We start from the raw sequence: 111,860 nt of genomic DNA, 5'->3' as shown, positions 1-111,860 counted from the left end.
CAGGAAATGGGCGTACTGGCAGGACCCGGCGCGGCAATGGCCCGGGTCAGGATGTCACGTGCCGCTCAGGGAGCGGTGGGGACCAGCGGCGGCCCACGCCTGGCCGGCAGCCTGAGGTTCCGCCAGCGGGAAAGGACGACGACGGCGGGCGGCGCCGGTTGGAGCGGCCAGTCAGGGATGACCACCGGCGTGAGGATCCGGATGATGGGACGGAGCCACGCGGCGAGGGCCCAGACAGCTGCCTCGCCCCGCGCCAGCACCAAAGCAGTGGCCAGTGTTGCCGCGGCGTGAAGGACCAGCATCAGCGTGCTGGGAACCGCGTAATCCGGGGTGAGCGCAGTGGCGGGCAGCACCGGCCCGGAGCCGTGCAGATGGCCGACGGCGACGTGCTGGGATCCTGCGGACACGGACAGGGCGCCAAAAGCCTCGTGAAGAATCAACTGGCTGGCCACCAGGAGCCCGGCCATGGCGGGCGCGGCCACTTTGAACCTGGCCAGGATCATGACTGGAGCCAGCACCAGCGCCACAAGCCCCAGGAAGATTACGGGCTGGGGCAGCGAGCCGCCGGCCATGACGTGGGCGCCGGCAGCCAAGGTGATCATAGCCGTCGTAACAGCCATGGCGCGGGGGAAGCGCAACGGGGCACTCATGCCATTCGCCACCCTTCCACCTCGATATTGCCGGTATCTACTTTAGGTTCGGCCCCGGCGTGCACGGTAATCGGGGGCCCTTTGCCGGGCAGTCCCGCCGGCCGTGACGCAAACTGTGCTCCCCGTGCGCCATTCAGGAGTGCCCCAGACTTGAAGAGTAGGGTGAAAGCCGGTTGCCACCACTGCAGCAATTCGATGCGAGAACCGGAGACACGCATGCCCAAGGGAGTTCCTTCCCAATCCACGTCCAATCCGTCCGAGCGCCGGAACCCGTTGCGCGTCGCCGGGATCACGCTGGGCTGGTTTGTGGGCTTCCTTGCCGTCAGCGCCGTTTGCGGGGCCCTTGTTGCCGGCCTGATGATGCCGGCAGCAGCCGTGACGGAGACAGTGGTGGCGGGCGGATCCCAGGCGCTGACTACCAACCTCCCCAACGACGTGTTCTCCGCGCCCCCGGCACAGATGACGCGGGTGCTGGCCGCGGACGGAACCCAGATTGCCACCCTTTTCAACGAAAACCGGACCCGGATTCCCCTGGACCAGATGTCGCCCAACATCAAGAACGCGATCGTGGCGATCGAGGATTACCGGTTCTACCAGCACGGCGGCATTGATCCCGAAGGCATCTTCCGGGCATTGGCGGTGGACGCCGCCGGCGGGCACCAGGGCGCATCGACGCTGACCCAGCAGTACGTCACCAACATGCTCAACGAAAACCTGATCGCCCAGGGCAAGGACGCCCAGGTGGTGCTCAACGGGCAAAAAGGCGTGAACCAGAAGATCCAGGAGATGAAGCTCGCCATCGGCCTTGAGGAGAAGTACTCCAAGGACCAGATCCTGGCCGGATACCTGAACGTGGTGGGTTTCAACAGCAACGCGTACGGCATCCAGGCCGCCAGCCAGTATTTCTTCTCCGTTGACGCCAAGGACCTTACCCTGCCCCAGGCGGCGCTGCTCGCCGGCCTGGTCAACGGCCCTTCACTGTTCGATCCCACCGTCCACCCCGAGGCTTCCAAGTCCCGGCGCGACCTGGTGCTCGACGCGATGCTGCAGCACGGCTACATCAACCAGCAGCAACACGACGACGCCGTCAAAACGCCCATCCAGCTCAAGGTCAACCCACCGAAGCAGGGCTGCGCCTATGCTCCGCAGGCGCAGTACTTCTGCGACTACGTCATCCACCAGATCGAGAATGACCCGGCGTATGGCGCTACCCTGGACGACCGCGACCAGAAGATCATGGCCGGCGGCCTGACCATCAAGACCACCCTGGATCCCCGGCTGCAGGGACCGGCCCAGGCCCAGGTGGACGCCACCGCCGGCGCGAACCCGGACAAGTGGGGTGCCTCCCTGGTAACGATCGAGCCGGGCACCGGAAAAGTCCTGTCCATGGCACAGAATTCACGGAAACTGCCCGGCCAAGGCGCCGGATTCGTCTCCGACTACAACTTCAACGTGGACGGCAGCGACGCGGCCGGAAACAGCCTGGGTGGTGTGGGCGGCATGCAGCCCGGTTCCACCATGAAGCCGGTGACCCTGGCGGCGTGGCTTGGCGAGGGTAAGTCAACCAACCAGATCGTTGACGCCTCCAAGCGGCGCTACGGCATCTACTACCCCTGGAAGACAACTTGCCATCCTGTGCAGGGCTGGTTCGACAGCACCGTGCGGGACTCTTCGGACCTGCAGAACGATGAGCCTAACTGGTACCGGCCCATGACGGTTCGGGAAGGCATCTACCAGTCGATCAACACGGCCACGTTCGCCTCCCTCGCCGGGCTCAATGATTTCTGCGATGTCCAGCGCGCTGCAGACGCCATCGGCCTGCACCTGGGCAGCGGAAAAGACGAGAAGATCGACCTCTCAACCCTGGGAAACATCCTGGGCAGCCAGAACGTGGCACCCCTGACCATGGCGAACGCGTTCGCCACCTTCGCGGCCAACGGCACCTACTGCAGCCCCATTTCCATCACGGAAGTGGACGACGCCCAGGGCAAAAAGATCGGGGGACAAACATCCTCCTGCCAGGCCGGAGCACTGAAACCCGATGTTGCCAAGGCTGTCACCAACGTCCTCCAGGACGTCCTCACCAAAGGCTCCGGGCTGCTGATTCCGCAGAAACTCGGGGTACCGGATGCTGCAAAGACCGGCACCAATGAATGGAACAACCAGACCTGGGTGGTGGGATACACGAAAGGTCTGGCCACGGCATCCTTCTTCGGCGATCCCTTCAGTGGCGGCTCGGACCGGTTGGGCCGCAACATCACCGTCAACGGCAAGTTCTATCCGGCCGTGGACGGGGCATTCATCGCTGGTCCGCAATGGGCCCAGTACATGCAGGGCGTAGTGGGCCTTTACGACCACGGAAACTTCGACGCGCCGCCGCAGAACCTCATCAGCGACCCCGCAGGACAGCGGACCAAGAGCAACTGATGGAAGAAGCACGATCTCGAACCACCGTGCTTGACAGGACCTTCCGCATCTCGCTGCTCCTCAAGGGCCTGGACGGGTTCCTGGAACTGATCGGCGGCGTTCTCCTTTTGCTGGTCACTCCAGCGCAGATCGGCGAGGTGGCCCGGTTCCTTACCCAGCATGAACTCGCCCAGGATCCCCGGGACTTCGTGGCCAACAGCCTGCTGCACATGACCGCCAACCTTTCGGGGTCGGCGTCGTTGTTTGGCGCTGTCTACCTCCTTCTGCACGGCGTGGTGAAGATCGTCCTGGTGTGGGCCGTCCTGAAGGAAAAGCTGTGGGCCTACCCGTGGATGATCGCCTTCCTGCTGCTCTTCATCGCCTACCAGCTGTACCGGATCTCGGTGTCGTTCTCCTGGGGCATGGTGCTCCTCACCGCGTTCGACATCTTCATCGTGTGGATTACCTGGCGCGAGTACCGGATCCGGCGGGCGCAGCGCCGGGTGCCTGAGGTTGATGCGGAAACGCCCCGGTCCTCGCGCTGACAGCTTCGACTACTACGACTGCGGGTTCATCCCTCGCGGTGCCGGTCCGCCCATATGGCATCACTGTCCACTTTCCAGTTTTTTCTGGCCGGTTTAGGTCACGGTGAGCTCGGTGTACATCCCGGCCCAGTAGTGGCCCGGAATGTTGCAGAACAGTTCATACCGTCCGGGCTGCAGGTCAAGAGTGACCCATCCGGCCGCGGACGGCAGGATCCCGTTGCCCTCGCCTTCGGCGCAGGTAGCGGCGGCCTCGCCCAGGCTGCCGGCCTCGTCGACTCTTCCGTCCCGGCCCATCGGCCGACTTCCTGCACTCTGTGTGCCTGCCAGCGGGACGACCAGCATTTCGTGGGGGATGCTACCTGCGTTGGTGACGAAAAAGGTTACTTTGCCGTGGACCACGGTGGCCCGGTCGGCGGTCAGGCGCATGCCGCCGCGCATCATCCTTGGCCCGGACCTCATGGACCCCATGTCGGTGGTAGTCACGTTGACGACGGTGCCGGCGACGCTCGGCGCCGTACAACGGGTGGCGGCGGGATTTCCTGCTCCGCCCGGTTTGGGGCCGGCGCCCAGCAGCGAAACAGCCGCCATGGATAACGCGGTCAGCAGCAGCGTTGCGACAACACCGATCAGGATCGACGTGTTGCGGGAGAGCTGTTTCACGGCTTGCGTCGGAGAGCAGCTCGACGTTCATTCAGCTCGGTCGCATCGATTTCCCCCCGGGCGAACCGTTCGTTCAGGATCCGCTCAGCCTCATCGTGAGGAGACCCGTAGGATCTCGCCTGGCCCTTGTGTCCGCCGCGGACCAGAAGAATCACGACCGTCACCACGCCGGCCCAGAACAGCAGCATCAGCACGGCCATCGCAATCCAACCGCCCATACCCCAGTCGCCGTACCATCCGTACATCATCGCCGGAAACACCTTTCGATCCTTGCCGCGGCTGCTAACACCTTTCCTCGGCCGGCGCCGGATGAACAGAGCCATAAGTCACCCAATCGTGGGCCGAGTGGTGGCCATGCGTCACTCGCGTGAGGAAGTTTCATCCAAGGCCCTCCCGCCCGCTCTAGGTTGCTTCGGAGTCGAAGGGGGCTGCCTGTCCGGCCCAATTGTCCTGCTGCCGGGAAGAAGCACCCGGTGCCTCGCGCGTCGTCGTAGCCGGGGTATGGGGAGGCTGGGCAGGTTCATCCAGGAGCGCCTCTCGGATGATCCGGCGGGGATCGTACTGGCGCGGGTCGAGCCGTTTCCAGTCAATGTCATCGAACCCGGGCCCGAGCTCCTGGCGGAGCTGTTCCTGCGCGCCGGAAGCCAGACGGCGCAGTTCCCGGATGAGGCGGCCAAACTTGGCGGCATATTCGGGCAATTTGTCCGGGCCCAGCACCAAGGCGCCGATGATGAGGAGGACGAAGAGCTTTTCGGCGTCGATACCGAACATCCCATTATTTTACTGCGATCGGGGCCGCGGGAGTGCGGGGAAAAGGAGCCTGGAGTCCGCTTGGGCGTAGGCTCCGCGAGCCGCCGTCAGGCCATCGTGGCTACGGCGAAAAGGCCGGCGACGCCAACGAGATAGAGGACCAGGACGACCAAGGAGTCGGTTCCCATGCCGAGGTGTTTCTTTTTCGGGCGGAAGAGGAGGCCCAGCAGGTAGGCCAGGGTCAGCAGGATCGCCAGGGCGGTGAGGTAGATGTCGGTGGCCTGGGCCTGTGGCAGGACCGGCTTGCCGGTGATCAGGACTGCGACCAGGAACAGAACCGGCAGGAACGCATTGCCGCCAAAGATGTCGCTGAAGGCCAGCTTGTAGTCGCCCTGCTTCACGGATGCCAGCCCGGTGGAAATTTCCGGCAGGGACGTGGCCAGGGCAAGGAAGGTGGCTCCGAAGAGGACGCCCGAAAGCCCGATGTGCCCGGCGATCGCATCGCCGCTGCGCTCCAGCACCACGCCTGCGCCAAGGGTGGCCAAGGCCGCGACGGTGAAGATCAGGGCAGACTTGCCCGTGCTGATGTGCCGGGTCTTCTCGTTGGCCTTTTTCTTGGAATGGCCCTGGGGCTCGTCCTGCCCGCCGGGCGCGTCACCTTGCTGGTGCCAGGGAAGGCCTTTCTGGGAACGTTGGACCAGGATCAATCCGAGGATCCAGATCACGGCGATCAGCACAGCGGCCGGCGTCAGGCGCAGTCCCACCAGCGAGTTCGGCATCTGGCTCCCGGCGATCACTACGCCCAGGACTGCAATGACGGTGACGGCTTCGATGACGAGCGTCAGGGACGCTGCCTTGTAGCTGAGGGGATCGGTGCCCCTGGTTCCAAACACGTCGAGGATGACCAGCACGACAGTCTGAATGGCGATACCACCCAAGATGTTTCCAACGGCCACACCGATGTTGTTGGACACGGCCGCACTGACGGTGATGGCGATCTCGGGCAGATTCGTGGCAATGGCGAGCAGGATCAGGCCGCCCAGCGCCGACCCCAGATGCAGCCGGTCATCAAGGACATCTGTCTGTTTGGAGAGGTGGATTCCCGCCACCCAGATCACCGCTGCGGCAGCGGCGAAAATCAGTAACAGAACTGCCAGGGGCAGCGATTCCATGCCTCTCCCTTCCCGGGCGGCGCCCTGCCACCCAGGAATCACGTACCCATGGGCAAGACCTGGAACTGCATATCCATGCTGGGAATGCTCTGGGAATTGCAGCTGAGGCAGGTATTGCGCCCTGCTGAATTGCAGTATCAATTACTGGTCAGATCTGCGGATGGGCCGCCTAGCCTTCATCCATGCTGAGAATCGTGAAGCAGATCCTGCGATCCAAGCCAAAGTGCCGGTACTGCGGGCTGGCCCTGCCGGAATCTCCTACTGCGGCATTTTGCTCCCGCAATTGCTACGACAGCTATCAGTACTGGGGCGGTGCCTCCGCCCGCAGAGAGTGACGTCGCCGTCGACATTTGCAGTGGCCCCAGTCCACACCTCTTCGCAAAACTACTAACCATGCTTACTATTGTGGGGCGCGGCTGTCCGCTGGGGGCAGAGCACCCGCGCTGCACCGGAGGTTTTTCAAGCATGGACAACGAAATGCGTCCCCTCACCGATGAAGAACTGATGTCGGAGCAGGCCACCGCCCTGCCGGACAAGGAAGTGGCGTCCGTCCTGGACCTGAACGCGGACCTGGACCTGGGCATCAACGCAGCGGCGCCTATCGACCTGGCTGTCGCCGCCAACGCCAATGTGGCAGCACCCATTGATGCCGCCGCCTCGGCCAACATCCTCTCCTACGGTTCGGACGCGCAGGCGCTGTCCAGCCAGGACGCCGCCATCGACCAGGGCATCACCGCCGATGCCAACGCCGACTCCACCCAGGACAGCCTGATCGGCCAGGGCGACGGCACCACCGATACGGGTACCGCCGACGCCGGAACCACGGATGGAACGTCCGGCGCAGTGTCAGATCCCACCAGTACCGGAGGGCTGACCGACGCAGCCGGGGCGCTGAACGGCAACCTGCTGAACGTCGATGTGAACCTGGATGCCGATGCCGCCATCGCCGCTCCCATCAACGGTGCCGTGGCCGCGAACGCCAACGTGGCTGCACCCATCGACGCCGCAGTGGCCGCCAACATCGGCTCCATCGACAGCCAGGCCTATGCCATCTCGGACCAGAGCGCCACCATCTCGCAGCACATCGACGGCGAGGCAAATGCCACCGCCGGCCAGCAGTCCGACCTGCAGCAGTAAGCAGACATGACCCAAACCCACGGCGGGCCGCCTCCCGAGGCGGGCCCGCCGTCGTCACGCGTCTCCGTTGCCCCGGATCCGTCGGGAAAGATGTCGACGGCTGCTGCCCACCTGCCCGCCCGGGCCGACGGCGTCCAGCTCCTGGGCACCGCGGAGGGGTCGGGCTACCGCGAACCGCCCGCCCTGGTGCGGCGAGCCGACGGCCAGACCCTCCAGCTGACCCGGCTGCTGTACTTGGTGCTGGAGGCGGCGGACGGGACCCGCGACCTGGACGGCATTGCCCGGCACGTCAGCGAAGGGTCCGGGCGGCTGGTCAGCGCTGACAACGTCCGTACCCTGATGGACTCGCAACTGCTGCCCCTGGGCCTGCTCCGGCTTGCCGACGGCACGCAGCCGGAAGTCAAGAAGTCCAACCCGCTCCTGGGCCTGCGCTTCCGCTACATCGTGTCCGACCCCGCCCGTACCCGCAGGATCACCGCACCGTTCGCGGTGCTGTTCCACCCACTGATCGTGGTGGCCGTGACGGCCGCGTTCCTGGCTGCATGCTGGTGGGTGCTCATGGTCAAAGGGCTCGGCTCAGCCACCCACGAGGCTTTCGAGCAGCCTGCCCTCCTGCTGCTGATCCTCGCCGTCACCATCCTGTCAGCCGGTTTCCATGAATTCGGCCACGCCGCCGCCACACGCAAGGGCGGAGCCACACCCGGGGCCATGGGCGCCGGGCTATATCTGCTGTGGCCAGCCTTCTTCACGGACGTCACCGACTCCTACCGCCTGGGCCGCGGCGGCCGGATCCGCACCGACCTGGGCGGGCTGTACTTCAACGCGATCGTGGCCGTCGCCATCATGGGACTGTGGTGGGCCACCGGCTTTGACGCACTGCTGCTGGTGGTGGTCACGCAGATCCTGCAGATGGTCCGGCAGCTCATCCCACTGGTCAAGTACGACGGCTACCACATCCTGGCGGACGCCACCGGCGTACCCGACCTGTTCCAGCGCATCAAACCCACCCTCCTGGGAATCCTTCCCTGGCGGTGGGGAAGCCCGGAAAGCAAGGTGCTCAAGCCGTTGGCGCGGGCCGTGGTTACCGTCTGGGTGCTGGTGACCGTACCGGTGCTGCTGTTCAGCATGGTGATGATGGTGCTGTCCCTGCCACGGTTGCTGGCCACCGGCTGGGCCAGTGTGGGCAAGCAGCAGGAAGCGCTGGCGGCGAGTCTTTCTTCCGGCGACTTACTGGGCGTGGCCGTTCGGGCCCTCGCCATTGTTGTGGTGGCGGTCCCGGTGCTGGGCGTGCTGTACATCGTGGTGCGGCTGCTGCGGCAGCTTGTCACGGGCCTGTGGCAAAAAACCCGTGGCAAGGCGGTGCAGCGGACGGCCGCCATGACCGCCGTCGCAGTCCTGCTGGCGGGGCTAGCTTGGGCATGGTGGCCCGACGGCGGGACGTACCGCCCGGTGCAGGCGTACGAACGCGGGACGTTGGGTGACGCAACGCGGGCCATCCTGCCCCAGCGCGAGCGTGGGCGCGAGGCGTTGCGGGAGGGTGCTTCCGGCCAGACTGTTGCGCTGTGGCCCGCGGATGCTGTGAAACCCACGCGGGACAATCCCCAGCTGAGCATGGTGCTGGTGCCTGCCGACGCATCACCGGCCAGTGCCTCGCCAGGCGGCAGCACCACTTCTGCTGCTGCTCCCTCCTGGGTGTTTCCGTTCGACAGGCCAGCCGCCCCGGCCGCCGACGGAAACCAGGCGCTCGCCGTCAACACCACCGACGGCTCCGTAAAGTACAGCGTGGCCTTCGCCCTGGTCTGGGCAGACGGCGGGGAGCCGGTCACCACCACCAACGAGGCATACGCTTTCGCCAACTGCTCGGGCTGCGCGGCAGTGGCCGTGGGCTTCCAGGTGGTCCTGGTGGTAGGTCAGACCGACGTGATCGTGCCGCAGAACCTTTCGGCGGCTGCCAACTACAACTGCCTGGACTGCCTCACCTATGCCCTGGCCAGCCAGCTGGTCCTCACGCTCGACGGGCCGTTGGACGGCGACAGCAAGCAGCAGCTTGAGTCGTTGTGGGCCCAAATCGCGGAGTATGGGCGGAACCTACAAAACGTTCCGCTGTCCGAGATCCAGGCCACGCTCAACGGGTACAAGGAGCAGATCACGGCCATCGTCAAAGGCTCTTCTGTTTCCGGAGGGACTTCCGTGGCGACGTCCCCTGCTACGGCTGGCCCCAGCGGTGGTCCGACCCCTGGCCCCACCTCGTCCGTTGCCCAGGATGGGCCGTCTGCACCTGCACCTGCACCTGTACCGGCTGCGACTGGGGTGGCCACGGCGCCGGCGGGGCCAGATCTGGGAGGCGGCCAACCGACGTCGTCCGTTGACTACGCAACGCCGGCACCCACTGTGGATTACGGGGGAGGGGAGACCCTGGAGCCCGCGCCTACGTCCAGCGCGGGGTAAAGGCCGGGGCACGCCGGCTTTGCCCCCGCCGACGGTCTCGCTCCTGGAATGGGTAGGCCGCTAGACCGAATGGGTGCGGGCAACCCTTATGGGAGGGTCCGCCGCGCGGGTAGGTTGGCTGCTGCCGGAGAGACGTGCCCTGCAGCTCATTTTTGGGATATCGGCCGGGAAGCCCCGGACCCGCCAGCCGTGTCTTGAAAACGGGCCACCCTGCAGTCGTCGGATGGCCTGCAGGGTGGCCTTTTCGCTGAAGCATGGGGTGGTGCGCCAGTTGTTCTCCGACCCGTAGCCGCCCACGGAGAGCTACCGCGTATCCACGTCTTCGAACACCAGGAACGTCTGCGTATCGAGCACGCCGGGCATGGTCTGCAGCTGGTCGAAGATAACCCGCCGAAGGTCGATGTTGTCCACGGCGCGGACCAGCAGGATCACATCGAAGTCCCCGCCCACCAGGGCGATGTGGTGCACCTCGGGGATGGCGCCCAGCTGGTCGCGGAGTTCGCGCCAGGAATCCTGCTTCAGCTTCAGCGTCACGTAGGCCGAGGACTTGAGCCCCGCCTTGATCGGATCCACAAGCGCCGTGAACCGGGTCAGCACGCCGTCGGACGTCAGCCGGGAAATCCGCGAGTACGCGTGCGCCCTGGAAATGTGGACGTTCTCGGCCACCTGCGTCACCGACATGCGCCCGTCGCGGGTCAGTTCGGCAATGATGCGCCGGTCAATGTCGTCCAGCGGAACCTCGGCGGCGGCATCCTTGCCCGGCATTTTGTCCACGGCTCCCATCGGTAATCCACGTCACAGTTACAAATCGTCTCCCATACTAGGCAGTTCGAAGCAGCTTCTCCACGATTTGCGGCCCCGGTAGATACGAAACCTGCTGCAGGACCATACTGGGAGCGAATAGTGGCTACCGAAGGACGGACCAATGACGATCTCCGCAGACCACACCGCGCCGGACACCACCAGCCCGCAGGAAGCGCCGGACACCGCGCTGAATGAAGCTGTGAAGAAGTTCGGCATCACGGTGGAGGACTACATGCTCCCCGCCCGGCACCAGATCCAGATGGTGGACCCGGACGGCCGGCTCAAGCCCGAAGGCGAGCAGGGCACCCAGCCCGGCCACGAATACCCCGTGCCCGGCGACAAGGAACTCCTCGAAGCGTACGAACGCCTCGTCGTCGGCCGCCGCGTCAACGACCAGAACTCCGCGCTGGTCCGGCAGGGCCGCATGGCCGTCTACCCCTCCAGCCACGGCCAGGAAGCCTGCCAGGTGGCCGCCGCCCTGTGCCTGAACGAGGGCGACTGGATGTTCCCCACCTACCGCGATGCCGTCGCCGTGATGACCCGCGGAGTGGACCCCGTCCAGGTGATGACCATCTTCCGCGGCGACTGGCACGGCGGCTACGACCCCCTCAAATACAAGGTGGGCATCCAGTGCACGCCGCTGACAACCCAGCTGCTGCACGCCGTCGGGGTTGCGCACGCCGCCAAGCTCCGCGGCGAGGACACCGTTGTGCTGGCCATGTGCGGCGACGGCGCCACCAGCGAAGGCGACTTCCACGAAGCCCTGAACTTCGCCGCCGTCTTCCACCTGCCCGTCATCTTCTTCGTGCAGAACAACAAGTACGCCATCTCGGTGCCGCTGGCGCACCAGTCCGTGGCGCCGTCGCTGGCGCACAAGGCCGTGGGCTACGGCATGGCCGGCGAACGCGTGGATGGCAACGACGTCGTGGCGCTCCTTGCCGTGCTGGACCGCGCCGTGAAGCTGGCCCGCGAAGGTTCCGGCCCGCTGCTGGTCGAGGCCAACACCTACCGCATGCAGGCCCACACCAACGCCGACGACGACACCCGCTACCGGGAAAGCGCCGAGGTTGCCGAGTGGCGGGCCAAGGACCCTGTCAACCGGATGCACACCTACCTGACGGACCGTGGACTGCTGGACGACGACGGCGAGGCCCGGATCCGTGAGCATGCTGAGGCGGTTGCCGCCCAGCTGCGCGAAGGCCTCAGCGAGGACGTGCCGGTGGACCCGCAGGAGCTTTTCCGACACGTCTTTGAGCGGCAGACGCCGCAGCTGAAGGAACAGTCCGCCATGCTCGCCGACGAGCTGGCCCGCGACGCAGCAGCTACTGATTCGAAGGAGGCCGGCAAGTGAGCCCCACCATCACCACCTCATCCGAGGCCAACGGCAACGTTTCCGCCGCCACGGCCCGCGCCGCCGCCTCGGCTGCAGCGTCCGCCGAGGCCGCCGGCCCGCAGCCGGTCACCATGGCCAAGGCCCTTAACACCGCGCTCGCCGACGCGATGTCCGCCGATTCCTCCGTCCTGGTCTTCGGCGAGGACGTAGGGCTCCTGGGCGGCGTCTTCCGCATCACCGACGGCCTCACCGCCACGTTCGGCGAGCAGCGCTGCTTCGACACCCCGCTGGCCGAGTCCGGCATCGTCGGCATGGCCGTGGGCATGGCCATCAACGGGATGCGCCCCGTGATCGAGATGCAGTTCGACGCGTTCGCGTACCCGGCCTTCGAGCAGATCGTCAGCCACGTGGCCAAGATGCACAACCGCACCAAGGGCATGGTCAAGCTGCCCATGGTCATCCGCATCCCCTACGGCGGCGGCATCGGGGGAGTGGAGCACCACTGCGATTCCTCCGAGGCCTACTACGCCCACACCGCGGGCCTGAAGGTCTACACCCCGGCCACCGTGGCGGACGGCTACCGCATGCTCCGCGAGGCGATCGACTCCGACGACCCGGTGGTGTTCATGGAACCCAAGAAGATGTACTGGACCAAGGACTCGGTGGACCTGGGCGAGCTGCGCCGGCTCCACGGCTCACGTGCGGAAGGTACGACGGCGGGACGCACCTCGGAAGGCCGGGCCGCCGTCGCGCGTCCCGGCACGGACGCCACACTGATTGCCTACGGTCCGTCCGTGCCCACCGCTTTGGCTGCCGCGGAGGCGGCTGCGCTGGAGGGGCGCTCGCTGGAAGTGATCGACGTGCGGACCATCGTCCCCTTCGACGACGAGACCGTGTCCGCTTCCGTCCGGAAGACCGGCCGGGCCGTGGTGATCGCCGAGGCCCACGGCTTCGCGTCCGTGTCCTCGGAGATCGTGGCCCGGGTGCAGGAGCGCTGCTTCCACTACCTGGCCGCCCCGATCCGCCGCGTGACCGGGTTCGACGTCCCCTACCCGGCGCCGAAACTCGAGAAGTACTACCTGCCCGGTGTGGACCGCATCCTCGACGCCGTTGACGACCTTCAGTGGGAGAACTGACCATGAGCGAAGCACGCGTGTTTTTGTTGCCGGACCTGGGTGAGGGCCTCACCGAAGCCGAGCTCGTTTCCTGGCACGTTGCCGTTGGGGATGAGATTGCCGTTGACCAGCCGATCGCCGAGGTGGAGACCGCCAAGTCCGCCGTCGAGGTGCCGTCCCCCTATGCAGGGATCGTGGCCGAGTTGCATGGTCAGCCGGGGGAAACCCTGGACGTGGGGAAGCCGCTGATCTCGGTGACGCCTCTTGGTGCTGGGACCGCCCCGGTGTCGGCCGGGACCGCCGCGGATGATGCCGCCCCCGCCCCTTCGCCGGCCCAGCCCGAGGTTGAGCCCGCGGAGACTGAGCTTGCCGAACCGAAGCCGTCCAACCCGGAGGCCGAGACCTATCGGGAGGAAGAAAAAGCCGGGTCAGGAAATGTGCTGATCGGGTACGGCACTCCAGGCGGGCACGGCGTTGCCCGGCGGACCCGTGCGCGGAAGTCCTCCGTGGCGGTGGATGAACGGACCGAAGCCCCCGCCGTCGAGCTGTCCAAGGAAGACGAGCTCACCCTCCTGCGCACTCGCGTGCCCGGCAAGCTTGGTGCCGTCATCTCGCCGCTGGTCCGCCGCATGGCACGGGAGCACGGCGTGGATCTGGGAGAGCTTTCCGGCTCCGGCGACAGCGGGCTGATCATGCGCCGCGACGTCGAAGCGGCGATGCGGACGGTGGTGCCCGCGGCTGAACCCGAGGCCGAGCCTGTCCAGGCGGCCCCGGAGCGTCCATCTCTTGAGCCGGCTGAAACTCCTGCCGGCTCAACCACCGACTCCCGCACCGGTCTCGCCATCTCGGCCCGCACGCCGGTCCGTGGTGTCCGGAAGGCGGTGGCCACCAACATGGTCCGCAGCCGCTCCGAGATCCCGGAGGCCACCGTCTGGGTGGATGTCGATGCCACCGCGCTCATGGAGCTGCGCGAGGGACTCAAGGCCAACGGCGCCGAGGTCCCCGGCCTGCTCGCCTTCATCGCCCGGTTCGTCACCGCGGGGCTGAAGAAGTATCCCGAACTGAACACACGGATCGAAACCGCAGAGGACGGGTCGCAGGAAATTGTGTCCTTCGACGGGATCAACCTGGGCTTCGCGGCGCAGACCGACCGCGGCCTGGTGGTGCCCTCCGTGCGCGGCGCCGAAAAGCTCAGCGCGCGCGAACTCGACGCCGAGATCCGCCGGCTCACCCGGGTTGCGCGGGAGGGAAAGGCGACGCCCACCGAGCTTGGCAGCGGCACGTTCACGCTGAACAACTACGGTGTGTTCGGCGTGGATGGTTCCGCAGCGATCATCAACCACCCCGAGGTGGCCATCCTCGGGGTGGGCCGGATTATCGACAAGCCGTGGGTAGTCAATGGTGAGCTGGCCGTCCGCAAGGTCACCGAACTGACCCTGACGTTCGACCACCGGGTCTGCGACGGTGGCACCGCCGGCGGCTTCCTCCGCTTCGTGGCCGACGCCATAGAAAACCCCACGGGACTGCTGGCGGACATCTAACCCCTCCTTCTCGACGGGTAAATATTCCTCCGAAACGAAAAGCGGCTGGCGCTGCCCACACCTGGGCAGCGCCAGCCGCTTTTCGCGTCGAAGCTTCTTTTGCGCGTCGCCATCTGCAGTGGGGCCTACCCCTTGCAGCAGCCGTACTTGACGCGGAAGTGAGTTCGATGGTTAGTTGGTTGAGTAATGAACCATATAACTATAAGCCGCTGCACCAGGAGGCCGCGTTGAAAGAGGACGGCACACCTCTCTTCGTGCAGATCGCCGGACAGGTTGAAGATTCGATTGTGGATGGATCTTTGGCCGAAGAAGCCCAGGCTCCCTCAACCAATGAGCTTGCATCCTTCTACCGCATGAATCCGGCGACGGCAGCGAAGGGGATCAACATGCTTGTCAGCAAAGGTGTGCTCTACAAGCGCAGGGGTGTGGGCATGTTCGTCGCCCCCGGCGCCCGGGAGCTCCTGCTCAAGGAACGCCGCAACGACTTCGCCCTGCGGTATGTTCAGCCCCTGCTCGCAGAGGCACGCCGGATCGGGCTGGGACCCGACGACGTGGCCGATCTTGTGCGCACCGGCGCAGGCGAGGCAGCCGCAGCCGCACCACCATCCCACGAGACCGACGGAAGGACGCCATGAGCGCCGTAATAGAGGTTCGGAACCTCACCAAGAGCTACAAGGACGCACTCGCGCTGGACAATGTGAGCTTCGACATTGAGCAGAACGCCATCTACGGGCTCCTGGGCCGCAACGGCGCCGGCAAAACCACCGCCATGTCCATCCTCACGGCACAGAACTTCCCCAGCAGCGGAGAAGTTCGCGTGTTCGGCGAGAACCCGTATGAGAACCCGAGGGTGCTGAGCCGGATGTGCTTTGTCCGGGAGAGCCAAAAATACCCGGACGATGCCTCCGCGCGCCACGCCCTCGCAGCGGCGCGGCTCTTCTTCCCCAACTGGGACCAGGGCTTGGCGGACGAACTCATTGACGACTTCCAGCTGCCCCTGAAACGGACCATCAAGAAGCTGTCGCGCGGGCAGCTCTCCGCCGTCGGCGTCATCATCGGGCTTGCCTCCCGTGCGGAAATTACCTTTTTCGACGAGCCGTACCTGGGGCTGGACGCCGTAGCGCGGCAGACGTTCTACGACCGTCTGCTGGCTGACTACGCGGAGCACCCCCGGACCATCCTCCTCTCCAGCCACCTCATCGACGAGGTATCAAACCTCATCGAACGCGTGCTCCTTATTGACGCGGGCCGCATCATCATGGACCAATCAGCCGAGGGCGCCCGTGCCATGGCCACCAACGTCGTGGGTGATGCGGGCGCGGTCGATCGGGCAGTTGGCGGACGCGAAGTCATCCACCGCGAGAGTCTGGGCCGGGTCGCCTCCGTGACCTTCCTTGGCCACTTGGATGCAACCGAAAGCGCCACGCTCGCGGCGGACGGCCTCGAACTGGCCCCCGTCTCCCTGCAGCAGCTCATTGTCCGCCTCACCCAGCAGCGGTCCGCCGGCATCCGCCCCGTGGACCCGGCCGCCCCGGAAGGAAGCCTCCGATGACCACCCTCAACCGCGCCGTGCAACGGTCCGTCCCGCGCAACCGCATGCTCAACGTGGTCCGTCTGCAATTCCTCAACAAGCGGACGTTCCTCTGGGTTCCGGTCCTGATACTGGGCGGTTCCTGGGTCCTGTCCATGCTCATCTTCTGGATCGTTGGCGGCGCAGGGCAGACCGGCGTGAAAGCCGGCGGTGGTGCGCAGGCTCCACTGTGGTACTTCCTCGCCATCGGTATCCAGGCAATGACCATGACGTTTCCGTTTTCCCAGGCGATGAGCCTGACACGGCGGGAGTTCTTCCTTGGCTCGCTGGCTGCCGCGGCTGTGAGCGCAACCGGGATGTCCGCAGTGTTTGTCCTGCTGGGCCTGCTGGAGCAGGCAACCGCCGGGTACGGCTTCAACGCCTACTTTTCCTACCTGGAGTGGGTATGGGCGGCAGGTCCGCTTGCGGCCGCCCTCACCTACTTTGTCTTGGCCGTGCTTTTCTTCGTGCTCGGGTTCTGGTTCGCCACGATCTTCAGGCGCTTTGGAGCGCTGGGGCTCGCCAGCGCGCTGCTGGCCACCGGCCTGGTGCTGGTGGGGTTCGTCGCCCTTGTGACCTTCCAGCAGGCGTGGCCGGTTGTGGCGCAATGGTTCGCAGTCACCGGTTCTTTGGGCCTTACCTTGTGGGGCCTCCTGCTGGCGGCGGTCCTTGCCGCTGGGTCTTACCTCACGCTCCGCAGGATGCCCGTCTAGCAGGCAGCATCCCGCAGGGCTGGAGCACGACGGCGGCGCGTCCCGCCGTCGTGCTTTTCCTTGGCTCCGCAGCCTGCCGTAATGTTGGTGTCCCCACCGGTCTCACAAAAGGGTCAGAATCTTGGTTAATACTGCTCCGCAGGCACCCGAGGTCGGCGCGCTCGAAAACCTGGCCCTGACTGCCCTGTCCGTGGGTGCCGCCGCCGTGCTGCTTCCGGTGATCGGACTGAAAGCGCTGTCAAAGGCCGTATTCCCCAAGGCAGCCAAAGAGTCGCTGGCCGAGGAACGCCACTACCTGATCCAGTAACGGTGGCTGCGACGGGGCCGGCCGCCGCCGTCGTAATCGCTCAGCCGCCAAAGCGGAGCGTGATCACCAAAACGATCAGCGCTACCAGGCCGGCCAGCAGCATCGCCGCCCGAGGGTCCCCGAAGTTCAGGGTCCATCCAATGCCGAACCTGCGGGGAACCAGCAGCGCTGGATCGTCCCGATTGATGTAGATGAGGCCGGCGCGCCAGAACCTGTCATCGTCACGGTGCGTCAGTCCTGTGTCCTCCCCATCCCCGCCGCGGTCCGCGTTGTTCCTGGCCAGGACCGTCACCGCTGCCACCACGGCGGCCAGGACCGGGACAACGATCACCAGAGGCGCCCACCGGGTAACAGTTCCGGTCCACATCAACAGGGATGACGCCATCAAGCCCAGATCGATCATCGCCACCAGTCCCAGCAGCGCTTTGGCTCCCAACGACATGTAATGCCGGGCCCAGCGTGCGGAACCCTCCGGCCGGGCCGGGTCAAGATCCGCCCGGCTTCGGATAATGGCCGCAGCCAGGCCGGCCAGCAGCGCGGTGAGACCCACCTGCAGGAAGACCAGCGAAAAGGCCGAGCCAACCGATTTGGCCTCCACCCGGTCGGCCGCTCCATTGCCGGCATAGTGCACCACCAGGGTTTGGGGCATGGACGGATAGATCAGGATGCCGATGACCGCGGTGGCGGCAGTGATGAGTACGGCAGGTGCCAGCCAGCGCCAGGGAAACCGCGGCGGGTTGGTCCTCAGCCCGGTGTCCACCGCGACGCCTTGGTGCAGGCCCTCGAACCAGCCGCCGTCGACCTTCGCTGCCCGGATCTCCTGGTGTGCCAGGAAGAAGCAGCCGTACCAGAGGCCCACGAGTACCAGCACAGACAATGGGAGCAGCAGCGGCTGACGTGTGAGTGCGAGGCTCCCCACGCCCACCACGCCAATGACACCCCCGCAGGTCAGGACGCGCCGGCGGTAACGGCGCGCCTGCTCCGCCACCACGGGGTGGGTTGAGTACTGGGCCGGGATCCGCACCCCAAAAGGCACCGTGCCGCTGGTGACCGACGGCAGCACCAGTGCGAGCAGCAGCACCAGTCCCAGCAGGATGAAGCCCAGGATGATGGAAATGGTCATCGCTTGTCCTCCTGCTGCGGTTGGCCAAATGAAGCGAGGAGCGCTTGGCAGGTTTGAAGCACCTGGTCGGCCGGCACCCCGCGGGCAACGGCTTCGGCCAGAAGGGTCCGGGCCCTTGCGGCCCAGTCCGAGGGGAGCAGCTGCTCCGCCGCACTTGCGGTCACCACCGCTCCGGTCTTGCGGCTGAGACGGATCAGCCCTTCCTGCCGAAGGAGATCGTAAGCCTTGTTGACGGTATGGAAGTTGATGCCGAAATCGGCAGCCAGCGTTCGGGTGGGCGGCAGCGTACTGCCCTCGGTGAGCGCGCCGTGGGCGATCGCCTCGACGATCTGGTCCCGGATCTGCTGGTAGATGGGCACCTCAGCAGCCAGGTCTACGTTGAGGATCAACGCCTTCACCCCTTGCCTTTGTTCTATTAGTTATAGAACAACAGACGCACCAGTGCCAGAGGCAATTTGACGACGGCGGCCGGGCGCCGTCGTGCCCTAAATTTTTCCCTATTAGGGTCTTTACGCACTGGCCGCTCCTTATTAAAGTGGAACGCGTCATAGTCCGGATGGGCGCCGGGGGCGTCCGGGAAGGGGGATTGCGCATCACCGCTGACCGATACCAAACGACAAATGACCACTACGTTGAAGGCCCCTCCTAAGGAGGGGCCTTCCCTTTTGCCTGCACACTGGGGGCAGGGCCTACCCCGTCAGTTCACTTATCCGGCCCTGGAGAAACCGCCGTTCCACGTCGTTGTCGGTGAGGATCAGCGCCTCCCCGAAGGCCACCCGCGCCTCTTCCAGGCGGCCAAGCCGGGTCAGGAAATCGCCGCGGGCGGCAGCCAGGTAGGGGTAGCGTGCCAGCTGTGGTTCGGCGCCGAGCGCGTCCAGTTCCGCCAGCCCTTCAGCGGGGCCCGCGGCGAAACCGAGGGCAATGGCCCGGTTGAGCCGAACCACCGGGGAGGGCCACCTCTCCATGAGCAGGTCATACAGGCCCAGGATCTCGTGCCAGTCGGTGTCGGACCAGGACCCGCTCTCGTCATGCACCGCCGCAATGGCCGCCATAAGGGCAAAGCGGCCCGGAGGCCGAGCTGCCAGCGCCTCCCGCAGCAGCGCCACCCCTTCCTCGATAGCCTGCCGGTCCCACTTGGACCGGTCCTGGTTCTCGAGCAGAACGACGTCATGATTTCCGTTGACCCGGGCACCGGTGCGGGCCTCGGTGAGCAGGATCAGGGCAAGGAGCCCGGCAACATCGGAATCGTGGGGGAGCAGGACGCGCAGCATTTTCGCCAGCTCAAGGCCCCGCTCGGCGAGGTCCCGCCGCATCAGGTCTGCTCCCGACGGAGCCGTGTGCCCCGTGGTGTAGACGAGGTAAACAACCGACAGCACCCCGTCCAAGCGCTCCTGCAGCTCCGACGACGCCGGCACTCGGTACGGGATATGCGCTGCAGTGATCTTCTTCTTCGCCCTGGTGATGCGGGCCGCCATGGTGGTTTCAGGGACCAGGAACGCCCGGGCCACCTCGGCCGTCGAGAGCCCGCACAGGAGCCGCAGGGTCAGTGCCACCTGGGCCTCGAACGCCAGGGCCGGGTGGCAGCAGGTGAAGATCAGCCGGAGCCGGTCATCCGGGAGGTCCCCGCTGTCCCCGTCTTCGGTGACCATGTCCCCGACAACCGTCTCTTCGACTCCAGGCTCCCCGGGAGCCACCAGTTTGGGCAGCGCGCGCTCCGCGGCGGCTGCCCGCCGTCGAAGGTCCAGGGCCCGGCGTCGGGCCGCCACCGTGAGCCACGCCCCCGGGTTGCGGGGGATTCCGCTCCCGCCCCATGTGGACAGAGCAGTGGCGTACGCGTCCTGTACCGCCTCCTCTGCGGTGTCGATGTCACCCGCAACCCGCACCGTGGCCGCCAGCACGAACGCCCACTCCCGGCGGTGGGCGTCCGCCACCGCGGCAGCAACTTCTGCGCTGGCGGCCCGCGGCATCAGTTGGCCACCCGCACCGGCCACACGTCGACTCCGACGCCGGCCGGGACCTCCTTGGCGATTTCCAGCGCCTCATCGAGGTCGGCTGCTTCGATCATGTAGTAGCCGCCCAGGGTTTCCTTCGATTCCACGAACGGGCCATCCGTCACCGCGAAACCGCCGGATCCATCACGGCGGATCGAGGTCGCCGTGGAGGACGGATGCAGGGCAGCCCCGCCGAGCAGGGAGGACCCGCGCCGCCGCTGGAACTCCTGGTAGCTGGCGCTGATGGATTCCCCTTCGGCCTGCCTGGCCACTGCCTCGTCCTGGTAGATCAGAATCAGATACTTGGACATGTCGTGCTCCCTTCCGGTCTGGTTAAGGGCTTCCCGTCGGAGAAGCTCCTACCCATACGACGCGCAGCGGAAGCGGAAATCGACAACCTAACGCAACTAATTTGGAAAGGACGGCTTCGGGGCAAAAGCCGCGTGCCGCCGTCGTACCATCCCACCTCCGCCAGCTGCGGCACCCTCACTTCAGCGGCCAGGGCGGGACCGGCTCCTGGTACCTGGTGATGGCCGCCTTCGCCTGCTGGAAGCGGGCCTCGCTGGACATCAGCAGCTCCTGCGACAGGAAGCTGAACCCGAAAAGGCCGTTCGCCTTGAGTTCGGCCATCTTGGAATCAGTAAAGAACCCTTTCATATCGGCGTCGTATACCGCCAGCGAGTCGTTGTCCGGCTTGTAGTGCGCCAGCAGGGACAAACCGTTTCCGTAGCCATGCAGCGCCTTCACCATCCAGGTGGTCTGCTCCACGTTCTCGTGGATGCCCATCGCCTGGAACGACTGGAAGTCCGATTCATCCATGACGTCCTTGAAATAGTGCAGCATGGACCGGCCGCCGCCGCGTGCGGGGTCATCAAATGTTGCAGCCCAGCCGCCCCACGTCAGGGCGACTTTGGAGTTGGGGGCGTAGGTATGGAAGGCATCCTTCGCCTCCAGGTACGCGTCCTTCAGCGCGCGGTAGTAGGCCTGCCCGGTGTCCCAATAGTTCCCGTCTTCGCGGCACGGGTACGTCTGGAACTCGGTGAACATGGAGACATACAGGGGAGGCCCCGACGCCGGGCCGCCGGTGTTCTTTGCCAGCTGCACCATGTCCGTTTGGAACTCCCTGGACAAGGGGTAGGCCTCGCCGCAGACCGGCCCGTACTTGGTCTGCACGATGCCGTCAGGGCTTCCGCCGGGGGTTCCCGGCCGCGGATAGCCGTCCCAGATCACCAGGTGCATGGCCTTTCCGGCAGCGTAGATCTGAGGCGTGACGGCGGTCCGGTAAATGTCGAAGAAACCCATGTCAGTCCGGTAGTTGTACCAGCTGGTAACCATGTTGACCGGCGCCTCTTTGACGATGCGCTCGTCCAGCGCCCCGTGGGCCTGCGGCCCGAGTCCGAAGAGGAGTCCGCCCTGGACCGCGGCCGCACGATCAGCGGCGGGTTGCCTCACTGCGGCCACTGAAAGGCTTCCGGCCAGGAGGATGCACACGGCCAGCAACACCACCGGCGGCTGGTGGATCGGTGCCGGACGCCGATATCGGGCACGGAAGTAAGAGCGGATGGATGCCATGACACCTCCAGCGGATGGAAGGCCTGCCCGGGATGTCGGCGGCGATTCGCGCGCCGGGCTGCGACTCCTTCCATTTCCAAGGTACCGCGCCCCCGTGGCCTTGCGGCAAGGCCCCGGGGGTACCGCATACTGTCGGTCGAAAAGGAAGGGCACGGTTGGGTATGCATGACGTTGTCATAGTGGGGAGCGGACCTACGGGGCTGATGCTGGCGGGGGAGCTGCAGAACGCAGCTGGACCTGGGCTCCCTGCCCACGCGCCACCCCTACACGCTGGCGCTGTTCCAGAACCACATCGAGCGGCTGCTGCTCGAGTGGGTGGAGGAGTTGGGCGTGCAGATCCGGCGCGGGGTGGAGGTCACCGGGGTCTCAGCGGACGACGGCGGCGCGGACGTGGAGCTGGCGGGGGAGGGGCCGGTGCGCGCCCGGTATGTCGTGGGTGCCGACGGCGGGCGCAGCGTGGTGCGGCGTTCAGCCGGCATCCCGTTGGTGGGGCCGGATGCGACCCGGAGCAGCCTGATCGCCGAGGTAAAGGTGGCGGGGGAGCCCGGCCAGCAGGGCAAGGTGGACGCCCGCGGCATCCATGGACTGTACCCGATGGGGGACGGCGTGGTCCGGGTGGTGGTCACCGAGGCCTCACTCGCCCCGGCGGCCGAGCCCACCCTGGATGACCTGAAGCAGGCTTTGGTCGAGGTGTTCGGCACGGACTTCGGCGTGCACAGCCCCAGCTGGCTCTCGCGCTTCACCGACGCCACCCGGCAGGCGGAGTCCTACCGGAAAGGCCCGGTGCTGCTGGCCGGCGACGCGGCGCACGTCCACTCGCCCACCGGCGGCCTGGGCATTGGGCTGGGGCTGCAGGACGCCGTTAACCTGGGCTGGAAGCTGGGGCAGGTGGTGCTGGGGGCCTCGGGCGACGAGCTGCTGGACACCTACCACGCGGAGCGCCATCCTGCCGGGGCCCGGTCGCTCAAGTACACCATGGCGCAGTCCCTCTTCCAGAAGGCCGACCCGCGGCAGGAGGCGCTGCGCGACCTGCTGGATGAGGCGCTCCGGGTTGACGCTGCAGGCGCCCCCATCGCGGCGCTGGTCACCGGGCTGGACGTCGCCTACGACCTGGGTCCCGGCCACCCGCTGCTCGGCCGCCGCATGCCCGACCTGGACGTCGCGACAACCGACGGACCGGCCCGGGTGTACCAGTTCCTGCACCAGGGCCGGCCGGTGCTCCTTGAGCTCGGCGCTCCCGGGTTGACGCCGGGGCGATGGGCGACTCGGGTGCAGCATGTCAGGGCAACGTACGACGCCGCGTGGCAGCTTCCGGTGCTGGGCGCGGTGTATGCCCCGACGGCAGTCCTGGTCAGGCCCGACGGTTACGTCGCCCGGGTGGGCGAAGGGTCAGCGCATGGGCTCCGTGAGGCCCTTGCCACCTGGTTTGGTGTGAAGCAGTCGTAGAACACCAGCCGCCGGGCTGGGGGAGCGGTGTGAACGCGCTTACTCCTTGGGGCCGGCGATGTTGACCAGCCACTGGATGCCGAACTTGTCGGTGCACATGCCAAAGGCGTCGCCCCAGATGGCCTTCTCCAGCGGCATTGTCACGGTCCCGCCGTCGGACAGCTTGTCCCAGTAGCCCCGCAGTTCGGCTTCATCGTCGCCGCTGAGGGAGACGCTGAACGTGTTCCCGGGGTTGTAGTCCATGCGGGCCGGAGTGTCCGACCCCATCAGGGTGAGCCCTGCCGGGCCGTCAAGCTGTGCATGCATTACCAGGTTGTCTTCTGCGGGGTCCTGGCTTGCGTGAAAGTCGGCGAAAGTGCTCATGTTCAGCTCGCCGCCGAAGACGTTTTTGTAAAACTCCATGGCTTCCCGTGCGTTGCTGCGGAAGCTCAGGTAGGGGTTGAGGCGCGTGGGCATGAGGGCTCCTTATGGACGGACATCGTTGTCTGCACGGTCATGCTAGCAGCGCCTGCCATTGCCGAGAAGGGGGTCTCCGGCATGGTGGAACGGATGACTGGGAGTCCGGACAACACCAGGCAGCTGGACCATGGCCGGAAGGTGAACGGCCGTTCATCCGCAAGCCGGCAGCGGTTAATGACACAAAAGTAATTTGGGGGAGTCTCGGCTAATACCAATTTGAGAGGCTCCCCAATGAGCTCGTCCCACGGACAACGATTCAGCAGAAAGCGGATGGCCGCCGCCACGGGCGCGGTGGCACTTACCGCCTGCACCCTGACCGCAGGCTTCGCCGGTCCCGCCGCCGCCGGCGATCACGGCAGCACAGCCACGCCCATCAAGCACGTGGTGGTGATCTTCCAGGAGAACGTCTCCTTCGACCACTACTTCGCCACCTACCCCAAGGCGGCCAACACGGCAGGTGAGACCCAGCAGGGCAGCGGTACCCCGGCGTCTGCATTCACGGCGGCGGAGGATACGCCCAAGGACATCAACACCTTGGCCAACGCAGGCCTGCTGGCACCGAACAACCCCAACTCGGTCCAGCCCGCGCGGCTCTCGCCCATGCAGGCCGTCACCTGCGACCAGGACCACGGCTACACCGCCGAGCAGAAGGCCTACAACGGCGGAGCCATGGACCAGTTTGTCCAGTTCACCAGCCGCGACGCCTGCGGCGCCAACCAGTACGGCCGGCCCGGCCTGACCATGGACTATTACGACGGCAATACCGTCACGGGCATCTGGAATTACGCCCAGAACTACGCGATGAGCGACAACCACTTCAGCACCGTTTTCGGTCCGTCCACCCCCGGCGCCCTCAACCTGGTCTCCGGCCAGACCCACGGTGTCAAGGAATTCACCGCCGCTGGCCAGCCGGTAACGCCCACCACCAGCGACTATACCGTCCGCGTCCCCGACGCCAGCGGCGTGGGCACGGTCATCAATGACCCGGACCCGGTCTACGACGACTGCTCCAACAACAGCCACGCCAAGACCAACAACCTGGCGGGCATGACCGGCAAGAACATCGGTGACCTGCTCAACGCCCAGGGCACCTCCTGGGGCTGGTTCCAGGGCGGGTTCACCCCCACCACCGCCGCGACAGGCACCACCCCGGCTTCCTGCCTGTCCAGCCACACCAACGCCGCCGGCGCCTCCGTGGTGGACTACTCCCCGCACCACCAGCCGTTCCAGTACTACGCCTCCACCGCCAACCCGCACCACCTGGCTCCGGCTTCAGACGCGGAAATCGGGCACAACGGCCAGGCCAACCACCAGTACGACCTGACCGACTTCGACAAGGTGGTCAACACCGACAACATGCCCGCGGTGTCCTTCCTGAAGGCCGGGATGTTCCAGGACGGCCATGCCGCCTACTCGGACCCCGTCGATGAGCAGAACTTCATCACCAAGACCGTGAACCAGATCCAGCAGTCCAGGAACTGGGAGGACACCGCCGTGGTGATCGCCTATGACGACTCCGACGGCTGGTATGACCACGTGGCCGCCCAGGTCAAGAACTCCTCCAACACAACGGACGACGCCGGGTGGTGCCAGAGTGCCGCGGCCGCGGGGGTGCCCATGGCTGGCGGCTACGCTGACCGCTGCGGCCCGGGTCCCCGGCAGCCGCTGGTTGTCATCTCCCCGTACGCGAAGAAGAACTTTGTGGACCACACGGAAACCGACCAGGCCTCGGTTCTGCGCTTCATCGAAGACAACTGGAACACCGGACAGATCGGCGATGCCTCGGCTGACGCCACGGCCGGATCGATCAGCAGCATGTTCAACTTCCACCACCTGCGGAACGACAAGGTGATGCTCGACGAGCAGACCGGAGCCGTTGCCTCCGTTACCCATGCGGGCAATGGCAATGACGCATCCGGCAAGGGCCGAGGTATGCAGTAAGCAGCACATCACAGTGAGCCCGGCGCCCCTTCTCGGGGCGCCGGGCACTGGTGTCCGGTGGTCAAGGGGCTGCCGGCTACAGATCCATTAATCAAGGGAAATTGATCAAAGATTGGGGATGCAGTCCCTTCTTCCCAGCCGCGGGAGAGCGTTAGGCTGGTTCCAGGTCAGGCAGACGGCCTCTGTGTTGCCGTCTTGAAACCGATGACGACTCCCCGCCATTCAGGCCGGGGCCCGGTCCAGCAACTGCTTCTCGACGCAACCACCCGTAAAGCTGACGCGGGTGTGGCCCAGGGAAATCCAGTATCGGGGGTGGACCACGCTCGCGTCGTACGCTCCGGGAGCCAGCAGCGTCGCTGGCTCCCGGGCTTGTTTTCCTGGAACTTCAGTCCTCGAAGTGGGCCTTGGCATCTTCCGGCGCTGCGAATCGGTTCACTAGCGATTCGGCCAGCTCATTGAGCTTCTGATTCCGGGTATTGGACGCACTGCGGAGAATCTCGAAAGCCCTGTCCTTGGTGCACTTGTTCTCCGCCATGATGATCCCGCAGGCGAGGTCAATCACGGTCCTGGTGTCCATGGCCGCCTTCATGTTTTCGGCACGCTGGTCCGCCGCCGCGATCCGGACGGCCAGGCGCAGCGCCTTCCCTGCCATGTCGGCGAAACGTACCCCGTCGGCCACTGCCTGCTCATCGAAGAGCCCACTGACGGGAGCGAAGAAATCAAGGACCGCTCCGGCGTCGTCCTCCAATCTCATCGGGATACCCAGCGAACCGGCGATACCCGCGGCGGACAGGGCGCTGCGGTACTCCGGCCACCGGGGGTCGGACGCCACATCGCCGAGCAGGACGGGAACGCCGCTTTCCAGGGCCTCGATGCAGGGGCCGTCGCCCAGGCTTTGTTCAATGCGGTCGATGACCGTCGCCCTGCCGCTGCTCCCGCCGATGGTGGCTGTGCGTTTTCGCCGGTGCAGGGTCACGGCACACTCAATGGGCACTCCGACGGTGCTGCTCATGCTGGCGGCAGCAAGGCCGGTGAGGCCGTCCAGCACGGATTTAATGTCCGCCATGCCGGCAACAAGATCGACGAGTCCCGCGAGGTCATCTGCCAAGTCCTGCTCAACCATGTGTTCACCCTAGAAGGGTCACCAGGCAGCCACAAGGGCGCATGTATCCAAGTCCGAAGTCAGCATTTTCCCAGTTCCCGTTCAGGCCAGTTATGGAAACGTTATATATGCTTGCTTAGTGGTTTTGAGGTTGAGCAGCGGAATGATGTCAGTGCCAGATCGCCCGGCGGCGCCCGAAACGGGCCCCATCGCGGGACGCAAGCATGCCTTGGACGGCCTCCGAACCATCGCCGTAACGGGCGTGTTCTTCTTCCACACCGCCACCGAATCCATGCCCGGCGGCTCGATCGGCGTGGACGTGTTCTTCGCCCTCAGCGGCTTCGTGATCACCCTGCTGATCATGAAGGAACGGCTCGCCACCGGCCGGCTCCACCTTGGTATCTTCTACGCCAAACGCCTGGCCCGGCTCTGGCCGGCCCTGCTGGTGCTCTGCGCGGTAATCCTCGCCGCCGGCTTCCTGTTCCCTGCCTCAGGCTGGGGCGGGCAGGCGGGGTTTGTCCTTCCGGCTGCCGCATACGTGATGAACCTGGCGCACTTCGGCATGTTCGGCGACTCCATCGCCGGCGAGACCCTGGGCCCCACGTGGACCCTGGCCGTTGAGGAACAGTTTTACCTGGTCTGGCCGCTGCTCCTGCTGGTGATGCTCCGGTTCTGGAGGATCCGCACCACAGCCTTCGCCACCGTGGCCCTGGCCGCCGCCTTCGTGCTGAACCGGTTCCTGCTGGTGAACGCCGGCGAACCACTGGACCGGATCTACAACGGGCCGGACACCCGGGCCGACCAGCTGCTGATCGGCTGCGCCCTCGCCCTGCTGTTCACTGCCGTCCGCCAGGGCTCGCGGCTGCACACTGCCCTGCAATCGGCGTCCCGCTGGGGCGCGCCCCTGGCCGGCAGCGCACTTTTGGGAGCCCTGTTCCTGCTCAAGGAACCGGACACGCCCGGCACTTGGTTCAATGTCTTTTGGACGGCCGGCCCCACCGCGCTCGCACTGCTGGCCGCCGTACTGATCGGCTCCCTGGTCCTCCAGCCCGCGGGCTTCCTGTCCCGCATCCTCAGCCACCCCTGGCTGGCCCGCCCCGGCCGCGATCTGTCCTACGGTTTGTACCTCTGGCACCTGCCGGTCTACCTGCTGCTAATGCCGCTGATCCCGGCGTTGCCGCTCCGGATTGCGCTGACGGCAGTCCTCACCGTGCTGCCGGCATACGCGTCCTACCGCTGCGTTGAGCGGCCGCTACGCCGCTGGGCGAACAAAAGGCTTGATCCCGCCGTCGTGCCTTCCCCCTCGGAGCCTGCCGGAAAACCGGTACCGGCCTGACCGGTGCCGGCGCAGGGGCGGTCAGTGTGATGCGTCGTCGAGCAGCTGCCGGAACTGGTCTTCGGTGTTCAGCACCAGCTTTTTGCCGTTGAGGAAGAAGGTGGGCGTGCCTGTGACGCCCAGGGCGCGGCCGTCGGCGATGTCGCGCCGGATGCGTTCCTCGGTGCCCGGGTCCGCCACCGCGGCGTCGTAGCTGGCCATGTCCAGGTTGAGTTCCTGCGCGTAAGTCCGGAAGACGTGGGCCTGCGAGTCCTGCTTTCCGCCCCATGCGGTCTGGGTCTGGAACATGCGGGCAACCATCTCCTGGTACTTGCCCTGCTGAGCGGCGGCCTCGACGGCGAGGGCCGCGGTGCCCGAGTTCCGGTGTCCGGGCAACGGGAAATACCGGTGCACAAAGCTGATCCGGTCCCCATACTCCTTCTTCAGCTGCTCCACCAGTGGCTGGGCGGCCAGGCAGGATTCGCATTCGAAGTCGAGGAACTCCACGAGCTGCGCCTTCTCGGTGGCCGGCGACGTGATGCGGTGGCTGTCCGTACGTACCAGCTGGGCTTCCCCGGCAGGGGCGGACGCGGGGGCAGCGGCGGGCTTGGTGGCGCCGGCAACGGCCACCCAGATCAGCCCGGCAGCCACCGCGGCACCGATCAGGACCCACAGGACCGCCCGGATTTTACGTGCAGTTCCGGCGGCGGGACCCGGTTCTGGTGCGGAAGCTTTGGACATGGGAGGGGCCTGGGTCATCAGTGCGGGATGCTTTCCTGGTCGCGGTGGGCGGCGGGTTCGATCTGGAAGGTGGAGTGTTCAACGCTGACGTCGAAGTCGTTGGCGACGCAGCGCTGGAGGTCCGCAAGGATGGAGGCTGCATGGCCGTCGCGCATGCATTCGTCCTCCACCGTAACGTGCGCGGACAGGACAGGCACCCCGGAGGACACCAGGGATGCGTGCAGGTCGTGGACATCAAGCACATGCGGCAGGGCCAGGATGTGGCTGCGCACCTCGGCGAGGTCGAGTCCCGGGGGAGTGCTCTCCATCAGCACGTTGGCCGTGTCCCGAAGAAGTTTCAGGGTGCGGGGGATGATGAGGGCGCCGATGAGGAGGGAGACGACGGCGTCAGCCCGGGTCCAGCCCGTCAGGGCAATGACCAGCGCGGCAACGATTACCGCGATGGAACCCAGGGCGTCGTTGAGCACCTCCAGGAACGCCGCCTTCATGTTGAAGCTATGGTGGCGGCCGGAGGCGAGGACCAGCAGTCCCACGGCGTTGCCGGCCAGGCCGATGACGCCGAACCAGAGCATCAGCGGGCCGCCTACCTCCGGTGGCTCGAACAGGCGGCGGATGCCCTCGAAGATGACGAATCCGCCCACGCCCAGCAGCAGGGCGGCCTGCCCGGCCGCGGCCAGGATCTCGGCACGCTTGTAGCCCCAGGTGCGTTTGAAGGTTGGTGGCTTCAGGGCCAGCGATGCAGCAATCACCGCGATCAGCAGGCCGGCGGAGTCCGTGAACATGTGTCCGGCGTCGGCCAGCAGGGCCAGGCTGCCGGTAAGGACCGTTCCCACGATCTCGGCCACCATCACCGTGAACGTGATGGCGAAGACCAGCAGCAGTTTGCCGCGCTGGCTGAGCGGATCTGCCACCTCGTGGCTGTGGTCGTGGCCGCTGCCCACGGCTCAGCCCTTCCTGATGGTTGGCAGGCCCAGCGGTTGCGGCGCGGCCGCGGAAACAGGGGTGGACCCGGAGCAGCCGGGGCAGCATGCGTCTTCTGCTGCATCGCTCGCCGGTGCTTCCGGTGCAGCGCAACAATCATCGGCGTCGCCACGGGCGGCAACATGGGGTACCGCACAGCAGGCGTCCCCCCGCCAGGCGTTGATGCCTTCCCGCACCGCAATGCCCGCGATGACCAGTGCAGCGCCCGCATCGGCCCACCACCAGCCCAGGGTGCTGTTCAGGACAAGCCCCACCAACAGCACGGCGGAGAGGTACGTACACAGCAATGTCTGCTTGGAGTCGGCGACGGCGGTCCTGGACCCGAGCTCCCGTCCTGCACGGCGCTGCGCCCAGGACAGGACGGGCATGATGGCCAGGCTCAGCGCAGCGATCACGATACCCGGAAGGGAGTGCTGCGCTTCGCCTCCGCCGGCCAGGGAGCGGATGGAGTCCACGGCTACGAACGCCGCCAGTGCGAAGAACGACACCGCAATGATGCGCAGGGTCAGGTGTTCACGCCGCTCCGGATCCCTTGTTGAGAACTGCCAGGACAGCGCGAGTGCGGAGGTTACTTCAATGACGGAGTCCAGGCCGAAACCGATCAAGGCCGATGAGTCAGCTACACCACCCGCCCACAGCGCCACGACGGCCTCAATCACGTTGTAGGTGATGGTGGCTGCCGCGAAGAGCCTGATCCGCCGGCTCAGGACTCGCCGGCGCGCGGAAGTTGGTGTGTCCAGTGCGGGGTTCATGCGAGGCACTCACCATCGGGGGCGCAGCAGGCAGGGTCCACCGCCAGGACAACGCTCAGCAGGTCCTTGACGGCGTGTCCGATCCGGGCATCGGCCAGCTCATAGCGGCTCCTGCGCCCATCCGGGACAGCCACCACCAGGCCGCAGCCGCGCAGGCAGGTCAGGTGGTTGGACATGCTTTGCCGCGATACGGCAAGGCTGTCCGCCAGGTCCGACGGATAGGACGGGGACTCGGCCAGGGCCAGGAGCACGCGGGCGCGGGTGGGGTCCGAGACGGCGTAGCCGAACCGGGCCAGCACCGGGGCATGGGTCAGGGTCTGCATGATCCCAAAGTACAGCGGAGGCTGTATTCACGCAAAAGTGGATCCTGCGAGATGCCTGACGGCAGTCCGGCCGTCAGGGATTGCCGTCAGCTGCCAGCCCGCGTGCCGCTAGCCCAGCGGGTTGGCCGTCTGGCACTTCTGGTCGCTGCCGGTCTGTGCCACCACGCTTCCGGACGAATCAGCGGACGACGGCGGTGCGGCGGGTTTGGTGCCCGAGGCAAAGTCCGTGCCGGCGTACAGTTGCACGCCCTGGATGTTGGCCACCTGCTGGACGCTGCTGGCCGGCAGGCCGAACAGTGCGGCAATGTCGCCGGCCACGTCCTCGAACCCGGCGGAGTAGTAGACCATGGTCTGGCCCTGTGCCTGGGCCGGCAGTTGGGTGAGTTTGGTGAACCCTGCGTCGGACAGCAGCCCGGCGATCGCCTTGCTGCGTCCTGTCACGCCGGTGCCGTTGGCGATGGAGACCGGCTGCAGCGACTTGTCGTAGGCAGGTGCCGCGGGCGCCGCCGGAGCCTCCGGCGCTGCCGGGGCAGGCTGGCTCAGGTCCGGGCTGTTGCGCAGGGCCTTGAAGAAGTTGGACGCGGCCGGTTCGTCCAGGGCCAGCCGGTTGGGGTCCTGCGGCGCGGGAACCGTGGGCGTGGTGATGAAGTTGATGTTGGCCGGATCGATGTTCTTCAGCCGGTTGGCGATGGTCAGCAGGGAAGGGACGGAGGCCAGGCCGGAATCCACCGTCAGGTTCTTGGTGATGGTGTCGGCGATGCTCAGCACTTTTTGCGGGTTGCCAAGGGTGCCTTCGGACTTGAGCTTGCGGCTGAGCGAGGCAAGGAAGCCCTGCTGCGCCTGGATGCGGCCCAGGTCCCCGCCGTTGGCGAACGCGTGCCGGGTCCGCAGGAAGGCCAGTGCCTGGTCGCCCTGCACCTGGGAGGTTCCGGCCGGCAGGTTCAGGTGCGAATCGGGATCGTTGACGGCCTCGGTCACGCAGACCTCCACGCCGCCCACCGCGTTGGACAGCTCCTTGACGGCGTTGAAGTCCGCCATCATGAAGTGGTCCACCTCAAGGCCCGTCAGCTTGTTTACCGTATCCACGGCGCAGCCGATTCCGGCCTGCGCCATGGCGCTGTTGATCATGGCGCTCTTTTGCTCCGGATACGTCTGGTTGGTCTTGGAATCGGTGCACGCCGGGACATCCACCAGCAGGTCGCGCGGGAAGCTGACGACGTTGACGTGCTTGTTGTCCGCCGAGATGTCCAGCAGCATCATCACGTCAGACTGGCCGTACCCCGAAGACTGGTCCGCGGTGCCGTATTGGCTGTTGCTGCCGCTCCGCGTGTCCGATCCCAGCACCAAAATCTGCAGCCGGTCGGTGCTGTCATTCACGGCACCTTCTGTCCGCTGCCCGCCCGCGGACAGCTGCGAGGTACTGATGTTGGACTGCAGGCGCCACGCCCAGTAGCCGCCAAAGGCCAGAACGCCCAAAAGCAGGACGGACACCACGGCCGTGAGGGCCTTGACCCAGCGCGGGGCACGGCGGGGCCGGACATGGCGCGAACTGGCGGCGTACAGCTCACCTTGCGCAGGGTAGGCAAGGGGGCTGGAGCTTTCCTGTTCCGCGCCGGGGGATTTTCTGGAACCGAACACGACAAAAGGACCTTCGGGAGGGGACAGGTTTCCGCTACCTTACAGGCCGAAGCTGGCAATTCGCCTAGAACCCTTGACTTGCCGGGTGTCCCCGCGTCCTTCAGTGCCGGGGTGGGCGTACTCTTTCTTCTCGGCGGTAACCGCCCGGGCGGTGGGCCCGGCCCTGCGGGAGACCCCGGGTGCAGGCTGAGGAACGGACAGATGGGTACAGGACAAAAGCAGCGGTTAACGCGTCCTCCTGCCCGGCGCGGGCTGGGCAAACTGGCGGTGTGGCTGGAGGACGACTCGCCGGGCCGCCTGCGGCCGCTGATCCTGGCGGTGGTGCTAACGCTCTCGGCGATCGGACTCGTGGAGGTGGCATCGGCGTCGTCCGTGGAATCCGTGGCGGCAGGAAACAATCCGTATGATCTTCCCCTGAAGCAGGCCATGTGGACCGTGGCCGGCGTGGTGCTCATGCTGGCGCTGGCGCGGATGCCCGTGCGGCGGATCCGGTGGCTGGGCTGGCCGATGCTGATCGGTTCCCTGTTTGCCCTGGTGCTGGTGTTCACGCCGCTGGGCATGACCGTGAATGGCAACCGGAACTGGATCAGCGTGGGTGGTTTCACTGCGCAGCCGTCCGAATTCGCCAAGCTCTCGCTGATTGTGTGGGGAGCCTGGATCCTGGACCGCAAGCAGGCCCTGCTGGGGCAGTGGAAGCACGCGGTCATGCCGCTGGCACCGGCCGGCGCGCTGATTATGGGCATCGTGGCGCTGGGGCACGACCTGGGCACCACTTTGATCATCATGATGATCCTGGCAGCCACTATGTTCTACGGCGGCGTTCGGATGAAGGTGTTCTCCGTGGCCGGACTCATATGCGTGGCGGCTGCCCTGGTGCTTGCGGCCACCAGCGGCAACAGGATGGGCCGGATCTCCTCCTGGCTGGGCATGGGTTCCGACGAGGACGCGCAGGGCATGGGCTACCAGGCGCAGCATGGCGCGTACGCCCTGGCTTCGGGCAGCTGGTTCGGCGTGGGCCTGGGGCAGAGCCGGCAGAAGTGGAACTGGATCCCTGAAGCGCACAACGACTTCATCTTCTCCATCCTGGGCGAGGAACTTGGCTTGGCCGGAACGCTGCTGGTGCTGGGTCTGTTCGCCACCCTGGCCATCGCCGTGTTCAAGACGATCGCCCGGACCACGGACACATTCTCCCGGATCGTGGCCTGCAGCGTGATCACCTGGATCCTGGGGCAGGCGGTGATCAACATCTCCATGGTCAGCGGGCTGCTGCCCGTGATTGGCGTGCCGCTGCCGTTCATCTCGTACGGCGGGTCGGCGATGGTGTCCTCCCTGGCGGGAATCGGGGTGATCCTGGCGGTGACGCGTCCGGAAGGTACTGTTCCTCCCGCCGGCCGCGGCACCCGCCTGGGCCGGGCACTCGGGCGCGGTGCCGGATTCAAGCGCGCTGCCCCCGAACGCTCCGGCTCAACCCGGGTTGGGTCTGACCGTGCCGGGTCGAATGGTGCCGTGCGGCAGTCCCGGGAGCATGAGCACCAGCGGTAGCGCCGGGGGTACCCTTCCCGCAGCGCCGATGACCGCCATCCGCTTCATCCTGGCTTTCGGGATTGTCAGTGCGCTGATGGACATGGTGTACGAGGGCGCGCGGAGCGTCGCCGGGCCCTTCCTTGGTGCGTTGGGGGCTTCGGCGCTCCTGATCAGTGTGGTCACCGGTGCCGGCGAGGCCGTGGCCCTGGTCCTCCGCCTGGTGTTTGGGCGGCTGGCTGACCGGCCCGCGCTGCGGTGGGCCCTCGCCATCAGCGGTTATGCCCTGACCGCGGTCTCCGTGCCCCTGCTCGGGATCACCGACGCACTCTGGATTGCCTGCCTGCTGGTCCTGGCCGAGCGTCTGGGCAAGGCCGTGAGGAGCCCTGCGAAGGACACCATGCTCGCGGAGGCCGGTTCCGCGCTGGGGAGGGGAAAAGCGTTCGCGCTGCATGAGGCGCTGGACCAGGTGGGCGCCTTGGTGGGGCCGCTGCTGGTGGGAATGGCCCTGGCGCTGTCCGGCAACTACGGGCCCGGGTTCCTGCTGCTGGCTGTGCCCGGGCTGGCGGCCATGCTGGTCTTGTTCTGGCTGAGGCGCAGGGTTCCCGATCCTGCCGTTTACGAGCTCGCCCCGCTGCAGCCTGATGCCTCCAAATCGGCCGGCGCAGAGCCGGCTGCGGCGAAACCTCTTGATGGGCCGCCCCTTGACGCGGAGCCCGGGGAGACCAGCCCCGTTTCAGGCGAGGCTGCCGGGATGCCGCGCCAGTACTGGCTCTATGCTGCGTTCAGCAGCCTGACGATGTTCGGCTACGCAACGTTCGGGCTGCTCTCGTTCCACCTGGTGGCCACCGGGCTCCTGCCGCCGGCGCTGGTCCCGGTGCTGTACGCCGGGGCCATGGGTGTGGACGCCGTGGCAGCCCTGGTCTCCGGCTGGTTTTTTGACCGGGTGGGACTGCGGGTGCTCCTAGTCCTGCCGGTGCTTGCCGCCGCAGTCCCGTGGCTGGGCTTCAGCAACAACACGGCGCTCGCGGTGGCTGGGGTGCTGGTGTGGGGAGCGGCGATGGGCGTGCAGGAAAGCACCATGCGGGCCGGCGTGGCGGGACTCGCTCCTGCAGCCCGGCGGGGGAGTGCCTACGGAATGTTCACCGCCTGCTACGGCCTGGCCTGGCTGGCAGGCAGCTTCCTGATTGGCCTGCTTTACGAACAGTCGATCTTCGCGCTTGCCGTCACTGTCACGGCGGTGCAGGCTGCCGCCTTGGTGATTTTCGCGGTCGTCCTGCCTGTCGACTCAGGGGACTTGACTGCCTAGGCGACCGCCCCCGAGGCGTCCGGGCACTCGGCGCAGCGGACGTCCGCAACCAGGGAGCCGGCGTCGTCCTTTTGGAAGTGGGTGACGTGATTGGTGGTCCTGCCGCACGTGGGGCAGAAGCTCTGGCTTTGTTTAGTCCACATGCATGAATAATACGGAACGCCGTTATAAAGAGAAGATCACGGGTCAAAGTATGTGGATCCCCGCAGATTTCCTTAACCGGATCTTGACCAAATGTGCTGGCGATCCTTCAGAGAACGCTGAGTTTCGCCGCGTAGCTTGGGCTCATCACGCAGTTACAGGGAAGGGGCGCAGGACAATGACCATTACCGATTACTTCATGGCTCTTGGCGGCATGCTGGCTTCACTCGGTTGCGCAGGACTGGTAGCGGCAACCTTTATCCGGGCACGGGCGCGCCACTAGGGCCGCGGTAAGCAGGCCTTGCCGCGAAGGTTTGCACGCCAGGTTCTAGGCGATGGCCGGAGGTTCGAAACGGGTTCCGGGCGCGCCGCTGGGCATGGCGCGGAGGATGCTGTCCGCGACGCTGCGGACTTTGAGGTTGCGGTTCCTGGAGGTGCCGGCCAGCTTGCTGAAGGCCTCCGTGTAGGAGCAGCGGTTCTGCGCCATGAGTACTCCGCAGGCAACGTCGATGCTGGTCCTGCTCTCCAGTACCTGCTTCAGGTTATCGCCGGCACGGATGACGCCGTGGACGTCCAGTGCCAGCTTCAAGCTGTGGGATGCCACCCCGGCGAACCAGGCCGCTTCATTGACAACCTTCGCGCTGAATCCGACGTTGGCCGGGGCAAGGAAGACCAGGGCGCCGGCTGAACCGGGTTTTAGGTCCAGGGGAACGGCAAGGGCTGCACCGTAGCCGCTGTCCGCCAAACGCCTCCGGTAGGCCTGCCAGCGGGCGCCCGCCTGGTTGATCACTGTGGGAGCGGACAGTGCGGAGCCCAACGCTGTGGGACCGTCCCCGTGTTCGTCCTCTGACGCTGCCAGGCCGGCCGCAACCGGTGAGCTTCCGGCGGAGGCAGGACAGGACCGCTGCCGGTGCAGCACTGCGCCGCACTCGATCGCAGCACCGGCCGCGGTACTCACCCAACGGGCTGCAGCGTCGGCGAGTATCTGCAGGGACCCTGCCTCGGCGTCGGCCCCTGTTACCAAGTCCAGCAGGAACCCGTGCCGCTCGGGCCCTTTGTTGTTTGCCGGGCCAACTGCCACCGACGCACCCCCATTCGATTACGCCCACCAGCTACGGGTGCGGTGGGTTCATAGAAACCTATTGGGCGGCCGGGGCAGGGGCACGAGTAGCCGGTACTCTACTTTTCCGCCTGGACTGCGAGGGTACTTGTTCGGCTTTCATCGCTATGGAGGTGGAGCGGCTATGAGTGGGCTACGATGGGTTTGTTAGACGGCCAAGCAAGTAGGATATCGAAGGAATTCGCATGAACCCGCATGGTGCAAGCGAAGGCTACTGGTACCCACCCGCTGAGGGGGTCCAGCCCAGAGCCGTCGACGTGATCAACGCCCTCCGGGAATTCCGGACATCCGAGAGTGCGATGAGAAGGCGTACCCGTTCCTCCATGGCGATAGGGGAGACCGACCTCCTGGCCCTGCGCTACCTTATCGACGCGGAGGCTGCCGGCATCGGAATCCGGCCCACGGAACTCGCCGCACGCTTGGGTATCACCTCAGCATCGATGACCAGCCTCGTCGACCGGTTGGTGGCCAGCGGCTACCTAACGCGCGAACCCCACCCCACCGACCGGCGCGCCGTGATTCTCAGGCCCACCCCCGGAGCCGGCGAAGGGGTGCGGCACAACCTCAACCAGATGCACAAGCGCATGCTGGAGGCCGCCGAATCACTGTCTCCCGAGGAAATAAAGGCTGTGATGCAGTTCCTGGAGCGGATGCGGGAAGCTGTGGATACCGTCGATGCCAAACCCACCGTCATCGCGCGGTAGACAGAAACAGAATCCTAGTTAGACTAGCTACATACTTGTTTATCAACTGGATGGCGGATCGAATGACTGCAGTACTTGAACCTCAGGCACCGGGACAATCGACCTTCATTGAGGACCGTGGTGAACGTCCGCAGGAGTCGGTGTCAATCGACTTGAACCACCCCACGGGAGTGCCTGGCTCCTCCTTTCCCGCGGGACACTCAAGCCTCGGCCAGGATGATCCGGCCGCCCCATTCCACTGCGGCGCCGCAATGCGGTCCACCCCAGTGCCGGTCCCGTCGCTGAGCTGGGCTTCCACGGAACTTGACTCCAGGGAGTGGACCTGCGCCTGCGGCTTCAGGCTGGACGTGGGCATCACCGCCGATTCCATGGAGGCCGTGCGGCTGGAATCGGCCATGCTGGAAAGCCTGCAGTGGGAGATGGACGCCGCGCAGGAACGCTTCGAAAACGCGGTGCGTGCCGCTTCCCGGCTGGGCGCGGCCCCGGAGGCTCTTGGCAAAGCTGCCGGCCTCACCGTCGAGGAGCTCCAGGAAATCCTGGCGGGCGGCGCTCAACTGCTCTAACACCCGGCAAAAGGTCGGTAAAAGCTCCGAGGAGCCCGAAGCGCAGCCATCCGTCTGTTCAGATGCAGCGGCGCTTCGGGTCGCTGGGAGCGGCAAAGCAAAAATGTGGCCGGCCGGCTCTGGCCCGAAAAGTGGGCGCGGCGAGCGGCCGGAGGGTTTTATGCGGCCAGGCGAACGGCCCTGGGGCGCTGATGTCGCCGGGCGGCCAGCACGCTGATGGTGCACGGCGCCTGGTCCGGATCGATCTTCGCGGGCAGGTGCCGGGTTTCGGAGGCCGTATGGAGCATGTCCAGCGCCTCCTCATCAACCAGGGCGCTGGAGACGTCAAGCTCCAGGTCCAGGCCTCCCTTGAGGGAGTTGGCACGCTTTGCCACTACATAGAGGGCGTTGACGCTGTGAATGGTGATATGCCCCTTTGCAATCACCTGGGCCTTGCTGTGGTCCAGATCCACCCGGACTACGATGTTCAGCTTAGAGTTCAAGTTGTAAAGCCTTCCCCGGCATTGGCTGCGACGCTGCAGCTTCTTGCATGGCCTGTTTGCTTAAGCCTCAACTAGATTAGGCAACCAGTGTGACGAGCGCAACACAGTGACGTTTATTACACCGCAAGTAGTTTCCTATCAGTTTGAGGAGCATCCATGGGTACCGATCCTGCCGGCAAGCCTTCCGTCCTCTTTGTCTGCGTCCACAACGCAGGCCGTTCCAAGATGGCGGCCGCTTTCCTGGCCTCCCTGTCCCGGGGAGCGGTGGAGGTGCGTTCCGCGGGCTCCCAGCCCGCGGAGAAGGTGAATCCGGCGGCGGTTGAGGCCATGGCGGAGGTGGGCATTGACCTCTCCGCGGAGGTCCCGAAGATGCTTACCGCCGAGGCAGTGAAAGAATCGGACGTGGTGATCACCATGGGGTGCGGTGATGAGTGTCCAGTGTTCCCGGGCAAGCGTTACGAGGACTGGGAACTGGAGGATCCGGCCGGCAAGGGCGTTGACTCCGTTCGTCCAATCCGTGATGAGATCAAGGCACGCATCGAGAAACTGATCACCGAACTCCTGCCCGCGCAGCACGCGGACGCCCAGTAGTACTCCCACCGAAGGACAAGCAATGAGCAAAGAACAGCTGATCATCATCGGCTCCGGCCCCTCCGGCTACACCGCCGCCATCTACGCCGCCCGAGCCGGCCTGAACCCCCTGGTCCTGGCCGGGTCCGTCACCGCCGGCGGCGCGCTGATGAACACCACTGAGGTGGAAAACTTCCCCGGCTTCCCCGGTGGCGTCCAGGGCCCGGAACTGATGGACGGGCTGCAGCAGCAGGCGGAAAAGTTCGGCGCGCGCATTGAGTACGACGACGCCACGTCCGTTGACCTCGCTGGTCCGGTCAAGCGCGTGGTCACCGGCGGCGGGGAGACTTACAAGGCAAAGGCCGTCATCCTGGCCACCGGCTCCGCCTACAAGGAACTCGGCCTGCCGGAAGAGAAGAAGTTCAGCGGCCACGGTGTTTCCTGGTGCGCCACCTGCGACGGGTTCTTCTTCCGTGAGCAGGACATCATCGTGGTGGGCGGCGGTGACTCCGCCATGGAGGAAGCAACCTTCCTGACCCGCTTCGGAAAGTCCGTGACCGTCGTCGTGCGCAAGGGCGAACTCCGGGCCTCGCGCATTATGGCCCAGCGCGCCAAGGACAACCCCAAGATCAGCTTTGCCTGGAACTCGGCCGTCACGGCCATTCACGGCGACGGCAAGGTCACCGGCGTCACCCTCACGGACACCCGCACCGGGGAAACCCGGCAGCAGGACGCCACAGGCATCTTCGTGGCCATCGGCCACCTGCCGCGCACGGACCTCGTAGCCGGCCAGGTGGACCTGGACGAGGAAGGTTACATCAAGGTGGACTCGCCCACCACATGCACCAACCTGCCGGGCGTCTTTGCCTGCGGCGACGCCGTGGACCACCGCTACCGCCAGGCCATCACGGCCGCCGGCACCGGCTGCGCCGCGGCCCTGGACGCGGAGCGCTTCCTCGCCGCGCTGGAGGATGCTGCCAGCATCGCCACCGCCCTGGTCGAGGAACCGACACACAGCTAAGTTGTCGGTGGATGGGAAGGCTCCCTGGGTCAGACGACTTCGGGGAGCCTTCCCGTTAAAACTGATACGGGAGCGGCCGACCAGCGCTCGCGTTCCGGCTCGTAGGAGACCACCATGGACACGTCGCTGCCGCGCGCCTCGTCGATGGCCAGCAGCAGGGCGTCCTCCATGTGCCTGGCATACTCCAGCCGCTCGGGCAGGGAACCCTGCAACCCGCCGTCGTCAATCAGCACGTGGCTCTTGCCGTCCACGATGACCTTCAATGAATACCCGCGGTCCTCCTGCCGGGACCCGCGGGTGGATGTAATCTCGGTGACTCGATCGGCCCGGACCAGCCCGTTGCCCAGCGTGCGGATCCACACTTCACCCATGAAATGACCTCCCCTTGGCTGTAGGCGCAGACCACCAGCGCCCCATACCGCGAACAGTACTCCGTCCCGGCATTTTTGTGACCCCTGCACTTTTCCGGGGTCTGCTGGGCGGCATATGACATGTCCTTTTCAGCTTGGTCGGTTATGGTGGGTGCCGTTCGCCCGCCGGTGCGCAGACCTGACTTTGGGAGGAATGCATGTGGTCAAAGCTTGATACGTATCTCTATCCGCTGCAGCCCTCCGCGGAGTGTCCATCCGGGACCTTCAAAGTGCATGTCCCTTCCGGGAAAATGGAGTGGTCAGAGGGCATGTACGGCATCCACGGGCTCAAACAGGGTGAGGTGGTACCCACCTTCGAACTGTTCATGGCGCACAAGCACCCAATGGACCGGGAGGCCGTGCTCGGACTCTGGGCGGACCTCCTGAAAGGCGGCGGCCAGGGGGCCCTGCTGCACCGGGTCATCGACGTCCGCGGCAAGGAACGGCGCGTTTTTTCCGCCCTACAGGCTGTTGCGGAGCCCTCCGGACAGGTGGACTACGTCCGCGGCTTCATGGTGGATGTGACCCAGAGCCTGCGCATCGAATCCCAGCACGTGGCCGAGGAAGCCATTGAGGGAGCCTACGGGCATAAAGCCCTGATTGAACAGGCCAAGGGCATTGTCATGGCGTTGCACGGAGTGGACGGCCCTGCCGCATTCCAGGTCCTGGCCACCAGAAGCCAGCACGCCAACACCAAGCTGCACATCGTGGCAGAAGAACTGGTGAACGCGGCAGCGAACGGCAAGGCCGCCGAAGTCCTGGCCGGTTACTGACCTCCTTTAGCCCATCACCTGCTGGTTGACCCACCGTTCCAAACGCGGCTGGGACCTTCGGCACTTCCCTCGCTGCTGCCCGAGGCGCGAACCTGATGTCACGTCCGCTGGCGCCCCCAGCCCCGTTTCCCTCATCGATTGCTGAGTAACTGCCGTTTTGGACGCTGAAAACGACAAGTACGGAGCAATCGATTCCAGGGCAGGGCCGTTCAGGGCAATGGAGTGGACGCGGGACAGGGGCACCGGGGAGGGGCGTGGCATGGCGGCCAGGACTACCACCAGCCGGAGCGGCAACGTTGGCTCGGCGGTGATCAACGCCCTGCTGCTCTGGGGGATCAACATCTGGCCGGGCTGGCAGGTGCTGCCGTTCCTCACTGCGGACATGAACCGCGTCCTCGACCTCATCAATGCCTCCCTGATCGCGGGCATCATCGTGAACCTGGTCTGCGCGGTGATCCATGCCCGGGCCCTCCTTTCGCTGGGGAACATCGTGGTCATGGGCATCGGGGTGGCCGCCATGCTGCGGATGTGGGAAGTCTTCCCCTTCGATTTCGGCACCAGCTGGTCCGGCTGGCCGGTGGTGGTGCGGGTACTCCTGGTGCTTGGCATCGTGGGATCGATCATTGGCGGCATTGTCGAGGTGGTGAACTTCTTCCGGGCGCTGGCGGGATTCGAGCCGCGCGCCCGGTGAACCCAGCCCTGGTGAAACAACGCCTCAGTCGAAGTGGGTAATGACGTTGGGATCCTTGCCCACCGACGCCACCAGCAAGGCCGCTACATCCCGAAGCTTCCGGTTGCGGGTGTTGGAGGCGCTCCGCAGAACCTTGATGGCAGTGTCCTGGTTGCAGTTGTTCTGGGCCATGATGATTCCCGTAGCCAGGTCAATGATGGTCCGTGACTCCAGTGCTGCGGCCAGGTTGTCCCGGTCTTCCGCCAGTTGGGCCAGGCGCACGGCAAGGCGCAGCGCCTTGGACGCCTGGCCTGCGTGCACCTCCGCCTTGTGGATCGCTTCGTCGCTGAACGCATGCGTTTGGGCCGCATAAAGGTTCAGCGCGGCACTTGCTTCCCCCTCCAGCGGTACCGGAACCGAGAGGATGGAGCGGATGCCTTCGGACCAGGCCGTGGCGCAGTAGTGGGGCCAGCGGCTCTCCTCATGCAGCGTGGGGATATAGACGGTGTCCAGGTCCCGCAGGGCGGTCAGGCACGGCCCGTCGCCGTAGGCATACTGCAACTCATCCATGGCCTTGACCCGGGGGTGGCTGGTGGCAACGGTCGCCGGCTTCTTCTTCCGCACCATGGTGACGCCGCAGAGCAGCCTGCTGTGGACGGAAAGCGCTGCGGCAGAGAGGGTCACGAGTTCATGGAGGAGCTCCGCCATGTCCGGCGTCTTCAGGACAAGGTCCTGCAGACGCTCCACCACCCCTTCGTCACCCGGAGTTCCGTGCAATCCCGCCAAGTGGCATCACCCCAATGTGCTGCTCAAGGCGATTCTAGGGCGCAGGGCGGCGGACGGACCCCCGTAGTGGCCCCCCTTTTCCAATGCAGGGGGACCACAACGGACGGCCATAGGATAAATCTGATGACTTCCCCGGATGACCCTGAGCCCTTCAGCCTGCGCAGTATTGCCGTTGCCGCTTTCGGCCCCACACTGCTTTTCGGAATCGGGCAAGGTGCCATCCTCCCGGTGGTGGCGTTGTCCGCCCGCGAACTGGGCGCTTCAGTGGCGGTGGCGGCGCTGATCGTCACCCTGATCGGGCTGGGGTCCTGGTTCTTCAACCTGCCGGCGTCCCTGGTGACCCTCCGCTTCGGTGAGCGCTGGTCGATTGTGGGCGCCGCCGTCGCCGCTGGCCTGGCGCTGGCAGCAGCAGCCGCCGCCTCCACCCTCGCCTCAAACGGACTGTGGCTGCTCGCGGCGGCGATGGCCGTCGTCGGGATGTCCGGGGCGGTCTTTGGCCTGGCCCGGCAGAAGTACCTCACCGAGGCAGTGCCCGTCGGGTTCCGCGCCCGGGCGCTGTCCACGCTGGGCGGCGTGAACCGCATCGGCGTATTCATAGGTCCGTTCGCGGGGGCCGCCGTGATGCAGTTCCTCGGCCTCGCCGGTGCCTACTGGGTGGGCGTGGTGGCCATGGCGGCCGCCGCGCTGCTGTCGCTCACCATTCCGGACCTGACGACGCCGGAGGTCCACTCGGGCGGTGACCCCGGCCCCCAGCCCACGCTCCGGAGCGTGGCGGTCTCGCACGCCGGCGTGTTCCTTTCGCTGGGCGTGGGCATCCTGTTGCTCAGCGCGCTGCGGTCCTCCCGCCAGGTGGTGATTCCGCTCTGGTCCGACCACCTGGGGATGGACGCCACCTCGGCGTCCCTGATCTACGGGCTGTCCGGCGCGATCGACATGCTGGTGTTCTATCCCGCCGGGAAACTGATGGACCGTAAGGGCCGGCAATGGGTGGCAGTCCCGTCTACGCTGCTCATGGGCACCGCGCTGCTGCTGATCCCGCTCACCGGCTCATTTGTGGGTCTGCTGCTGGCGGCGCTGCTGATCGGCTTTGGCAACGGCATCAGCTCCGGGCTGGTGATGACCCTTGGCGCCGACTTCTCGCCGGACCGCGGCCGGGGCCAGTTCCTGGGCCTCTGGCGGTTCATGGCCGACGCCGGATCCACCGGCGGTCCCGTCCTCCTCTCCGGGGTGACCGCGGTCGCCTCGCTGGGCCCGGGGATCTCAGCCACGGGCATCCTGGGGTTTGCGGCGGCGGCCGTGTTCGCCGTCGTGATTCCCCGCCTGAAGCACCGCCGCAACTACTGAGCGTGTTTACCTGCCCGGTTGGTGGGTAGTGCCCCGGCCGGCGCTATTCTCGTCACATGAGTGATCCCGGCGCCGTTGCCCGCATCAGTCCACTGCAGAAGGCCGTGTGGTGGGCGCAGGACTATGTGTACGCCGCGGGCTGGCAGGTGCGCGGCTTCCTGTCGCGCGTGCAGCCGGCATCCTTCCGCAACGGGACCCGCGCGCCCGTGGTGATCATCCCCGGGGTGTACGAAAACTGGCAGTTCATGATGCCGGTCATCCAGGCCATCCACGACGCCGGGCATCCCGTCCATGTGGTCACCGTGCTCCAGCGCAACAAATTGAAGGTCCCGGAGGCCGCCAAGCTCGTGGCCCAGCACCTCGAGGAGGCCGGGCTGCGCGGCGCCATCCTGGTGGCGCACAGCAAGGGCGGGCTGATCGGCAAGTACACCATGCTGTCCCTGGATCCCGAGCACCGGATCGACCGGATGATCTCCGTGTGCGCACCGTTTTCCGGCTCGCGGTATGCCCGCTACATGCTGCTGCCCAGCCTGCGGATCTTCTCGCCACGGAATGCCCTGACCCTCCAGATGTCCCGGGAGTTGGCGATCAACAGCCGCATCACGTCCATCTACGGGCCGTTCGATCCGCACATTCCGGAGGGAAGCGTCCTGCCCGGGGCCACCAACATCGAACTGCCGGTGGCCGGGCACTTCAGGATCCTGGGCGATCCCGGGACCGCCCGCATCATTGTGGAGCAGCTGAACCTTCCTGCCTGACTTCTTTTTGTGGCCGGGGCATCGTTGCCGTGCGCGGTTCCTGCGCGGCGATGCGCCGGGCGATGAAGGCCGCGTCCCTCCCCACCCCGTGGACCATGGAGGACGCCAGCGACTGCTGGAAGATGGCGCCCAAGAAGTAGAGTCCCGCCTGCGATGTGGCCACCCCGCGGTCCTGTTCCAGTTCGGCGTCCGGGCCAAACACCGGCAGGTGGATCCACTCCAGGCCAGGGCGGAAACCTGTGCACCAAATGATGTTGGCTACCTCGAGTGCCCGGCCATCCGCGAGCACGGGCTGCCCGTCCCTGGTTCCTTCGGTCCTGGGAACGCGTTCGACGCCGGCACGCACCAAGTCGCGGTTCTTCACCCTGACCAGGGGCCCGCTGTGCGCAAGGATTTGCGGGCGGGCCTTCCGGCCGGCAGGCGTGTTGAGGTTCAGGATGTGGGAAAACGCGAAGAAGACGGCGAGGGTGAGGGGGCGGGTGGCCAGGGCATCGATGGGCCAGGGGATCTCGCCGGGGTGCCTGCCGGAGAGATACGTCCTCCGGGTTGGGGCAAGCTCCAGGGCGATGTCCGCACCGGAGTTGCCCGCACCGACCACCAGGACGGGGCCCGGTGCGAGGTCCTTCGGGTTCTTGTAGCTTCCCGCCGTGAGCTGCTTGATCTGGGGGCTGAGCTGCTCTGCGAATACCGGCACCTTGGGCTTGCGGTCCCAGCCTGGTGCGACCACCACGTTGCCGGCCTCGATGCGTTGGTGGTCCGTTTCGATGACAAAGCTCTGACCGTTGTGGCTGAGGCCGGTGACCCGGACGTTGTTCCGCACCGGCAGCGCGAAGCGGTCCGCGTAGCCGCTGAGGTAGTCGGCGAACTCTTCCCGTGACGGGTAGGACCAGGGCGGGGCGGGGTAGCGGCTGCCGGGGAGGGCGTCGTACCGGGCTGGGGTGAACAGCCGAAGCGAGTCCCAGCGGGTGCGCCAGCTGTCTCCGGTTCTGGTGTTCTCGTCAAGGATGACGAAGGGACGCTTCAGGCGGGACAAGTGGTAGCCCATGGCCAATCCGGCTTGGCCGCCGCCGATCACGACGGTGTCGAAGTGCTCTGACATGGTGCCCTGCCCTTCCACCCCTGTGCCGCCTTCGTTGCGCTGGGCTCTCAGTGGCCCGGGGCTTCCTGCTAAAATTCATCCGAATAGTATTCGGATGAATTAAGGTTAGGCCTGCCCATGAGTGAAGTCAATGCCCCTGCACGCCGCTACCACTCGCCCCGGCGGAAGGAGCAGGCAGCCGCAACCCGCGATGCCGTGCTGGCTGCCGCGCGTGAGTTGTTTGTTGGGGAAGGCTACGGTTCCACAACTGTGGCGGGCATTGCTCGGAGGGCGGGCGTCGCCGTCGACACTGTCTACGCCGCGATTGGACGCAAGCCGGACCTGCTGCGGGAAGTGGTGGAGACAGCCATCTCAGGGACCGGGCAGGCTGTTCCCGCCGAGAGCCGCGACTACGTGATTCGCCTCCGGGAAGCCGAGGGCGCGACCGAAAAGATCTCGATCTATGCCCACGCCCTGGCCGGCATCCAGCCCCGGCTCGCGCCCGTGTACGTGGCCCTGCGAGATGCTGCCGGGACCGACCCCGACTGCGCTGCGCTCTGGCGGGAGATCTCTGACCGCCGCGCAGCGAACATGCTGAAGTTTGTTGAGGACCTTGCGGCTACCGGGGAGCTGCGGGCCGATCGCCCGGCCGCAGAGCTCGCCGACGCGGTGTGGAGCATGAACGGGCCCGAGTACTGGTTGCTGCTGGTGGACCAGCGCGGATGGAGCCCGGGACGGTTCGCCGACTGGCTGGCCGATGCCTGGTGCCGGCTGTTGCTGGCGGGGGAGGCGGGCTAAGAAGCGGCAGGGCCAAGGCGGCCGGCCTGGCTGGCTGGCGCATGCTGTTCCTCGCCGCCTGATGTGCCCGGGCGCGGTTCCTTAAGTTCGATGAAGAGGCAGTGGGTAGGCGTGGTGCCGGTATTCGTGCCGGAATGTTCCTGGGCATCGAGCCAGCGGGCCTGCCCTTGGTCCAGTTTTACATCCACTTCCCGGCCTCCTGATTGGAGCCGGCGGGCGAATGAACTGAGCGTGACCATCACACTGTCCGGATGCGAATGCGTGCCGGTGCTGTCCCCTGGACCGTCGCTGTACTCAAGGACGCGGACCCGGTCGTTCTCGAAGACCAGCCGGTAATGCTGCGGATTCACTGCAATTGGATCGGCCATGGGAAACCCCTGTTTTTTATGGGACGTCCGTACCATCACGGTACGTATGTATCATAAGTCCTGTGCCCGTACGCCACAACGACAAATATCTGGAGACCGGCAGGACCCGGCAGAAGTCGCGCACGCGCGATGAATTGGTCTCTGTCCTCCGGGACTTGCTGAAGGACGGGCGGGATCCGTCTGTTGCAGAGGTCGCTGCCATTGCCGGCATCTCCCGGACCACTGCGTACCGGTATTTTCCGGACAAGGAATCCCTCCTGCACGCGGCCCTCCCCGAGACCGGGCTGGGGTCGCTGCTGGGTGAGGACCGGCCGTCGGACGTCCGCGCCCGCTTGGAGCGGACCCTTGACGCGCACTTCGACTTCATTCGGGCCTGGGAACCGCAGCTGCGGGCATCGCTGCGGCTGTCCCTGACCCCGGGCGCAGCCCGCCCCACTCTTCGCGGCGGCCGGGCTGTGGGCTGGTACCGCGAGGCCCTCTCCCCATTGGAAACCACAGGCTCCGGGATCGATACCGCCGCCTTGGCTGTCCGGCTTCGCGCGGTTGCCGGCATCGAAGCCTATGTCTGGCTGCGCGATGAGGCAGGTCTCCGGCCGGACCAGGCATTCGGGGTTATACGGGCCAACGCCCTGGACATTCTTGACGCTGCGCTCGCTGAATAGGAACACGTTGGTTGGCTACTTCAGCGACCTGTGACTTTAGGGTCATTAGCGATAGAAGCGCAGGTCAGACCTCGGTTGAACTTTCAAATACCTTGAGCTTTTGTTGACGCTTTACCCCCTCACTTCCTGAGGTTGGCCCTGCAAAGTGGTCCTCAGTTAGGCCACAGCACACCACCAAGTCTGAGGGGACACATCATGAAGAACAGTACTCTGATCAAGGGAACCGCAGCCATCGCCGTTGGCGCAGCACTGCTGCTGGGCGGCGGTGGAACCCTCGCCGCATGGAATACTGCCGACACTGCAAACCCCGGAACCATCGTCGCGGGCGACATGGACGTCAAAGCCCCCGCCGGTAAGTGGATGGCGGGTACCACTGACGTCACCTCACAGATCAATGCCGGTACCTACCATGTAGTGCCAGGGGACACGCTCACCTACACCCAGACTCTCTCGGTAAAACTGGTTGGCAATAATATGGCGGCAAACATCAGCCTGGACAAAGCCGTAGTGAGCAGCTTCACCGACAAAAATGTGAAAATCGATCCGCTGAAGCTCACCAACACGGCGGGCGATGTTCTTCCCACAACTGTGCTGTCGCCAGTAAGTGGAAGCGACACACAGACGGTCACCGCATCAACCACTTTCCAGTTCTTGAGCGCAACCCCCAACCTCGAAGACGTCAACGCTACGTACAACTTGGGCAAAGTGACATACACGCTGCAGCAGGTTGTAAAGTCCGCTTCTTAGCTAACCCGGCCCGGGCGGCCGATCGTCGCCCGGCCGAAACGGCAGGAAACAGGACCCACAGACCAGGAGGGACCCATGCGCACCAAGCGCAGGCTGCAGGCGGCGGCACTGACCGCCGTTGCAGTTGTCCTGGGCCTGTTCACGGTGCAGGGAACATACGCGTTGTGGAGCGCGGCGGCTTCGGCCTCCCCGGGGACCATCACGTCGGCCTCGTTCGACACGACGATGACCGCGGTCAACACCCGACAATCCACCACCATGACACTGTCCAACGGGGCGCCAGCAACCCTGACGTTGTCGCCCGCCGGGACCCTTGGTCCGGGCACCTCGGTCTACGGGGGAGTGGTGGTCACCAACAACACCAACGCCGGCGGCCAGTTCAACACCGCCATAACGGCAAGCCAGCCCACCATCGCGAACGTCAACGGCGGAAGCCTTGCCAGCTACGTCCGCGTCAACGCAAAGAGTGCCGCTTCCTCCACGGAGTGCAGCACCGCCACCGGCTTCGCACCGATCGGTTCTGCAGGGCTGGTCTCGCCCACGGTGCTGAAAGGCGGTTCCACCGTCTTCTGCTTCCAGATCAGCCTGGACTCCAGTGCTCCGGCCACAGTGAAAGGACAGGCAGTGAACATTTCGCTCCAGCTCACCGCACGGCAGCTTTGCGGGGTGCCCAGTGGCTGCTGACCTGACCGAACGCCCGCTTGGCCAACCTGCCGATCAGGCTCCCGGAACTGTGGCGACCACCCGCACGCGTCGACGTACCGGCCATGGTGCCTGGGCCGCCGTCGGACGTTTCGCAAGCATGGCAGCCATGCTGGTGGCCCTGTTTGCTGCCCTGGTCCTCATCGTGGTGCCGGTGGCCACGGGTTCACAGACCTACACCATCCTCACCAAGTCGATGGCGCAGAAGTACCCGCCGGGCACCTTCATGGTGATGAAGCCCGTACCGTTCGACGAGCTCAAGTACGGCGACGTCATCACCTTCCAGCTCTACTCCGGCCGGCCGGACGTGGAAACGCACCGGATTGTTGGCTTCGGTTCCACCCAGCAGGGAGAGAAGACGCTGATCACCAAGGGCGACAACAATGGCGCCAACGATGCCAACCCCGTCCGCGCCATCCAGGTCAAGGGCAAGCTGTTCTATGCAGTTCCGTATGTGGGTTTTGTGGCGAACTTCCTGGGGAACTCCGACCGGGGTACTTGGACGGTGATCGCCGCAGTCGCCTTGATCGGGTACGGGGCCATCACGGTGTACAGGTCGGTGCGCAAAACCCGGAAACGGGACGACGCCACGGACGCTGAGGCGGCCTAAATGGCACGGTTGCGGGATGTACCTGGTGCGGCGATCGCCGTCGGGGCCTTCGTGCTCACTGTGCTGCTGGGCGTTGGCGGGGCATCGGCGTCGGCCCTTTGGCAGCAAAGCGCGACGGCGACCATGACGGTCACAGCATCCGGCACCTGGTCTGCGCCTGTGTTTCCGACGCCGGTTTGCAGCGCTGGAGATACTGCCAACAAATCTGTTTCACTGGCGTACTCGGGATTTTCAGAGGCCCCGACAAAGCTCACGTTCTCGGCCGCAGGGACCAACGGGATCTACGGCACGAGCACAGACGCGTCCGGACCGTTCGGCACATCCGGAAGCGTATTGGTCTGGGGCGATTCCACCATTTTCAGCCAGATCAGCACGACGCCGGCCACGATCAAGATTGTGGCCACCTTCGCCAGTGGCCTGCAGTCAACGACAACCGTGAAAGTGAACCTGGAAATAGGTACCGGAAACAAGAAAATTTATTGCGCCTGAAGTGCCAGCTCGGCGGAAGAAGGTGCCGCTGCAACACCCCCAACGCAGCGGCGCCGCCTCCCGCCGAGCTCGCTTTCTTGTACGAGCGATGCGCATGTTCATTTCCGACGCGCGGCTGCTCCTGCGCTCCCGATATTTGGGCTGCGCTGGGGAAGATGCGCCTCGAGGATGAAGAGGCTTGTCGAGAAGGAAGATGCGCGTCGGAGCTGACTGCCGGCGTCGACAGGGAACAGCGGGACCGAAAGCAGTGAGCGCGGAAGGTGCGGCTCCGCCGGAAGGTGCGTTCCGCCGTCGTACGTTCCCTCCGTGTCAGCCGGCTGGCAGGTGAAGCCGGTCCGTACACTGGCACCATGTCATGCCGTATCAGTGAGCTGGTCCTGAATTGCGCCGATCCCGAACTGCTCGCAAAGTTCTGGAGTGACGTGCTTGGTTATGTGGAGCTTGACAGGGAGGACGGTGCGATCGAGATCGGGCCGCCGGACGCCGGGTTCGGGGGAGCGCAGCCAACGATCTTCCTCAGCCCCAGCAGCAACCCGCGCGTGGGGAGGCTTCCGCTGCACATAGACGTCAATCCGGTGGACCGGGACCAGGACGCCGAGCTGGAACGCCTGCTGGCGCTCGGTGCGCGGCCGGCGGATGTGGGGCAGACCGGCCAGGAGCAGTGGCACGTCCTGCAGGATCCTGAAGGAAACGAGTTTTGCCTGCTGCGCAAGCGGCTCGAGCCCTTGGACTAGGAACACGGGGGCAACGTCCGCCCCGGGAGGTGTGAAGGGAGTGCCTGGCGGCGCCTACTTCAAAACGCCGCCCAGGCACCTGTAACTATTCACTGCACCGCTCAAGCTAAGGGCCTCGAAATCCTCAAGGTTTGATCAAGACCTCCCCACAAAACCCTTTTTCGTGCTACTGCCACACCCGCGGGTGAATCTTCCGGCCCGCAAACCTTTCCTGCCGCACCAGTCCGGCATAGGGTTCTAGGACAGCCAGGTATCAAGCAGCAGGTGAACGGGCCGCACGATGTCCTGCACCATGGGCAGGGGCTGGAAGAGGCGCACCTTGAGCGAGTTGATGTTGCTGGCCATGAGCGGGTTGGCGCGGGAAGTCCTCGCGGCGGTCCGGAGCAGTGGGGAATACGACGTGCTGGGGATCCTGGATGACGACCCCGACCTGCTGGGCACCTCCATCGACGGTACCGTGGTGATGGGCGCAATCACCGATGCCCCTGCTTTCAGGCGGGCGCTGTTCACCGTATGCCTTCCCGGCGGCCGTGAGCGGGAGGCGCTCGTCGAAAGGCTGTCCCTCCTCGGCCTGGACGAAGACCGGTACGCCGCCGTGGTGGATCCTGGCGTCCGCGTGCCCCGGGACTCCCGGATTGGCCCCGGCAGCATTGTGATGCGCAATGCCACCATCGCGCCGCAGGCCAGCATTGGCTCCCATGTGCTCTTGAAGCCCCAAGTCAACGTGGGCTGCAGTGTCCGCGTGGGGGACTTCGCCACGCTGTCCCCCCGAGTGTCGGTGGGGGAGGGCACCCGCATCGGCCGGGCGGCAGAACTGGGCATGAGCGCCGGCGTTGGCGATGGGCCCAGCGTAGGGGACTATTCGCAGATTGGACTGGGCTCTGCGGTGCTGCAGCACGTGCCCGAGCGCGAAACCTGGGCGGGGGTGCCGGCGCAGGCACAGGGTCCCCGCGCCTGACCGGAAAACTACCGGGAACGGGAAACCCCTAAGCCCCGCCCGGCACCCCCGGGCCAGGGCCCGCACGCCCCTTAGCGGGGCCCATACCCCTTATGGCGCAGGCACAAAGAGGGCTAAGTTGTAGCTACCGATGACGGTTCCATCACCGCCCATCGCTACGGGGGATCACATGGAGCTTTTCAGCGACAAACCTGCGCTCGCCGCCGCGGCGCTTACCAGGCTGGTGGCTGCCGACGCCAAAGCAAAGGGCCGGCCGGCCGGCAGCCTCCGGGCCTTCCTGAGCGACCTGGTGGTGCGCAACGGTCCCAGCATCATCGAGGAACTGGCCATCGAGCTTGCCCGCCAGCACCTGGCCACGCTGGAGAAGCTGGCTAAGGCAACTGGGCGCCCGGCGGCCAGATACCCTGACGACATCGAACTCGCTGCTGCCATGAATGAGAGCATGGGACGCGATGCCAAGGACCTTGGTGACACCGATAACATGTGATTTTGACTTGGACGATGATTAGCGGCGCGGGCGGCACTCCAAGGTGACGCTAGCGCCGCGGTGCGTTCCGCCGTCGTGCCGCAAACGCGAACAGGGACGTGGTGGCCACGGTGGCCAGGTACCCCGCGATGACGATCAGCGAGATGCCGGCCCAGAAGTAGTTGGTGGTGCTGGTCTGCTGCCACGGGCTGGGGGCAATCATGATCAGCGAATACACCGCAACCCCCGCGGACGCCAGCCCGATCAGCACCGGCAGGGTAAGCCAGATCCGCGCGGAGCCGATGTGTTCGCCGAACCCGTCCCACTCGTTCCAGGAACCGCGCCGGAGGATCAGCCAGCCCGCCGGAATCATGAACGCCCCCACCAGCAGGAACGCCGCCACCACGTCCGCGGGCCGGTGCCACTGGTTGATCAGGGTGGATACGCCGGAGGCGATGGCGAAGGTGCCGCCGATGAAGCCCGCCATGGGCCGCCAGCGCGGGGACGCCATGAGGAAGACCGCGGCCGCGGCCGACGCCGCCAGGGTGGTGTGGCCGGACGGCAGCGAGTTCAGTTCCAGCGTCAGCACCCCCTTGTCCGGGCGCGGCGGCAGCAGGTCCTTCAGCACCTGCGTGGCCACGTTCGCGGCGACGCAGGCGGCCACGGCGATCCCGGCCTCGGCCCAGTGCCGCCGGATCACGGTGACAAACAGGACCACCACGGCGGCCATGACCAGTGAAATGGTGGGCAGCAGGTCCAGGAACTGGGTGGCTGCCTTCCCCGCCGGTCCATGGATGTCCACTGCTTCCACCAGCGCGGACTCGTCAATAAACTGGCCCGTGGCGGTCTGGACAAAGAAGTAATAGGTGGCCATCAGCCCCGCAATGCACGCTACCGTGGACAGCACGAACAGGAACGCCGAGCCCGGCGCAGGCCGGGCCGGGGTCCTGGTGGGCAGTTGCCGTGAAGAAGTCATCGCGGTTAAGGGTGACACAAAAAGCTGGAAGACCGCTCAGGAGCTGGGCCCGGCGGGCTTGATCGCGGCAAGCCGGGGGATGCTCGCGGCGGCCACCAGCAGGGCCAGTGCCCCCAGCCCGAGCGGCAGCGCCGTGGCAGTGGCGATGCCGCCCACCAGCAAGGGTCCACCGGCGTCGCCCAGTTCGCGCCCAAGTTCAGCCGAGCCCATGGTCCGGCCCATCCGCTCGGGTGGCGTGGTGTCCGCCAGGTGCGCGAAGCCCAAGGGGGTCACAGCTCCGATGCCTGTCCCGATGAAGGCCGCGGCGACGAAGATGGTGACCACTCCCGGGGCCGCCGCCACCAAACCGATCCCCGCGGCAATGAGCAGCAGGCCCGCCGTCGTGCCCCTGTTGTCGGTCACGGCGTTGCGGTCCCGCAGCCTCCCGATCCACGGCTGGGTGAGCACCGAGCCCAGTGCCACGACGCTTACCGCGGCCGTGCCCGCGAAGGCGTCCATGCCGTGCCGGGTGGCCAGTGCCGGGAGGAAGCCGACGGCGGCACCCAGCGCGCCCGTTGCGGCGGCCAGCACCAGCGTGGGCACCAGGAAACGGCGTTCACCCACCTGCCGCGCCAGGTCCACCACCGTGTACCGCTTCCGCGGCAGCGGCGCCAGGTGCGGCACGGACACCAGGACCCACACGGCGGTCGCGGCCGCCAGCGCGGAAAGCGTTCCAAACAGCAGCGGAAACCCGCCGGCCAGGATCAGGCCCGCACCCAGCGGCGGGCCGATGATGTAACCCAGGCTTTTCCAGGACCCGTACCGGCCAAAGTAGGTGCCCGCCTTTCCGCCCCGGGCCATGCGTGCCACCATGGCGGACGACGACGGCGAAAAGGCAGATGCCGCCGCGCCCTGTCCCAGCCGGGCGAGGGCAAGGATCAACGGGTCCGCGGCCCCCAGGCCGATCAGGGACAGGGCGGCGAAAGCGAAGAGTCCGCCGACGATGACGGGCTTGGCGCCGATCCGGTCGCTGAGCGCGCCGAAGACCGGTTTGAGGAACACCTCGGCCACGTCGTAGAGGGCCAGCAGGATGCCCAGGTTCAGCAGGGTCAGGCCGATGTTGCCACTCTGCGAACCGAGTCCGGCCGCGATGCTGTGGGCGCCGAAAGCGGTGACGAACCCCGCGGCGTAGAGAGGTGCCGTTGCCGGGCTGGTGGCCTGCCCAGTGGGCAGCGGCTTTTCGGGGGTCATAGTTGGGACTTTAGTGCCTTCACAAACTTGTGAAAACTTCGAAGACTTTGACCATGAACACCGTTGTCCAGACAGCGAACCTGCACAAGCACTTCGGCCGGGTCAGGGCCCTGGACGGCCTCGACCTCGAAGTCCAGCGCGGTGAAATCCACGGTTTCCTGGGCCCCAACGGCGCCGGGAAATCCACCACCCTGCGGATCCTCCTGGGCCTGGCGAGGGCAACTTCAGGCACCGCCACGGTCCTGGGCCTGGAACCCTGGACCCAGGCTGCCGGGCTGCACCGGCGGCTGGCCTACGTTCCCGGCGACGTCCGGCTCTGGCCCAATCTCTCCGGCGGCGAGACCATCGACCTGCTGTCCCGGCTCCGTGGCGGCGCCGCAGACGGGGACGCGTACCGGCGCCGGAAGGACCGGCTGTGCCAGGTGTTCGACTTCGATCCGGCCAGGAAGGGGCGCACGTACTCCAAGGGCAACCGGCAAAAAGTCGCACTGATCGCAGCCCTCGCCACCGAGGCCGATCTCTACCTCCTGGATGAGCCCACCAGTGGCCTTGACCCGCTCATGGAGGAGGTCTTCCGCAGGGAGCTGCTGGCCGCGGTGGGCCGCGGCGCCACCGTGCTGCTGTCCAGCCACATTCTGTCCGAGGTGGAGGTGTTGTGCCACCGGGTAAGCATCATCCGCGCCGGCAGAATTGTCGACGGCGGCACGCTGGAGTCTCTGCGGCACCTCACCCGGTCCGAGGTTTCCTTCGCCGCGGACGGTTTGGATCCCGAGGCCTTGGCCCGGTTGGGCGCCGTGCATGACCTGGCGGTCGACGCCGGACGGGTCCGGTTCAGCGCCGACTCGGACCGGATCGCCGAGGTGCTTCCGGCGCTGGGCGCCCTGGGCGTTCAGGGCCTTACGATTGTCCCGCCGTCCCTGGAGGAGCTGTTCCTGCGGCACTACGGGGACAGGTCGGCTGCACCGGAGCCCGATGCTCCTGCTGCCGGGGCAAACGGTCCGCGGCGGCACCTGCTGGGCGCCAGGGGACGGAGCTGACATGGAAGTCCTCCTGGTCCTTTGGCGCCAGCGGCTGCGGCGGGACCGCTGGCAGCTCCTCAGCTGGGTGGTGGCCATCGGCGCCTTCGCTTTGTTTGCGGCGGCCGCGGTCACCCAGACCTACGGGAACGTGGCCAGCCGCACCGAGATCCTGCAGGTGGCCATCGCCACTCCGGCCATCCTGATGCTCCGCGGCCTGCCCCGGGGCGCAGACCAGGGGGCGTTTACGTTCTTCCTGATCTACGCCTTCCTTGCCCTTCTGGCAGGCCTGATGAGCACGTTCCTCGCGGTGCGCCATACCCGTGCGGATGAGGAAACCGGCACAGCCGAACTGGTCGCCGCAACGCCGGCCGGACGCCTGCTGCCTGACGCAGCCACGCTGCTGCACGGCGCCACCGCGAACATCCTCGTGGCGCTCGCGGTCTTCGCGGGGTTCGCCTCCCAGGGCCTGGACCTGCAAGGTTCCCTGACCGCCGGAGCCGCAACGGGCGCCGTCGGCCTCTGCTTCCTTGGTGTGGGGCTGCTGGTGGCCCAGTTCATGGGAACCTCACGCGGCGCGAACGGCGTCTCAGCCGCGCTGGTAGTGCTGGCCTACGTGCTCCGCGGAATCGGCGACGCCATCGGAACCCCCGGTGCCAGCGGGACCACAATGACCGAAGGGCCGGCCAGCTGGTTCTCACCCATCGGCTGGGGCCAGCAGACGTACGCCTACTCCGGAAACCGCACCTGGCCGCTGCTGCTGCCGGTGGGGCTCGGCGCCGCCTGCCTCACGGCAGCTTGGCTTATCCTCCGCACCCGTGACAGTGGGGCCAGCGTCTGGGGAACCCGGCCCGGGCGCGCCGCCGCGCGGCCGGGGCTGCGGAGCCCGGTGGCCCTGGCGCTTCGGCTGCAGTCCGGGTCAATCTTTGGCTGGGCGCTCAGCGGGCTGGCCCTGGGCCTGCTGGCGGGCTCGCTCGGAAAGGCGATTGCCGCCGTCGACACCCCTGACACCAACATCACCGCCACGCTGCGCGCCATGCTCCAGTCCCAGGGCACCTCGCTCACCCAGCTCATGGTGTCGGTGCTCTTCTCGATGGGCGGGGTCCTGGCGGCGGCGTGTGCGCTCCAGGCCGTGATCAGGCTGCGGCAGGAGGAAGCGGCCGGGACCGCCGAACTCCTGCTGTCCGCCCCGGTGGGCCGCGTCCGGTGGCTGGCCGGTTACTTGTTGCTGGGCGCAGCGGCCGTGGTGCTGGTGGTGGGCCTGGCGGGAGTTGGGGCGTGGGCGACGCTGGCCGGCTCCGGCGATACCTCCATGTCCGCCGATGCCCTCTGGCAAACCGCGCTGGCGCAGCTGCCGGCGGCCCTGATCTACCTTTCCGTCCCGGCGCTGGTCTTCGTGCTGTGGCCGGCAGCGACCATCGCCGCCAGCTGGGCGCTGCTGGCCCTGGGCGTGGTGCTCGGCATCCTGGGCGGCATGCTGGGCATCGACCAGAGCCTGCGCGACCTGTCGCCCTTCGCCCATACTCCGGTCCCGCACGGGGACGCCACGGACTGGAGCGGCGCATGGTGGATGCTGGCGGTAGCCGTGGGTGCGGCCGTGCTGGCGGTTGCGCTGATGCGCCGGCGGGAGGTGGGCGCGGCATGAGCACCGACATCGGCGCATCGCTTCGGACCACGGAACTGACGGCCGCCGCTGCCGAGAGGACTGCCGCCGCCTTCGCCGCCGCGGGCTTCCCCAAGATGCCGGCCCGGACCTTGCTGGCGCTGGTGTCCTCGGAACAGGGAAGCCTCACCGCCGCAGAGCTGTCGGAGCGGCTGGGAGCCAGTGCCGCGGCAGTGTCGGGCGCGGTGCGGTACCTGCAAACCGTGGGCTTCGTGCACCGGGTCTCGCAGCCAGGAAGCCGCCGCGACCTCTACGCCCTCCATACGGATGAGTGGTACGTGGTGTCCATGCGGAACAGCCCGGTTTACGAGAAGCTGGCGGCCTTGACCGATGCCACGGCCGAAACCCTCCCCGAAGGATCGGCTGCACGGGCGCGGGTGGCCGAGATGGCCAGGTTCTACCGGTTCCTGAACTCGCGGATGCCGGGGCTGCTGGATGACTGGGAGCGCGAGCGGGAGGCCGGCAGTGACCATCATTGACAACGCTGTTTACGTCAACGGATTCCGCACCGAGGACCCGGAAGACCTGGACGAGACCTACTTCCTGCTCCGGCAGCGCGAAGGCATGGCGTGGATCGGACTGTACCGGCCGGATGCGGAGGAACTGCAGTCGGTGGGCGAGGAATTCGACCTTAACCCGCTGGCCATTGAAGACGCGTTGGCAGGGCACCAGCGGGCCAAGCTGGAGCACTACGGCGAGTGCCTGTTCCTGGTGCTTCGGCCGGCCAGGTACCGCGACGATGTGGAAAAGGTGGACTTCGGCGAAATCCACGTCTTCGTGGGTGACGAGTACGTGGTCACCGTGCGGCACGCCGAGTCGCCGGACCTGGCCAAGGTCAGGCGCCGGATGGAGGCCATGCCGGAGTTCCTGGCCCTGGGCCCCGACGCCGTACTGTACGGCATCCTGGACCAGGTGGTGGATGAGTACGAGCCCGTGGCGGCCGGCTTGGAGAACGATATTGACGAAATCGAGGATGACCTTTTTGGTGCGGACCCAGAGGTCTCCCGCAGGATTTACGAGCTCTCCCGGCAGGTCATCACCTTCCAACGGGCCACCAGCCCGCTGGTGGGGATCCTCCAGCAGCTGATGGCCGGGACCACAAACCGTCCGCTTGGCGTGGAGCTTCAAGACCACCTGCGCGATGTCCTGGACCACGTGTTGCGGCTGAATGAGCGCGTGGCGTCTTTCCGGGCCCTGCTCCAGAACGCGCTCGCCGTCAATGCGGCCCTGGTGGCCCAACGGCAGAACGACGAGATGCAGCGGATGACCGAGTCCAGCTTTGAACAGAACGAGCAGGTCAAAAGGATTTCGTCCTGGGCGGCGATCCTGTTTGCCCCCACCCTGGTGGCGTCCATTTACGGCATGAACTTCGCCAATATGCCCGAGCTGGGCTGGACGTACGGCTACCCGTATGCGCTGGGCGTGATGGTGGCCATGGGACTGGTCCTCTACCTGGCGTTCAAGCACAACAAGTGGATTTGAAGCAGCTTCCCCTAAAGAGGTCCTTTCAGCTTCATGGCCTACCATGGGCTCAGAATCCTAAGCCTGCTTAGTAGTTGGCGGCTTAGTAGTCGAAGGTGAGTGGAGAAGACTGGATGAGCAAGGCCGAAACAACAGGACGGCCCCAAACTGACGGCACGGCGACCAGCGCCAGGCGGAAGTCCCACCTGCGCCGCTTCGGTTCTCTGCTGGGCCCCGGCCTTGTGACCGGTGCCGCCGACGATGACCCGTCAGGGATTGCCACCTACGCCAAGGCCGGAGCCACCTTTTCCAACGGGATGTTGTGGACAGTGCCGGTGACCCTGCCCATGATGATGGCAGTCCAGGAAATTTGTGACCGCACGGCTCTGGCCACCGGCGAAAGCCTTGGCTGGCTGGCGCGGCGCAAGTTCTCCCGCCGCCCCCGGGTGGTGATCGGAATACTGATCGTGGCCCTGCTGGTGGGCAACGTCCTTAATGCCGCCGCAGACCTGATGGCGATCGGGCAGGGCATGCAGTTGCTCGGTGCGGGCCCGGACCATTTGTGGAGCGGTCTTGCCGGCATAGGCATCGCGGTGGCCCTCATGAGCGGATCCTTTGCCGTCATTGCCAAGGTCTTCAAGTGGCTGTGCCTCACACTGCTTGCGTACGTCGCGGTCCTGTTCGTGGCCAACGTCGACTGGCCGGATGTCCTGGAAGGAATACTGGGACTGAAGTTCAGCTTCGCCCCGGAGTACCTTGGCCTGATCGTTGCCGTGCTGGGCACCACCATCTCGCCGTACCTGTTCTTTTGGCAAAGCGCCCACCGCGTCCAGGAGTTGCGCGCCGAGGACCATGGCGGTGACCAGGCAGTAGGGCTGCAGGACCGCCCGGACGCAGCTGCGGCCGCCCATACCCTCCGCAAGGCGCGGGCGGACGTCTTCATCGGGATGGTCTTCTCCGTCCTGGTGATGTTCGCCATCATGGTGGCCACTGCGGCCACCCTCGGGAGGAACGGCACTGACGTGAATACGGCTGCCGACGTAGCCAAGGCGCTGGAACCAGTGGTGGGGCCGGCCGCCAAATTCCTGTTCGCCGCCGGGTTCATCGGCACCGGCATCCTGGGGGTGCCGGTCCTTGCCGCATCAGGCGCAGCGGGACTGTCCGGCCTGCTCGGAAAGGACTGGGGGCTGGACCTCAGCCCGCGGCGGGCCCCGTTGTTTTACGCACTGCTGGGCGTTGGGATGGTAGCCGGTGTCCTCATCAGCTTCTTCTCCAACGATCCCATTGGCCTCCTGGTCTTCAGCGCCACCATCAACGGCATCGCCGCCGCACCCTTCCTGGTGGTCACCATGCTGATCTCCCGGGACAAGGCCATCATGGGCGAGTACCGGAACGGCTGGCTTGCAACCACGCTCGGCTGGTTCACTGCAGCGGTCATGCTGGTGGCCGGCGGCATCGGCGTCTGGACCACCCTGACCGGCGCCTGAACGAAGCGGCCGCCGGTTCTGCCGGTGCCAAACCCAAGGGGAGCTGGCCACCCGACCGTACTGCCGCCGTCGTCCCCGCCCTCAAAGCCTCCTGGCCATCCTGACCGCTCCAACGAAAGGAACAACAACGTGGACCACAACGAAGCTCCCATGCTGGACGCCCTGGACCGCTACCACCGGCTTGACCGCTACGGTTTCACCCCTCCCGGCCACCGCCAGGGCCGCGGCGCGGATCCGCGCGTCCGGGAAATCCTCGGCGGGGACACATTCCGCCTCTGACGTCCTGGCCTCGGGGGGCCTGGATGACCGATCGTCCTCTGGCGGATACCTGAAAAAGGCCGAGCAGCTGATGGCGGATGCCGTGGGCGCGGAGCAGGCCTTCTTCTCCACCTGCGGAAGCTCGCTGTCGGTGAAGGCCGCCGTCCTGGCCGTCGCGGCGGGCAAGGGCGACCTGCTGGTGAGCCGGGACGCCCACAAGTCCATCACCGCGGGGCTGGTGTTTTCCGGGATCCAGCCGCGGTGGATCCGGCCCCGCTGGGACTCCAAGCTGCACCTGGCGCACCCGCCGTCGGCCGCGGACGTGGAGGAGATGTGGGAGCGCTATCCGGACGCGGCGGGGGCCCTGATCGTCAGCCCCACGCCCTACGGAACATGCGCGGACATCGCCGGGATTGCCAAGGTCTGCCACGACCGGGGGAAGCCCCTGATCGTCGATGAGGCATGGGGCGCGCACCTTCCCTTCCATGAAGGCCTTCCAACCTGGGCGATGAGTGCCGGGGCGGATGTCTGCGTGGTGTCCGTGCACAAGATGGGCGCCGGGTTTGAGCAGGGCTCGGTCTACCACATCCAGGGCGACCTGGTGGACCCGGCGCACCTCTCCGAATGCGCGGACCTGCTGATGACCACCAGCCCCAACGTCATCCTGTACTCGGCCATGGATGGCTGGCGCCGGCAGATGGTGCAGCACGGCGCCGAGCTCCTGGGCAACGCCCTGGACCTGGCCCGGCGGCTGCGGACCGGGATCGAGGCGCTCCCAGGAATCCATGTGCTCGAGGACGAGCTCCTGGCAGCCGAATCCTCCCACGACCTGGACCGCATGCAGATCCTGATGGACGTGTCAGGACTGGGCATCAGCGGGTACCAGGCGGCCGACTGGCTGCGCGAGAACCGCCGGCTGGACATGGGGCTCAGTGACCACCGCCGCATCATGGCCACCCTGTCCATGGCCGACGATGACGCCTCGGCCCAGCGGCTCCTGGACGCGCTGCAGGCCCTCATCGAAGCAGCTCCAACGCTTCCTGCCCCTGCCCAGGTGGACCTGCCGTCGCCGTCGGGCCTGGAACTGGAGACCGTGATGCTTCCGCGGGACGCCTTCTTCGGCCCCCGCGAGGACGTGCCCGCACGCGAAGCTGTGGGACGCGTGGCCGCGGAGCAGATCACCCCGTACCCGCCGGGCATCCCGGTGATCGTGCCGGGTGAGCGCATCAACGAGGCCGTCGTGGAGTACCTGGAATCGGGGCTGAAGGCCGGCATGGTCCTGCCCGACCCCGCGGATCAGTCCCTTGGCACCATCCGGGTGGTGCGGGAATAGCCTTGGTGCCCTGCGTTTGCGGCGTACAGTGAACGGCATGCCCAACCCCGGCCTTCCGCCTGACTCTGCCCAGTTCCGCCTGGCCGTTCCGCCACTCGAGGAGCTGCTGGCGGCCGCCCACGTGGTGAGCCTGCCCATGCGGGTGAAGTTCCGCGGCATAATGCAGCGCGAATCGCTCCTGCTCGGCGGGCCCGTGGGCTGGGGCGAGTTCTGCCCCTTCCCGGAGTACGGCGATGCCGAGGCCTCGCGCTGGCTGGCGGCCGCCATCGAGGCCGGATGGCAGGGGTACCCGGCCCCCTTGCGCACCTCCATCCCGGTCAATGCCACGGTGCCCGCGGTTCCGGCGGACCGGGTGCCGGACGTGCTGGCCCGGTTCGGCCGGGTGGATGCGGTGAAGGTAAAGGTTGCGGAGCAGGGGCAGTCCTTGGACGACGACGTTGCCCGGCTTCACGCCGTCCGCGCCGCCTTGCCGGAGGCCGGCGTCCGCGTGGACGCCAACGGCGGGTGGGACGTGTCCGGTGCCATGGAGGCCCTGACCCGGCTGGCGCCCGTCGGTCTGGAGTACGCCGAGCAGCCGGTGCCTTCCATCGAGGAACTGGCAGAAGTACGGCGCCGGCTGCAGGGTGCCGGCACGCCGGTGCTGATCGCGGCGGACGAGAGCGTCCGGAAGGAAACCGATCCCCTCCGGGTGGCCCGGGCCGGTGCGGCGGACCTGATCGTGGTCAAGGTGGCGCCGCTTGGGGGAGTGCGGCGGGCCCTGGACATCGTGGCACAGGCCGGGCTTCCCGCCGTCGTCAGTTCCGCCCTGGACACCTCCGTGGGCATCCGCGCCGGTCTGGCCCTGGCCGCCGCGCTGCCCGACCTGCCGTACGCCTGCGGCCTGGGCACGGTGTCGCTTTTTGAATCGGACGTCACGCTGGATCCCCTGGTGGCCGACGACGGCGCCATCCGCCTCCGCGACGTGGCCGCCGACGCCGGGCTGCTTGAGCGGTTCGCGGCTCCGGCGGAACGGCGGGACTGGTGGCTGGACCGGCTCCGCCGCGTCCACGCCCTCCTCACCCCATCGATTGCTCCGTAACTGCCGTTTTCAGGCCGGAAAACGACGATTACTCAGCAATGGATGAGGCGGTAGGGTGGCGTCGTGCGCGGGGTGAATCTAACGGTGCGGATCGGTTGGCTCTGCCTCGCTGCCGTCAGCCTGGGCATCCTGGTGTTTGGCGGGGTGGTTGCCCTGTTTCCGCCGAACGGGGACGCCGGCCTGTACCGCGCGGACGGACTGGCCTCCGCGGGACTGGGCCTGTTCGGCATGGTGATCGTGCTGGTGCCGTACCGGCGGCGCGAACGGTGGGCCTGGTACGCGCTCTGGTTCTACCCCGTCTTTTGGATGCTGCATCTGGCCGGGAACCTTCCGCCGGGCAATGACCACGTTCACCAAGTGGTTTTCATTGCTCTCTCGCTGATCGGGCTCCTGCTCCCGGTCCGCGCCTTCTTCCCGCTGCGGAGCACTCGATGAGGGATTCGGCAACGTTCCTGCGGGTCACGGGCGGTTAACCATAACTTCACCCAATTGATGGCTTCCGGTAGGAACCGGCTGGAAGGGTGATCGGGCACCCCAAAAGACATTCCTTGGAAGGTTCCCCATGTCTGAAACTGCCCGCAAGTTCACCCTGCTGCCTATGCTCGGCCATACCAAGGGCAAGCGCAGCCCCGTTACGTGCGCACTCAAGTGCGACAACGCCTGCGCCGGCGACGTCTGCAACACCAGCTCCAACAGCTACTTCCGGGACATCGCCTCCGCCACCCTGTCCCGCCGCGCCGCCCTGGGCCTGGGCGCCGCGGGTGCGCTCGCCGTCGCCCTTAACTCAGTAGTGAACTCCGCCGAACCTGCCTCTGCCGCAGGCCTGTCCAAGGCCGCCAAGGAAGGCTTCGGCAACTCCAAGCTGCAGTTCACCGCCATCAAGCCGGTCGACAAGGCAGTCGACGCGTTCACCGTGCCGGAGGGCTTCACCTGGCAGCCGATTATCCGCTGGGGCGACCCGCTGTTCAACGATTCCCCTGAGTTCGACCTGAACAACCAGACGGCCGCAGCCCAGGCCCGGCAGTTCGGCTACAACAACGACTACACGGACATCGTGGAGATTCCCGGCAGCAAGGGCCGCCGTGCGGTGCTGTTCACCAACCACGAGTACACCAACGAAAACATCATGGTGCCCGCCGGCTACGACCCGGTGGAAACCCGCGCAATCGGCCGCGCCGCCCACGGCCTGGCCGTGGTGGAACTCGAGCGCAAGAACACCACCAAGCCGTGGAGCTACGTGAAGGGCGCGCCGCTGAACCGCCGCTACCTCTCCGACACCACCTACGAACTGACCGGCCCCGTTGCCGGCTCGGCCCTGGTCAAGACGGTGGCCGACCCCTCCGGCCGAGCCATCAAGGGCACGTTCGGCAACTGCTCCGGCGGCACCACCCCCTGGGGCACCATCCTCTCCGGCGAGGAAAACTTCAACGGCTACTTCGTCGCCGGGGGCACATCGGCCGGCGACAAGCGCTACGGCCTCACCGCCAAGCCCACCGCCCGCCAGTGGGAACTGGACGATCCCCGCTTCGACACACGCAACCCCGGCTACGAGAACGAGTCCAACCGCTTTGGCTGGATCGTCGAAGTTGACCCGTTCGACCCCACCTCCACCCCCAAGAAGCGCTCCGCCATGGGCCGTTTCAAGCACGAGGGCGCCAACGTGATCGTGGCCGAATCCGGCCACGTGGTGGCCTACATGGGCGACGACGAGAAGTTCGACTACCTCTACAAGTTCGTCTCCAAGGGCAAGTATGTTGAAGGCGACCGCCGCAACAACATGAACCTGCTCTCCGAGGGCGACCTGTACGTCGCCAAGTTCACGGGCAATTCACCGGCTGCAGAGATCACCGGTACCGGGGCGCTTCCCTCCGACGGCGCATTCGACGGCTCCGGCGAATGGCTGCCGCTGGTGGTCGGCGGCAAGTCCGCCGTTCCGGGCATGTCCGTCGAAGAGGTCCTGGTGTACACGCGCCTGGCCGCAGACAAGGTGGGGCCCACCAAGATGGACCGCTGCGAGGACGTCCAGCCCAGCCTGCACACCGGCAAGGTGTACGTGGTCTGCACCAACAACTCGGACCGCGGCACCGGCACCAAGGAAGGTGCCACCGAGGTCAACCCGCGCACACAGAACCGTGACGGGCACATCGTTGAGATCACCGAAACCGGCGACCAGACGTCCACCAAGTTCAACTGGACCCTCCTGATGGTTTGCGGCGATCCGGCCCAGGGCGATGTCACCTACTTCTCGGGCTACCCTGTGGACAAGGTTTCGCCCATCTCCTGCCCGGACAACGTGGCCTTCGACTCCGTGGGCAACCTCTGGATCTCCACCGACGGCGCCCCCTCCGGCATCGGCTACAACGACGGGCTCTTCAAGGTCACCCTGGACGGTGCCGAGCGCGGCAAGGTTGAGCAGTTCCTGTCCGTCCCGCGCGACGCCGAAACCTGTGGCCCCGTCATCCACGACGACGAGCGCATGGTGTTTGTCTCCGTGCAGCACCCGGGTGAGGACGGCACCTTCGAGGCGCCCAACTCCTTCTTCCCGGACTACGTCCCGGCAGGCACGACGCCGGCACCCGGCAAGGTGCGCGCGCCCCGTCCCGCGGTGGTCCAGGTGTTCCGCGGCTAGTCCCCTGAAACGCCCGCTCACTTTTGACGGTCTTTCCTGAAACGCCCGCTCACCTTCCGTCCCTCCCGGGACGGGCAGGTGAGCGGGCGTTTCATTTTGAACTGCCAAAGGTGAGCGCGGGATGGGGAATTGGCTGTCATAGGTGAGCGGGCGTTGGAGGGTGGCAGACTGGTTGGGTGACTTCGTTGAACGAGCCTGCCCCCGACGCCGCCCCTTCCGATGCCGCGCACACCGATGATGCCTCCGGCTTGGACGCTCCTGAACTGAGGGCGCTGGCCGCGGCGCGGATCGCCGTCGAGGTTTTGCTCGACGGCGGGGTGCGGCACGTGGTGGTATCGCCGGGCTCCAGGTCGGCCCCCATGGCATACGCCCTGGCGGAGGCATCGGCGGCGGGCCGGGTGGATCTGCTGGTCCGGATCGACGAGCGGTCCGCCGGGTTCACGGCGCTGGGTCTGGCACTGTCCACCGGTTCGCCCGCAGCGGTGCTCACCACGTCGGGTACCGCCGTCGGAAACCTGATGCCGGCCGTGATGGAGGCCAACCATGCTGCAGTCCCGCTGATTGTCCTGTCCGCGGACCGGCCCGACGAGCTCCGCGGGACCGGCGCCAACCAAACCACCATCCAGCCGGACCTTTTCGGCGAGCAGGTCCGCTTTGCCGCCGATGTCCCGGCCGGAAGCAATCCGCAGCGCGCCATCCAGACCGGGCTGTCCGCTGCCACGGGCGCCTTCCCGGAGCTGCCGCCCGGCCCGGTCCAGCTCAACCTCGCGTTCCGTGACCCCCTGGTTCCCGCTCCTGAAGAGGGGCTGCCCCAGGCTGCGGACCGGCAACGCTACCGGGTGGGCACCGAGCCGCTGGTGATGAACCTTCCCCCGGCACCGGCGACGCTGCCTGAACGGCGCACAGTGGTGCTGGCAGGGCACGACGCCGGTCCGGTGGCCGAGGCGTTCGCCCGCGCCCACAACCTGCCGCTGCTGGCCGAGCCATCCTCCAACTCACGGTTCGGCCCCAATGCGGTGGGCCCGTACCGGTTGCTGCTGGAGCACTTCGGGCCCGGCTCGGTGCAGCCGATCGAGCGCGTGGTGCTGTTCGGCAGGCCTACCCTCTCCCGCCCGGTGGCCGCGCTCCTGGCCCGGTCCGACGTCGAATCGGCCCTGTACCAGCCGGTTCCGGTCGCCTGGTATGAGCCCGGGCGCCGCACCGAGCTGCCGCTGGAGAACCTCGCGGACTTGGCTGATTTCGCCGGCCGCGGCGCACCGGACTGGCTGGACACGTGGCTGCTCGCCGGCTCGGCCGCGCAGCACGCGCTGGACCAGGTGTTGTCCGCCGAGGCCGCCGCCACGGGTCCTTCCGTCGCCTCGCTGGTGTGGAAGAACGCCCGCGGCCAGCTGCTGCTCGGTTCCTCCAACGGCATCCGGGACGTGGACCTTGCGGGCCTGCCTGCCCCCGATCCCGCCGCCACCGTGTATGCCAACCGGGGACTGGCCGGCATCGACGGCACCATTTCCACCGCCACCGGCATCGCCCTGGGCGGCCGGCAGGAAACCACTGTGCTGATGGGGGACGTCACGTTCCTGCACGACGCCGGCGGTCTCCTGCTCGGCACTGGGGAGGAGCAGCCGGACCTGCGCATTGTGGTCCTGAATGATTCCGGCGGCGCCATCTTCGGCCTGCTCGAACACGGGGGAGTGGAAGAAGGCGGCCGCTACGGAGACACCGTCGAACGGCTCTTTGGCACCCCGCACTCGGTCGACATCGCGGCACTCGCCGCAGCGTACGGCGTCGGACACTCACTGGTAAGTACGACGGCGGGACTCGCCGAAGCGCTCGATCGGCCTGTGCAGGGGCGCAGCATCGTGGAGGTCCGCACAGACCGCCGGTCGCTCCGGCAGCTCCACTCCAGGATCAAGGAAGCGGTAGCCGCCGCGGTGGAGGGCGTTCTCGCCGGGCAGTAGTCTTTCGACCCGGAAATTACCCCACGACGCGGAAATGCCCCGCCGCTGCCGGAATACCGGTAGCGACAGGGCATTTGCGTGTCGAAAATGAGCTCAGAGCACGCGGCCCAGGAACTCCTTGGTGCGCGCATGCTGCGGGTTGGCGATGATCTCACGGGGGTCGCCCGATTCCACCACCACGCCGCCGTCCATGAACGTCAGCGTGTCCCCGACCTCGCGGGCGAAGCCGATCTCGTGGGTCACCACGATCATGGTCATGCCCGACTTGGCCAGGTCCTTCATCACGTTCAGGACATCTCCCACCAGCTCGGGGTCGAGGGCCGAGGTGGGCTCATCAAACAGCATGAGCTCCGGCTCCATGGCCAGTGCACGGGCGATGGCGACGCGCTGCTGCTGGCCGCCGGAGAGCTGGGAGGGGTAGTGGCCTGCGCGGTCGCCGAGCCCCACCCGGTCCAGCAGCTCCAGCGCACGCTTTTGCGCCTCGGACTTGGACTGGCCCTTCACGTGGACCGGCGCTTCCATCACGTTCTGGAGCGCGGTCTTGTGCGGAAACAGGTTGAACCGCTGGAACACCATGCCGATTTCACGGCGCTGGGCGGCGATCTCCTTGGTCTTGAGGTCGTGGAGCCTGCCGTTGACCTCGCGGTAGCCGATCAGCTGGCCGCCCACGGAGATCCGCCCGGCGCTGATGCTCTCCAGGAGGTTCACGCAGCGCAGCATGGTGGACTTGCCCGAACCCGAAGGCCCGATCACCACGGAGACCTCGCCCTGGTTGACGGTCATGTCGATGCCCCGCAGCACATGGTGGTGGCCGTAGTACTTGTGCAGGCCTTCGATCTTGACCAGCGGCTTTTCTGCTGTGACGGTCATCGTGCACTCTCCTCGGGGAAGTCCGTCTTCATCGACCGCTGCGCGTCGGCGCCGGGGCCTGCCGCTTTCGCAGCGGCAGGGTTGACGGCCGCAGGGGCTGCGTTGTCCACACCCTTGCCGTAGTACGCCTCAAGGTAGTGCTGGCCCACCATGAGGATGCTGGTGACCAGGAGGTACCAGAACGCGGCAACGATCAAAAGCGGGATCGGGAGGTAGATGCGGTTGGCCAGGGCGTTGGTGGCAAACGTCAGGTCCAGGGTGAACGGAACAGCGAGGACCAGGGAGGTGGTCTTCAGCATGCCGATGGTTTCGTTGCCTGTTGGCGGCACGATGATCCGCATGGCCTGCGGCAGGATGATCCGCCACATGATCTTGCCCTTGGACATGCCCAGCGCCTCGGCTGCTTCCTGCTGGCCCTTGTCCACGGACTTGAGGCCGGCACGGAAGATCTCCGCGAGGTACGCGGATTCGTTGAGGCCCAGGCCCAGGATCGCGGGGATCAGGCCCTTGCTGGGATCCGAAAGTGCGTAGCTGAAGAGTTCCGGCCCAAACGGGATGCCCAGGGTGAAGGCCGGATAGAGAACCGTCACCAGGCCCCAGAACACCAGCTGCGTGTAGACGGGGGTTCCACGGAAGAACCACACCCACACCCAGCTGGTCCAGCGGAACACCGGGTTGTCAGACTGCCGCATTACCGCGAGCAGGATCGCCAGGATAATGGCCAAAACCATCGACGCGACCGTCAGCAGGAGGGTCCAGCCCACACCCTGGACAACCTTCACGTCCAGGATGTAGGTGCCCACAATGTCCCAGCGGAAGTTGGGATTGGTGAACAGGCTCTGCAGGAATGCCGCCACCAGGAGAAGGATGATGACGGCGCTGATCCACCGGCCGGGGTGGCGAACCGGCACTGACTTGTTCAGTACCGGTTCGTCCCGGTGTTGATGGTGTTCCATGTGCACGCCTGACTTGTCGTCGGTAACGCGAAAACTCAAGACTTAACCGCCGGGTTGACCTCGGACTTGGTGATGGCGCCCTCGGAGTTGCCCCAGCCGTCCAGGATCTTCTTGTAGGAGCCGTCTTCCATCAGCTTGGTGACGGTCTTCTGGATGACGTCGGCCCAGGCGGTGTCGGCCTTGGCCACAGCGATGCCCTGGGGAGCGGAATCGTAGACGTCGCCCAGCTTCTCGAGCTGGCCGTTGGTCTGGGTCAGGGCGTAGCCGATGATGGGGGAGTCGGCGGCCATGGCGTCGATGCTGCCGTTGACCAGGCGGGTGGTGACGTCCGTCTGGTTCTTCAGGGTGACGATGTCGATGGGCTTCTTGCCCTCAGCCACGCACTTCTTGTTGCGGTCGGAGAGGTCCGGGTCTTCCTGGACGGTGCCGGTCTGCACACCGATGGACTTTCCGCACACGTCGTCCAGGGAGAACTTGTTGGGGTTGCCCTTCTTCACGGCCCACGCGGTGCCGGCGTTGAAGTAGCTGACCATGTTCACCGCGCCCAGGCGCTCCGGGTTGATGGTGAACGAGGAGATGCCCAGGTCGTACTTGGGGCCGAGGGCCGGGAGGATGCCGGTGAACTCTGCGGTCTGGACCTGGACCTTGAGGCCCAGGGTGGCGCCGATGGCCTTGGCGATGTCCACGTCGTAGCCCACCGGAGTCTGGCCATCCGGACCAAGGAACTCGGCCGGGGCGTAGCTGGTGTCGGAGCCCACCGTGATGGTGCCCTTGGACTTGATGGCGTCCGGGACCATGGCGGCCAGGGCATCGTCCTTCTTGACCGTGCTGGGATCAAAGCTGGTGCTGGCGCTGCCCGAAGAGGTGGCCGCGCTGGAGGGACCCGTTTCCGAGGCGTTCGTGCATGCTGAGAGGGCCAGGGCGCTGATGGCGATCATAGTGGCAGCGGTCAGCTTGGTGGTGCCCAGGAGGGTACGGGGAGTCTGCATTTCTTACCTTTTGTTGCAGGGGCTATGAGGTACTAACGCGGCTTATAGTGTAACGCTCAACAAGAGAGGTACGTCACACGCAACTAAGTTTCACTATTGGATAACTGTAGCGGGGACAAAATCAAGCCTTCCAGAGCGGGAGCAGTCTGTCATTCCAGACTCCTACCCACTAAGGGGCTGAAGGAACGTCAGCTGCTGATGCCCAGAGACTCCAGCATCGGCCGGAACTTGGCCCACGTTTCCGCCAGCTCCGCCTCCGGCTGCGAACCGTCCACGATGCCGCAGCCGGCATACAGCCGCACCGATTCCGGCGACTCGATGACGGCACCGCGCAGCGCAATGCCCCACTCCCCGTTGCCGGCCGCATCCAGCCAGCCCACTGGACCGGCATACGGGCCGCGGTCCAGGTGCTCCAGCTTGCGGATCAGCTCACCCGCCACCAAGGTGGGGGTCCCGCACACGGCGGCGGTGGGGTGCAGGGCGTTGATCAGGGCCAGGCAGGTGGGCACGTGGCCCTCCACCTCGGTAAGTTCCGCCTTGACGTCCGAGGCCAGATGCCACACATTGGGCAGCTCAAGAATGAACGGCTCATCATGGGCGTTCATTGCCTCCGAGAACGGCGCCAGCTGCCTGGTGAGGGACTGAATGGCGATCTCATGTTCGTGCCGCTGCTTGTCGGAGCCGGCCAGCACCCGCGTCGCGTAGTCCATCGGGGAACCGTCCTCGCCGTGCGCGTCGCGGCGGTCAAGGGTGCCGGCCAGCACGCGGGCCTGGGCGGTGCGCCCCTCCACCTGGATCAGCATCTCGGGTGTCGCCCCCACCAGCCCGTCCACCCCATACGTCCAGCATTCGCGGTACCGGGCGGCGAGTTCGCGCAGGACATCTGCGGCATGTACGCCGGAAGGAATAGTTGCCACCACATCCCGGGCCAGCACCAGCTTCTCCAGGGCGCCCGTGCGGATTTCGGCAACCCCGGCGGCCACGGCATCCATCCACGCTTCCTCGCTGAGCGAGCCGGTGTGCAGCGTTGCACCGGCGGCCAGGGGGAGGGGACGGACGACGGCGCCGCCCGCCGCGTGGGGCACGGCACCAACGGAGGCGTTCCCGGCGGAGTCCGCTGCCGCCGTCGCGCCTTCCCGGGCAGGGCGGGGAGCGCTGGTGAGCCAGCGGTCCAGGGCGGCGAGGGCCGTCTCTTCGGTGAGCGGGCCGTCGTCGAACGTCAACTGGGTGAGCCAGGCCTGGTTGTCCCGGACGCCCACCACGATTTCCGGCACGATCAGCCGGGATTCGTGGGCGGAAGTCTTGGAGAAGGCAAAGGAGCCAAAAGCCACGGGGCCGGTACCTGGCAACTCCACGGAGTCCGTGACGTCCGCCTCCAGGACCAGGTGCCGCCACCAGATGTCCGCCTCAAGGAAGCGGTCCGGGCCGGTGGCAGTGAACCGACCTATTTCCCCGAAGCCTGCCAGGCCGGCTTCGCGGCGGGTCCAGCAGAGAACGTCGTCCCGGACCAGGAACGAAGGCAGTCCCCCGGGGAACGCTTTGCCATCCAGGGGGACTGTCAAGGTGCGGAACGTGCTCGTCATGATGAGACAACACTACTCCCGCGTAGGACGCGCCCCTCCCGGCGCACGGCGCGAACCGGGGGTGCAGCAGGGCTGGTCAGGAGCGTCAGGAACATTTGAGACAATGTCATGGTGAACCGAGCATCCTTGGATAAGCGTCCGGACGAAGTAGCCACGATGTTTGACGACGTCGCACCGAAATACGACGTCGTCAACGATGTCCTCTCCATGGGGCAGACCCGCCGCTGGCGGAAGATCGTGGTGGATGCCATGGAAGTCTCCAAGGGCCAGCGCGTCCTGGATCTCGCGGCCGGAACCGGCACCTCTAGCGAGCCATATGCCGACGCCGGAATAGATGTAGTTGCCTGCGACTTCTCCCTCGGGATGCTGAAGGTGGGCAAGCGCCGCCGCCCTGACATCGACTTCGTCGCGGGGGACGCCACCAACCTGCCGTTCGCCGACAACACCTTTGACGCGAGCACAATCTCCTTCGGCCTGCGCAACGTGAACGAGCCCAAGAAAGCGCTGCAGGAGATGCTTCGCGTCACCAAGCCCGGCGGCCGCGTGGTTATCGCGGAGTTCTCGCAGCCCGTGGTTCCGCTGTGGCGCACCATGTACACCGAATACCTGATGCGCGCGCTGCCCGCGATCGCCACCAAGGTCGCCTCCAACCCGGATGCCTACGTCTACCTTGCCGAATCCATCCGCGCCTGGCCGGACCAGGACCACCTGGCCGCCTGGCTGCAGGAAAGCGGCTGGGAGAAAGTCACCTACCGCAACCTCACAGGCGGCATCGTTGCCGTGCACCGCGCGTTCAAGCCTGCCGACTCCTCGCCTGAGGGCGCTGCCGCCGCCATCGCCGCCCACAAGGGCCCGGTGGCCAAGCTACGCCGCAACATCGTCCGCTGACCTGTGAAGGTACTGATAGTCGGCGCAGGGCCGGCCGGATCCACTGCCGCGTATTACTTGGCCAAGGCCGGACTGGACGTTACGGTCCTGGAAAAGACTGCGTTTCCGCGTGAGAAGGTCTGCGGCGACGGCCTGACCCCCCGCGCGGTCCGCGAAATCCAGAAGCTCGGCCTGCCCCACCCCGAAGGTGAGGGCTGGCGCCGGAACAAGGGCCTGCGCCTGATTGCGGGCGGCCGCACCATCGAGCTGCCCTGGCCCGAGGTCTCCGACTTTCCGGAGTACGGGCTGATCCGCACCCGCCTTGGCTTCGACGAGGAACTGGCCCGGCATGCCGAGTCAGCGGGTGCCACCATCCTTGAGCGGCACAGCGTCACCGACGCCCTGACCAACGACGGCGGCCGCGTCACCGGTGTCCGCGCAGCGCTCCTTGACGAGTCCGGACGCAAGACGGGGGAGGCGTGCGAGTTCAGCGCCGACGTCGTCCTCGCTGCCGACGGCAACTCGACGCGCACGTCCGTGTCCCTGGGGATCCAAAAGCGTGACGACCGCCCGCTTGGCGTCGCCGTCCGCACCTATTTCACATCGCCGCGCACCGACGACGACTGGATGGAAGGCTGGCTGGAGCTTCCCGGCCGCGACGGCAAGCTGCTGCCCGGCTACGGCTGGGTGTTCGGCGTGGGCGACGGTACCTCCAACGTGGGCCTGGGCATCCTGAACTCCTCCAAGGAGTTCGGCAAGCTGGACTACAAGCAGGTCCTGCGCGAGTGGACGGCCGGAATGCCTGCCGAGTGGGCCTTCACACCGGAGAACCAGGTGGGGGAGATCCGCGGTGCGGCGCTGCCCATGGGCTTCAACCGTACCCCGCACTACTCGCCCGGCTTGTTGCTCCTGGGCGACGCCGGCGGCATGGTGTCACCGTTCAATGGCGAGGGCATCTCCTACGCGATGGAGTCCGCCCGGTTTGCGGCGGAGTTCATCATCGACGCCTCCTCACGCACGGCTGCTTCGGGCGGGACGTACGACGCCGACGCCCACCTCGCGCGGTACGCAGACTATGTGCGGGACCAGTGGGGATCGCACTTCACGCTGGGGCGGGCCTTCGCCGCCTTGATCGGCAAGCCCGCCGTCATGAAACTGGCGCTGCGGACCGGCATGCCGATTCCGGTGCTGATGCGGTTCGTGGTCCGGCTCCTGGCCAACCTCACGGACCCTTCCGCGAAGGGCTTTGAGGACCGGGTGATCCGCGTCCTGGAATCGTTGGTTCCGGCCACATCCAATACCTCGCCAGCTTCGAACCAGCGGTATCCGCAACAAAAAGTTAGGGTTAACCCGTGACCAAATCCGCAGACCAGAGCTGGACGCACGCCGGGCACGGCCTGCCGGACTCCGAACCCAGCCTCAACACCACCGCCATAGCCACCGGACTCCAGCTGCCGGCAGGCTTTGCGGCCATCGCGGGGGACGCCGAACTGGGCCCGGCCATCACCACCAACCTGGCCAAGGTGGAGAAAAAACTCCGTGAAGCCATCGCCAACTCGGACCCCCTCGCTGACGCAACGTCGCGCCACCTGGTGGAAGCCGGCGGCAAGCGCATCCGCCCGCTGCTGACCCTCCTCTGCGCCCACCTCGGGGACGCATCCCTGCCCGCCGTGGTGCAGGCCGCCGTCGTGGTTGAACTGACGCACCTGGCAACCCTGTACCACGACGACGTCATGGACTCCGCCCCGTTCCGGCGCGGTGCCCCCACGGCCCACGAGGTATGGGGAAACTCCGTGGCCGTCCTCACCGGCGACCTGATCTTCGCCCGGGCCTCCATCCTGGTGTCCGAACTGGGCGGCCGGGCTCTCGGCATCCAGGCCCGGACCTTCGAGCGGCTGTGCCTGGGCCAGCTGCACGAGACTGTCGGTCCCCGCCCTGATGAGGACCCCATTGAGCATTACCTGTCCGTGATCGCTGACAAGACCGGTTCGCTGGTGGCGGCCTCGGGCCAGTTCGGTGCCATCTTCTCCGGAGCCGAGGCGTACGAGGACGTGCTGGTGGAATACGGCGAGAAGGTGGGCGTGGCCTTCCAGTTGGCCGACGACGTCATCGACGTCACCGGGGTCAAGGTGAAGTCCGGCAAGTCCCCGGGAACGGACCTGCGCGAAGGGGTTCCCACCCTGCCCGTGCTGCTCCTGCGCAAGGCTGCCGCTGCTGGCGACCAGTCCGCCGTCGACCTCCTGAAACTGATTGACGGCGACCTGTCCTCCGACGAGGCCCTGGCCGCCGCTGTTGCCGGGCTGCGCGAACACCCTGTGACCGCAGAGTCCTGGGTGGTGGCGCGCCAGTGGGCCAACGAGGCCATCGAAGCCCTGGCTCCGCTGCCGGAAGGCGTGGTTAAGGATTCGCTCTCCAACTTCGCGCTTGCCGTGGTGGACCGCGCCAGCTGATTTTCGTTCGTTGGGAGCCCGGTACCTCTGGTGATTCGCCAAGGGGTGCCGGGCTTCTTTTTGGCCTCCACTGCTGACTAGTTGTCGTTTTCGCGCGCCAAAACGACAACTGCTCAGCAGTCGATGACAGGGCTAAGCGCTTAACGGGATAGCCCCGGTCCGCAGCAACCGAAGTTGTTGTGAACCGGGGCTATCTCTCCGTTCGCATCAGACCCGCCGGAGGCGTTTAGCGGATCCGTGAATAGTTTATGACAGCTTTGTCATAATGCGCAAGTCCTTCTTTACCTGGTCTGTCACGGCCTTTTCCTGCTGAGTCTCCACATGTTTCAGTTGCAGGTCCCTCCGGGCGCCGGCGCGTCCCTGCGACATGCTGCGCGGGCTTCCCAAACCTGGGAACTTCAGCTGGCTGGTTACACACATAGCCGGGCTGATGCCTTCTGGCGGGAGCAGCCCTCCGCTGTGCTGGCTCTATGGAGCTTTGCCGATTCCTCGATCACGCAGGCTCGGTTGCCCGCACACAAACGCTCCTGAGGGCTGGATTTTCGGATCGGGACATCCGTAACGCCGTGGCATCCGGTCAAGTCCGCCGACTCAGGCAGGGAGTGCTGGCCCTGCCGGGAGCCCCCTCGGACTTCGTCGCTGCAGTGCTGGGTAATGGGCTGCTCACATGCGCCTCGGGAGCTGACCACCGTGGGCTATGGTTGCTGCACCAGCCGGAGAAGATGCACCTGCTCTGCCGGCACGCCGGACCTCCAGACGCGGTGGTGCACCGCGAAACCCTGGTTCCGCATGGAACAGCGGAGCCCGTTGCAAGCATCACCGACATACTCGTCCACGGCCTGCGGTGCCTGCCAGAGGTTGAAGCGGCGGTAATGGTGGAGAGCGCCGTGCGCCAAGGCGTGACTACGTTGCCCTATCTGCGCCAGCGGCTGCCGGGAAACCGGAACGGTGCTGCCCGGAAAGTGCTGGGTCTGGTTGACGGCACGGCTGACTCGCCGATCGAAGTCGTGGCCCGCTTCCTGTTCCGTGCCGAGGGCATCTTTACGCAGACCCAGGTCGAGTTGCCGGGCATCGGCTTTGTCGACTTCCTGCTGGAAGGGTTCCTGATCGTCGAGATCGACGGCAGCAGCCATCTTGAGCCGCGACAGGTCAAAAAGGACCGGTCGCGGAATAACGCCGGTACCCTTAGCGGCTATGCCGTCCTGCGGTACGGTTACCCCGACGTCGTCTACAACCCGCAGAAGGTGGTTGCCGAGATCTGGCAGGTGCTCAAAGGCAGCGTCATCCGCTGAAATTCCCCAGGTTTGATCCGCACCACCGCAGACGCGCCGTCAAAACCGGGGGACACGCCGTCGGACGTTCCCAAAGGTGGGGAAATTCAGCAGCAGCCAGGAGGAGGCCTACTCTTCCTCTTCGTCTTCCTCGAAGGCCCACTCGAACATGTCGAAGACGAACTCGGAGAAGGTGCCTTCCTCGGACTTCCACTGGCCGCGGGCGTTGTTGCGGCGGTAGACGATGGGGTCCGGGACGCTGAGGTCGCCGATGCGGAAGCCCCAGGTGTACTCCTCGTCCTCATCCTCAAGGAACATCAGGAAGCCCTCATCATCGACTTCGAGCTCGTCCGGGTCCCAGAAGTAGTGGTACGCCTCCATCAGGTCCTCGCAGCCGCCCAGGGCGAGGTAGAACTCGCGCAGGACCAGGGGGATCTGGAACTGGTGCTCGGCCAGGGCCTTGTCCAGTTCCTCGGGGGTCAGGCCGTCCTCTTCCTGCCATTCATCCTCGAGATACTTCGGAACAAGCGCTTTGAACTTCTCGAGGAACATGTCAGTCATGCTCATATCCTAGCCAATCCGGACCACCCCAAAATGACAGGCAGGCTAACTCTCAGAGCCCCGAATCGGTGGGCCGCCGCTGCCAGCCCCGGACGGCAAGGGGCGCCTGCCACGAGCGCCGCCAGGCCAGGACACGGAACGTGAAAACCAGGGCCGCAATGCCGGCTGCTGTGAGGACATTGAACACGCCCAGCACCCAAAGCACCGCCGTCAACGAGGAACCGAGGAACGCCGGCAGTGCGTAGATGTCCTTTGGGTTGAAAAGTTCGGGGACCTCGTTGGCCGTGATGTCACGCAGCAGGCCGCCGCCTACAGCCGTGGTCACTCCCAGCAGCACTGAAGCCACGGGATTTAACCCCGTGGCCAGCGCCTTGAGGGTGCCGGTCATGCAGAACAGGGCCAGGCCGGCGGCGTCGAAAAGGATCAGCAGCGACGTATACCGCTGCACGCTGGAGAACAGGAAGAACACCAACACCGTGGCCAGCAGAGGCGGGGCCAGGTACGCGGGATTGGTGAAGGCCGCCGGAACGATGACAAGGATGACGTCACGGATCACACCGCCGCCCAGGCCTACCAACGAGGCCAGAAGCAGCGATCCGACAATGTCAATCTGCTTCCGCGCCGCCAGCAGCGAACCCGAGACGGCGAAGAAAAACACGCCCAGCAGATCCAGCCACACCGGGGAGTTGTCAAAGGCGAATGTCATGGGGCGTCCCGGTATTTCAAAGAGGGCGGACAGGGCTGCTCCAACGTTACGCTAGCCCCTATGAACAGCCCCATCATGATCGCCTGCGCCCATGGGACGTCCAACACACAGGGGGCCGCTGAGGTCAATGCCCTGCGCGCTGCCATCGCGGAACTGCGCCCCGGCCTTGACGTCCGCGAAGCCTATGTGGACGTCCAGCAGCCGGACCTGGTGGATGTGGTGGCGGGCCTTCCGGAGGGGGAGCCGGCGGTGGTGGTGCCGCTGTTGCTGAGCGTCGGGTACCACGTGAAGGTGGATATCGCGCGGGCTGTGAAGAGCCGTCCGGGCAGTGCCGCGGCCGCCCCGCTGGGGCCCGATCCGCGTCTGGCCGCGCTGTTGGACCAGCGGCTGCGCGAGGCCGGCACTACGGACAACGACGTCATCGTGCTGGCAGCCGCAGGTTCGTCAAACCCCAACGCCGCCGTCAGCGTCGAGGAGCTGCTGGGCCAGCTGCAGCAGTTGCGTTCAAACCGGATGGTGGCGGCCTATGGTGCGTCTGCCCAGCCTTCCGTGCCCGACGCCGTCGCCATGCTCCGGGAGGAACTCGCCGGAGGTGCCGGGGCGGGGGAGTCCGCAGGAGCCGTCGACGTCGGTGGCCGCGTGGTGATTGCCTCGTACCTCCTGGCGCCGGGCTTCTTCCACGACCAGCTGGCCAAGGCGGGTGCCGACGTCGTGACCGAACCCCTGCTGCCGTCCGGCACGCTGGCGGAGATTGCGCTGGACAGGTACGACGCCGCCGTCGCCAAGATGCAGGAAGAGCCCGCGGCGCTCCCAACAGAAGCCTCAAACCAGGCACCGTCCGATGCACAGCAGGGTGGCCTGTTCAAGGCCGTCCGGCGTTTCGTGACGAAATATTTCCCTAGGTGACTCAGCGTTTCCGGGCCTTTGTGACGTGATTCGGGGGCGCCCTACAGTCGATGCATGACTGATACAGCTCTAGCCGGAGCGTCCGCGGACTCCGCAGTTGCCAAGCGCCCCGCCCGCCCGTCCCGCCCTGCCGCAAAGCCGCACGGACAGTGGAAAGTGGACGGCAAGACGCCGCTGAACGCCAACGAAACCTGGAAGCAGGAAGACGACGGCCTGAACGTCCGCGAGCGTATCGAGTCCATCTACGCCAAGGAAGGCTTCGACGCCATCCCCAGCCAGGACCTGCATGGCAGGTTCCGCTGGTGGGGCCTGTACACCCAGCGCAAGCAGGGGATCGACGGCGGCAAGACCGCAACCCTGGAGCCGCACGAGCTTGAGGACAAGTACTTCATGCTCCGGGTCAGGATCGACGGCGGCGCGCTCACCACCGAGCAGCTGCGCGTCATCGGCCAGATCTCGGTGGACTTCGCCCGCGACTCCGCGGACGTCACCGACCGCCAGAACATCCAGCTGCACTGGGTGGAGGTGGAGAACGTCCCCGAAATCTGGCGCCGGCTCGAAGCAGTTGGCCTGTCCACCACCGAAGCCTGCGGCGACGTGCCCCGCGTGATCCTGGGTTCGCCCGTGGCCGGCATCGCCAAGGACGAGATCATCGACCCAACCCCCCTCATCGAGGAGCTGGGCCGCCGCTTCATCGGCAACCCGATCGTGTCCAACCTGCCGCGCAAGTACAAGACCGCCATCACCGGCCACCCCAGCCAGGACGTGGTCCACGAGATCAACGACATCGCACTGGTGGGTGTCCGCCACCCCGAACTCGGTGCCGGCTACGACCTCTGGGTGGGCGGCGCGCTGTCCACCAACCCGATGCTCGGCAAGCGACTGGGCGCCTTCGTCCAGCCGGACCAGGCCGCCGACGTGTGGCTCGGCGTCACCAGCATCTTCCGCGACTACGGTTACCGCCGCATGCGCACCAAGGCCCGCCTGAAGTTCCTGCTGGCCGACTGGGGCACCGAGAAGTTCCGCCAGGTCCTCGAGGACGAATACCTGGGCTACAAGCTGGCCGACGGCCCGGCCGCACCCAAGCCCGCCACCCCCGGCGACCACGTGGGCGTGCACGAACAGAAGGACGGCAAGTTCTTCATCGGTGCCACCCCGCTGGGCGGCCGCCTCTCCGGCTCCGGCCTGGTCAAGCTCGCCGACACCCTGGAGGCCCGCGGCTCCTACCGGCTGCGCACCACCCCGCACCAGAAGATCGTGGTGCTGGACGTCGAGAAGGAGCACGTGGAGCCGCTCATCGCCGAACTGGACGCCCTTGGCCTGTCCGCCCGGCCGTCTGTGTTCCGCCGCGGCACCATCGCCTGCACCGGCATTGAGTACTGCAAGCTGGCCATCGTCGAAACCAAGATGACGGCAGCCAGCGCGGTTGCCGAGCTGGAACGCCGGCTTGCAGACCTTGCGGACTCGGGCCAGCTCCCCGCAGCCCTCTCCCTGCACATCAACGGCTGCCCCAACTCCTGCGCCCGCATCCAGACCGCGGACATCGGCTTGAAGGGCATGATGCTGCCAACGCCCGACGGCGACCCCTCCCCGGGTTTCCAGGTCCACCTGGGCGGCGGGCTGGCAAACAACGACCGCGAGGAAGCCGGTCTGGGACGCACCGTCCGCGGCCTGAAGGTGTACGTGGACGACCTGCCCGATTACGTGGAGCGCGTGGTCCGCCGTTTCGTGGCCGACCGCTCCGAAAGCCAGACCTTCGCCGAATGGGCCCACGCCGCAGACGAGGAGGCACTGCAGTAATGGCAAAGCATCTCGCACCCGCGCCTGCCAAGCGCCCCACGGAAGAGCTCAAGGCCCTGGCCGAAGCCGGCGCCGCCGAGCTCGGCTGGGATGCCCCCGCCCGCGATGTCATCGCCTGGGTGGAGCGCAACTTCGACCTGGCCGCCGTCGCCGTCGCCTGCTCCATGGCCGACGCCGTCCTGCCGGCCCTGGTGGCAGACCAGATGCCCGGCGTCGACGTCCTGTTCCTGGAGACCGGCTACCACTTCCCGGAAACCTACGCCACGCGTGACGAGGTGGCCGCAAACCTCCGCGTCAACGTGGTGGATGTGCTTCCGGAGACCACCGTTGAGCAGCAGGACCGGCTCCTCGGCAAGGACCTCTTTGCCCGCGACGCCGCCCAGTGCTGCGCCCTCCGCAAAGTGGCCCCGCTGCAGCGCACCCTGGCCGGCTACGAACTGTGGTTCACCGGCGTCCGCCGCGACGAAGCCCCCACCCGCACCAACACCCCGCTGGTCACCTGGGACGAGAAGAACGGCCTCGTCAAGGTCAACCCCGTGGCCGCATGGACGTTCGACCAGCTGGTCCAGTACTCGGACGACAACCTTTTGCCCGTCAACCCGCTGCTTTCCCAGGGTTACCCCTCCATTGGCTGCCAGCCCTGCACCCGCAAGGTGGCGCCCGGCGAAGACCCCCGAGCCGGCCGCTGGGCAGGATCCGACAAGACAGAATGCGGACTTCACGTATGAGCACTTCACTGACCGAGGAGACCCAGGTGGCCGAGGCCGGCGTCTCAACCCGACTGTCCAGCCTGGACACCCTCGAATCCGAGGCCATCCACATCATCCGCGAGGTTGTCGCCGAGTTCGAGAAGCCGGCGCTGCTGTTCTCCGGCGGCAAGGACTCCGTGGTGATGCTGCACCTGGCCACCAAGGCGTTCTGGCCGGGAAAGGTTCCGTTCCCCGTGCTGCACGTGGACACCGGACACAACTTCCCCGAGGTCATCGACTTCCGCGACCGCACAGTTGAGCGGCTGGGCCTGAAGCTCGTTGTCGGTTCCGTGCAGGAGTTCATCGACCGCGGCGAACTCGCCGAGCGTGCCGACGGCACCCGCAACCCGCTGCAAACCGTCCCGCTGCTCGACGCCATCCAGCAGAACAAGTTCGACGCCGTGTTCGGCGGCGGCCGCCGCGATGAGGACAAGGCCCGCGCCAAGGAGCGCATCCTGAGCCTGCGCGACGAGTTCGGCCAGTGGGACCCGCGCAACCAGCGCCCCGAGCTGTGGAACCTGTACAACGGCCGCCACACCGTGGGCCAGCACGTCCGTGCGTTCCCCATCAGTAACTGGACGGAGCTGGACATCTGGCGCTACATCGAGCGCGAGAACATCGAGCTGCCCGGCCTGTACTACGCCCACGAGCGCGAGGTTTTCGCCCGCGACGGCATGTGGCGCGCGGTGGGCGAAGTGTCCCAGCCGCGTGAGGGCGAGGAAGTCATCACCAAGACCGTCCGCTACCGCACCGTGGGGGACATGTCCTGCACCGGCGCCGTGGAGTCCAACGCCTTCACGGTGTCCGACGTGGTGGTTGAAGTTGCGGCCTCCACCCTGACCGAACGTGGCGCCACCCGCGCAGATGACCGCATCTCCGAGGCCGCCATGGAAGACCGCAAGAAGGACGGGTACTTCTAATGACCACCGAAACTGTTTTGTCCGGCTCCGCCGGTGGCCTGGAAACAGCCCTGCCCACCACGCTCTTCCGCTTTGCCACGGCAGGATCAGTCGACGACGGCAAGTCCACTTTGGTGGGCCGCCTCCTTCATGATTCCAAGGCGATCCTCGCGGACACGCTCGACGCCGTCGCCCGCACCTCAGCGGACCGGGGCTTCGGTGGCGAAAAGGGCGGGATCGACCTGGCGCTGCTGACCGACGGCCTGCGTGCCGAGCGCGAACAGGGCATCACCATCGACGTGGCCTACCGCTACTTCGCCACCGACCAGCGCAGCTTCATCCTGGCCGACTGCCCGGGGCACGTGCAGTACACCAAGAACACGGTGACGGGCGCGTCCACTGCGGATGCCGTCGTCGTCCTCATTGACGCCCGCAAGGGTGTCCTGGAGCAGACCCGCCGGCACCTGTCCGTGCTGCAGCTGCTGCGCGTGGCGCACGTGATCGTGGCCGTGAACAAGATCGACCTGGTGGACTTCAGCGAGTCCGTATTCCGCGACATCGAAGCCGACGTGCAGCAGGTGGGCCGCGAACTGGGCCTGGGCCGGGATGAATTCAACGCAGGCGGCATCACAGATCTCACGGTCATCCCGGTGTCCGCGCTCGACGGCGACAACGTAGTGGAGCGCTCCGAGCGCACCCCCTGGTACACGGGGCCCGCGCTGCTGGAGGTCCTCGAAACCCTGCCCGCCGCCGACGAACTCGAAAGCCATCTGGAAAGCTTCCGCTTCCCCGTGCAGCTGGTCATCCGGCCGCAGGGCGCCCTGGCACCCGACGCCGTCGCCGCCGGACTGGATGCCGAGGCCTACCGTGACTACCGCGCGTACGCCGGCCAGATCACCGAAGGCTCGGTGAAGGTGGGGGACACAGTCTCCGTGCTGACGCCGGGCCAGTCGCCCCGCACCACCACCGTGGTGGGCATCGACTTCGCCGGTGCATCCCTGGAGGAAGCCGCCGCCCCGCAGTCGGTGGCCATCCGGCTGGCCGACGAGTTCGACGTCGCCCGCGGCGACACCATCGCTGCTGCCGGCACGGTTCGGGAAGCCTCAGCCGACCTCTACGCGGCGCTTTGCTGGCTCTCGCCCAAGCCGCTGCGCGAAGGCCAGAAGGTTCTGGTCAAGCACGGCACCCGCACCGTCCAGGCGATGGTCCGCAGCGTCTCCGGCAAGCTGGACCTGTCCACCTTCAAGCTTGAGGGCGCTTCCAGCCTGGAGCTCAACGACATCGGCCACGCGCAGCTCCGGCTCGCCGCGCCGCTGCCGCTGGAGAACTACCTGCACCACCGCCGCACCGGCGCGTTCCTGGTGATCGACCCGCTGGACGGCAACACTCTGGCCGCGGGCCTGGTCAAGGACCACCCGGGCGACCACGAGGACGAGCGCTACAGCATCTAGTCCTCACCCGAATCGCCGGAACAGTGCCGGACCGCCGTATCTTCCCTACGGCTACTCCGCACGGTTCCGGCGATTTCGCGTCCCTGTGGTAACCCGCACAATAAACCGCAGAGGTTTCCGCCCGGCCTGTCGCGGCTGCAGGGAGGCATGGGAAGCTCAGGCATCGCTTCGCCGGTGCCGCGATTCCAGGTCCCGGCCTGTTTTCGTCAAGGGGGACACGATGCCGGCTATCCACCGGTGGAACACCAAAGCCGCTATCCGCTTCGCGCGGGACACCCGTGAATGGGGAATCTCCCCGCGCCGCGGGCTGATCCTCGCGCTGCTGCCGCTTGGCATTGCACTCGCTACGGCTGCCACAGTCCTGCACCCGCCGCTCTACATCTGGCTGCTGGACGAGGACTCCCTGATCGAGTGGTTCCAGTTCTTCTCCCTCCTGGCCGCGGGCATTTTCCTCCCCCTCGTTGCTTTCCGCCTTTACAAGACCGGGCACAAAGCCGTGGCATTGCTGTATGGGGTGGTGGCCGCCGGCGTGTGGTTCCTCGCGGGAGAGGAGATTTCCTGGGGCCAACGCATCTTCGGCTGGCAGACGCCGGAGGCTATGGAGGCGATCAACCGGCAGGGGGAGACCACCGTGCACAATATCGGCGGCGTGCAGGAACTGGTCCCCGCCGCCATGCTCCTGGCAAGCCTGTACGGTGCCTGCGCACCCTTGATCTGGAACGCGGTCCGCGCCCGTAGGAAAAACCTTCGTTCCGCGCAGCTGCTCATCCCGCCGCTGTGCCTGGTGCCGGCCTTCGGGCTGGCCGCGGCCTACCGGCTCTTCCGTCTGCTGGTGTGGCCGTCTCCCGATTACGGCATCTCCGAATACGGCGAAGTCATGGAACTCAGCCTGTACCTGGGGCTGGCCCTGTTCACCTGGTTCAACCTGCGCCGCCTGCTGCCCGCCAGGCCCGCCGCCCGCGCCCCACGCCACCGGCTCACCGCCGCCGCGTAGCCTCAGCGACAGGGGCTCAGCCTCTTCAGAACTTTCGGTTTTGCCGTTTCCGGGTCCATTTCCGGGGCAGGCTTAAAGTATGGAGACCATCAGCCCGAAGCTCTTGAACTGGGCGTCGATCCTGGATGACAAGACCCGCGAACAGGCGGTGATGACGGCGGCCCTGCCATTCATCTACCCCCACCTGGCACTGATGCCGGACGCACATCTGGGCAAGGGCGCCACCGTGGGTTCGGTGATCCCCACGCTCCGCGCCATCATCCCGGCGGCCGTTGGCGTGGACATCGGATGCGGCATGATCGCGGTGCGGACCCAGTACTCGGTAAAAGACCTGCCGAGGGACCGGAAGAGCCTCCGCGAGGACATCGAGCGGGTCATCCCGTTGTCCGCCGGGAACAACAACCGGAAGATCCTCCCCACCGCCGAGCCGAGGATCGCCGAGCTGAAGCAGCGGGCCGCGAAGGCAGGCTTCAACCCGGGCCAGTACGTGGCCAAATGGGAGCTGCAGTTGGGCTCCCTGGGGTCTGGAAACCACTTCATCGAGATTTCCGCGGACGAATCCGACGGCGTGTGGCTCTTCCTGCATTCGGGCTCGCGGGGCATCGGCAACAGGATCGCCCAGCACCACATCGGCATCGCCCAGCACGTCACCCGGAAGAACCAGATCTACCTGCCGGATCCAGACCTCGCGTACCTGGACGAGGGCACGCCACAGTTCGAGCGGTACATCGCTGAACTGCGGTGGGCCCAGCACTTCGCGCTGCTGAACCGGGAGGAAATGATGGACCGGGTGACTGCCCAGTTCAGCCGCTGGGTGGGCGGATCGGTGCAGGAACGCGAACGGATCAACTGCCACCACAACTTCACCCAGCAGGAGACGCACTACGGCAAGCCCGTGTGGGTGTCCCGAAAGGGAGCCATCAAAGCAGCCCACGGCGATCCGGGACTGATCCCGGGATCCATGGGAACGGCGTCGTATGTCGTGGAAGGCCGGGGGAACACGGCGTCACTGAACTCCTCCCCGCACGGGGCCGGGCGTGAATACTCCCGCAACGCAGCGCGGAAGACCTTCACCCTGGAGGAACTGAAACGCGCCATGCGTGGCATCGAGTTCCGGGCGTCCGAGGCCTTCATCGACGAAATCCCGGCCGCCTACAAGCCGATCGACCAGGTCATGCAGGACGCCGCGGACCTGGTCACGGTGCGGCACAAACTCCGGCAGCTGGTCAACGTCAAAGGCAATTAAACCTGCCCGACGGGGCAACCGCCCGGCAGAATGTGACGCCAGATGAACGTGCGTGACCCCCCGTTTCCGCTCCGTTGAACGGGTTTGGGCCACTCCCTATGGTGAAGCAATGACTAGTTCCAAGCCTGGGATGACCCGCATCGTGGCAGGCGAAAGCGCGGTCCCCACGCGCAAGCGCGCCGTCGAGGCTGCCCTGGCCATCGGGCTGGTCCTGCTGATCGCCCTCGGGGCCATTGTGGCCTCCAACATCTCCCGCAACGCCGAGGCGCAGGCCGCTGAGCCCACCCCCGCCGCAGAGTTGAAACTCGGCTACTTCGGGAACGTCACCCACGCTCCGGCTCTGGTAGGCGTCAAGAAGGGATTCCTGGCGGACGCCCTTGGCAGCACCAGGCTCAGCACCGAGACCTTCAACGCGGGTCCGGCAGCGATCGAGGCCTTGAATGCCGGGGCCATCGATGCCGCGTACATCGGCCCCAACCCCGCCATCAACTCCTTCGCCAAGAGCCAGGGCCAGTCTGTGCGCGTGATCGCCGGAGCCGCGGCAGGCGGTGCGCAGCTGGTGGTCAAGCCCGGCATCAACTCCGCTGCCGACCTTCGGGGCAAGACCCTGGCAACTCCGCAGCTCGGCGGCACCCAGGACGTCGCACTCCGGGCCTGGCTCACCAAGCAGGGCTACAAGACCAGCGTGGACGGCAGCGGCGACGTGGCCATCAACCCCACGGACAACTCCCAGACGCTCAAGCTGTTCCAGGACGGAAAGCTCGACGGCGCGTGGCTGCCTGAGCCGTGGGCATCGCGTCTGGTGCTCCAGGCCGGCGCCAAGGTGCTGGTGGATGAAAAGGACCTGTGGGATGGGGCCGGCACCGGCAAGCCCGGCGAATTCCCCACCACCATCCTGATCGTGAACCAGAAGTTCGCCGCTGACCACCCCGACACCGTCAAGGCCCTGCTGAAGGGCAATGCGGATTCCGTTGCGTGGCTCAACTCGGCACCGGCCGATGAGAAGGCCAGCCTCATCAACTCCTCGCTGCAGGAATCCGCCGGGGCCGCGCTGCCGGCTGATGTCCTGGCCCGGTCGCTGGCGAACATCACCTTCACTCTTGACCCGCTGGCGGGCAGTTACCCCAAGCTGCTGCAGGACGGCATCGACGCCGGCACCACCAAAAAGGCCGACATCAACGGCCTCTTCGACCTCAGCCCCCTGAACCAGGTGACCGGCGGCGCGGACAAGATCTCAGCCGCCGGCCTCGGCCAGGACTGATCCACCACCACTTAAGGACGCCACCATGCCAGTAGTACTGGAACACCTGGGCAAGCGCTTCGGCGATGGCGCCCCGGTACTTGACGACGTCAACGCCAACATCAGGCAAGGCGAGTTCGTTGCCCTCCTCGGTGCCTCCGGCTGCGGCAAATCCACCCTCCTGAACATCATCGCGGGACTTGAAGCGCCGACGTCGGGCGCCCTGGAAGTGCCCAGCGACGGCGCCGCCTTCATGTTCCAGGACGCTGCCCTCTTCCCGTGGCTGACCGCCCGGGAAAACATCGAACTGGCCCTGAAGCTGCGCGGCGTGGGCAAAGCCGAACGCCGTACAAAGGCACAGGAGCTCCTCGAGCTGGTGCACCTGGGCTCCGCCGGGGACAAGCGCCCGCACGAGCTGTCCGGCGGCATGCGGCAGCGCGTGTCCCTTGCACGTTCCCTGGCACAGGACCGGCAACTGCTGCTCATGGATGAGCCGTTCGCCGCCCTCGACGCCATCACCCGCGACCTGCTGCACGACGAACTCGAACGCATCTGGAAGGAAACCGGGCGCACCATCGTCTTCGTCACCCACAACGTCCGCGAGGCCGTCCGCCTGGGCCAGCGCGTCCTGCTGCTGTCCTCCCGCCCAGGCCGCGTGGTCCAGGAATGGGCCGTCACGGAGGAACACCGAACTGACGCCGGCCTGGCCGGACAGCTGACCGGGGTCATCACCGCCCGGCTGCGGGAGGAGATTCGCCGCCATGCCAAGTAAGTTCCTGTCTGGCTCCGCGCCGGATGCCGCGCCCGCCCCTTCGCCGGACGGCTTTCGTCCTTCGGACGAAGCGTCCGGCTCCGACAGCGGCAGCGGCCTTCCCGCCACTCGCAAGCTCGCGGCGGGTCCTTCGGCCGATGCCTTAGATGCCACTCCTACGGACCATGTGCATGCCGCCCTGACCCGGACCTCCACCGGCAACGAGGACCTCCGCGAGCTTGAATCCGGCTTGGACTCGCTGCAGTCCGACGCAGACCGCAAGCACCGCGTCGACTGGAGCCGGATTCTGCTGCCGGTGGCCGCCCTGGTGGTCCTGGTGCTCATCTGGCAGTTCTATGTGTCGCTCGGTGTGAAGCGGCGAGACCTGGTTCCCGGGCCGCTGGACGTGGTGGGCCAGATGGGGGTGCTGTGGAGCGAAGGCAAGCTGCAGGGATCCATGTGGACCTCACTGCAGCGCGGCGTGGTGGGCTTCCTGATTTCGGTGGCGATTGCCACGCCGGTCGGCCTGCTCCTGGCCCAGGTTGCCCCGCTTCGACGCGCATTTGGACCGCTGATCTCCGGCCTCCAGGTGCTGCCGTCCGTCGCATGGGTTCCGGCGGCCATCATCTGGTTCGGCCTCACGGATGCCACCGTGTACTTCGTGGTGTTCATGGGCGCCATCCCCTCCATCATCAACGGGCTGATTTCCGGCGTGGACCAGATCCCGCCCCAGTACCGCCGCGTGGGAACGGTTCTGGGCGCATCCCGGCTGCAGATGGCGCTGCAGGTGATCCTTCCCGCCGCACTGCCCGGCTACCTCAGCGGCCTCAAGCAGGGCTGGGCCTTCTCCTGGCGCTCACTCATGGCGGCGGAAATCATCGCCGTGGGAGGCACCATCGGCTTCGGCCTGGGCTCCCTGCTGGACCAGGGCCGCGACCTGTCCGACATGACCATCGTGATGGCCGCCATCCTGCTGATCCTTGGCGTCGGCATCCTCATCGAGCTGCTGGTCTTCGGGCCCATCGAGAAGCGACTCCTCCGCCGCCGCGGCCTCCTGGCCGGCAGCACCCGCTGACCCGGCCCTTCCCAACCCAGCCCCGCACCCAACAAAGCTGAGAGCCCGACGGCGACCTCCCGCCGTCGGGCTCTGCTGTCTCCTTGATGCGTGGCAGACTGGCGCCATGACCGCCAGTTTCGTGTGCCGCACCGAGTCCGCCCTGCCGGTGGAGCGGCTCTTCGACCTGGCGCGCAACATCGACCTGCACGTGGACTCGCAGAAGGACTCGGGGGAGCGGGCAGTTGCCGGCATCACCAGCGGGCTCATCGGGGAGGGCCAGGAGGTCACGTGGCGGGCGAAGCACTTCGGCATTCCGCTCACCATGACCAGCCGGATCACCTCCTTCGAATACGCCCGCAGCTTCACCGACGAACAGGTGAAGGGCCCCTTCAAGGCCTTCCGGCACGTCCACGAATTCCAGCCGACCGCCGCCGGAAGCATCATGACGGACCGCGTAGAGTTCACCGCCCCGCTGGGAGTCCTGGGCCGCGCCGTCGAGCGCCTCATCCTGGCCCGGTACCTGAGGCGGCTCATCAGCGACAGGGGCCGGTTCCTCGCCACGGGTGCCTGAAAACCCTTTGTGACGCAGCGTTACCTCACGTGAACTGGTGTTGCTCGGCCTTTGTTGGCGAATGTGACGCCGCCCTACCGTTGATTCATGGCAATTCAGGACATTTACCCCACCGCGCTGCGGCTGCTCGGCCGCCCGGTGCTGGTGGTGGGCGGCGGCCCCGTTGCTGCCCGCCGCGCCAAGGGACTGCTGGACGCCGGTGCCGTGGTCACCGTCGTGGCCCCGGTTGCCTCGCCCGCGCTGCAGGAGATGGCCGACGCCGGCCTCCTCACCTGGGAAGCGCGCCCCTACCTTTCAAGCGACGTCGACGGCGTCTGGTTCGTCCAGACAGCTACCGGTGAACCTGAGGTGGACGCCCAGGTATCGGCCGACGCCGAGGCGCAGCGGGTCTGGTGCGTCAACGCCTCCAACCATGAAGCTTCCGCCGCCTGGACCCCCGCCGTCGCCGTGGTGGACGACGTCAAGATCGCCGTCAACGCCGGGGGAGACCCGCGCCGCGCCATGGCCGTCCGCGATGCCGTGGCAACCGCCCTGGAAACGGGCGACCTGCCGCTGCGCCGCCGCCGCGCGCACCAAGGCAGCGTGGCCCTGGTGGGCGGCGGCCCCGGGGACACCGGCCTCATCACCGTCCGCGGCCGCCGGCTCCTGGGACAGGCTGACGTCGTAGTGGCCGACCGCCTGGGCCCGCGGGAACTGCTGAATGAACTTGCCCCCGACGTCCGCGTCATCGAAGTGGGCAAGACCCCCGGCCACCACCCCGTGCCGCAGGCAGAGATCAACCGCATCCTGGTGGAAGAAGCCTTGAAGGGCCACCGCGTGGTCCGGCTCAAGGGCGGCGACCCGTACGTGCTGGGCCGCGGTGGCGAGGAGGCCGAATACTGCCGGCAGCACGGCGTGGAGGTGGAAGTGGTTTCCGGCGTCACGTCCGCCATCTCCGTTCCCGCAGCGGCCGGGATTCCGGTCACCCACCGCGGCCTGGCCAAGGGCTTCAGCGTGGTCACCGGCCACGAGGAACTCTCCGAGATCCCGGCCCGGGCAGACCACACCATCGTCCTGCTCATGGGCGTCGGCCAGCTGCGCGAATCCGCGTCCGCGCTGGGCGAAGCCGGACTGCCGCTGGACACACCTGTTGGTATCGTGGAAAACGGCTATTTGCCGGACCAGCGTGTCACCATTGGCACGCTCGGTTCCATCGCCGACCAGGCCCAGGCGGCCGGCGTCGCAAATCCTGCCGTGATTGTCATCGGTGACGTGGTGCGCGTGAGCCCCTTCGCCCCGGCGCACTTCAAAACCGCTGACTACAGCACCACCACCCCGAACAGCCCCCGCAAGACCGCCCTCACCACCTGAAACCCATCGATTGCTCCGTACTTGTCGTTATGAGCGTTCAAAACGACAAGTACTCAGCAATCGATGCAGAAGAAAAGGAACACAGCCGTGTCATCCAGCACCACCGTAGGATCTGCTGAGCGTCCGCTGCGCGTCGCCGTCGTGGGCTCCGGCCCGGCCGGTGTCTACGCCGCCGACATCCTCACCAAGAGCGAAGCCGTCAAGAGCGGCGAGCTGACCGTCAGCATCGACCTCTTTGACCGCTACCCGGCACCCTACGGCCTGATCCGCTACGGCGTGGCCCCGGACCACCCCCGCATCAAGGGCATCGTCAACGCCCTGCACAAGGTGCTGGACCGCGGCGACATCCGCTTCTTCGGCAACGTGGACTACGGCACCGACCTCACCATCGAGGACCTCCGCAAGCACTACGACGCCGTCATCTTCGCCACCGGCGCCATCAAGGACGCGGACCTGAACATCCCCGGCGTCGAGCTGGAGGGCTCCTTCGGCGGCGCCGACTTCGTCTCCTGGTACGACGGCCACCCGGACGTCCCGCGCGAATGGCCCCTGGAGGCCAAGGAGATCGCGGTCATCGGCAACGGCAACGTGGCCCTGGACGTGGCCCGCGTCCTGTCCAAGCACGCCGACGACCTGCTGGTCACCGAAATCCCGGACAACGTCTACGCCGGCCTGAAGGCGTCCCCGGTGACCGACGTGCACGTCTTCGGCCGCCGCGGCCCCGCCCAGGTCAAGTTCACCCCGCTGGAGCTGCGCGAGCTGTCCCACTCCAAGGACGTGGACATCATCCTGTACCCGGAGGACTTCGAGTTCGACGAGGAATCGGACCGCCAGATCCAGACCAACAACCAGACCAAGACCATGGTGGGCACGCTCACCAATTGGATCGCCGAGCAGCCCGAGGACCTTTCTGAGCTGAAGGCTTCCCGCCGCCTGCACCTGCACTTCCTGCACAGCCCGGTGGAGATCTACGACGACGCCGAGACCCCCGGCAAAGTGGCCGGCATCAAGTTCGAGCGCACCGAGCTGGACGGCACCGGCAACGCCCGCGGCACCGGTGAGTACGTGGACTACCCCGTGCAGGCCGTCTACCGGGCCATCGGCTACTTCGGCTCCGCCCTGCCGGACGTCGAGTTCGACCACAAGAAGGGCGTGGTAACGAACGACGGCGGCCGCGTCCTGGCTGCCGACGGCACCCACGTGCCGGGCCTGTACGCCACCGGCTGGATCAAGCGCGGACCGGTCGGGCTCATCGGCCACACCAAGGGCGACGCCCTGGAAACCGTCACGTACCTGCTGGAAGACCGCGAAAACCTTCCCGTCGCCTCGGCACCCGCAGAGGACGCCGTCGTCGAACTCCTCGATGCCCGCGGCGTGAAGTTCACCAGCTGGGAAGGCTGGCTGGCCCTCGATGCGCACGAACTCGCCCTCGGCGCAGCGGCCACGGAGGCCGGCGGCTCGCACGGCGTTGACGTCAAGCGTGAGCGCATCAAGGTGGTGCCGCGCGGGGACATGGTGGACATCTCCCGCGACGGCGTCGCTGCCCAGGTCTAGAACCTAAATGCAGGAACCGCGGGGCCAATGGGCCCGCGGTTCCGGCATTTAAGCTGTGTTAACCGGGCTGCGCTACTTCCCCGCGCCGCCGATCGCCATCAACTCCAGGCGCCGGAGGGTTTCGCGGTTCCGGGCAGAAATCAGCCGATCGCGCAGGAACTTGGGCATCAGCTTGCCCGGCCCGCGGATGGCGTCCTCGGCGATGGTCACCCGGCACTGGTTCCCGCGGTCCTCCAGCGTAATCTCCACCTTGGCCTCGCCCATGGGCCAGCCGCGTGCAACGAGTTCCAGGGAGCGGCCGGGCTCCACGGCGGCCACCTTGGTGCTGTCGTCGATGACCAACGGCCAGGTCCCCACGGAGTGGTGCAGCTGGGCGCCGGCCTGCGGCCATTCGGCGTCCACGTCCCTGATCCGGGAGGCTCCCACCACCCAGCCCGAATAGAGCCAGCCGTCAGAGATGACCCGCCAGACGTCGGCGGAGGATGCGTTGAACAGCAGCGAGACGGTGGACATGGTGTTCCTTCCGGTTCCGGTGGTGCTTTGCTGAAGTGTTACGGGAGCGTTCTTTGGGCGCGCAGGTTGCTTGGCGCGTACGACGGCGGGAGGTGCGGGCCGTCGTGCGGCCCGGTAGGACGGCTTCCGCAGGCGCCGGGTCCATCCGTAGGCTTCGGCCCCGGGCGGCTGGTTCTCCAGGGGATCGAACCGCAGGGGGATGTCGGCAGGAGCGGCCCCGGCGTGCAGCCGCAACTCACCGCACTCCCGCCAGGATCCGCCCGGCGCGGCCCAGTGTAGTCCCAGCACCCATTCCCCGGACGACAGCGATCCCGGCGGGAGGCTGCGGGTGCGCAGGCCCAGCAGGACGGGACCGCGCCGGCCGCGGTACGGCATGAGCGTGGTCATGGTGGCTCCGGTGACGTCCAGCCGCGGCATCAGCAGGAACCGCCCGGGCAGGCCCCACCCGGTGGAGGCAAACAGCACGTCGGCAGGGCCTGCAGCGCGGTCACCGCCTGCAGCGGGCAGGCCCTGGGGCGAAACCCGGAGGGCCAGGCCCAGGATGTCCGGCAGCGCCTGCGGCAGGCCCACGGACCGCGAGAAACGGGCCACCACTTGGTCGGTGCCGGGGGAGTCCAGCCAGTCGATGCCGCTGGGGCCGGCCGGGTTGCCGGTCCTGGTGAGCTCTCCGGTCAAGCCGAGGCCCTCCGGGTGGATGGGCCGGTCAGGCCGCGCAAGTTTGAGGAGCCGGAAGAGGGCAGCGAAGGACTGCCCGGCACTTCCGGTGACGGCGGAAACTACGCGCAGCTGTTGGGTCATGCTTCCTTCCTACCCACAAACCCCGGGACTACATGCGGCCGAACCGGGCACGGATCAGGGCGAAAATCCCGTAGGCGATGAATCCGGCGCCGATCGCCACCAGCAGGGTGGGCCCGAAGGGATGGCCCTGCAGGGCTTTGAGGCTGCCGTCCAGCCCCGTTGATTCCTCGGGCCGGTGCTTGGCCGCGGCAATGATGAACAGCAGCCCGGTGAGGTCCAGTGCCAGGCCCTTGGCCACGTGGCCCGTGACGCCCAGGCTGTCGATAAGCCTGCCGCGCCGCGTGCCCTCAAAATGGGACAGTTCTTCCTTGAAGCCGCGCCGCAACCCCTTAACGATGAAGTAGATGCCGATGCCCAGGATGGTCAGGCCCAGGGCCACCAGGAGCCACGGCCCCACCGGGTGGTCCATCAGGGCGGCGCTGAAGTCGCGCGTGTTGTCACCCGAGTCGCTGCGATGGTCCAGCGCGAAGCCGACGAAGGTCAGGCCCACGCTGCCGTAGGCGACGGCCAGGAACCCTGAGGAAACCAGCTTGGCCAGCCGTTCTTTGCGCGGGAGGCTTCGAGCCCGCAAGGTCGCTTCGCTGGCCTGCCAGAGGGCAAGGCCGAGGCAGGCCACCACGCACCCCCACATGACGAACGGGCCCCACGTGTTGTCCGCCAGTTGGGCGATGGCCCCGGTGGGCTCGGCTTCGCCCGGATGCCCGAGAGCGATGGCAATGGCGATGGCACCCAGGATGACGTGGAGCAGGGCCATGACGGCAAACCCGGCGCGGGCCAGCACATCCAGGACCTTGTGGTTGGAGGCCTCCTCGACAGCGTCCGCGGCCTGCCTGAGCGTGGATTCGCCGTTGGACATCCGTCAGCCGTTCATGGGCCCTTCGGCCCGCAGCTTTTCTGCGCCCGGTCCCTGAACGTGCACGGTACAGCGGACCACCAGTTGGCCGGGGGCGTTGTCCAGCTCCACCAGGGATTCGTCTGCGCTGAGGACAGTGAACACTTCGGAACCTGCCACAACGTCCACGCCTTTGGCCTTTGCCGTTTGCTTGGCATTGCGGAGCGCCTCGCGCTCAAGTCCGTCCACGTAGCCGCTGTCACTTTCACGGGCGGGGTTCCCGAAGGCCCAGCCGAACAATGTCCCTGTGTTTCCCATGGCGACGATATTACGCGGTACGCCCTGTCCGGAGCGGGCTTTCGTAATATTAGTAAGTGTGCTTACCATGGCCCCACCATACTTCGATGGGGCACGGCAAGCGAAGTCTGCCGCCCAGCGGCAACCTGAACCAGTTCACAACGTTAGGAATGCACATCATGGCAGGAAATCTCATTGCCCGTTCAGTTCACGACCTGACGGCAGCAGCATGGTTTGGTGGATCCCTGATGGGTGCCATCGGGCTCAACGGGGCAGCGGCACAGGCCAAGGACCCCGCAGAGCGCACCCGGCTTTCCAGCGCTGGCTGGATGAAGTGGGCTCCGTTCCAGACCGCGGCTTTCGCCTCCCACCTGGTGGCGGACCTCGCCATCGCGTGGGAAAACAAGGGCCGCATCGCCAAGCAGGAGGGCGTGGCCCGCGATACCGCCATCAAGACCGCCGTTACGGTCGCCGGTGCTGCGGTGACCCTGTACTCGGGCGTGCTGGGCAAGAAGGTGGAGAAGCTTGCCGGTGAAGGTGCCCAGGGGGCAACGGAGCCGCACGGTGCAGCCTCGGACGAGCTCAAGTCAGCCCAGCAGCAGCTCAAGCTCCTGCAGTGGGCCATCCCGGGCTTCGCGGCCCTGGTGATCATCCTCGGCGCCAAGCACGGCGAGATGCAGCGCCCCAAGAACGTCTTCTCGGGCCTGCGCGGCGACTAGGCCGGATAAGAAGCACAAAGCGTACGACGACGGTCCGGCACCTAAGTGCCGGGCCGCTGTTTGTATGCCGAACTATTCCGCCAGCCACTCCGCGCAGGAGTTCAGGTTCCGGTTCACGGTGGCCACGGCGGCGTCCCCATCCCGCCGTTCGATGGCCTCGAGCAGGGTTTCGTGGCCGTCCCGGGGCAGCCCGTTGAAGCCTGGCCGGCGCTGCTGCGTCAGCAGGTCCTGGTGGAACACCGTCCCAAAGCTCGCGTAGAGCTCGTGCAGCAGGGGGTTGCCGGACGCCCGGGCAATGCCTTCGTGGAAGTGCCAGTCGGCGTCCGCCCAGGCTTCGAAGTCCCCGTTCTTCCAGGCCTGGTCCCGGGCGGCGAGGAGCGCACGCAGGGCCGTGACGTCGTAGTCCGTTGCATTGCGGGCTGCCAGCCGCGCCGCCTGGGTGTCCAGGCCAAGCCGGACCTCCAGGATGTGCTGCTCTGTGTGGTCCTGGTACATGCGGCGGGCCGCGCCGGACATCTCGCTGGTGGCGCGCACGTAGGTGCCGTCCCCGCGCCGCACCTCCAGCATGCCGCCGTGGGCCAGGGCCTTGACCGCTTCGCGCAGGGTGCCGCGGGAAACGCCCAGCCTGGCCACGAGCTCAGGTTCGGGAGGGATGCGCTGGTTCAGCGGCCACTCGCCGGAGTGCACCATTTCCCGCAGCTTGGCCGTGACTTCGGCGGCGAGCGGCGGACGGACCGAAGGGCTCAAGGACATGATGCTATTTTCCTTCCGTGCGGTTGGATAGTCCGGCAGCGGTCCCGGCGGGGCTTCCGGCAGCGGGGCCGACGGCGGCCTTACCGGCCATGGCCTTCCCGGTAAGCAGGTGGGACACCACGATCTGTACCAGGGCCAGCCCCAGCAGCAGCACCAGGGGCAGCTGCCAGCCGCCGGTGGCGCTGTGCAGCAGCCCCATGCCGAACGGGCCCACGGTGGCCAGCAGGTATCCCGAGGACTGGGCCAGGGTGGACAGGGCTGTGGTTTCGGCGGTGCTGGTTCCGCTGCGGCTGATCATTACCATCACCAGCGGGAAGATGCCCAGGCCAAAACCGAGCAGGACAGCGGGGATGGCGGCCATCCCCACAGGGAGGACCAGCAGCGCCGCGATCCCCACCACCATGGTGATGCTCACCAGGTAGAAGGCCGGGCGCAGCATGCCCGGCCGGGCGCCGAGGGCGATCAGCACCATGCCTGCCGGGACGGAAACAAGCTGCATCAGCCCGAACATCAGCCCGCTCTCTGACGCGCCCAGGCCCATGGTGGTGAGCATGTACGGGAACCAGCTCAGCAGGGCGTACGCCAGCAGTGCCTGCAGGGTGAAGATCGCGGTGAGGAGCTGGCCCTTGCGGGTCCGCAGCAGCGGCCACGGGGAAACGTGTCCGGCCGCGGTGCGGACGGTGTGCCGGTGGGCGTGCAGGGCCACGGGCAGGAATCCCAGGAAGGCTGCCACGGCGGCGATGCCCACGGCACCCACGGCGGCAGACGGGGATCCCAGGGCCTGCGCCAGCGGAACCACCAGGACGGAGGTCAGGGTGCCGCCGGTGGTCATGGTCACCGTGTAGACGGCGGTCATGAGGGAGGTCCGGGAGGCGAAATGCTCCCGGATGAAGGACGGCATGGCCACATTGCAGATGGCAAGCCCGGACATGCCCACCACGCTGCCGGCCACCAGCATTCCGGTGGCGGGGATGCCGCGCAGCAGCAGCCCGCCGGCCAGCAGCGCCAGCGACAGCAGGATGGCTTTCTCCACTCCCACCTTGCCGCTGAGCCATGATGTCGCCGCCCCGGCCACCGCAAAGCAGAGCGTGGGGATGGACGGGATGATGGCCGCCACCAGCGCCCCATAGCCCAGCACGGCCTGGAGGTCGTGCAGCAGCGCGGAGGCCCCGGTGATGCCGGCGCGCAGGTTCAGCCCGATCAGCACCAGCGCAATGACACCAAACACGACGGCGGAGCGCGGCTTCGCAGGAACTGTCCCGGCTGCCGTTTCAGTGTCCTGGACTTCAGTGTCCGGGACGGCGGGCGGGGAGGCGTGGGCGGTGACGGGGGCAGGGGGAGTGGCGGGCATACCTCCACCGTAAAGGTTGGACGTTTGATGTTTCTGTCTTTGTGGCCAACCTCTCCCCGCAAGCGGCGCCTGCAATAGACTGCCATCGGACTGTCGGAGGGCCTGGCGTAGACCAGGCGGCGCTGGAAGGACGGCTGTGGAGGCTTCCCGGGGACTTGAGATCGAGAAGAAGTACGACGTCGACGCTGCCGCCGAAGTGCCGGCACTGGAGCAGGCCCCTGGGGTGGCCCGGACGGGCAAACCGCACACGGACCTGCTGGAGGCGGTGTACTTCGACACTCCCAAGCACGGCCTGGCCGCCCGCCGCATCACACTTCGCCGCCGCACCGGAGGCAAGGACGCCGGGTGGCACCTGAAGCTCCCGCCGCAGGCAGCCGCAGCCGGGGAAGGCCCGCAGCACCGGACCGAGCTGCACGCACCGCTCGGCCGGCCCGACGTCGTCCCGGACAGCCTGCTCACCCACCTCCATGCCTACCTCCGGGGGACTGTCCCGGCCCCGGTGGTCCGGCTGGAAACCCGGCGCACCACCTACCCCCTCTACGGGGAGGACGGCGTTCACCTGGCCGACCTCGCCGACGACCACGTCACCGCCGTGCGGCTGGAGGACGGGCCGGACGCGCCCCGGCAGGAGTGGCGTGAATGGGAGCTGGAACTGGTCCACGGTGACCCTGACCTCTTCGGCCCCGTGGAGGAACTGCTCACCGCCGCCGGTGCCCGGCCCGCCGGGCACGCCTCCAAACTGGCCCGCGCCCTGGGCAGTGGCAGCAAGGCGGGGAAGCGGGCCGCTGCCGCCGGCGGTGAAGCTCCTGCCGGCGGTGAGGCTCCCAGCGGTGCTGATGGGGCCGAAAGCAGCCCCGCCCTCCTGGCCGGAAAGCGCGCCCCGGCTGCCGCCGTCGTCACCGTCTACGTGGCCGCGCAGATCGACCAGATCCTCGCAAGCGACGCCGACGTCCGGAACGAGGAGCCCGACGCCGTGCATGCCATGCGTTCGGCGACCCGCCGCATCCGCTCCGTCCTGGCTGCCTACGGCCGGCTCTACCGGGCATCGCCGGTGCGCAAGCTGCGCAGCGAACTGAAATGGCTGGGCCAGCTGCTGGGCCAGCCGCGCGACGCCGAGGTCCTGGGGAAACAGCTCCGCGAACAACTGGGCGCACTGCCGCCGGGGGAGGGCGTCGCCGGCGCCACGGCAAGCGTGGAACAGCGTACCGGCAGCGATTATGACGCGGCCTATCGGCTCCTGCGGGAAGCCTTGGGATCCGCCCGCTACTTCCGGCTCCTCGATAAGCTGGAGGATTTCCGGGACAACCCGCCCGTCCGTGCCGAAGCAGTGGCTCCCGGACGGCGGGCTGCGGCGAAGGCGGTGGACAAAGCAGCCAAACGCCTGCGCCGTTCATACAAGGCGGTCAAGGGGGCCCGGCGCGGCAGGGAGGAGGAGCTTGCCCTCCACCGCGTCCGCAAAGACGCAAAGCGGCTGCGCCACGTGGCCGAATCGGCGGCCCTGGTGCACGGCAAGCGCGCCGGCAAGGTGGTCAAGGCCGCGCACCGGCAGCAAAAAATCCTGGGCCGCTTCCAGGACGCCGTCGTGGCCCGCGACCTGCTCGCCGCCATCGCCGCGGACTACAGCGATCCGGCCACGGCAGCCATCTACGCGGACCTGCTCAACCAGCAGGAAGAACGGATGCTGGCGGCAAAGGCCGGGTCCCGGAAGGCGTGGAAGAAGTCGCGCGACCTATTGGGTCACGGCGTGATCTGAGGTTGTGTACGGGGCTACTTGCCCTGCCGCGCCGACAACCGCGCCACCGCCAGCGCAAGCCACAGCTGCACCCGGTCCGCGGTGACCGCGGGGTCGTAGCCTGTGAGCTCGGTGATCTGGGCCAGCCGGTACCGGACCGTGTTGCGGTGCAGCGTGAGCTCCTCCGCCACCGCCGCCACCGAGCCGTTGTTGTTCAGGTAGCTCTCCAGCGTGGCCATGAGTTCCGAGCCGTGCGCGGCGTCGAAGGACCGCAGGGGGTTCAGCGACTCGTGCGCCATGTCCGCCAGCGGCACGTCCTCGCTGGCCAGCAGCAGGGAGGTCAGGCTCAACCGCTCCGGTTCGTTCACCGGCAGGCCGTGGCTGGCGGCATCGCGGGCCTCGAAGTAGCTCCAGCGCAGCCCGTTCGGTTTGGTGTACGCCCCGCCGATGCCGATCGTGGCGTGGATTCCGGCCTCGGCGAGGTGGTCACTCAGCTTGCGTGCCAGCGCAGGTGCGCTGCCGCCGTCGTCATTGACCACCAGCACCAGGTCCTTGCCCACGACGGCGGCAACGGACTTCTCCAGTTCCTGCGGCACCGAGGTGCTCCCCAGGGCCTTGCCGTGGGCGGCGGACACGGCCAGCAGCACCACGTTCTTGCGGGTGCTGTTCACGCCGACGCCGGCCAGCCGGCGCTGCGCCTCGCTGGTCTCCAGCGCCCCGTGGATCACGTCCTCCAGCACCTGCCCGCAGAGGGCGCGCTGGGCCTGCCGCTGCTTGACCATGTTGTTCAGCTCCACGCTGATCAGGTTCTGTGCGTAGCCGATGATGCCGGTGTCCTCGAAGGGCTGGCGCACCCACAGGGTGCAGGCGTCGCGTCGGCCCGTGGGCACGGGGTAACTGGACCAGGTGTCCGCGGACGGGTGGGTGCTGCTGCTGTTATAAAGCTGCGCCGTGAACTGGGTGAGCGCGATATCCGTGCGCAGCATGCCGCCAAGGTTCTTCAGCAGCTCCGCGAGGCCGCCGCCGGTCAGCAGCGCCCGCGCCAGCACCTGGTGCCCGGCGATCAGCCGTTCCAGCTTGGCGTAGTGGTCCGCGGACTGGGCGTCGGCCACCAGCTTGGTGATGGCGATGAACGGGGTCTCGTATGGCACCTCCACCACGGGCAGGCCCCACCGGTTGGCCTCCGCCAGGAGGGCCGGCGGCACCGCCTCGTGGGACAGTCCCACACCAAAGCCGATGCCCACGGCGCCGGCGCGCTGCACCTGGCGGACAAAGCGGCGCTGCTCGGGCGCTGAGCGCAGCCGCAGGCCCGTGGTGAGGACCAGTTCGCCGCCGTTGAGGAACCGCTGGGGATCCTCCAGCTCGGTCACCGCAACCCAGTTGATGTCCTGGTTCCAGGTAGTCTCCGCCACGCCCGCCTTGGACAGCTTCAAGGACGTCACGCCCACCAGGGCAGCAAGGGAAATGGCCATGAAGCAAGGATAAACGTGAGCTGGGCAACCGCACTAAACCCCTTCTGCAAGGGTGTGCAGGTGGCTATTCACCCCGCTTGGGCGCTGGCATAGGCTCAAGGCAGTTCCATCCATCCGTCCTGGTCTCCGCCCGGCCGCAGATGGCCCTTACGAAAGAGGTTGCACACCGTGGTCCAAACCTTGCAGAACTTCATCAACGGGAAGTTCGTCACCCCCGCCGGCACCACCCTGCTGGACGTGGTCAACCCCGCCAACGGCGAAGTGGTGGCCCAGGCTCCCGTGTCGGTGCAGGCGGACGTGGACGCTGCCATGGCGGCCGCCAAGGATGCCTTTCGGACCTGGAAGCACGTCACCCCGGGCCAGCGCCAGCTGATGCTGCTCAAGCTCGCGGACGCCATCGAGGCCAACAGCGACGAACTGGTCGAGGCCCAGCACCGCAACACCGGCCAGGTCCGGTCGCTCATTGCCTCCGAGGAAGTGGCCGCCGGTGCCGACCAGCTGCGCTTCTTCGCCGGTGCCGCCCGCATCCTCGAGGGCAAGTCCGCCGGCGAGTACTTCGAGGGCCACACCTCCTACGTCCGCCGCGAACCCATCGGCGTGGTGGCCCAGGTGGCCCCGTGGAACTACCCGTTCCTGATGGCCATCTGGAAGATCGGTCCCGCGCTCGCGGCGGGCAACACCGTGGTCCTCAAGCCTTCCGACACCACCCCCGAATCCACCCTGGTGCTTGCCCGGCTCGCCGGGGAGATCCTGCCCGCCGGCGTGCTGAACGTTGTGCTCGGCACCGGAGAAACCGGCGCCTTGATGGTGGAGCACAAGGTCCCCGGCCTGGTGTCCATCACTGGCTCGGTCCGGGCGGGCATCGCCGTCGCCTCCGGTGCCGCGAAGGGCCTCAAGCGCGCCCACCTGGAACTGGGCGGCAAGGCACCGGCCATCGTCTTCAAGGACGCCGACATCAAGAAGAGCGCCGCGGCCATCGCCGAGTTCGCCTTCTTCAACGCAGGCCAGGACTGCACCGCCATCACCCGCGTGCTGGTGGAGGAATCCGTCCACGACGACGTCGTGGCCGCCATGGTGGAGCACACCCGGACCCTGCACACCGGCTCGCAGAACGACGAAGACAACTACTTCGGCCCGCTGAACAACATCAACCACTTCAACGCCGTCACCTCCGTGGTGGAGAGCCTGCCCGCCAACTGCAGGATCGAGACCGGCGGGCACCGTGCGGGGGAGAAGGGCTTCTTCTTCGAGCCCACCATCATCACCGGAGCCAACCAGACCGACGACGTGGTGCAGAAGGAAACCTTCGGCCCCGTCATCACCGTCCAGAAGTTCAGCACGGAGGAAGAAGCCGTGGCCATGGCCAATGACGTCGACTACGCCCTGGCCTCAAGCGTCTGGACCACCAACCACGGCACCGCCATGCGGCTCAGCCGCGACCTGGACTTCGGCGCCGTCTGGATCAACACCCACATCCTCCTCACCGCCGAAATGCCGCACGGCGGTTTCAAGCAGTCCGGCTACGGCAAGGACCTCTCCATGTACGGCGTGGAGGACTACACGCGCATCAAGCACGTCATGTCCGCCCTCGATTCCTGACGCTCCCCACCGGCGCCCTAACCTCGCTCCGCTTCGGCCAGGGAACCCGGCCGGCGTGGGCTCCAAGTAAGAGAAAGTAAAAGCCATGACCACCACCGCATCAGACATCACGTTCCGCCTCGAGCAGAAGCGCAACGTCCAGGCCGACTTCCCCGGCCCCAAGTCCGTGGCACTGACTGAACGCCGCAAGTCCGTGGTGGCTGCCGGCGTCGCCTCCAGCGTTCCGGTCTACGTGGCCGACGCCGACGGCGGAATCATCCAGGACGTCGACGGCAACTCCTTCATCGACCTCGGCTCAGGCATCGCCGTGACCAGCGTGGGCGCCTCCGACCCCGCCGTGGTCGGTGCGGTCAAGGAAGCCGTGGAGCACTTCACCCACACCTGCTTCATGGTCACCCCTTACGAAGGCTACGTAGCGGTCGCAGAGCAGCTGAACCGCCTCACCCCCGGCGACCACGAAAAGCGCACCGTCCTCTTCAACTCCGGCGCCGAGGCAGTGGAAAACGCCGTCAAGGTGGCCCGCCTGGCAACCGGCCGGGACGCCGTCGTCGCCTTTGACCACGCCTACCACGGCCGCACCAACCTGACCATGGCGCTGACTGCCAAGGCCATGCCGTACAAGACCAACTTCGGCCCGTTCGCGCCCGAGGTCTACCGGATGCCCATGAGCTACCCGTACCGCGAGGAAAACTCCGCCATCACCGGTGCCGAGGCCGCCAAGCGCGCCATCACCATGATCGAGAAGCAGATCGGCGGCGACCAGGTTGCCGCGATCATCATCGAACCCATCCAGGGCGAGGGTGGCTTCATCGTCCCGGCCGAGGGCTTCCTCCCGGCGCTGGCCGCCTGGGCCAAGGAGAAGGGCATCGTCTTCATCGCCGACGAAGTCCAGTCCGGCTTCTGCCGCACCGGCGAATGGTTCGCCGTCAACCACGAGGGCGTTGTCCCGGACATCTTGACCATGGCCAAGGGCATCGCCGGCGGCATGCCGCTGTCCGCCATCACCGGCCGCGCCGACCTGCTGGACGCCGTGCACCCGGGTGGCCTGGGCGGCACCTACGGCGGCAACCCGGTGGCGTGCGCCGCTGCGCTGGCCGCCATCGGTTCCATGGAGGAATACGACCTGAACGGCCGTGCCCGCCACATCGAATCCATCGCCACGGCACGCCTGAACGAGCTCCAGGCTGAACTGGCCGGCGCCGGAACCGACGTAATCGGTGACGTCCGTGGCCGAGGTGCCATGCTCGCCGTCGAACTTGTCCAGGCAGGCTCCAAGGAACCGAACCCGGAACTGACCAAGGCTGTTGCCGCCGCCTGCCTGAAGGAAGGCGTCATCATCCTCACCTGCGGCACCTACGGCAACGTCATCCGCCTGCTGCCGCCGCTGGTCATCACCGATGAGCTGCTGGCAGACGGCCTGGAAGTCCTCGCCGGCGCCATCAAGGCCAACGCGTAGAAGCCTGAGACCCGCTCCTGAAAAGGGCAGCACCCCGCCGGGGTGCTGCCCTTTTCTGTTGCCGGGAAAGCCTCGCTTGCGGGTACCTACGCCCCCTCGCGGCACGGCTTCAACTACCTAACATCAGGCCACCGCCGGCGGCGAAGCAGCGGTGCCCCCAACGGCGGTGTCGGTAGGTAACCCTCAAATTGTTTATTGAGTACCCGTTACTCGTGTCCGTCCTCCGCAGGGATACGTAATTTTGAACCTATAAACGGGTTGGGCTGCGCGCGACGCCGGTTGCCTAAGGCGCCGCCCCCACACCCCAAAAAGCGGAGCCACTCACGCTCCTATCATGTCAGCCGCAGGGTAATGACGCTGCCCTCCCTTGGCGCTAATGACAGGTACTTCATCCAACGCCTGGTGTTTGGGCACCCCAGGTGGTGATACCCCAAAGCCCAACGACGGACTTCTTGCTTGAGACAAGGGGGATGGCAGTGACGCATCCGGGAAGCTTCGCAATGCCTGCAGCAGTGCCGGCACAAGCCACCTTCGGCCGGGACGGAGCGATGTTTGAAAGCCTGCTGGGTTTCGTGGCCCAGCTGAGCCTGGTGCTGTGGAGTGTGGTCACCCTCACCGTGGTCATCCGCTTCATCGGCATCCGCTTCTACCGGCGCGCCGCACGCAGGGCCCTGGCCAGGATCGCGGCAGCAGCTGCTCCGGCACCTGGCACTGCCGGGGCGGGTTCCGGCGCCAACGTCTCCGGATCCACGGAGGCTGCCGCCAAACCTGCCGCGAAACCTGCAGTCCCACCGGTTGTCCTGCCTGCCATCGCCGTGGTTCCTGTGATCAGGGCCGGCATGGACCTGCTCCAGCCGGCCAACGTTCCGCTGCCCGAGGCCGCGACGAACGTGCTGGCCAGCCATTCAGTGGACGGGTGAGCTGATGGACATCGCGCTCCTGATCTTCTGGCTGTTCGCGGGCGTCAGCATCCTGTACGTGGTGCACTTTGGCCTCTACCTGGCTGGCGCCAATTTCTATGACATCTGGCAGCAGCGGCGGAAAGGGATCAGGGGCGTCCGGCTGCCCACCGCTTACCAGCCCGAGTGCGCGGCCACGGCCACCTGGACCCGCAGGGCGCTCCCCGAGGTACCCGGCCTGGTGTCCATTGTGGTTGCAGCGCATAACGAGGAAGCGGTGATCGTCCGGACACTCGACTCGGTCCGGAACAGCACCTACCGCTCCTTCGAGGTCCTCGTGGCGGACGACGCATCCAGTGACCTTACCGGCCGCCTGGTCCGCGACTACCAGCTGCGCCATAGCGAAATGAACCTGCGCCTGGTGCGGATGCACAGGAACGTGGGGAAGGGCGCCGCACTCAACGCGGTGCTCCGGCGTTTTGCCCGCGGCCAGTACGTGATGACCCTCGACGCCGACTCGGTCATCCAGCCGGACGCCATCACCAACGCGCTGTCCTACTTCGACGACCCGTACGTGGCCGGTGTGGCGGCGAACGTCCAGATCATGGAGGAGACCACAGCCCTGGGCATCCTGCAGCGCTTCGAACACATGATCGGCTACCGCTCAAAGAAGCTCTACTCGCTGCTGAACTGCGAGTACGTGGTGGGCGGAGTGGCCTCCACATACCGGATGCGCGTGCTGCGCAAAGTGGACTTCTACGATACGGACACCGTGACTGAGGACATCGGCCTGAGCGCAAAGATCACGCACCTGGGCAACCGGCGGTTCCGCATGGTCTACGGCGCGGACGTGGTGGCCAGGACCGAAGGCGTGCTCACGTTCCGGGCCCTGGCCAAGCAGCGCTACCGGTGGAAGTACGGCAGCATCCAGAACCTCATCAAATACCGCGGCATGGCGCTGAACCCCAGCCGCCGGTACAGCCGGACCCTGGCGTATTACCGCATGCCGATGGCCCTGCTGAGCGAGTTCACGCTGCTCGTGTCACCCTTGGCCTGGACATATGCCGTGTACTGGTCGCTTGCCACGTACACGCCGGCCCTGATCATTGGTTCCTACGCCACCATCACCGCCTACACGCTGCTGACGGTCCTGATGGATGAGAACCTCACGCCGCGGGAACGCACCAGGCTCTGCCTGTACGCACCCACGGCCTACTTCCTGTTCTACATCATGGACCTGGTCCAGCTGGTGGCAGCTGTCCGCTGCATCGCACGCTCCCGCGGCCTGGTCCGGCGTCCCGAGATCAACACCTGGAAGTCCCCGCAGCGGGCCGGCAGCGCGGGGGTGGTGACCAGTGCCGCCTAAGCGCCGGAGGATACGCCGGGTACTGCTGAACCCCCTCGTCATCATCACTGTTTTGGTCCTCATGATCAGTGCCGGGTGGCTGGCGTACACGGCGAAGACGGGCAGCTTCGCCCAGCCCCGGCCGGGAGCCAACCTGCTGCCGGCACTTTTCCCCGCCATAGCCGGACCATCCGCCACACCCGGCCCGTCGCCGTCGGCCGGTTCCTCCCTGGACCCTTCCGGCGGCTGGATCGCCGGGCACAGCGGTGACGCCAGGACATCGCTGGAACTGGCGGCCGGACAGATGGGCGGGCAGGCGCTCAAACTCACCATCAGCCAGTACGCCTCGGGTGATGTCACCCTCAGCAGCCCGCGGGTGGACCTCGAAGCCGGCAAGACCTACTTCTTCAAGGCATTTACCACCACCGACCCCGATTTCAGGCTGCTGGCCCGCAAGTACCACAAGGACGGCAGCACCACCCTGGAGCAGCTGCGGAACCCGCTGGAACGGCCGGGCACGTCGGCATTCACGGTCAGCGACGCGTTCAACAGCGGGGACACCACGACGGCGGTGCAGTACGTCTTCCGCTTCGCCTCCGCCGGCACGTTCCAAGTGGAGGGCGCTTACCTTGAGGCGGCAGAGGACGTCCAGCTTCCCGCATCCGGAGCAGGGGGTCCCAACGTGATCCCCAACCCGGGGTTTGCCGGAACCGATCCTGCCCGGCCCGCCTTCTGGTCCCCCTACTCGTCCGGGACGTCCACGGTGGAGTCCGGCCGCGGCGAGGACGGACGCGGCAGCTTCCTCTGGACCAGGGTAGGAAATTACCAGAACGGGGAAGCGAAGTGGCAGTACCAGCCCATCCCGGTGACCCCCGACCGCTATTTCACCTTCACTGCGACCTACAAATCCGACCTCCCGGTGGACGTGGTGGCAGAATTTGAGCTCGCCGGCGGCGGGCGCAAGTTCCGGAACCTGGAGACAGTGCCTCCGGCGGGGGAGTGGACCACCGTCAAGGAGTCGTTCCAAGTCCCGGACGGGGCGGACACCGCGATGGTCACCGTCATTTCGCACGGGAACGGCACCACCGCTGTCCGCGACTTTTCGCTGCTGGATGTCACCCGGCCGGGACCGCTGCGCTGGCAGCAGCCCATGGTCTCCATTACGTTCGACGACGGCTGGCAGTCGGTGTACGACCGCGCCCTGCCCCTGCTGGACAAGCACGGCTTCAAGTCCACCCAGTACGTCAACGCAAGTTCCATCGAGACGCCGAACTTCATCACCGCGGCAGAGGTGCAGCAGCTGAGCCAGGCCGGGCACGAGATCGCCGCCCACAGTTACCAGCACGTGGACCTTACCTCCGTGGGCACCGGCCGGCTGGACGACGAGCTGCGCAGGAGCGAGGATGCCCTGGCAGCCGCGGGCCTGCCCACCGACGACCTGGCACCCCCGTACGGGCGCTCCGACCCGCAGGTGGACTGGTATGCGGCCAAGTACTTCAAGATCGTGCGGGGCACCGGCGACGGCATCAACACCAGGCAGAACATCAACCCTCACGACCTGAAAGTCCTTTACATCACAGACGCAACAACGCCGGAGACCCTCAAGGAAGCGCTCGCCGAAACCTCCCGGTCCAACGGCTGGCTGATCCTCGTGTACCACCAAATCGCAGCCCCCGATTCATCGGGCACCCAGAAAAACACTATTGCGGCGGACAGGAGCACCATCACCAGCGACGTCCTCGCAACCCAGCTGCAGCTCATCGACGAAAGCGGCATCCAGGTCAAACCGGTTGCCCGGGCGTTCGAGCAGTTGCAGGGCCCGTGACCACCACCAGGCGGTGAAACACGGCGCCTTCGCCATCCGAAAGAAGGAGAAAGTCATGATCAGATCAAGATCCAGCCTGGCGCGGCACCGCGCCAAGCTATTGACCATTGGGGCGGCGGTGTGGGCCGTGGCGGCCGCACTTCTGTCCCCTGCGGCCGCCAATGCCGCGGTGGACAATCCCGCCCCAACTCCGCTCGTGTCCTTCACCTTCGACGACGGCATGCAGAATGCCCTGACGCAGGCGGCCCCCACACTCAAGAAGTACGGGCTCACCGGCACCAGCTACATCATTACCAACTGCGTGGGCATGACCACGGTGCCGAACAACTGCCGCGCCAATACGGACGTTCCGTACATGACGTGGGACCAGATCACCCAGCTGCAGAACACCTACGGCTGGGAGATCGGCTCGCATACCGTTGACCACCAGTGCCTTGTGAGCGTGGGCAATGACTGCCAGGCGACCAAGCTGACGGCTGCCCAGGTGGATGCCGAGCTGGCCAACAGCCGGTCGGCGCTGGCGGCGCATGGCTTCAATGCCACGGCCCTCGCCACGCCGTACGGCGACTACGACATGTCGACCCTTGCCCAGATCGCCAAGTACTACAGCTCCATGCGCGGCTTCGCCGACGTGGGCAACAACATCTGGCCGCTCGGCGACCTCCTGCTCCACAACACCCCCGTGCAGGAGGTGACCACTCCGGTGTCCACCCTGAAGGCCAAGGTGGACGAGGCGATCGCGAACAAGACCTGGGCGATCTTCACGTTCCACGACATCAGGCCTTCGCCGAGCAAGACCCCGGACGACTACCAGTACGGTACGGCGGAGCTGGACCAGCTGGCCGCTTATGTGCAGACCAAGGTGGCGGCCGGCCAGATCAGGAACGTCAATGTCAGCAAGGGCCTGGTGAACGGCAGCCCCAACCTGCTCCCTAACCCGACGTTCAATAACGGAATCGCCGACGGGTGGCGGACCGACGCCCCGGCTGCGATCACCGCTGACTCCGGGAACCACGGCAGCTACCCCGATCCCGCCAAGTCCGTGAAGCTGGTGTCCGGTTCCGCTGCAGGCCACCTGTTCTCGCCGAAGGTTCCGGTCTCGGCAGCCAACAGCTACCTGTACAAGGCCTACCTCAACGTCGCCTCAATCTCCTCCGGCGAAGTGGGGTTCTACGTGGACGAGTACAACGCCGCCGGGCAGTGGATTTCCGGGCAGTTCCGCAAGCGGGAAAACAGCATCTGGGTGGAGTCGATGAACTTCACCTACACTCCCAGCTCCACATCCGTGGCGTCTGCCAGCCTCCAGGTCTACGTGACCGGCACAGGCATCACCGCCTACCTGGACAACATGCAGATGATGGCCCTTGGGGCGGCAGCACCTCCCACGCAATCCCCGAACCTGGTGGCGAACGGTACGTTTGACGCCGGCATCAGCTCGGGCTGGAGGACGGACTCGGCGTCCACCATCGTGGCTGACGCAGCAAACCACGGAAGCCCGGCCAACCCGGTGAACTCGGTCAAGATGGCGGCCACCACGGCCAACAGGCACCTGTTCTCCCCGCAGGTGGCGGTGGCCGCCGGCAGCTACAGGATTGCCAGCTACCTCAACATCACGGCGCGGACCAGCGGCGAGATGGGCTTTTACATTGACGAATACAACTCCGCCGGGCAGTGGATTTCCGGGCAGTGGAAGCTCGGTGTCTCGGCCGGCGGCGTGACCAATGTTGACCTGACGTACTCGCCGAGCAGCACAGCGGTGGCCAAGGCGAGCCTGCAGGTCATCGTCCAGGGCAATTCAGGGCTGCAGGCCTATTTCGACGACGTCCGCTGGACCAAGTCGTAGCCGCGCCAAGTCCTGGTTACAGGGAAGAAGACGAAGGATGGCCGGACGCCCGCACGCATTGACGGTGGTGCTGGCGTCCGCCCTCCTCGTCATCCTCGCTTCCTGCTCCCCGCCCAAACCCGACGTGACGCTGGACCTGCTGCACGTGGACTGGCAGGACGTCCCCGGCGTCCGGACCGGCAGCGGCGGACTGCAGGTGACCCCCACTGCCCGGCGGATCGTGGAGCAGAGCGGGCAAGGTGGCCAGCCGGACCCTCCGCTCAACCTGGCCGGCACCCACCTGGTGGTCGGCGGGGACTTTTCGCTGAGCGCCACCTTCGCGGATGTCACCGCGGACGCATCCTGGGCCATATACAACCGGCCGCCAGTCATTGCGGACGAGTTCCGCGTGGAGCCGGCCGGCGTACGGCTTACGCTGCAAGGCGACGGGTTGAGGATCGCAGTCTTCGACGGCGCACAAAAGAAGGACGTGACCCAGCCGGTACCCGTCCATGACGAGCACGTGGCGGTGAAGGACGCGGCTGCTCCGCTCACGGTGCGCCGGTCCGGCGATACGCTGGCCGTTGCCAGCGGCAGCGACACGCTCTCCTCGCTGCCCCTGGGCAAGGTCTTCTCATCCGGGCAACTGTGGCTGGGGTTCTCCAGCGACTCCGGGGACTTTGAAATCACTTCGCTGAAGGCAGTGGCCCCGGGAAGTACCGGACTGCGCACATCGGGGGCCGCGGCGGCAGACGCGCAGCGGTCTGCAGACGGGCTGCAGGCCCTGGCCGCCAAGATCCGTCCCGACTTCCTGGTCGGCGCAGCCGTGGCCCTTGGACCCCTCACCGGCGACGAGGACTACGCGCGGGAGTTCGTGGGAAACTTCGGGGCGCTCACCCCGGAAAACGCCATGAAGCCGCAGTTCCTCTCCCCGCAGCAGGGCGTCTACACCTTCGAAGAGGCCGACGCCATCCTGGCCATTGCGCAAAGCAAGGGCATGGCGGTGCACGGCCACACCATCGCCTTCACGGAGGCCATGCCCCGCTGGATGCAGGAGCTGCCCACCGGCTCCGAAGCGGACCGGCAGGCCACTGGCGCTGCACTGCTGGACTACGTCAGCACCGTGGTGGCGCACTTCAAGGGCAGGCTGGCATCCCTGGACGTGGTGAACGAGCCGTTCGATGTCAACCAAGGGACCAGCCTGCAGCAGAACATCTGGTACCGCGCCTTCGGGCCCGGGTATCCCGCGGTGGTCTCCAGAGCTGTGTACGCCGCCGATCCGGAGGTCAAGCAGTACATCAACGAGAACGGCGCCGATGTGCCGGGACGGCGCCAGGACGCCCTGCTCAAGCTCATTCTCGACACCAATGCGCAGGGCGGCCACATCTATGGTGCAGGCCTCCAGGCGCACGTCTACGACCTCAAGACCGATGCCATTTCCGCAGACGACCTCACCCGAACGCTCAAGACCTTCGGGGACGCCGGGCTGCACGTCCGCATTTCAGAAAACGACGTCACGGATGATCAGGGGACCGCAGCCCAGGCGAAGCAGTACGCCACGGTCCTGGCCACCTGCCTGCGCTCGCGCACCTGCGTTTCCTACACCACCTGGGGCGTTGACAACCGTTACGACTGGTGGATTGACGACGGCGGGAGCCTCCGGCAGGGCCACGACCACCTGTTCAACGACGGAAAGCCTACGCCCGCGTACGACGCCGTGAAGCGCGCCCTGGGTGGGTGATCAGGCGGCCTTGCGGAGCGCCCTGCGGGCCAGCGAGTTCCTGCGTGCCGCCCGCAGCATGTCCAGGGTCAGCAGCACCAGGGCCAGCCACACCACCCCGAACCCGATCCAGCGCTCAACGGTCATGGTCTCGCGGAACACGAGCAAGGCCACCAGGAACTGCAGGACGGGGGCGAAGTACTGGAGCAGTCCGATGGTGGTCATGGGCAGCCGGCGCGCGGAGGCACCGAAGAACAGCAGCGGCACCGCCGTGATCACGCCGGACGCCAGCAGCAGCCAGAAGTGCCCCGCGCCTTGGGAAGTCAGGGTGGAACCGCCGCCCGCGGCAAGGACCACCATGGCCACGGCAGCCAGAGGGGCGAGCACCATGGTCTCTACGCTGAGGCTGGTGATGGCATCCACCTTCGAGCCCACCCGGTTCTTCACGAAGCCGTACAGGCCAAAGCTGAACGCCAGCGTCAGGGCGATCCAGGGCAGTTT

110 protein-coding genes and 1 pseudogene (1 of these 111 running past the window's edge) are annotated in these 111,860 nt (G+C 66.5%); 71 read left to right on the top strand and 40 right to left on the bottom strand.

The window, feature by feature from the left end; translation table 11 throughout:
* Positions 1-65: 65 nt before the first annotated feature.
* Positions 66-650: a hypothetical protein gene (locus ACIGJD_RS15350; RefSeq protein WP_483686909.1), complete on the bottom strand. Its 585-nt coding sequence runs from the start codon at positions 648-650 to the stop codon at positions 66-68.
* 216 nt (positions 651-866) lie between these two features.
* On the opposite strand from ACIGJD_RS15350, the gene ACIGJD_RS15345 reads away from it, so the two are divergent.
* Both ACIGJD_RS15345 and ACIGJD_RS15340 read left to right on the top strand, forming a co-directional pair.
* On the top strand, positions 867-3,077 hold the full coding sequence (locus ACIGJD_RS15345; RefSeq protein ID WP_483686908.1) for a transglycosylase domain-containing protein: 2,211 nt from the start codon (positions 867-869) through the stop codon (positions 3,075-3,077).
* Positions 3,077-3,601, top strand: a complete 525-nt coding sequence (locus tag ACIGJD_RS15340) for a DUF2127 domain-containing protein (protein WP_483686907.1) — start codon at positions 3,077-3,079, stop codon at positions 3,599-3,601. The genes ACIGJD_RS15345 and ACIGJD_RS15340 overlap by 1 nt, the downstream gene beginning before the upstream one ends.
* A 93-nt stretch (positions 3,602-3,694) precedes the next feature.
* On the opposite strand, the gene ACIGJD_RS15335 is transcribed toward ACIGJD_RS15340, so the two are convergent.
* From ACIGJD_RS15335 to ACIGJD_RS15320, 4 genes are all read right to left on the bottom strand, one after another.
* Positions 3,695-4,261, bottom strand: coding sequence for a sulfocyanin-like copper-binding protein (locus ACIGJD_RS15335; RefSeq protein WP_483686906.1), 567 nt, complete (start codon positions 4,259-4,261; stop codon positions 3,695-3,697).
* Positions 4,258-4,584, bottom strand: a complete 327-nt coding sequence (locus ACIGJD_RS15330; protein WP_483686905.1) for an SHOCT domain-containing protein — start codon at positions 4,582-4,584, stop codon at positions 4,258-4,260. The genes ACIGJD_RS15335 and ACIGJD_RS15330 overlap by 4 nt, the downstream gene beginning before the upstream one ends.
* A 79-nt stretch (positions 4,585-4,663) precedes the next feature.
* Positions 4,664-5,032, bottom strand: coding sequence for a twin-arginine translocase TatA/TatE family subunit (locus ACIGJD_RS15325; protein ID WP_483686904.1), 369 nt, complete (start codon positions 5,030-5,032; stop codon positions 4,664-4,666).
* Between the two features lie 86 nt (positions 5,033-5,118).
* Entirely contained in the window at positions 5,119-6,183 is a 1,065-nt protein-coding gene (locus tag ACIGJD_RS15320; protein WP_483686903.1) for a sodium:calcium antiporter, read from the bottom strand.
* A 465-nt stretch (positions 6,184-6,648) separates the two neighbouring features.
* Between ACIGJD_RS15320 and ACIGJD_RS15315 the strand changes: the two genes are divergently transcribed.
* Together ACIGJD_RS15315 and ACIGJD_RS15310 are read left to right on the top strand one after the other, a co-directional pair.
* Entirely contained in the window at positions 6,649-7,320 is a 672-nt protein-coding gene (locus tag ACIGJD_RS15315; protein ID WP_483686902.1) for a peptidoglycan-binding protein, read from the top strand.
* A 6-nt stretch (positions 7,321-7,326) separates the two neighbouring features.
* Positions 7,327-9,768, top strand: a complete 2,442-nt coding sequence (locus ACIGJD_RS15310; protein WP_483686901.1) for a zinc metalloprotease — start codon at positions 7,327-7,329, stop codon at positions 9,766-9,768.
* Between the two features lie 303 nt (positions 9,769-10,071).
* Here the strand turns inward: ACIGJD_RS15310 and ACIGJD_RS15305 are convergent, their stop codons facing one another.
* Positions 10,072-10,551, bottom strand: a complete 480-nt coding sequence (locus ACIGJD_RS15305; protein ID WP_483686900.1) for an Lrp/AsnC family transcriptional regulator — start codon at positions 10,549-10,551, stop codon at positions 10,072-10,074.
* A gap of 142 nt (positions 10,552-10,693) precedes the next feature.
* Here ACIGJD_RS15305 and pdhA point away from each other — a divergent pair, with 142 nt between their 5' ends.
* The 7 genes from pdhA to ACIGJD_RS15270 all read left to right on the top strand — a co-directional run bounded on the left by pdhA (position 10,694) and on the right by ACIGJD_RS15270 (position 17,151).
* On the top strand, positions 10,694-11,923 hold the full coding sequence (gene pdhA, locus ACIGJD_RS15300; protein ID WP_483686899.1) for a pyruvate dehydrogenase (acetyl-transferring) E1 component subunit alpha: 1,230 nt from the start codon (positions 10,694-10,696) through the stop codon (positions 11,921-11,923).
* On the top strand, positions 11,920-13,041 hold the full coding sequence (locus tag ACIGJD_RS15295; RefSeq protein ID WP_483686898.1) for an alpha-ketoacid dehydrogenase subunit beta: 1,122 nt from the start codon (positions 11,920-11,922) through the stop codon (positions 13,039-13,041). Before pdhA ends, ACIGJD_RS15295 begins: the two co-directional genes overlap by 4 nt.
* A gap of 2 nt (positions 13,042-13,043) precedes the next feature.
* Positions 13,044-14,561 carry a dihydrolipoamide acetyltransferase family protein gene (locus tag ACIGJD_RS15290; protein ID WP_483686897.1) on the top strand — a complete coding sequence of 506 codons (1,518 nt, stop codon included), beginning with the start codon at positions 13,044-13,046 and terminating at the stop codon, positions 14,559-14,561.
* A gap of 227 nt (positions 14,562-14,788) precedes the next feature.
* A complete protein-coding gene (locus ACIGJD_RS15285; RefSeq protein ID WP_286404539.1) occupies positions 14,789-15,196 on the top strand; it encodes a GntR family transcriptional regulator in 408 nt (135 codons plus the stop codon).
* A complete protein-coding gene (locus ACIGJD_RS15280; RefSeq protein WP_483686896.1) occupies positions 15,193-16,113 on the top strand; it encodes an ABC transporter ATP-binding protein in 921 nt (306 codons plus the stop codon). Before ACIGJD_RS15285 ends, ACIGJD_RS15280 begins: the two co-directional genes overlap by 4 nt.
* The gene (locus tag ACIGJD_RS15275; protein ID WP_483686895.1) at positions 16,110-16,844 is read left to right on the top strand and encodes a hypothetical protein; all 735 of its coding nucleotides are present in this window, start codon (positions 16,110-16,112) and stop codon (positions 16,842-16,844) included. Before ACIGJD_RS15280 ends, ACIGJD_RS15275 begins: the two co-directional genes overlap by 4 nt.
* Positions 16,845-16,965: 121 nt before the next feature.
* A complete protein-coding gene (locus ACIGJD_RS15270; protein ID WP_483686894.1) occupies positions 16,966-17,151 on the top strand; it encodes a hypothetical protein in 186 nt (61 codons plus the stop codon).
* Positions 17,152-17,191: 40 nt separating this feature from the next.
* On the opposite strand, the gene ACIGJD_RS15265 is transcribed toward ACIGJD_RS15270, so the two are convergent.
* The 5 genes from ACIGJD_RS15265 to ACIGJD_RS15245 form a co-directional block, all read right to left on the bottom strand.
* Positions 17,192-18,274 carry a DUF1648 domain-containing protein gene (locus tag ACIGJD_RS15265; protein ID WP_483686893.1) on the bottom strand — a complete coding sequence of 361 codons (1,083 nt, stop codon included), beginning with the start codon at positions 18,272-18,274 and terminating at the stop codon, positions 17,192-17,194.
* Positions 18,271-18,672, bottom strand: a complete 402-nt coding sequence (locus ACIGJD_RS15260; protein WP_483686892.1) for a GntR family transcriptional regulator — start codon at positions 18,670-18,672, stop codon at positions 18,271-18,273. The genes ACIGJD_RS15265 and ACIGJD_RS15260 overlap by 4 nt, the downstream gene beginning before the upstream one ends.
* A gap of 291 nt (positions 18,673-18,963) precedes the next feature.
* Complete coding sequence (locus ACIGJD_RS15255; RefSeq protein WP_483686891.1) at positions 18,964-20,241, bottom strand: RNA polymerase sigma factor; 1,278 nt, start codon at positions 20,239-20,241, stop codon at positions 18,964-18,966.
* Positions 20,241-20,576 (bottom strand): YciI family protein, encoded by a 336-nt coding sequence (locus ACIGJD_RS15250; RefSeq protein ID WP_483686890.1) that lies wholly within the window; start codon positions 20,574-20,576, stop codon positions 20,241-20,243. Before ACIGJD_RS15250 ends, ACIGJD_RS15255 begins: the two co-directional genes overlap by 1 nt.
* A 175-nt stretch (positions 20,577-20,751) precedes the next feature.
* Complete coding sequence (locus tag ACIGJD_RS15245; RefSeq protein ID WP_483686889.1) at positions 20,752-21,837, bottom strand: hypothetical protein; 1,086 nt, start codon at positions 21,835-21,837, stop codon at positions 20,752-20,754.
* 231 nt (positions 21,838-22,068) lie between these two features.
* On the opposite strand from ACIGJD_RS15245, the gene ACIGJD_RS15240 reads away from it, so the two are divergent.
* Positions 22,069-23,283, top strand: a complete 1,215-nt coding sequence (locus ACIGJD_RS15240) for an FAD-dependent monooxygenase (protein ID WP_483689514.1) — start codon at positions 22,069-22,071, stop codon at positions 23,281-23,283.
* A 39-nt stretch (positions 23,284-23,322) separates the two neighbouring features.
* Here ACIGJD_RS15240 and ACIGJD_RS15235 read toward each other — a convergent pair whose 3' ends face one another.
* On the bottom strand, positions 23,323-23,739 hold the full coding sequence (locus ACIGJD_RS15235) for a VOC family protein (RefSeq protein WP_483686888.1): 417 nt from the start codon (positions 23,737-23,739) through the stop codon (positions 23,323-23,325).
* 273 nt (positions 23,740-24,012) lie between these two features.
* On the opposite strand from ACIGJD_RS15235, the gene ACIGJD_RS15230 reads away from it, so the two are divergent.
* Positions 24,013-25,683: a phospholipase C gene (locus tag ACIGJD_RS15230; RefSeq protein ID WP_483686887.1), complete on the top strand. Its 1,671-nt coding sequence runs from the start codon at positions 24,013-24,015 to the stop codon at positions 25,681-25,683.
* A 385-nt stretch (positions 25,684-26,068) separates the two neighbouring features.
* Here ACIGJD_RS15230 and ACIGJD_RS15225 read toward each other — a convergent pair whose 3' ends face one another.
* Complete coding sequence (locus ACIGJD_RS15225) at positions 26,069-26,806, bottom strand: ANTAR domain-containing protein (RefSeq protein ID WP_483686886.1); 738 nt, start codon at positions 26,804-26,806, stop codon at positions 26,069-26,071.
* A 145-nt stretch (positions 26,807-26,951) separates the two neighbouring features.
* Between ACIGJD_RS15225 and ACIGJD_RS15220 the strand changes: the two genes are divergently transcribed.
* On the top strand, positions 26,952-28,121 hold the full coding sequence (locus ACIGJD_RS15220; RefSeq protein WP_483686885.1) for an acyltransferase family protein: 1,170 nt from the start codon (positions 26,952-26,954) through the stop codon (positions 28,119-28,121).
* A gap of 21 nt (positions 28,122-28,142) precedes the next feature.
* On the opposite strand, the gene ACIGJD_RS15215 is transcribed toward ACIGJD_RS15220, so the two are convergent.
* From ACIGJD_RS15215 to ACIGJD_RS15195, 5 genes are all read right to left on the bottom strand, one after another.
* The gene (locus ACIGJD_RS15215; RefSeq protein WP_483686884.1) at positions 28,143-28,841 is read right to left on the bottom strand and encodes a DsbA family protein; all 699 of its coding nucleotides are present in this window, start codon (positions 28,839-28,841) and stop codon (positions 28,143-28,145) included.
* A 17-nt stretch (positions 28,842-28,858) separates the two neighbouring features.
* Positions 28,859-29,782 (bottom strand): cation diffusion facilitator family transporter, encoded by a 924-nt coding sequence (locus ACIGJD_RS15210; protein ID WP_483686883.1) that lies wholly within the window; start codon positions 29,780-29,782, stop codon positions 28,859-28,861.
* A 3-nt stretch (positions 29,783-29,785) separates the two neighbouring features.
* Positions 29,786-30,574: a cation diffusion facilitator family transporter gene (locus ACIGJD_RS15205; RefSeq protein WP_483686882.1), complete on the bottom strand. Its 789-nt coding sequence runs from the start codon at positions 30,572-30,574 to the stop codon at positions 29,786-29,788.
* Positions 30,571-30,897: an ArsR/SmtB family transcription factor gene (locus ACIGJD_RS15200; RefSeq protein WP_483686881.1), complete on the bottom strand. Its 327-nt coding sequence runs from the start codon at positions 30,895-30,897 to the stop codon at positions 30,571-30,573. Before ACIGJD_RS15200 ends, ACIGJD_RS15205 begins: the two co-directional genes overlap by 4 nt.
* Before the next feature lie 108 nt (positions 30,898-31,005).
* Complete coding sequence (locus ACIGJD_RS15195; protein ID WP_483686880.1) at positions 31,006-32,535, bottom strand: LCP family protein; 1,530 nt, start codon at positions 32,533-32,535, stop codon at positions 31,006-31,008.
* A 201-nt stretch (positions 32,536-32,736) separates the two neighbouring features.
* On the opposite strand from ACIGJD_RS15195, the gene ftsW reads away from it, so the two are divergent.
* Both ftsW and ACIGJD_RS15185 read left to right on the top strand, forming a co-directional pair.
* The gene (gene ftsW / locus ACIGJD_RS15190) at positions 32,737-34,077 is read left to right on the top strand and encodes a putative lipid II flippase FtsW (RefSeq protein WP_483686879.1); all 1,341 of its coding nucleotides are present in this window, start codon (positions 32,737-32,739) and stop codon (positions 34,075-34,077) included.
* A complete protein-coding gene (locus tag ACIGJD_RS15185; RefSeq protein WP_483686878.1) occupies positions 34,061-35,365 on the top strand; it encodes an MFS transporter in 1,305 nt (434 codons plus the stop codon). The genes ftsW and ACIGJD_RS15185 overlap by 17 nt, the downstream gene beginning before the upstream one ends.
* On the opposite strand, the gene ACIGJD_RS15180 is transcribed toward ACIGJD_RS15185, so the two are convergent.
* Both ACIGJD_RS15180 and ACIGJD_RS15175 read right to left on the bottom strand, forming a co-directional pair.
* Positions 35,362-35,508 (bottom strand): hypothetical protein, encoded by a 147-nt coding sequence (locus tag ACIGJD_RS15180; protein WP_483686877.1) that lies wholly within the window; start codon positions 35,506-35,508, stop codon positions 35,362-35,364. The genes ACIGJD_RS15185 and ACIGJD_RS15180 overlap by 4 nt on opposite strands.
* Positions 35,509-35,834: 326 nt before the next feature.
* Entirely contained in the window at positions 35,835-36,587 is a 753-nt protein-coding gene (locus ACIGJD_RS15175) for an ANTAR domain-containing protein (protein WP_483686876.1), read from the bottom strand.
* Positions 36,588-36,811: 224 nt separating this feature from the next.
* Here ACIGJD_RS15175 and ACIGJD_RS15170 point away from each other — a divergent pair, with 224 nt between their 5' ends.
* Entirely contained in the window at positions 36,812-37,330 is a 519-nt protein-coding gene (locus ACIGJD_RS15170; protein WP_483686875.1) for a MarR family winged helix-turn-helix transcriptional regulator, read from the top strand.
* A gap of 62 nt (positions 37,331-37,392) precedes the next feature.
* Positions 37,393-37,893, top strand: coding sequence for a hypothetical protein (locus tag ACIGJD_RS15165; protein WP_483686874.1), 501 nt, complete (start codon positions 37,393-37,395; stop codon positions 37,891-37,893).
* A gap of 158 nt (positions 37,894-38,051) precedes the next feature.
* Here the strand turns inward: ACIGJD_RS15165 and ACIGJD_RS15160 are convergent, their stop codons facing one another.
* Entirely contained in the window at positions 38,052-38,375 is a 324-nt protein-coding gene (locus ACIGJD_RS15160; protein ID WP_483686873.1) for a hypothetical protein, read from the bottom strand.
* A gap of 156 nt (positions 38,376-38,531) precedes the next feature.
* Here ACIGJD_RS15160 and ACIGJD_RS15155 point away from each other — a divergent pair, with 156 nt between their 5' ends.
* Positions 38,532-38,966 (top strand): arsenate reductase ArsC, encoded by a 435-nt coding sequence (locus ACIGJD_RS15155; protein ID WP_483686872.1) that lies wholly within the window; start codon positions 38,532-38,534, stop codon positions 38,964-38,966.
* A gap of 22 nt (positions 38,967-38,988) precedes the next feature.
* A complete protein-coding gene (gene trxB, locus ACIGJD_RS15150; RefSeq protein ID WP_483686871.1) occupies positions 38,989-39,966 on the top strand; it encodes a thioredoxin-disulfide reductase in 978 nt (325 codons plus the stop codon).
* Between the two features lie 29 nt (positions 39,967-39,995).
* Here the strand turns inward: trxB and ACIGJD_RS15145 are convergent, their stop codons facing one another.
* Positions 39,996-40,337, bottom strand: a complete 342-nt coding sequence (locus ACIGJD_RS15145; RefSeq protein ID WP_286398504.1) for a hypothetical protein — start codon at positions 40,335-40,337, stop codon at positions 39,996-39,998.
* A 290-nt stretch (positions 40,338-40,627) separates the two neighbouring features.
* Here ACIGJD_RS15145 and ACIGJD_RS15140 point away from each other — a divergent pair, with 290 nt between their 5' ends.
* Both ACIGJD_RS15140 and ACIGJD_RS15135 read left to right on the top strand, forming a co-directional pair.
* A complete protein-coding gene (locus ACIGJD_RS15140) occupies positions 40,628-41,149 on the top strand; it encodes a PAS and ANTAR domain-containing protein (protein ID WP_483686870.1) in 522 nt (173 codons plus the stop codon).
* A 259-nt stretch (positions 41,150-41,408) separates the two neighbouring features.
* Complete coding sequence (locus ACIGJD_RS15135; protein ID WP_483686869.1) at positions 41,409-41,840, top strand: hypothetical protein; 432 nt, start codon at positions 41,409-41,411, stop codon at positions 41,838-41,840.
* Between the two features lie 24 nt (positions 41,841-41,864).
* On the opposite strand, the gene ACIGJD_RS15130 is transcribed toward ACIGJD_RS15135, so the two are convergent.
* Positions 41,865-42,566, bottom strand: coding sequence for an ANTAR domain-containing protein (locus ACIGJD_RS15130; protein WP_483686868.1), 702 nt, complete (start codon positions 42,564-42,566; stop codon positions 41,865-41,867).
* A 162-nt stretch (positions 42,567-42,728) separates the two neighbouring features.
* On the opposite strand from ACIGJD_RS15130, the gene ACIGJD_RS15125 reads away from it, so the two are divergent.
* Together ACIGJD_RS15125 and ACIGJD_RS15120 are read left to right on the top strand one after the other, a co-directional pair.
* Positions 42,729-43,949, top strand: coding sequence for an MFS transporter (locus ACIGJD_RS15125; protein ID WP_483686867.1), 1,221 nt, complete (start codon positions 42,729-42,731; stop codon positions 43,947-43,949).
* A gap of 56 nt (positions 43,950-44,005) precedes the next feature.
* Complete coding sequence (locus ACIGJD_RS15120) at positions 44,006-44,707, top strand: esterase/lipase family protein (protein WP_483686866.1); 702 nt, start codon at positions 44,006-44,008, stop codon at positions 44,705-44,707.
* Here ACIGJD_RS15120 and ACIGJD_RS15115 read toward each other — a convergent pair.
* Positions 44,676-45,806, bottom strand: coding sequence for a flavin-containing monooxygenase (locus ACIGJD_RS15115; protein WP_483686865.1), 1,131 nt, complete (start codon positions 45,804-45,806; stop codon positions 44,676-44,678). The two genes, ACIGJD_RS15120 and ACIGJD_RS15115, sit on opposite strands and share 32 nt — an antisense overlap.
* Before the next feature lie 117 nt (positions 45,807-45,923).
* Here ACIGJD_RS15115 and ACIGJD_RS15110 point away from each other — a divergent pair, with 117 nt between their 5' ends.
* Positions 45,924-46,583, top strand: a complete 660-nt coding sequence (locus tag ACIGJD_RS15110; RefSeq protein ID WP_483686864.1) for a TetR/AcrR family transcriptional regulator — start codon at positions 45,924-45,926, stop codon at positions 46,581-46,583.
* Here ACIGJD_RS15110 and ACIGJD_RS15105 read toward each other — a convergent pair.
* On the bottom strand, positions 46,580-46,951 hold the full coding sequence (locus tag ACIGJD_RS15105; protein ID WP_483686863.1) for a cupin domain-containing protein: 372 nt from the start codon (positions 46,949-46,951) through the stop codon (positions 46,580-46,582). The genes ACIGJD_RS15110 and ACIGJD_RS15105 overlap by 4 nt on opposite strands.
* A 62-nt stretch (positions 46,952-47,013) precedes the next feature.
* Between ACIGJD_RS15105 and ACIGJD_RS15100 the strand changes: the two genes are divergently transcribed.
* The 8 genes from ACIGJD_RS15100 (at position 47,014) to ACIGJD_RS15065 (ending at position 52,340) form a co-directional block, all read left to right on the top strand.
* Positions 47,014-47,613: a TetR/AcrR family transcriptional regulator gene (locus ACIGJD_RS15100; RefSeq protein WP_483686862.1), complete on the top strand. Its 600-nt coding sequence runs from the start codon at positions 47,014-47,016 to the stop codon at positions 47,611-47,613.
* A gap of 195 nt (positions 47,614-47,808) precedes the next feature.
* Positions 47,809-48,360, top strand: coding sequence for an alternate-type signal peptide domain-containing protein (locus ACIGJD_RS15095; protein ID WP_483686861.1), 552 nt, complete (start codon positions 47,809-47,811; stop codon positions 48,358-48,360).
* A 75-nt stretch (positions 48,361-48,435) separates the two neighbouring features.
* On the top strand, positions 48,436-49,044 hold the full coding sequence (locus ACIGJD_RS15090; RefSeq protein ID WP_483686860.1) for a hypothetical protein: 609 nt from the start codon (positions 48,436-48,438) through the stop codon (positions 49,042-49,044).
* Positions 49,034-49,672, top strand: coding sequence for a signal peptidase I (locus ACIGJD_RS15085; RefSeq protein WP_483686859.1), 639 nt, complete (start codon positions 49,034-49,036; stop codon positions 49,670-49,672). Before ACIGJD_RS15090 ends, ACIGJD_RS15085 begins: the two co-directional genes overlap by 11 nt.
* Entirely contained in the window at positions 49,673-50,161 is a 489-nt protein-coding gene (locus ACIGJD_RS15080; protein WP_483686858.1) for a hypothetical protein, read from the top strand.
* 350 nt (positions 50,162-50,511) lie between these two features.
* Positions 50,512-50,895: a VOC family protein gene (locus ACIGJD_RS15075; RefSeq protein ID WP_483686857.1), complete on the top strand. Its 384-nt coding sequence runs from the start codon at positions 50,512-50,514 to the stop codon at positions 50,893-50,895.
* A 343-nt stretch (positions 50,896-51,238) separates the two neighbouring features.
* Positions 51,239-51,853 (top strand): LbetaH domain-containing protein, encoded by a 615-nt coding sequence (locus tag ACIGJD_RS15070; protein ID WP_483686856.1) that lies wholly within the window; start codon positions 51,239-51,241, stop codon positions 51,851-51,853.
* Between the two features lie 169 nt (positions 51,854-52,022).
* On the top strand, positions 52,023-52,340 hold the full coding sequence (locus ACIGJD_RS15065; protein WP_483686855.1) for a hypothetical protein: 318 nt from the start codon (positions 52,023-52,025) through the stop codon (positions 52,338-52,340).
* Between the two features lie 49 nt (positions 52,341-52,389).
* On the opposite strand, the gene ACIGJD_RS15060 is transcribed toward ACIGJD_RS15065, so the two are convergent.
* Both ACIGJD_RS15060 and ACIGJD_RS15055 read right to left on the bottom strand, forming a co-directional pair.
* On the bottom strand, positions 52,390-53,295 hold the full coding sequence (locus ACIGJD_RS15060; protein WP_483686854.1) for a phosphatase PAP2 family protein: 906 nt from the start codon (positions 53,293-53,295) through the stop codon (positions 52,390-52,392).
* Between the two features lie 36 nt (positions 53,296-53,331).
* Positions 53,332-54,525 (bottom strand): MFS transporter, encoded by a 1,194-nt coding sequence (locus ACIGJD_RS15055; RefSeq protein ID WP_483686853.1) that lies wholly within the window; start codon positions 54,523-54,525, stop codon positions 53,332-53,334.
* A 53-nt stretch (positions 54,526-54,578) separates the two neighbouring features.
* Here ACIGJD_RS15055 and ACIGJD_RS15050 point away from each other — a divergent pair, with 53 nt between their 5' ends.
* From ACIGJD_RS15050 to menD, 11 genes are all read left to right on the top strand, one after another.
* Complete coding sequence (locus ACIGJD_RS15050; RefSeq protein WP_483686852.1) at positions 54,579-55,562, top strand: ABC transporter ATP-binding protein; 984 nt, start codon at positions 54,579-54,581, stop codon at positions 55,560-55,562.
* A gap of 1 nt (position 55,563) precedes the next feature.
* Positions 55,564-57,186, top strand: coding sequence for an ABC transporter permease (locus ACIGJD_RS15045; RefSeq protein ID WP_483686851.1), 1,623 nt, complete (start codon positions 55,564-55,566; stop codon positions 57,184-57,186).
* Positions 57,183-57,683 (top strand): GbsR/MarR family transcriptional regulator, encoded by a 501-nt coding sequence (locus ACIGJD_RS15040; RefSeq protein WP_286398466.1) that lies wholly within the window; start codon positions 57,183-57,185, stop codon positions 57,681-57,683. Before ACIGJD_RS15045 ends, ACIGJD_RS15040 begins: the two co-directional genes overlap by 4 nt.
* Positions 57,670-58,686, top strand: coding sequence for a magnesium and cobalt transport protein CorA (locus ACIGJD_RS15035; RefSeq protein WP_483686850.1), 1,017 nt, complete (start codon positions 57,670-57,672; stop codon positions 58,684-58,686). The genes ACIGJD_RS15040 and ACIGJD_RS15035 overlap by 14 nt, the downstream gene beginning before the upstream one ends.
* Before the next feature lie 113 nt (positions 58,687-58,799).
* On the top strand, positions 58,800-60,152 hold the full coding sequence (locus ACIGJD_RS15030; RefSeq protein ID WP_483686849.1) for an Nramp family divalent metal transporter: 1,353 nt from the start codon (positions 58,800-58,802) through the stop codon (positions 60,150-60,152).
* A 129-nt stretch (positions 60,153-60,281) separates the two neighbouring features.
* Positions 60,282-60,431, top strand: coding sequence for a hypothetical protein (locus ACIGJD_RS15025; protein WP_483686848.1), 150 nt, complete (start codon positions 60,282-60,284; stop codon positions 60,429-60,431).
* Complete coding sequence (locus ACIGJD_RS15020; RefSeq protein ID WP_483689513.1) at positions 60,385-61,743, top strand: aminotransferase class I/II-fold pyridoxal phosphate-dependent enzyme; 1,359 nt, start codon at positions 60,385-60,387, stop codon at positions 61,741-61,743. The genes ACIGJD_RS15025 and ACIGJD_RS15020 overlap by 47 nt, the downstream gene beginning before the upstream one ends.
* A gap of 37 nt (positions 61,744-61,780) precedes the next feature.
* On the top strand, positions 61,781-62,821 hold the full coding sequence (locus tag ACIGJD_RS15015) for an o-succinylbenzoate synthase (protein WP_483686847.1): 1,041 nt from the start codon (positions 61,781-61,783) through the stop codon (positions 62,819-62,821).
* A gap of 63 nt (positions 62,822-62,884) precedes the next feature.
* Complete coding sequence (locus tag ACIGJD_RS15010) at positions 62,885-63,256, top strand: hypothetical protein (protein ID WP_483686846.1); 372 nt, start codon at positions 62,885-62,887, stop codon at positions 63,254-63,256.
* 127 nt (positions 63,257-63,383) lie between these two features.
* Positions 63,384-65,450, top strand: coding sequence for a PhoX family protein (locus ACIGJD_RS15005; protein ID WP_483686845.1), 2,067 nt, complete (start codon positions 63,384-63,386; stop codon positions 65,448-65,450).
* Between the two features lie 176 nt (positions 65,451-65,626).
* Positions 65,627-67,405: a 2-succinyl-5-enolpyruvyl-6-hydroxy-3-cyclohexene-1-carboxylic-acid synthase gene (gene menD / locus ACIGJD_RS15000; RefSeq protein ID WP_483686844.1), complete on the top strand. Its 1,779-nt coding sequence runs from the start codon at positions 65,627-65,629 to the stop codon at positions 67,403-67,405.
* Between the two features lie 93 nt (positions 67,406-67,498).
* On the opposite strand, the gene ACIGJD_RS14995 is transcribed toward menD, so the two are convergent.
* The 4 genes from ACIGJD_RS14995 to ACIGJD_RS14980 all read right to left on the bottom strand — a co-directional run bounded on the left by ACIGJD_RS14995 (position 67,499) and on the right by ACIGJD_RS14980 (position 71,803).
* Positions 67,499-68,275: an amino acid ABC transporter ATP-binding protein gene (locus ACIGJD_RS14995; protein ID WP_483686843.1), complete on the bottom strand. Its 777-nt coding sequence runs from the start codon at positions 68,273-68,275 to the stop codon at positions 67,499-67,501.
* On the bottom strand, positions 68,272-69,231 hold the full coding sequence (locus ACIGJD_RS14990) for an amino acid ABC transporter permease (protein ID WP_483686842.1): 960 nt from the start codon (positions 69,229-69,231) through the stop codon (positions 68,272-68,274). Before ACIGJD_RS14990 ends, ACIGJD_RS14995 begins: the two co-directional genes overlap by 4 nt.
* A 35-nt stretch (positions 69,232-69,266) precedes the next feature.
* A complete protein-coding gene (locus ACIGJD_RS14985; protein ID WP_483686841.1) occupies positions 69,267-70,220 on the bottom strand; it encodes an ABC transporter substrate-binding protein in 954 nt (317 codons plus the stop codon).
* Positions 70,221-70,408: 188 nt separating this feature from the next.
* Entirely contained in the window at positions 70,409-71,803 is a 1,395-nt protein-coding gene (locus ACIGJD_RS14980) for an isochorismate synthase (RefSeq protein WP_483686840.1), read from the bottom strand.
* A gap of 111 nt (positions 71,804-71,914) precedes the next feature.
* Between ACIGJD_RS14980 and ACIGJD_RS14975 the strand changes: the two genes are divergently transcribed.
* The 5 genes and pseudogenes from ACIGJD_RS14975 to ACIGJD_RS14955 all read left to right on the top strand — a co-directional run bounded on the left by ACIGJD_RS14975 (position 71,915) and on the right by ACIGJD_RS14955 (position 76,412).
* Complete coding sequence (locus ACIGJD_RS14975) at positions 71,915-72,691, top strand: demethylmenaquinone methyltransferase (protein WP_286404532.1); 777 nt, start codon at positions 71,915-71,917, stop codon at positions 72,689-72,691.
* 3 nt (positions 72,692-72,694) lie between these two features.
* Positions 72,695-74,026 (top strand): geranylgeranyl reductase family protein, encoded by a 1,332-nt coding sequence (locus ACIGJD_RS14970; RefSeq protein ID WP_483686839.1) that lies wholly within the window; start codon positions 72,695-72,697, stop codon positions 74,024-74,026.
* Positions 74,023-75,120: a polyprenyl synthetase family protein gene (locus ACIGJD_RS14965; protein ID WP_483686838.1), complete on the top strand. Its 1,098-nt coding sequence runs from the start codon at positions 74,023-74,025 to the stop codon at positions 75,118-75,120. Before ACIGJD_RS14970 ends, ACIGJD_RS14965 begins: the two co-directional genes overlap by 4 nt.
* Positions 75,121-75,590: 470 nt before the next feature.
* Positions 75,591-75,683: pseudogene (locus ACIGJD_RS14960) on the top strand (hypothetical protein); the annotation flags it as partial.
* A gap of 138 nt (positions 75,684-75,821) precedes the next feature.
* Positions 75,822-76,412, top strand: a complete 591-nt coding sequence (locus ACIGJD_RS14955) for an endonuclease domain-containing protein (RefSeq protein ID WP_483689512.1) — start codon at positions 75,822-75,824, stop codon at positions 76,410-76,412.
* Positions 76,413-76,520: 108 nt separating this feature from the next.
* Here ACIGJD_RS14955 and ACIGJD_RS14950 read toward each other — a convergent pair whose 3' ends face one another.
* Both ACIGJD_RS14950 and ACIGJD_RS14945 read right to left on the bottom strand, forming a co-directional pair.
* Positions 76,521-76,952: a hypothetical protein gene (locus ACIGJD_RS14950; RefSeq protein ID WP_286398438.1), complete on the bottom strand. Its 432-nt coding sequence runs from the start codon at positions 76,950-76,952 to the stop codon at positions 76,521-76,523.
* A 52-nt stretch (positions 76,953-77,004) separates the two neighbouring features.
* Positions 77,005-77,658: a trimeric intracellular cation channel family protein gene (locus tag ACIGJD_RS14945; protein WP_483686837.1), complete on the bottom strand. Its 654-nt coding sequence runs from the start codon at positions 77,656-77,658 to the stop codon at positions 77,005-77,007.
* Between the two features lie 60 nt (positions 77,659-77,718).
* Between ACIGJD_RS14945 and ACIGJD_RS14940 the strand changes: the two genes are divergently transcribed.
* From ACIGJD_RS14940 to ACIGJD_RS14880, 13 genes are all read left to right on the top strand, one after another.
* Complete coding sequence (locus ACIGJD_RS14940) at positions 77,719-78,564, top strand: sirohydrochlorin chelatase (RefSeq protein WP_483686836.1); 846 nt, start codon at positions 77,719-77,721, stop codon at positions 78,562-78,564.
* Positions 78,565-78,618: 54 nt separating this feature from the next.
* Entirely contained in the window at positions 78,619-80,364 is a 1,746-nt protein-coding gene (locus ACIGJD_RS14935; RefSeq protein WP_483686835.1) for a nitrite/sulfite reductase, read from the top strand.
* A complete protein-coding gene (locus ACIGJD_RS14930; RefSeq protein ID WP_483686834.1) occupies positions 80,364-81,092 on the top strand; it encodes a phosphoadenylyl-sulfate reductase in 729 nt (242 codons plus the stop codon). Before ACIGJD_RS14935 ends, ACIGJD_RS14930 begins: the two co-directional genes overlap by 1 nt.
* Positions 81,089-82,033 (top strand): sulfate adenylyltransferase subunit CysD, encoded by a 945-nt coding sequence (gene cysD, locus ACIGJD_RS14925; protein ID WP_286398432.1) that lies wholly within the window; start codon positions 81,089-81,091, stop codon positions 82,031-82,033. Before ACIGJD_RS14930 ends, cysD begins: the two co-directional genes overlap by 4 nt.
* Positions 82,033-83,463 carry a sulfate adenylyltransferase subunit 1 gene (locus ACIGJD_RS14920; protein WP_483686833.1) on the top strand — a complete coding sequence of 477 codons (1,431 nt, stop codon included), beginning with the start codon at positions 82,033-82,035 and terminating at the stop codon, positions 83,461-83,463. Before cysD ends, ACIGJD_RS14920 begins: the two co-directional genes overlap by 1 nt.
* A 220-nt stretch (positions 83,464-83,683) precedes the next feature.
* Complete coding sequence (locus ACIGJD_RS14915) at positions 83,684-84,457, top strand: hypothetical protein (protein WP_483686832.1); 774 nt, start codon at positions 83,684-83,686, stop codon at positions 84,455-84,457.
* A 79-nt stretch (positions 84,458-84,536) separates the two neighbouring features.
* Entirely contained in the window at positions 84,537-85,703 is a 1,167-nt protein-coding gene (locus ACIGJD_RS14910; RefSeq protein ID WP_483686831.1) for an RtcB family protein, read from the top strand.
* 130 nt (positions 85,704-85,833) lie between these two features.
* Complete coding sequence (locus ACIGJD_RS14905; protein ID WP_483689511.1) at positions 85,834-86,964, top strand: ABC transporter substrate-binding protein; 1,131 nt, start codon at positions 85,834-85,836, stop codon at positions 86,962-86,964.
* Between the two features lie 25 nt (positions 86,965-86,989).
* On the top strand, positions 86,990-87,715 hold the full coding sequence (locus ACIGJD_RS14900; RefSeq protein ID WP_214944836.1) for an ABC transporter ATP-binding protein: 726 nt from the start codon (positions 86,990-86,992) through the stop codon (positions 87,713-87,715).
* The gene (locus ACIGJD_RS14895) at positions 87,705-88,769 is read left to right on the top strand and encodes an ABC transporter permease (RefSeq protein ID WP_483686830.1); all 1,065 of its coding nucleotides are present in this window, start codon (positions 87,705-87,707) and stop codon (positions 88,767-88,769) included. The genes ACIGJD_RS14900 and ACIGJD_RS14895 overlap by 11 nt, the downstream gene beginning before the upstream one ends.
* A gap of 106 nt (positions 88,770-88,875) precedes the next feature.
* Positions 88,876-89,322: an SRPBCC family protein gene (locus ACIGJD_RS14890; RefSeq protein ID WP_483686829.1), complete on the top strand. Its 447-nt coding sequence runs from the start codon at positions 88,876-88,878 to the stop codon at positions 89,320-89,322.
* 87 nt (positions 89,323-89,409) lie between these two features.
* Positions 89,410-90,672 (top strand): uroporphyrinogen-III C-methyltransferase, encoded by a 1,263-nt coding sequence (gene cobA, locus ACIGJD_RS14885; RefSeq protein WP_483686828.1) that lies wholly within the window; start codon positions 89,410-89,412, stop codon positions 90,670-90,672.
* Between the two features lie 87 nt (positions 90,673-90,759).
* Complete coding sequence (locus tag ACIGJD_RS14880) at positions 90,760-92,226, top strand: FAD-dependent oxidoreductase (RefSeq protein ID WP_483686827.1); 1,467 nt, start codon at positions 90,760-90,762, stop codon at positions 92,224-92,226.
* 72 nt (positions 92,227-92,298) lie between these two features.
* Here the strand turns inward: ACIGJD_RS14880 and ACIGJD_RS14875 are convergent, their stop codons facing one another.
* From ACIGJD_RS14875 to ACIGJD_RS14865, 3 genes are read right to left on the bottom strand one after another with little or no spacing between them, the layout of a single operon-like run.
* Entirely contained in the window at positions 92,299-93,537 is a 1,239-nt protein-coding gene (locus tag ACIGJD_RS14875; protein WP_483686826.1) for an SRPBCC family protein, read from the bottom strand.
* A gap of 28 nt (positions 93,538-93,565) precedes the next feature.
* Positions 93,566-94,393, bottom strand: a complete 828-nt coding sequence (locus ACIGJD_RS14870; RefSeq protein ID WP_483686825.1) for a DUF1206 domain-containing protein — start codon at positions 94,391-94,393, stop codon at positions 93,566-93,568.
* Between the two features lie 3 nt (positions 94,394-94,396).
* Complete coding sequence (locus ACIGJD_RS14865; RefSeq protein ID WP_142132982.1) at positions 94,397-94,687, bottom strand: hypothetical protein; 291 nt, start codon at positions 94,685-94,687, stop codon at positions 94,397-94,399.
* Between the two features lie 158 nt (positions 94,688-94,845).
* On the opposite strand from ACIGJD_RS14865, the gene ACIGJD_RS14860 reads away from it, so the two are divergent.
* The gene (locus ACIGJD_RS14860; protein ID WP_483686824.1) at positions 94,846-95,385 is read left to right on the top strand and encodes a hypothetical protein; all 540 of its coding nucleotides are present in this window, start codon (positions 94,846-94,848) and stop codon (positions 95,383-95,385) included.
* A gap of 72 nt (positions 95,386-95,457) precedes the next feature.
* On the opposite strand, the gene ACIGJD_RS14855 is transcribed toward ACIGJD_RS14860, so the two are convergent.
* Together ACIGJD_RS14855 and ACIGJD_RS14850 are read right to left on the bottom strand one after the other, a co-directional pair.
* Positions 95,458-96,138, bottom strand: coding sequence for a FadR/GntR family transcriptional regulator (locus ACIGJD_RS14855; protein ID WP_483686823.1), 681 nt, complete (start codon positions 96,136-96,138; stop codon positions 95,458-95,460).
* 4 nt (positions 96,139-96,142) lie between these two features.
* Complete coding sequence (locus tag ACIGJD_RS14850; RefSeq protein WP_483686822.1) at positions 96,143-97,489, bottom strand: MFS transporter; 1,347 nt, start codon at positions 97,487-97,489, stop codon at positions 96,143-96,145.
* 136 nt (positions 97,490-97,625) lie between these two features.
* Here ACIGJD_RS14850 and ACIGJD_RS14845 point away from each other — a divergent pair, with 136 nt between their 5' ends.
* The gene (locus tag ACIGJD_RS14845; RefSeq protein ID WP_483686821.1) at positions 97,626-99,242 is read left to right on the top strand and encodes a CYTH and CHAD domain-containing protein; all 1,617 of its coding nucleotides are present in this window, start codon (positions 97,626-97,628) and stop codon (positions 99,240-99,242) included.
* A 14-nt stretch (positions 99,243-99,256) separates the two neighbouring features.
* Here ACIGJD_RS14845 and ACIGJD_RS14840 read toward each other — a convergent pair whose 3' ends face one another.
* Complete coding sequence (locus ACIGJD_RS14840; protein ID WP_483686820.1) at positions 99,257-100,693, bottom strand: PucR family transcriptional regulator; 1,437 nt, start codon at positions 100,691-100,693, stop codon at positions 99,257-99,259.
* Positions 100,694-100,861: 168 nt separating this feature from the next.
* Between ACIGJD_RS14840 and ACIGJD_RS14835 the strand changes: the two genes are divergently transcribed.
* The 7 genes from ACIGJD_RS14835 to ACIGJD_RS14805 all read left to right on the top strand — a co-directional run bounded on the left by ACIGJD_RS14835 (position 100,862) and on the right by ACIGJD_RS14805 (position 111,380).
* Positions 100,862-102,292: an aminobutyraldehyde dehydrogenase gene (locus ACIGJD_RS14835; protein ID WP_483686819.1), complete on the top strand. Its 1,431-nt coding sequence runs from the start codon at positions 100,862-100,864 to the stop codon at positions 102,290-102,292.
* A gap of 85 nt (positions 102,293-102,377) precedes the next feature.
* The gene (gene gabT / locus ACIGJD_RS14830) at positions 102,378-103,748 is read left to right on the top strand and encodes a 4-aminobutyrate--2-oxoglutarate transaminase (RefSeq protein WP_483686818.1); all 1,371 of its coding nucleotides are present in this window, start codon (positions 102,378-102,380) and stop codon (positions 103,746-103,748) included.
* Between the two features lie 500 nt (positions 103,749-104,248).
* Complete coding sequence (locus ACIGJD_RS14825) at positions 104,249-104,668, top strand: hypothetical protein (protein ID WP_483686817.1); 420 nt, start codon at positions 104,249-104,251, stop codon at positions 104,666-104,668.
* 4 nt (positions 104,669-104,672) lie between these two features.
* Complete coding sequence (locus tag ACIGJD_RS14820) at positions 104,673-106,013, top strand: glycosyltransferase family 2 protein (RefSeq protein ID WP_483686816.1); 1,341 nt, start codon at positions 104,673-104,675, stop codon at positions 106,011-106,013.
* Entirely contained in the window at positions 106,003-107,817 is a 1,815-nt protein-coding gene (locus ACIGJD_RS14815; RefSeq protein WP_483686815.1) for a polysaccharide deacetylase family protein, read from the top strand. The genes ACIGJD_RS14820 and ACIGJD_RS14815 overlap by 11 nt, the downstream gene beginning before the upstream one ends.
* Positions 107,818-107,872: 55 nt before the next feature.
* A complete protein-coding gene (locus tag ACIGJD_RS14810) occupies positions 107,873-109,660 on the top strand; it encodes a polysaccharide deacetylase family protein (protein ID WP_483686814.1) in 1,788 nt (595 codons plus the stop codon).
* Positions 109,661-109,697: 37 nt separating this feature from the next.
* A complete protein-coding gene (locus tag ACIGJD_RS14805; RefSeq protein ID WP_483686813.1) occupies positions 109,698-111,380 on the top strand; it encodes an endo-1,4-beta-xylanase in 1,683 nt (560 codons plus the stop codon).
* Here ACIGJD_RS14805 and rarD read toward each other — a convergent pair whose 3' ends face one another.
* Positions 111,381-111,860, bottom strand: partial view of an EamA family transporter RarD gene (rarD, locus tag ACIGJD_RS14800; protein WP_483689510.1) — the 3' portion only. Its footprint extends 417 nt past the window's final position; the window shows 480 of its 897 coding nt (coding positions 418-897); the start codon falls outside the window, past its right edge; it ends in the stop codon at positions 111,381-111,383.

It is taken from the genome of Arthrobacter sp. E1SS-5, assembly GCF_057073715.1.
Note: the sequence above shows the minus strand (reverse complement) of the source record. Positions and strands in the feature narration are given on the sequence as shown.

Coding starts and splice junctions, on each gene's coding strand:
- trxB (WP_483686871.1), top strand. CDS start 38,989: ATGAGCAAAGAACAGCTGATCATCATCGGCTCCGGCCCCTCCGGCTAC.
- ACIGJD_RS14905 (WP_483689511.1), top strand. CDS start 85,834: ATGACCCGCATCGTGGCAGGCGAAAGCGCGGTCCCCACGCGCAAGCGC.
- ACIGJD_RS14875 (WP_483686826.1), bottom strand. CDS start 93,537: ATGACCCAACAGCTGCGCGTAGTTTCCGCCGTCACCGGAAGTGCCGGG.
- ACIGJD_RS14865 (WP_142132982.1), bottom strand. CDS start 94,687: ATGGGAAACACAGGGACATTGTTCGGCTGGGCCTTCGGGAACCCCGCC.
- ACIGJD_RS14805 (WP_483686813.1), top strand. CDS start 109,698: ATGGCCGGACGCCCGCACGCATTGACGGTGGTGCTGGCGTCCGCCCTC.
- ACIGJD_RS15230 (WP_483686887.1), top strand. CDS start 24,013: ATGGCCGCCGCCACGGGCGCGGTGGCACTTACCGCCTGCACCCTGACC.
- ACIGJD_RS15065 (WP_483686855.1), top strand. CDS start 52,023: ATGGAGCTTTTCAGCGACAAACCTGCGCTCGCCGCCGCGGCGCTTACC.
- ACIGJD_RS14995 (WP_483686843.1), bottom strand. CDS start 68,275: ATGACCGTCACAGCAGAAAAGCCGCTGGTCAAGATCGAAGGCCTGCAC.
- ACIGJD_RS14990 (WP_483686842.1), bottom strand. CDS start 69,231: ATGGAACACCATCAACACCGGGACGAACCGGTACTGAACAAGTCAGTG.
- ACIGJD_RS15050 (WP_483686852.1), top strand. CDS start 54,579: ATGAACACCGTTGTCCAGACAGCGAACCTGCACAAGCACTTCGGCCGG.
- ACIGJD_RS15115 (WP_483686865.1), bottom strand. CDS start 45,806: ATGTCAGAGCACTTCGACACCGTCGTGATCGGCGGCGGCCAAGCCGGA.
- ACIGJD_RS15170 (WP_483686875.1), top strand. CDS start 36,812: ATGAACCCGCATGGTGCAAGCGAAGGCTACTGGTACCCACCCGCTGAG.
- ACIGJD_RS15155 (WP_483686872.1), top strand. CDS start 38,532: ATGGGTACCGATCCTGCCGGCAAGCCTTCCGTCCTCTTTGTCTGCGTC.
- cysD (WP_286398432.1), top strand. CDS start 81,089: ATGAGCACTTCACTGACCGAGGAGACCCAGGTGGCCGAGGCCGGCGTC.
- ACIGJD_RS15205 (WP_483686882.1), bottom strand. CDS start 30,574: ATGAACCCCGCACTGGACACACCAACTTCCGCGCGCCGGCGAGTCCTG.
- ACIGJD_RS15305 (WP_483686900.1), bottom strand. CDS start 10,551: ATGGGAGCCGTGGACAAAATGCCGGGCAAGGATGCCGCCGCCGAGGTT.
- ACIGJD_RS15145 (WP_286398504.1), bottom strand. CDS start 40,337: ATGGGTGAAGTGTGGATCCGCACGCTGGGCAACGGGCTGGTCCGGGCC.
- ACIGJD_RS14890 (WP_483686829.1), top strand. CDS start 88,876: ATGACCGCCAGTTTCGTGTGCCGCACCGAGTCCGCCCTGCCGGTGGAG.
- ACIGJD_RS15180 (WP_483686877.1), bottom strand. CDS start 35,508: ATGTGGACTAAACAAAGCCAGAGCTTCTGCCCCACGTGCGGCAGGACC.
- ACIGJD_RS14935 (WP_483686835.1), top strand. CDS start 78,619: ATGACTGATACAGCTCTAGCCGGAGCGTCCGCGGACTCCGCAGTTGCC.
- ACIGJD_RS15015 (WP_483686847.1), top strand. CDS start 61,781: ATGCCCAACCCCGGCCTTCCGCCTGACTCTGCCCAGTTCCGCCTGGCC.
- ACIGJD_RS15225 (WP_483686886.1), bottom strand. CDS start 26,806: ATGGTTGAGCAGGACTTGGCAGATGACCTCGCGGGACTCGTCGATCTT.
- ACIGJD_RS14915 (WP_483686832.1), top strand. CDS start 83,684: ATGCCGGCTATCCACCGGTGGAACACCAAAGCCGCTATCCGCTTCGCG.
- ACIGJD_RS15345 (WP_483686908.1), top strand. CDS start 867: ATGCCCAAGGGAGTTCCTTCCCAATCCACGTCCAATCCGTCCGAGCGC.
- ACIGJD_RS14930 (WP_483686834.1), top strand. CDS start 80,364: ATGGCAAAGCATCTCGCACCCGCGCCTGCCAAGCGCCCCACGGAAGAG.
- ACIGJD_RS15265 (WP_483686893.1), bottom strand. CDS start 18,274: ATGACCATTTCCATCATCCTGGGCTTCATCCTGCTGGGACTGGTGCTG.
- ACIGJD_RS15055 (WP_483686853.1), bottom strand. CDS start 54,525: ATGACCCCCGAAAAGCCGCTGCCCACTGGGCAGGCCACCAGCCCGGCA.
- ACIGJD_RS15095 (WP_483686861.1), top strand. CDS start 47,809: ATGAAGAACAGTACTCTGATCAAGGGAACCGCAGCCATCGCCGTTGGC.
- ACIGJD_RS15245 (WP_483686889.1), bottom strand. CDS start 21,837: ATGGCATCCATCCGCTCTTACTTCCGTGCCCGATATCGGCGTCCGGCA.
- ACIGJD_RS14950 (WP_286398438.1), bottom strand. CDS start 76,952: ATGACTGACATGTTCCTCGAGAAGTTCAAAGCGCTTGTTCCGAAGTAT.
- ftsW (WP_483686879.1), top strand. CDS start 32,737: ATGGGTACAGGACAAAAGCAGCGGTTAACGCGTCCTCCTGCCCGGCGC.
- ACIGJD_RS15330 (WP_483686905.1), bottom strand. CDS start 4,584: ATGGCTCTGTTCATCCGGCGCCGGCCGAGGAAAGGTGTTAGCAGCCGC.
- ACIGJD_RS15280 (WP_483686896.1), top strand. CDS start 15,193: ATGAGCGCCGTAATAGAGGTTCGGAACCTCACCAAGAGCTACAAGGAC.
- ACIGJD_RS15340 (WP_483686907.1), top strand. CDS start 3,077: ATGGAAGAAGCACGATCTCGAACCACCGTGCTTGACAGGACCTTCCGC.
- ACIGJD_RS15320 (WP_483686903.1), bottom strand. CDS start 6,183: ATGGAATCGCTGCCCCTGGCAGTTCTGTTACTGATTTTCGCCGCTGCC.
- ACIGJD_RS14945 (WP_483686837.1), bottom strand. CDS start 77,658: ATGACATTCGCCTTTGACAACTCCCCGGTGTGGCTGGATCTGCTGGGC.
- ACIGJD_RS15250 (WP_483686890.1), bottom strand. CDS start 20,576: ATGTCCAAGTATCTGATTCTGATCTACCAGGACGAGGCAGTGGCCAGG.
- ACIGJD_RS15070 (WP_483686856.1), top strand. CDS start 51,239: ATGAGCGGGTTGGCGCGGGAAGTCCTCGCGGCGGTCCGGAGCAGTGGG.
- ACIGJD_RS15255 (WP_483686891.1), bottom strand. CDS start 20,241: ATGCCGCGGGCCGCCAGCGCAGAAGTTGCTGCCGCGGTGGCGGACGCC.
- ACIGJD_RS15005 (WP_483686845.1), top strand. CDS start 63,384: ATGTCTGAAACTGCCCGCAAGTTCACCCTGCTGCCTATGCTCGGCCAT.
- ACIGJD_RS14910 (WP_483686831.1), top strand. CDS start 84,537: ATGGAGACCATCAGCCCGAAGCTCTTGAACTGGGCGTCGATCCTGGAT.
- ACIGJD_RS15315 (WP_483686902.1), top strand. CDS start 6,649: ATGGACAACGAAATGCGTCCCCTCACCGATGAAGAACTGATGTCGGAG.
- ACIGJD_RS14850 (WP_483686822.1), bottom strand. CDS start 97,489: ATGCCCGCCACTCCCCCTGCCCCCGTCACCGCCCACGCCTCCCCGCCC.
- ACIGJD_RS15140 (WP_483686870.1), top strand. CDS start 40,628: ATGGAGTGGTCAGAGGGCATGTACGGCATCCACGGGCTCAAACAGGGT.
- ACIGJD_RS15105 (WP_483686863.1), bottom strand. CDS start 46,951: ATGGCCGATCCAATTGCAGTGAATCCGCAGCATTACCGGCTGGTCTTC.
- ACIGJD_RS14855 (WP_483686823.1), bottom strand. CDS start 96,138: ATGTCCTTGAGCCCTTCGGTCCGTCCGCCGCTCGCCGCCGAAGTCACG.
- ACIGJD_RS15045 (WP_483686851.1), top strand. CDS start 55,564: ATGGAAGTCCTCCTGGTCCTTTGGCGCCAGCGGCTGCGGCGGGACCGC.
- ACIGJD_RS15110 (WP_483686864.1), top strand. CDS start 45,924: ATGAGTGAAGTCAATGCCCCTGCACGCCGCTACCACTCGCCCCGGCGG.
- cobA (WP_483686828.1), top strand. CDS start 89,410: ATGGCAATTCAGGACATTTACCCCACCGCGCTGCGGCTGCTCGGCCGC.
- ACIGJD_RS15310 (WP_483686901.1), top strand. CDS start 7,327: ATGACCCAAACCCACGGCGGGCCGCCTCCCGAGGCGGGCCCGCCGTCG.
- ACIGJD_RS14860 (WP_483686824.1), top strand. CDS start 94,846: ATGGCAGGAAATCTCATTGCCCGTTCAGTTCACGACCTGACGGCAGCA.
- ACIGJD_RS15165 (WP_483686874.1), top strand. CDS start 37,393: ATGACTGCAGTACTTGAACCTCAGGCACCGGGACAATCGACCTTCATT.
- ACIGJD_RS15220 (WP_483686885.1), top strand. CDS start 26,952: ATGTCAGTGCCAGATCGCCCGGCGGCGCCCGAAACGGGCCCCATCGCG.
- ACIGJD_RS15135 (WP_483686869.1), top strand. CDS start 41,409: ATGGCGGCCAGGACTACCACCAGCCGGAGCGGCAACGTTGGCTCGGCG.
- ACIGJD_RS14980 (WP_483686840.1), bottom strand. CDS start 71,803: ATGACGAGCACGTTCCGCACCTTGACAGTCCCCCTGGATGGCAAAGCG.
- ACIGJD_RS14870 (WP_483686825.1), bottom strand. CDS start 94,393: ATGTCCAACGGCGAATCCACGCTCAGGCAGGCCGCGGACGCTGTCGAG.
- ACIGJD_RS15040 (WP_286398466.1), top strand. CDS start 57,183: ATGAGCACCGACATCGGCGCATCGCTTCGGACCACGGAACTGACGGCC.
- ACIGJD_RS14825 (WP_483686817.1), top strand. CDS start 104,249: ATGCCTGCAGCAGTGCCGGCACAAGCCACCTTCGGCCGGGACGGAGCG.
- ACIGJD_RS15290 (WP_483686897.1), top strand. CDS start 13,044: ATGAGCGAAGCACGCGTGTTTTTGTTGCCGGACCTGGGTGAGGGCCTC.
- ACIGJD_RS14940 (WP_483686836.1), top strand. CDS start 77,719: ATGAACAGCCCCATCATGATCGCCTGCGCCCATGGGACGTCCAACACA.
- ACIGJD_RS15080 (WP_483686858.1), top strand. CDS start 49,673: ATGGCACGGTTGCGGGATGTACCTGGTGCGGCGATCGCCGTCGGGGCC.
- ACIGJD_RS14820 (WP_483686816.1), top strand. CDS start 104,673: ATGGACATCGCGCTCCTGATCTTCTGGCTGTTCGCGGGCGTCAGCATC.
- ACIGJD_RS15125 (WP_483686867.1), top strand. CDS start 42,729: ATGACTTCCCCGGATGACCCTGAGCCCTTCAGCCTGCGCAGTATTGCC.
- ACIGJD_RS14895 (WP_483686830.1), top strand. CDS start 87,705: ATGCCAAGTAAGTTCCTGTCTGGCTCCGCGCCGGATGCCGCGCCCGCC.
- ACIGJD_RS15235 (WP_483686888.1), bottom strand. CDS start 23,739: ATGCCCACGCGCCTCAACCCCTACCTGAGCTTCCGCAGCAACGCACGG.
- ACIGJD_RS15185 (WP_483686878.1), top strand. CDS start 34,061: ATGAGCACCAGCGGTAGCGCCGGGGGTACCCTTCCCGCAGCGCCGATG.
- ACIGJD_RS14810 (WP_483686814.1), top strand. CDS start 107,873: ATGATCAGATCAAGATCCAGCCTGGCGCGGCACCGCGCCAAGCTATTG.
- ACIGJD_RS15215 (WP_483686884.1), bottom strand. CDS start 28,841: ATGTCCAAAGCTTCCGCACCAGAACCGGGTCCCGCCGCCGGAACTGCA.
- ACIGJD_RS15325 (WP_483686904.1), bottom strand. CDS start 5,032: ATGTTCGGTATCGACGCCGAAAAGCTCTTCGTCCTCCTCATCATCGGC.
- ACIGJD_RS14920 (WP_483686833.1), top strand. CDS start 82,033: ATGACCACCGAAACTGTTTTGTCCGGCTCCGCCGGTGGCCTGGAAACA.
- ACIGJD_RS14840 (WP_483686820.1), bottom strand. CDS start 100,693: ATGGCCATTTCCCTTGCTGCCCTGGTGGGCGTGACGTCCTTGAAGCTG.
- ACIGJD_RS14900 (WP_214944836.1), top strand. CDS start 86,990: ATGCCAGTAGTACTGGAACACCTGGGCAAGCGCTTCGGCGATGGCGCC.
- ACIGJD_RS15350 (WP_483686909.1), bottom strand. CDS start 650: ATGAGTGCCCCGTTGCGCTTCCCCCGCGCCATGGCTGTTACGACGGCT.
- ACIGJD_RS15090 (WP_483686860.1), top strand. CDS start 48,436: ATGCGCACCAAGCGCAGGCTGCAGGCGGCGGCACTGACCGCCGTTGCA.
- ACIGJD_RS15200 (WP_483686881.1), bottom strand. CDS start 30,897: ATGCAGACCCTGACCCATGCCCCGGTGCTGGCCCGGTTCGGCTACGCC.
- gabT (WP_483686818.1), top strand. CDS start 102,378: ATGACCACCACCGCATCAGACATCACGTTCCGCCTCGAGCAGAAGCGC.
- ACIGJD_RS15075 (WP_483686857.1), top strand. CDS start 50,512: ATGTCATGCCGTATCAGTGAGCTGGTCCTGAATTGCGCCGATCCCGAA.
- ACIGJD_RS15275 (WP_483686895.1), top strand. CDS start 16,110: ATGACCACCCTCAACCGCGCCGTGCAACGGTCCGTCCCGCGCAACCGC.
- pdhA (WP_483686899.1), top strand. CDS start 10,694: ATGACGATCTCCGCAGACCACACCGCGCCGGACACCACCAGCCCGCAG.
- ACIGJD_RS15030 (WP_483686849.1), top strand. CDS start 58,800: ATGAGCAAGGCCGAAACAACAGGACGGCCCCAAACTGACGGCACGGCG.
- ACIGJD_RS15120 (WP_483686866.1), top strand. CDS start 44,006: ATGAGTGATCCCGGCGCCGTTGCCCGCATCAGTCCACTGCAGAAGGCC.
- ACIGJD_RS15060 (WP_483686854.1), bottom strand. CDS start 53,295: ATGACTTCTTCACGGCAACTGCCCACCAGGACCCCGGCCCGGCCTGCG.
- ACIGJD_RS14985 (WP_483686841.1), bottom strand. CDS start 70,220: ATGCAGACTCCCCGTACCCTCCTGGGCACCACCAAGCTGACCGCTGCC.